A 115343-nucleotide genomic window follows, 5' to 3' on the forward strand; every position below is an offset into this window, starting at 1 on the left:
CGTAAGCAAAACATGTTGTTTTCGGCCACGCTAGAAGGTAATGGCGTAAACCGTTTTGCCAGAGAGCTGCTAAACGATCCTGTGATGATTGATGTTGAATCCCCAAGAAGCGAAAAAGCCAAAGTGCATCAATGGATCCACCTTGCTGATGACAGTGCACACAAATTTGCTTTGCTTTGCCACATTCTGCGTCAAGAAAACGTTAAGCGTGCCATCGTGTTTGTTAAAACCCGTGAAATCGTGGCCAGCTTAGAAGGGCAATTACTTAAAGCCAATATTCCATGTGCTTTTATGCGTGGTGATATGGAACAGAAAAAACGCTTTCAAGCCTTAGGTCGTTTTTCAAAAGGCGAAGTCAACGTATTGTTAGCAACAGACGTAGCGGCTCGCGGTATTGATATCGATGATATTACTCATGTAATTAACTTTGACATGCCCCGCTCAGCCGATGCGTACGTTCACCGCATTGGTCGTACCGCACGAGCTGGCGCAAAAGGGACAGCAATATCTTTAGTTGAAGCTCACGACATGCGTATAGTGTCTAAAATTGAACGTTACATCGAACTGCCACTTAAGCGTCGTGTGATTGAAGAACTTCGTCCAAAGCACAAAGAAGCAAAAGTGCCGGGCAAGAAAAAGGCAAATGCCAAAGACGCAAAAGTAAAGTCAAAGAAATTTAAGAAAAAGTAATTTTAAAATTTATCCATAAAAAGCGAATTATTGATTAATTCGCTTTTTTTATCGCTAAAGCAATATAAATCACAATTAACTAGATGTCATACGGCTAAAAACGTCAAGAAATGTAAAGATCTGCGCAAAAAACACCCAGTAAAATCACCTGCATAACCACATGATAAATAGAACTAAATCTACAAAAGGCAAACTTGCCCTCGACAACAAACATGCACAAAAGCAGCATTAAATAATTTCAGCATTAAAAATGCCAAGTTGAAACATTTTATTTACATCAATCTATTTAGATCAACCCCAGAGTCTGTTAATTTAGAGGCAATGAGTAATAAAAATAATCTGAATTAACAAGTTAGCCAACGTAGTTAACTGTCTTTAGCATTAAAAAAGCATGGATACGCAATAAAAATGATGAAAAAAATAAAAATCATACTAAGAAGATTGTCACCCCTCCTAATTGTTATTGTATTTGCCGGTTTAGCCAAAGTGCTAATAAACAGCCAAGAAGCACCTGAGCAAAAAGATGAGCCAATCAGCGTGCCCATTATTGATGTTCAAACTGTCGTGCCACAAACCTTATCACTAAATTTGCCATCTTATGGTGTAGTTAATCCAAAATATAAAACGCAATTAGTGACCGAAGTGCAAGGCCGCATGATTAACATATCGCCACAGTTTGTTGCTGGGGGAGTCGTTAAACAAGGCGAACAATTGGCCATTATCGAACCCTCAGATTATGAAGCCGATCTTATCCAAGCAGAAGCGACATTGGCACAAGCAACTGCTGCATTAAATGAAGAAAAAGCCCGTGGCGAAGTCGCCAAGATTGAATTTAAAGGGTTCACTAACGGTGTTCCTCCAGAGCTTGGATTACGTATTCCGCAGCTCAAGAAAGAGCAAGCCAATGTGAAATATGCCCAAGCCGCATTAGCGCGAGCCAAACGAAACTTAGAACGTACCGTTATTCGAGCACCGTTTGATGGCATCATCAAAGCGCGCAATGTCGACTTAGGTCAATACGTTACCTTAGGTACCAATCTTGGGGAGCTTTACGACACCAGTATTGCCGAAATAAGACTACCATTGGCAAATGAAGACCTCGCCTATTTAGAATCGGTCGATAATCCAGACACCAATGTAACACTCACCGCTCAACTTGCAGGTAAACAAGTCACCTGGCAGGGTAATATTGTTCGCAGCGAAAATGTCATCGATGAACAAACCCGCATGGTTTACCTGGTGGCTGAAATTCGCGACCCTTATCTTCGTAACACCAAAACCTCTGGTCAATTACCCTTAAAATACGGCAGCTTTGTTAATGCGGTTATTACCGGTAAAACAGTTGATGAGGTTGTTAAACTCCCTCGTCACGTAGTACGTAATGGTCAAGTCGCTGTCGTCAGTGACGACAATATAATTGAAATGCGCACAGTCAATGTGATCCGTTCAGACGTGAGTTCTATCTATATTCAAGGCAGCTTTAAAGCAAATGAGCGCGTATCGATCACCAGCGTCAACAGCTTAAACTCTGGTCAAGCTATTAAAGTGTTGGGTGAAAAGGCTAAAAAGCCAAACGAGCCAGTTGATACCGACGCCCAAGCAGCGACAAAAGCAGGTGAATAACATGACCACAAATAAAGGAGTTATCGCCTGGTTTGCCAGCAATAGCGTTGCCGCTAACCTACTTATGATCATTTTAATCATTGGCGGCCTGTTTAGTGCTGTCATGATTAATAAAGAAATATTTCCAAGCTTCGAATTAAACCTAATCAATGTCAATGTGGCCTATCCAGGGGCTGCGCCACAAGAAATTGAAGAAGGGATAAATATTAAAATTGAAGAAGCCATTCAAGACATCAGTGGCATTGACAAAGTCACCTCGGTTGCCAGTGACAGCGTGGGCTCGGTGACCATTGAAGTTGAAGACGGCTATGACGTCCAGCAGGTGCTCGATGAAGCCAAACTGCGCATTGACGCTATTGCCACTTTCCCTGACAACATTGAAAAACCCAATATTTACCAAGTAAAACCTGAAAACAGCGTTATTTGGGTGTCTGTCTATGGTGACATGAACCTTCATAACATGAAGGAAATGGCCAAGACAATTCGCGATGAGATCACAGATTTACCCGCGGTCACACGAGCCAAAGTCAATGGCGTGCGTGACTATGAAATCGGTATCGAACTGTCTGAAGATAAATTACGCGAGTATGGTATTACCTTTACCCAGGTGGCTCTGGCGGTACAAAACTCATCCATCGATTTACCCGGTGGAGCCATTAGAGCACAAGACGGTGATATTTTATTACGCACTAAAGGCCAAGCCTATACCGCTGACGATTTTGCGCAAATTGTGGTCGACACTCGCCCTGATGGTAGCCGTATCATGCTGCCTCAAGTGGCAACCATAAATGATGATTTTGAAGAGCGCTTAGAGTACACCCGCTTTAACGGCAAACCCGCAGCAGTGATTGAGATCGCCAGTATTGATGATCAAAATGCCTTAGATATCGCCTCGCAAGTGAAAGACTATGTGGCCAAACGTAAACTCACCCTACCGAGTAATATTCAACTCGATACCTGGGGTGACTTAACTCACTACCTGCAAGGTCGATTAAACATGATGCTGTCAAACATGTTTTATGGTGCGCTGCTGGTATTTATTATTTTGGCCTTATTTTTAGACCTTAAGCTCGCATTTTGGGTCATGATGGGGTTACCAGTGTGCTTTTTAGGCACCATGCTGTTAATGCCACTTGAACCGTTTAATATGTCAATCAACATGCTGACCCTGTTTGCCTTTATTTTGGTACTGGGGATAGTGGTCGACGATGCCATTGTCATAGGCGAAAGCGCATATACCGAGCTTGAAGAAAATGGCCACTCGTTAAACAATGTCATTAAAGGCGTGCACAGAGTAGCCATGCCAGCCACATTTGGCGTGCTTACAACCATTGCCGCATTTATTCCAATGATCATGGTTTCTGGTCCCATGGGGATCATTTGGAAATCCATCGGTATGGTGGTCATTTTGTGTCTTGCATTTTCGTTAGTAGAATCAAAACTGATTTTACCCGCGCATTTGGCCAAGATGAAAATCACCAAACGCAGCCAGCCTACTAACATATTTTCACGGATAAAATTGGCCATCAATGAATGGTTACAGCACTTTATTCACCACACTTATCGCCACTTTTTAGAGCGTTGTATAAAACAACGCTACAGCGTGGTCGCTTTGTTTATTGGGGTGCTCATATTATCGGTCGCCCTTGTACTAAGCGGAAAAGTCCGTTGGATTTTTTTCCCCGATATTCCATCAGACTTTATTCAAGTACAAATAGAAATGGATGAAGGCAGCTCCGAACAAAATACCTTACATGTGCTCCAGCAAGTTGAAGATGCGTTATATCAAATGAACGAAAAACTTGAAGAGCAATATGGTTACCCAATGGTAAAACACAGCTACATTGAACTTAGCTCCCGTAGTAGTGCATTTGTGTTTACAGAATTGATCAAAGGCGAAGATCGGGACCTAGACGGTGTTGAAATTGCCGAGCAATGGCGAGCACAAATACCAGAATTATTGTCAGTCAAAAAACTAAACATCAATGCCAGTACCAACGATGCCGGCGGGGATTTGTCGTTTAGACTAACCGCTACCGACCTAGATCAATTATCAGAAGCATCGAAAGCACTTAAAACAAAACTTGCCACCTACGAAGGTGTGTACGACATTACTGACAACTTCTCATCAGGCTCAAACGAGATACGTTTAAAGATACGCCCAGAAGCACAAGCTCAGGGCCTCAGCTTGTCTGATTTAGCCCGCCAAGTGCGTTATGGTTTCTATGGCTATGAGGCTCAGCGTATTTTGCGCAACAAAGAAGAAGTGAAAGTCATGGTTCGTTATCCACTTGAGCAACGTCGGACGGTGGGCGATCTTGAAAATATGCTTATCCGAACACCATCAGGCGCTGCGGTACCATTCTCAACCGTTGCAGATATCGAGTTAGGTGAATCTTATGCATCTATTACCCGGGTAGATGGCCGCAGAGCCATTACCATTTCAGCCAATGTGAATAAAAACAATGTGGAACCCTCAAAGATTGTTGCCGAAATTCAGGACGAGTTTTTACCTGAATTAACAGCAAGGTTTCCTAAAGTGGCTTCAGCTTTAGATGGCGGCAGCTTAGACGAGCAAAATGCAATGATAGGCTTGGCCCAAGGCTTTTTCTTTGCCATGTTTACTATTTATGCCTTGATGGCGATCCCATTAAAATCTTACACACAACCCCTGATCATTATGTCAGTCATTCCATTTGGCATGATTGGCGCCTTATTTGGCCACTACATTCTTGGTTTATCTATGAGTGTATTGAGCTTGTGCGGCATCGTGGCGTTGGCGGGGGTAGTGGTAAACGACTCGTTGATTTTAGTCGACTTTGTTAACCGCGCACGTGAAGAAGGTAAGTCTCTTTTGCAATCGGCAATTGACTCTGGTTGTTATCGCTTTAGAGCCATTATTTTAACGTCACTCACCACTTTTGTCGGCTTAGTCCCTATTATTATGGAAAAAAGCTTACAAGCTAAAATTGTCATCCCTATGGCAACCTCATTGGCTTTTGGTATCTTGTTCTCAACCTTAGTGACATTAATTTTAGTGCCGATTTTGTATATCATTCTCGATGATATCAAACGCACACTAAAGCGCTTGTTTATATGGTGGTGGCAGCCAAAAACAGTTGAAAACACATTGAGTACTGACAAACAGAGCTAGTTAACTAGGGCATGTTTACCACCGACAAACAGAGCTGAATAAGCTCTGTTTTTTTATGCTGTTCTGCGAGCGGCGCAACATCCTTAGTTAGCCCATTGGACTAAAATAGCCTTTATTCATCCAACAACACCACTTTACCGATGACAGAAATAAGTTCTACGTCGCCAACATTAGTTTATGATATCGGCAAACATCGTTATCTTAATATCACTGCAAGATGCACCTTGAGGTGCCAGTTTTGCCCTAAACATAATGGCTCGAAACAAGTGCACGACTACGATTTGTCACTCAATAAATCCATTACGGCGATGGATATCATTCCGTTACTTGGTGATGTAAAAGAGGTAGAAGAATATGTATTTTGTGGCTTTGGCGAGCCAACTCTTAATTTAGACTGTCTCTTACAAGTTGCTCATGCTATCAAAGCACAAGGAGGACGAGTTCGCTTAAACACTGATGGGTTAGGTAATCTGTTTCATCGGCGTAATATTTTGCCACAACTTAGCCAATGTATAGACAGCTTATCGATTTCGCTCAATGCCGACACGCCAGAGGGCTACCAGCGCCATTGCCGCCCAAAGCTTGCACACTCTTATGAAGCACTGCTTGAATTTATCCACCAAGCACCGCAATTTATCAAAGAGGTACAAGTGAGTGCAATTAACGGTTTAGCCGATGTCGACATCGCACGCTGCATGGTCATTGCCGAAAAAAATGGTTGTCAATTTAAGCAACGTGAATTAGATAAAATTGGCTAAACAATTATCCCCTCTAGACGTTTTGCCAATGTGTGCTTCATGCTAGTATTGCCATTAAGTGAATGCTAAAAAAGTGGCACAATGTCTAAACGTAAAGCAGTGAGTTCTCCCAACTCGTTATTAATCTCATCGCAAGCAGCACGTTGGTCTCAACAACATATTTTATCGCTGTTAAGCCAAGTGCTTATATTATTAATTACCATTTTTATCGCCACTCATATGGTGATTTACTTAGGTGAGCGTCGCTTGCAAGAAGACTGGGCAGATCAGCGCTACAGCGAATTACAAACCGTGGCGTCACTGGCATCAGACAAAGCCGCTTTTTTGCAGTTTAGAACTCAAACATTCGCTAAAGCAGAATTATTACGCCAATACTTGCAACACCCCTCAAAACCTCAACAACAAAAAGTGGCCGAAAGCTGGGATTCTTTAACTCAAAACATTCCTGAACTGCTTGGATTATCTTTATTTGATCCGCAAGGAAAACTGCGCTTTTCAACTACCAACAGTTTCGATAATATGCAAATACCCGCAACATTAATGGGCTCAGCTCGCAACATGGGAGGAAACGATATCTATACATCGCCAATGTCTTTCACCCCAATTGACGGCATACTTGAACCTTATTTTTATCAACTCTCATGGATAGAAAACCCTGATCAGAGTATTAAAGGCTACTTAGTCACTTACAATTCAATCACCAAATTACTTGAATCCATTAAACCCGCTTTCTTTAACCAAAACTCACCATTGCTTCTACTCGACACTCAAGGCTTTTTGTACGCAGGCGCCAACCAACCTGAGCCATTGACCAATATGCCAGACAATTTAGGCTCAAGTTTAAAGCAAACCTATCCTGAACTTTGGAAAGACATGGCCATGAATAACTATGGTCAGTTTTATAGTACCGATGCGACTTTTGTTTATTTAAAAGTGGAATTAACCAACCAATACGAAACCAAAAGAGAGTACTTTTTACTGTCTTATATTCGCCATAATGATATTGCTGAGCGTTATCTTGAATGGCGAATGGTCATTCTCATTGCCGGCGTGCTCTTAGCCTTGTTAGCTACCGCGTTAATTGTATTACGCCATTTATTTGTGCTTGAACGCCGAGCAAAACATAACAGTTTACAGCTCAGTCATGGGCTATTTAACAGTGAAATGAGCTGCCTAATTGTTAATGACAAAGGGCGGATTAACAGTGCCAATCTCAATGCGTCAAAAGCACTTGCATTACCAATAGATAACCTGATTGATCGTAGCGTTCAGCGAGTATTGCAACTCGATAACGAGCGCTTTAAGCAAATCGAAGAAGCATTAACTCACCATCAACAATGGCGTGGTGAAATCAACATTGAAAATGATCACAACATTACATTACAGACTCATATTCGCAGTGAAGTGTGCCCTTACAGCAAAGAACATTATTGGCTAGTCACATTAGAAGACATCACCATACTCTATGACAGCCAGCGTCAGGCTTATTTGTATCAATTACTCAGCGACAGCGCGGTCGCCACAGCACTAACAGATGCCAGTGGCAAATTAATCAAGTGCAACAGTAAATTTGATCATTTAATGTCGTTAAATGGTGAAACTGACATTGCTATCACTGAATTATTAGGTGATGAACTTAAAAACCAATGGCAAAACATATGTGCTCAAATAAGTTTGCAAGGAGAATGGACAGCGCAAATCATGCCATTTACCCAGAGCCGATACAGCCATTGCCTAAAAACCACGTTAGCAGGTCAGCTCGCTTACGACGGGGAGATTGAATTTCTCATTTGCACTTTTGAAGAAACCCTCCCAACCATTGCACTCAACAATCACAGCAATGTGTTTGGTCATCGAAGTGCAATTGTGCTGCGCATTAATGAGCTAGAAAACCACTTTAACCAATTAAGTGAACAAACTAAAATGCAGTCCAGTTTAATGGTTATGGACATTAATCCTAATGCGATTTTTAGCCATATGGGCAACATGAGCCAATTAGAAAAACGTCAAAAAGACATAGAATTACAATTGTTAATCGAACTACCACTAAACTATCAAATATCCCAATGGCAAGTTGGTAAGTTAGTTATATTATTGCCGGAGACCGACGCAAATAGCGCACATCAATATGCGATGAAAATTATCCACTGTTTAGAGGTTAATGATTTATCAGAAGGGATTAATATTGGTATTGCCGGTTATGTTTCACCACAAACGCTTGAGCAATATTTGGCAAATGCCGAAATAGCCCTCAAGCGAGCTAAACAGTCAGTTGACCAAAATATTTGCCAAGCGTTTACACGAATAAACCACACGGACCATTTAAACTAACAACCGGTTAATGTTAATAGGTGGGTGTAATCAAATCGGCGCAATCAAGGCTCTACTTGATGATGGTCAACAACTTGAGTCTCTTCAGTTAAGTTGCTCTCTGATTCTAATGTAAATGGTTGAATATTATCGGGCAGTTTACTCTCAATAATTTCAACAATGTTAGAACGATTCATAGTCACTTTAAAACGTGCATATTCAGGTTGCTGCTTGCCATCTCGTAATACTGCGACAAGGTTAACCTGATAGCGACGCTCAACCGACTCATTACTAATATTACCGTCTGACTCTTTATAAATTTTGGCTTTACCGCGCTCCAAATGACGAGCAAAAGGCACTAGGCTAAAGTTAACTTGCTCTTGTATTTGTGAATACCCCGCTTCAAATGGCTTGTTTGCAACCTTAGTCGCGATACGATAATGCAGTACAGTTGAGTCAACTTTATTTTGGCTATGACGCTGCTTCATGATCTCAGCAACTGTCTTAGGAATGTCTTGTGTACGCATAAACTCTAGCCAGACTAACTGTTTAGCCACGATTGCCTGAGTGGTCGTGTCGCGTAAAATACGACTCCAACGCGGACGACCTCTTTGAATAAAACGCCACATGGCATTACGAAAGTCTTCTTTAAAGATTTCCCTAAACCCGTAAATCACCGCAAGTGTTAATAATAACGTTAACGTAAGCCCATTAAAAAAGCCTTGAGCCTTAATAATTAATGCCGACACAACTAGCATCACCAAACCCGTTGCAAGGCCAGTGACAAACTTCTTTAAGCCTACGCCAAGCGGCTTTAACTCTTCTTTTAGCACAACGCCTTGTTGAATTAAGCGCCGTAACAGCAACATTTTATTGGATATCCGATTCGCATCCTGTTGAGTTTGCAACGAATTGTACTTACATACCTGTTCGCGGTAATGGTTTTCACTACGACATAAACTCAACACCTTGTCTCTCACCTCACTAAAATCAGCGCTACGAGGTGAATAGGCGAGCGTTTTAAGTAATTGTTGCTCGCAAAACCAAGACAGGTAGTTATCTGCATGCTCAAAATAAGACTTCCACTTGGGATCGCTAGGCTCATTACGACGAAACTTTTTGAGCAATTGAATCACCAAATCGGACAGTTCGTCTAAAGCAGGATAAAACTCGTTTGCATCACTTTTTTGGCGCAGTTCTTTACCGTCGGTTTCAATCGCAACAGCAAATTGATAGGCAAATAAATTAAGGTATAAGCGAAACTCTTCAAGGGTGCGTTTATTTAAACTGATAAAGCGAGATTGCACTAACGGCAGATGTAAACCTTTAGAATAATAAGACCGACGCCCAAGAATGCCACTATGATAATACTCTTCTTCATCGAGCGTGTGAGAACCTATTCCCATCTCTGTCGGTAAATAGAAATACAAATCAAAGGTACGCTGATCCCCTGGAGCCATTTGGTGACTAAATTTAATTGATAATGCTTCTTCTTGTTTTACTTTAACTTTTGCCACAGTTTTTTGTTTACTACCGTTTGAAATGTTCACTATGTTATGGATAGTAACCTAAAAGGCAATTAATTCAATATTACAGATGTCATGTCAGCTCAATTGACCTGACATGACCAAAGGCTGTTGCTGGACATAAAAGTCAACAACACACGAGAATGAGGCGAATCAACATGGCGGATTTGCACGTCAAGCAAAACAGGAGCATTAAGCTTAATACTCTGTTCGACATACGATAATTCATTAAGTAAATAAGGATGCAATCGACTATCATCTTGCCATTGCACTGAGTTAGCCTTAAGTGCTAATTGGTAACTTAATGCCCTTAAATCTCGCCTAGTCACCTTGCCTTGCATCACAATAAACTCTGTTACACCTGTGCCAGACTCAAGCTGATAATGCAAAGCGGCCTGTTGATGTTCAATATTAACGAGTAAGGTTAACTTATCAGGTATTGGGTGTTCACTATTGAATTGAGGAGCAGAAAAATAGCCATCTGCACTGCAACTTAACAGCCATACATCACTAGGTATAGCTAATTGCTCAATTGTTATTGCACCAGTGAACAGCAGCAACATCACCCCAATAACACTCGCTAACTTACCGCGCCTGGATTGTAAAAATCGACGTAGTCTTCTTCGCCATCGCCTTACGCGTAAAGGTAACTTAACCACAAATATTCACCTTATGCAGCCATGCCTGGGTAATAAAAGGCGAATGCATATCACTGACGCTAATTTTTACGTTTTTATAATGCCAATTGGTTTCAGTAAACTCAGTCAACAATAGGCTCACATAATGACGATCAGCAGAAATGGCAGCATCAATAGAATCCCAACGCACGTGATGACATAAACGCAGTTGGGTAGATAAGCATTCAGCATGCAACATCGCATCTTGAGGGGATTTACCATCATAAATCGATAGCTGAATGACTTTACCGCTGGCTGCAATAATTTGGCGCAAAACATCAGCTTTTGTAAACATTGGAGGGATGATATGCGACCATAAGAACAACAACAACGCGAGCAATGCGCCAATAATGATTCCGTATTGCCCCCATGATAATAATCGATTGGGTAACGCGAGGATATTAGGATGTTTGGTCTGATTGATAGGGTATAAAATAACACCCTGATCCGGAATATATTCAATTAAATTAAGGTGGCTGACACATAAATAATCGATGATATGATGAATAATGCTGGTTAATTCACCTTGAGTCAGTTGATGCGCCACTTGGCCTGATACAATGACGGTTTCTAACATAGTCAATGGCACAACCTGTCCACGATGCAGAACTAACTGAGTGAGCACCCAATATTCATTATCGTTTAAATGCCACTGAGTCGATCTCGTCTGATCCACCAACAAGCGTCGCTCATTATCAAACCAACAACATCCTATTTGCATGTCCTTTCTCAGCGTTGCTACTGATAAAAAAAGTATACTCCTAAAGCAATAGGCTTTTAGATAAATAACCTTAAAGAACCCAATAAAATAACAGTTCCGTGAACTTTGGCTCGAATAGCGCTTTTTTTTGAACCAGATATCAATGCACAAATGCAAATATAGCGAGCGCTAATACACTTATACTAGTCAAGAAAATAAGTGTTCAGAGATTGCGAAGGAACAATCGCTTAGATTAAGGCAGAAATTGCAGTAAGTTAGTTGTTCTACCCTCAACATTTCTAACGACGTTATTATTACAGGCATAAAAAAAGCTGGCTAAGCCAGCTTTCTACGCACATTCGCATCAACTAAAATGAGTAAAGCAGTGTCATGTTAGTTTCTGTGTCGGTGCTTTCTTTTGCGTCTAACGGATCGCTGTTGTAACGCACAATCACAGCAAACTTCATCGCCAGTGCACCAATAATATTTGCGGTTAATGATGTTTCAGAACGAGCATCTAATTTTTCACCCCAGTCAGCAACAAACTTTTGTTGAAACTTTGATGATTCGCCGACCTTAGTTTGAAAATCAACCACAGCATGCACTACCACGCTGCTGTCGCTGTCGTAACCTTCAGACACAGATAATTCATCGTCAAGTTGTTGATAAATATAACCAGGACCGGCCTCTGCTTTTAACGACATTCTGTCAGTATCAATAAAGCGATGACCATAACCGGCGGAGGTTGTAGAGGTAAAATCGTAACCGGTAAAAGGATCGACTTCGTAGTTAGTGTTAGCAAACAAATAGCTAATATCATCAATTTGATAATCACCTTGCACGCCTAAAAAATAGCGCTTTGCGGTGACTTCATCTGTGTCTTCTTTGTATAGCCCTTCAGCGACATATTGGTTTTCCCAATCACCTAGCTCTTGTTTTAAGGCTAAACGCGCTTTAAATGATGAGGTGTCAGTATTACCCGTTGTTAACGTTGCACCTAATTCAGCTTCACCAGCAAATGTGGCATCGCCTTCTACAAACTCACTTCCAGCATGTGCTGCAAATGGCATGGCCAGAGTAATAGCTGCAGTCAATAGCAGTTTCTTCATGTCATTTTGTCCTTTAATTACGATTTACAAAAACGTTAAGATGGCTACCTTATTAAAACTGCCTGCATTCTAACACTTAAGCAACTGTATTGAAAAAATTGTGACCAAAATCAACATTAAACAAAATACATTAACCCTGAACGTGTGATTAAATGCTCACTATGTTGGTCAATGAGTTAGCCCATTACAAACCAGTCTAGGCGATTAAGCTTTTGGTTTGCCAACGTCCACTACGCCAGCGCCATAGCATTGCCAAGCCTCTCACCCACTCGTCTAATGCTAAGGCAGCCCAAACACCTAATAAGCCAAACTCGAAATGAATACCCAGTAAATACGCACCCGGAACCGCAATACACCACATTGAGAACAAACCCATAAAAAACGGAAATTTAGCATCGCCACTGGCTCTTAAAGCATTTATCACAACAAGATTAAATGTCCGCCCAGGCTCCATCACTAAGGTCAAAATAAATAACTGGCCAACCAGCAAAGCAATGTCTTTTTCATCCGTAAATAAGCCCACAAGATTTGGGCCCCATATCGCCACGAATAACGCGACGACAGTGGTTACAATTAAGCCCAATTTTAATGCGCGATACATTTGATGCTCAGCAGCTTTTAGCTTTTTAGCGCCCACCATATGGCCAATAATAATTTCGTTGCCAATACCAATAGACAAACCAAACAATAAAATGAACATACAGATTTGAAAATACAATGACTGTGCAGCCAGTGCTTTGTCGCCCATTAGGCCAACAAAAGACGTCACCACCATAAATTGCAGCATCCAAGACACGTTTTCGCCTGCTGCGGGTAAACCAATATGGAACACTTTTTTTAGCATCTTAAGTTCTGGGCGTACAATACTCGGAATGTGTATCTTTATCCCAGTGTAACGCACAAACAAAATCGCCATAATCGTCATGCCAACCAGGCGCCCTGCAACGGTACTAATGGCAATACCGGCAACCCCCATTTGAGGAATGCCAAACCAGCCGTAAAGCAATAACAAATTACCCACAAAAGTAATCACGTTCATCGACAACGTGACCCACATGGCTTGCTGAGTAAAACCATGCGCTCGCATGCCTGCGGCTAAACACATTGCCATCGCTTCAGGAATAAGGCACAAACCAACAATTTGCAGATAAAGTTTACCATCAGCCATTAATTCTGCTGGTAAGTTCATCAAGTTAAGTATTAAGGTTGACCCGGTTAAAATACCTGTGGCGGCCACTAATCCCACCAAAAAGTTAAACCCAATTGAAGAATACACCACCGAACTTGCAGCAGATTTATTTTGCGAGCCTAAATATTGAGTAATCACCACACTTGCGCCGATACTGACGAAACTAAATAACGTAATAGCCAGTTCAAACACCATATTCCCAACCGATAAGGCGGCAACCCCTTGGTATGACACATGGCTGATCATAAAGGTGTTAATGGCTGCGGTTAAAAAATGCAGGGCAAAATCAACGAATAACGGCCAAGTCAATGAAAATAGAGATAAAGGCTTGTCTGAATTGGAATGCATTACGTGTTCTACTGTGAAATTAAAATTGCGATTAAAATAGGGTTATATCAATAAAACATGACATTTTAAGGGCGCAGATCATGCGTGATGACGTTTAAAAAAACAACATTTTTCGTAATTTATTTACAAAAAAAATGGCCTGCTAAAATCAGCAGGCCATTTGATAATAAAATGCGTTAGCTTGGTTTACATGATTTTTGGATCAAGCTCACCCGATTGATACGCTTTATACATTGCTTGCAAAGACTTAGGCTTAATTTTTGATGCCATACCCGCACAGCCAAAGGCTTCATAACGAGTAGTACAAATATCAGCCATCGCTTCCATTGATGCTTTTAAGAATTTACGTGGATCAAATTCAGCTGGGTTTTCCGCTAAAAATTTACGAATGGCACCCGTTGAGGCTAAACGTAAATCAGTGTCGATATTCACTTTGCGAACGCCGTGTTTAATGCCTTCAACGATTTCTTCTAATGGAACACCGTAAGTTTCAGGAATTGCACCACCATATTGGTTAATGATTTGTAGCCATTCTTGCGGAACTGATGATGAGCCGTGCATAACCAAATGCGTATTAGGGATACGAGCATGGATCTCTTTAATACGATCGATACGTAATACATCACCAGTCGGTTTACGGCTAAACTTGTACGCACCATGGCTAGTACCAATGGCAATAGCTAATGCATCAACATGGGTATCTGCAACAAAACGAGCAGCTTCTTCTGGCGTAGTGAGCAATTGATCATGGCTTAGCACACCTTCTGCGCCCACACCGTCTTCTTCACCTGCCATACCCGTTTCTAAACTGCCTAAACAACCAATTTCACCTTCAACAGACACACCACAAGCGTGTGCGAATGCAACAGTGCGACGTGTCACATCGACGTTATATTCATAAGATGCAGGTGTTTTACCATCAGACATTAATGAGCCATCCATCATAACTGATGACATGCCTAACTGAATTGAACGCTGACAAATATCAGGATCGGTGCCGTGGTCTTGGTGAATACACACAGGAATATCTGGATACTGCTCAAGTGCAGCAGCCATCAAATATTTTAAAAACTGTGGGCGAGCATATTTACGTGCACCAGCAGATGCTTGCACAATAACAGGGCTGTCTGTTGCTTCAGCCGCTTGCATAATTGCGCGCATTTGTTCAAGGTTATTCACGTTAAATGCAGGGACGCCATAACCATGCTCAGCAGCATGATCAAGCAATTGTCGTAGAGAGATAAGAGCCATTTTGTTCTCCATTAATAGGGTGATTACTCACCTAGGTCGCTATCGTTTGGACGGATTTTTAACGCTGATATAAGTTTATTCCATTAGCTTATAACAGCGTATTTTTATAATTATCTTATTTATAATATAAGTTATTCGTAGTCTAAGCGCCACGTTTTTCAAGCATTGCTACTGCCGGTAATTCTTTACCTTCTAAAAACTCAAGGAAAGCACCACCACCAGTAGAGATGTAAGACACTTTGTCAGCAATATTATATTTATCTACCGCAGCTAGCGTGTCGCCGCCACCAGCAATAGAAAATGCTTTAGACTCTGCAATTGCTTGCGCAATGCGTTTAGTGCCTTCACCAAATTGATCAAACTCGAATACGCCCACTGGGCCATTCCAGACTATCGTACCGGCTTGCTCAATTATTTTTGCCAGTGCTTCTGCGCTATCTGGGCCAATATCAAAAATCATATCGCCGTCAGTCACATCCGCTACTGATTTAAGCGTTGCCGCAGCGGTTGGACTAAACTCACTTGCCACAACCACATCTGTGGGTACCGGAATATCACCACCACGGCTTTTAGCATTTGCCACAAGACGCTTTGCTTCTTCAACTAAGTCGGCTTCATATAATGACTTACCCACTTTAAAACCTGCTGCTGCGATAAAAGTATTGGCAATACCACCACCCACAACAAGCTGATCTACCTTAGTTGATAGACTTTCAAGTACAGTTAACTTAGTTGATACTTTTGAACCACCCACAATCGCCACCATTGGGCGAGCTGGGTTATCAAGCGCCTTACCTAATGCATCAAGCTCTTGCGCCAACAACGGACCTGCACAGGCAACAGGTGCATACACACCCACGCCGTGAGTAGAGGCTTGAGCACGATGTGCCGTACCAAATGCGTCCATTACATAAACGTCACACAACGCAGCCATCTTTTTAGACAGCGCTTCATCGTTTTTACCTTCGCCTACATTAAAACGAACGTTTTCAAATACGACAACTTCACCAACCTTAACATCAACACCATCAAGGTAATCGCTGACTAAACGCACTGAACAATCTAGCGCATTAGCCAAATAATCGACAACAGGTTGCATTGAATACTCAGCATTAAACTCGCCTTCAGTTGGGCGACCTAAATGCGACATTACCATCACGGCAGCGCCTTTTTTCAATGCAAGTTGGATCGTTGGAAGGGAGGCGCGTAAACGTGCATCACTGGTGACAACGCCGTCGCTGACAGGCACGTTTAAATCTTCACGAATAAGCACACGCTTATTTTGTAGATCTAAATCTGTCATGTTAATAATTGCCATAATTAGCATTTCCTTTTTAAGTTAAAAACAAATCTTTTTATCGAGCTAGATGCCTGTAATAAGCAAAATGCCTAACACTCACCAACTCATGTAACCGGCATATTGCCCATTACGAAAATCATTTGACCTTATTGGTCGGCTTGCTTGGCCTGGATCATGGCCAAACTGGTATCTAACATGCGGTTAGCAAAACCCCATTCGTTGTCGCACCATAATAATAATTTGACCAAATGGCCGGCGCTAACTCGAGTTTGGGTACCATCAACAATACTTGAGCGTGGATCGTGGTTAAAGTCACACGACACCAACGGCTCGTCAGTATAACCTAAAATACCATTAAAACTGCCGTTTGACGCACGTTGTAATACATTGTTGATTTGTTCAATATCGACTTTTTTATTAAGGGTGACAGATAAGTCTATCGCGGTCACATTGATAGTCGGTACGCGCACAGAAATTGCTTCAAATTTATCTTTCATGTGCGGCAAAATGCGCTCAATTCCTCGGGCCAATTTAGTATCAACAGGAATAATAGACTGCCCAGCAGCACGAGTTCGGCGCAAGTCATCATGGTAAGCATCAATTACCTGTTGATCGTTCATCGCAGAGTGGATAGTGGTAATTGCACCACTTTTAACCTCAAAATGCCTGTCGAGCACATCAATAACAGGCACAATACAGTTAGTTGTGCATGACGCATTTGAAACGATTGTGTGATCAGGGCGCAATAAATCATGATTAACGCCATACACTATGGTGCCATCAACATCGGCAGATGAAGGGTGACTAATCAAGACTTGCTTAGCACCAGCGAAAATATGCGCCTCACATGCTTGTCGCTCAATTAAACTGCCCGTAGCCTCATACACAATATCAATATCAAGATCGCTCCAGGGTAATAAACTGGCATCGGCTTGATTAAGTAATTGGATACTGTCGTCGCCAATCAGTAACTTATCACCATTAAGTTTAACGGTATGATTAAAACGACCATGGGTGGTGTCATATTGCGTAAGGTGACAAATGGCTTCAGGCTTTGCCAACTCATTAATGGCCACAATCTGAATTTGCTGACGTTTTCCTGACTCGTACAATGCACGAAGAATTGAGCGGCCAATCCGGCCATAACCATTAATTGCAACTCGAATCATTTAGGGTCCAGAGTAATTAATCTAAGCACGTGTGTAGCTACTGCAAAAATAGCAATAAGCACTTGATTTACTATATAAAATTACGTGAAATTACAGGCATAAAAAAACGACCTACAATTGCATTGCAGGTCGTCATTATACAGATTAAACACCTAATAGATAAGTGTTTATCGCCAAGCTATTATCCTAAAGACTGGACAGTTTTTACTACATTATCAACAGTGAAGCCGAAATGTTTAAGCAAATCACCACCAGGGGCTGACTCACCAAAAGTAGTCATACCCACTACGCCGCCTTCAAATCCAACATACTTGTACCAAAAATCGGTATGAGCTGCTTCGATTGCAACGCGTTTAGTCACAGCTTTTGGTAATACAGACTCTTTATAAGCTGCATCTTGCTTGTCAAATTCAGTGGTCGATGGCATTGAAACCACACGCACTTTTTGACCAAGTTTAGTAAGTTCTGCAGCAGAGTCCATTGCTAATTGCACTTCGCTACCGGTAGCAATCAAAATCACTTCAGCGGTGCCTTCACAATCAGATAAAACATAACCACCTTTGGCAACGTTAGCTAATTGCTCAGCAGTACGCGCTTGTGCTTTAAGGCCCTGACGGCTAAAAATTAACGATGTTGGAGCATCACGGCGCTCAATTGCCGCTTTCCAAGATACCGCGGTTTCAGCCGCATCACATGGACGCCATACAGCCATTTTTGGCGTTAAGCGTAAGTTAGCAAGTTGCTCAACAGGTTGGTGTGTTGGGCCGTCTTCGCCTTGACCGATTGAGTCATGGGTGTAAACGAAAATGTTTTGAATACCCATTAATGCAGACATACGTACCGCATTACGAGCGTATTCCATAAACATCATGAACGTCGCGCCATAGTTAATAAAGCCACCATGCAAAGACGCACCGTTCATGATCCCGCTCATGCCAAACTCACGTACACCGTAATAGATGTAGTTACCAGCAGGATCGTCTTGAATACCTTTTGAACCAGACCAAAGCGTTAAGTTTGAACCCGCTAAGTCGGCGCTACCACCAAGTAACTCTGGCAACATAGCACCAAAGAAACCAATGGCGTTTTGTGATGCTTTACGGCTGGCAATACCTTCCGCTTTGTCTTGACACTCTTGGATATACGCTTGCGCTTTTGCTTCAAAGTCAGCAGGTAAATCACCTTTTAATACACGACGTTCGTATTCTGCGGCAAGCTCAGGAAATGCTGCTTGGTACGCCGCAAACTTGTCATTCCATGATGACTCGTTAGCAGCACCTTTTTGCTTAGCATCCCAACCTGCATAAACGTCAGACGGAATATCAAACGGCGCATGCGGCCAGTTTAAAAACTCGCGAGCGGCTGCAATTTCAGCATCACCTAATGGCGCACCGTGACAGTCATGACTACCAGACTTATTTGGTGAACCAAAACCAATAATGGTTTTGCAGCAAATCATTGATGGCTTGTCAGTCACTGACTTAGCTTCTTCAATGGCGGCACGGATTGCATCTGGGTTATGACCATCAACACCGGCAATCACATGCCAGCCGTATGATTCAAAACGCTTAGGCGTATCGTCGGTAAACCAACCTTCAACATGGCCATCGATAGAAATACCGTTGTCATCCCAAAATGCCACTAACTTACCTAGGCCTAAAGTGCCAGCTAATGAACAGGCTTCGTGAGAAATACCTTCCATTAAACAGCCATCGCCTAAGAAGCAATAAGTGTAGTGATCAACAATATCAAAACCTGGGCGGTTAAATTGTGCTGCTAAGGTTTTTTCAGCAATCGCCATACCTACAGCGTTACTGATCCCAGCACCTAATGGACCAGTGGTGGTTTCAACACCTGGTGTATAACCATACTCTGGGTGACCTGGCGTTTTTGAATGTAATTGACGGAATTGCTTTAGCTCTTCAATAGGTAATTCATAACCCGATAAATGCAGTAAAGAGTAGATAAGCATTGAACCGTGACCGTTTGATAAAATGAAACGATCGCGATCAGCCCACTTTGGGTTATTCGGGTTATGCTTTAGAAAATCATTCCATAGCACTTCAGCGATATCAGCCATACCCATTGGGGCACCTGGATGACCAGAATTAGCTTTTTGAACGGCATCCATACTAAGGGCGCGAATGGCATTAGCGAGTACTTTACGAGAAGACATGCTCTCTCCTGCTTGTTTGTGAGATCTAACGGCAATTGTGGATAGGCATTTTCCCCTACTAGGCGATAGGACGCAAATTAAAATTTTTCCGATTACTTTATAAAGCGTCATTTTTGCTAACAAGATCCATTAGCGCGCACATTTACCATAAATAGTTTGGCTTTATTTGTTGAATAACCACTTTTTCTATCTTCTTACTTGCAGTAATGATTTATTGACACTCAATAAAAAATCACCACAAACGCATTAAAGTGTGTGCTTTTATCTCAATAAAAAATGAACAAAACAAACAAAAATATTGTTCAAATTTGGCCAACACGCCCAGTGATAAATTAGATAAAAAATACAATAACTACTTAATAGTCATGATATTAACTGGTCATACAGCTAAACAAGGCTCGACACTGACAAAAATATTTCTGAACTAATGCACAATTATTAACTTAAATTCGTATTGGGGGGTGTTATCGAATTCGATTTCGACTAAAATAGACGTCTAGACGTATATTCAAATGCAACCAACGAGATTTTCCAATTATGGCAAAGCACTTGTTTACCTCTGAGTCGGTCTCAGAAGGTCATCCAGATAAAATCGCCGATCAGATTTCTGATGCGGTATTAGACGCAATCCTTGAGCAAGATCCAAAAGCTCGTGTTGCGTGCGAAACATATGTCAAAACAGGCATGGTATTAGTTGGCGGTGAAGTCACCACTTCTGCTTGGGTCGATATTGAAGAAATTACCCGTAAAACCGTACGTGAGATTGGCTATACCCATTCAGATATGGGATTTGATGCTGATTCATGCGCTGTATTAAACGCAATTGGTAAGCAATCTCCAGACATTAACCAAGGTGTTGACCGCGCAGATCCAGCAGAGCAAGGCGCAGGCGATCAGGGTTTAATGTTTGGTTATGCCAGCAATGAAACCGACGTATTAATGCCAGCACCTATTACTTATGCTCACAAATTAGTGAAACGTCAGTCAGAAGTGCGCAAAGACGGCACATTACCTTGGTTACGCCCAGATGCAAAAAGCCAAGTTACCTTTGCATACGATGAAGGCAAAATTATCGGTATTGATGCCATTGTGTTATCAACTCAACACCGTGAAGACGTCACTCAATCTGATTTGATTGAAGCCGTAATGGAAACCATCATTAAGCCAGTGCTACCTGCACAGTGGTTAAATAAAGACACAAAATACTTTATTAACCCTACCGGCCGCTTTGTGATTGGCGGCCCTGTTGGTGATTGCGGTCTAACGGGTCGTAAAATCATTGTAGACACCTACGGCGGTATGGCGCGTCACGGCGGCGGTGCCTTCTCTGGTAAAGACCCATCAAAAGTTGACCGCAGCGCAGCATATGCAGCCCGCTATGTAGCTAAAAACATTGTTGCCGCAGGTCTTGCTGATCGCTGTGAGCTTCAAGTGTCTTACGCTATTGGCGTAGCAGAGCCAACCTCTATCAGTATTGAAACCTTTGGTACTGGTAAAGTGTCTGAAGAAGTATTAATTAAATTAGTACGTCAACACTTCGAACTTCGCCCATACGGGTTAACAGCAATGCTAGATTTGGCCCGTCCAATCTACCAGCAAACAGCCGCATATGGTCACTTTGGTCGCGATGCGTTCCCATGGGAAGCAACAGACAAAGCTGAAGCATTACGTGCAGACGCAGGTTTATAATAAACCTTCCGTCTTTTACCAAAAAACCGCCTTATGGCGGTTTTTTGTTAGCATTAGAACACTCAATATTATGATATACATACGCTGGGTAGACACTAACTTACCCACTCAATATGAACAACATGCTACTTCACTGCAGCAAAAAAAGCAGTGGTCGGCAGTTAAGTTGTTTTACCGCCAACACATGGCTTATGCCAGAGTCTCACTCAAAGAGTCTGTTGCCGTTATTTATCAGCATAAAGCCACAACATTCAACACTCAAAGTCAGCTGGCAGACCAGCACAATATGGCAGATTCAACTGTAATATCAGACACTGAAGTTACAAAAACTGGTAACATCATTGCCGCAGTTAGAATAAAACATCTGGGTCAATATCAATTGATTAGTGGCTTACTTGTCGCACCAGAACAACGCAGAAAAGCCCTTGCAACAAAACTACTTAACTTTATAGCTCCTGCATTGACACCACAAAAATGCTTTTTATTTACCAATATCAGCCTGCAGCGACTGTATCAGCAACAGCAATTTCAATTAGTGAGCCAGCAAAATATGGCAAATCTACCCGCTGAGATTGCTCAACTTCACCAGCGCTACCACAACGATGATCGCCCACTGATTGTGATGCAATTACAATGTCCAAGCGATATCGCTTAACAGTGATCAAAATGCGCGCTTTCTACGCACATAAATCCAACTTGTTGCATCGTCATCACAGGAATAGAAACAGGTATTATCGATGCCATGTCGATTTGTTCTACATCTGTAAATAAACTAATCGATGCAGAATAGGCGCGCGTTAATCCACAAAATATCCATTGATTATTCCAGCAGACAAAATAACTACTGGCCATAACATTACAAGATCCTGGCGGCTGCACCTTTGCCTCGACACATTGGTAAGTTTCATTGGCATCAGACAACACAGCAACAACAAGTTTAATGTTATCAAATGCCGACAAAGTCAGTGTTAAGTAAGGCCTAAAAAGCGCATCAAAACCAGTTACCATCAAACACTCCTTACCACAATTATCCAGAACAATATCCTATAACACCCAAAGCTGGCTATGTTTGAGACACCAGTAACTTATAGTCGCGTTGCTCGAAACAAAAATGCTCAATAAGGTACATACCTGCTTTGTTTTTATGTGCAGCCAATGAACGCAGGTTATCGGCCGCAATGTAGGTCACTATAAATGGATAACGCTCTTTTAAAACCAATTTAAGCTCGTTAACCAAGGCTTCAAAAATACCTTTACCGCGATATGATTGACTAATCCACACAGGCCCATACTGGCAAGTATTGGTTGTTGATAACGATTGGCCATCAAAATCAGCAAATTTAATGCGCTGAATAATATAACGATACAAAGGTTGCGAGGCAAAAAAGGCCCATTTGGCAGCAATAACGTAACCGACAATCTCACCTTGATGTTCGGCAACGATTATCCAGTGCTGATTAATGAGTTGCTTAACTTCACCAACCGTCATTGGGTGAGCATGCAAATCACTGTGTCGGCCGCTGAGTTCGTCTGTAACATGAACACGTTCTAAAAAAGCAATGTCACTACTATCAGATAATACGGCTTTACGAATAATAAAAGACAATGATTATTCCTTTGAATTGTCTGAAGATGTTTGCTTTTGAGCCCACTCAATAACAAGTGCAACAGGTAATGGCGACATAATTAACGTACCAATACCAATGAGTAATGCAATCACCAACATACCACTGACCTGCTGTCCAAACGTGGTATTAAGGTATAAATACACGCCCACCAATAACATGATGATGCCAATTAGGTGTAACATTTTAAGTATTTTTAACATTGCAGTACTCATCAAGGGGTTAGATATTGTCGTTAAACAAACAAATAATCCATTATCCATCTTATTGTAAAAAACAAATAGTATAACGCTTTTAATTATGCACGCGTTAAGCGCTGTGCGCACAAGGCTAACTCATTTGCTTAACGCTATCGTTACTAATGGGCATAACACGCCAAAGTGTCAGTATAACATTCCACTTTTGAATTGAATTTTTATTCATAAAATCTGATTCTTTCTTGACTTAACAAGGAGATCTATTCAAAATGTGCAAGTTTTTTGAATAACAACTATAAGATGAAATATCATTATGCCAGCGACAAAAAATCAGGATGAGCTCGTCAAAACTTTTAAAGCGATTCTAAAAGAAGAGCGTTTTGGAAGCCAAAGCGAGATTGTTAATGCGCTACAAGCCGAAGGATTCGGTAATATCAATCAATCAAAAGTGTCTCGTATGCTTAGCAAATTTGGCGCGGTACGTACACGCAACGCTAAACAAGAGATGGTTTACTGTCTTCCCGCTGAGCTCGGTGTGCCAACTGCCGGTAGCCCATTAAAGAACTTAGTGCTCGACGTTGACCATAACCAGGCAATGATAGTGGTAAGAACCAGCCCAGGAGCTGCACAACTTATCGCCCGCTTGCTCGATTCTATAGGTAAACCTGAAGGCATTTTAGGCACGATTGCAGGTGATGACACGATTTTCATCTGCCCTGCCAGTATCAAAACCATTGATGATACATTAGAAACAGTTAAATCATTATTCAATTATAGCGAATAAAAATTCAAAACATTGAGCAACTCTCTCAATGTTGCAACATGAATTATCAAAAAAGCAATGCAATGGCATTGCTTTTTTGATCTCTTACTCTATCTACGCATCGTCAAATTGAGTTAAAAAATCAAGAGACGGCACAAAGAAAGACGAACCGGTTAATGCTTTAGTAAATAGCATCAAATGATCATGATTACCGTGTGCATCACCGTGCACCATACTACGCAACATTTTTTCAAAATGCTCTGGTGTACGACATACCGAAATAAACACCAACCCCTGCTCTTTTACCGACCCGTAAGGCATACTTTGGCGCAATATCTCTAACGATTTGCCTTGCTCATCTTTCAAGTTTACCCGTTTAGTGTGGCTTGTTAGCGGTTTATCTTCCGAGTTATATTCAATATCGTCAACCTTGGTTCGGCCGTAAATATCTTCTTGCTTTTTAAGAGGTAATCTATGCCACTTGCTCAGATTATGCTTATACTTTTGCACATGCACATAACTGCCAGAGGTAAACTCGGGGTCTTCATTACCCACTAATGCCACTTCTTGACGATGACGCCCTTTTGGGTTTTCAGTACCATCAACAAAACCGGTTAAGTCCCGACTGTCCATAAAACGGAAACCTCGTTCTTCATCAACCAATTCAACCAAGTCTTCAAACATCTGGTTAATTTCATTGGCCACTAAATGCAAAATATCGTAACGGTCACAACGGATATGAACAAAAATATCATATTCCATTGCGGGTGCATCTCTATTTCCCTCATTCATAGCAGGAAAAGGCTTTAACAGTGCTGGACGAGCTTCAGGGTAAAATGTATCCCAAAAGTTAGCACCAATTCCAACAAAACCATTAAAAGCACTGTCAGCATACTGATCGGTGAGTTCGTAAATATACTGCGCAACATTAGCAATCGATGGGCGTAGCTGCTCTTCAACGCCATCGATGGCATTAAACATCAAGTACACACTGTGTAAATTCCCTTCTGCGCAAATTCCTAACTGTTCACGAGGCATAACTTGGTTACCCATATATACTCACCTACCTTAATACTGTTTGTCGGCCTAAATGCTTATAACTTAACAAATTGATGATATTAGATTTGGTATTAATAAGCCAAATCACTTTAGCTTAAATGACGGCAAATTACTTGAAGAGTACTCACATTTATATTGATTAGCTAAATCCCCTATAAGTTCAGCATAAATTAATCACTAAAAACCACCAATGGATGTTCAACCACAGTCAGCGAGACTCGTTGCCCAGGAGTAAAGTTCATAACAGGGCTACTTACTTCTAAATTAACCCCGTTTTGATTGACTTTATAATGACATACCGTACCTAAAAATCGCCTATCGATAATCTTGGCCTCACCTTGATCATCGGCTTGCAACACCATTTGTTGCGGCCTTAATAGTAATTGTCCTGTTGCCCCCACAGCTTGATCTAATTCACAGCTACTCGTTAACGTCCCGAGCGGGCTTTCTAGCTGCAAGTGACTTTTAATGGTCACAGCAATATAGTTTGTGGTCCCAAGAAAGTCAGCAACATAACGACTACTAGGCTTGGCATATAAAGTCTCAGCATTACCATGCTGAACAATTTTGCCTTGTTCGAATAACGCCAGTTTATCGGCAAACACAAACGCTTCATCTTTGCTGTGAGTCACAAAAACAGCGCTGACATTACGTTGTTTTAAGATACTGCGGATCTCTAGCATCATCTCATGCCTCACTTGGGCATCGATATTTGAAAACGGCTCATCAAGCAGCATCAACTCAGGTTTATATGCCAGTGCTCTGGCAATGGATACGCGTTGCTGTTGGCCACCAGAAAGTTCATGGGGATAACGCTCAGACAAACCAACGAGTTTTACCAATTCAAGCATTTCATTAAGCCGAGTTTGACGCGCTGAGCGATCGAGCCCTTTAACACCAAATAAAATATTTTCGCCAACGGTTAGATGAGGAAATAATGCGTAGTCTTGAAAAATCATGCCTACACCACGCTGTTCACTGGCGACAAAAATACTGTCACCACTTAGCGCCTGGCCATTAATGCTGATACAGCCCTGGCTAATACCTTGCAAACCAGCAATGGCTTTTAACAATGTCGTTTTACCACAACCGCTTGGACCTAATAAGGCAACAATTTCACCTTGCTGCAGCGTTAAACTTAACTGATTAAGTATCACATGGCCTTGATAATCGCTGCTGACATTACTAATGGTTAACGTAGACATCTTAGTGTGACTGCTCCAAAGAACGATTCAAATAAATCAAAGGAATTAGCCCAACGATCACAATTACAATTGCAGCTAATGCACCATGCTCTAGCTTTTCATCAGACACAAATTGGAAAACATATGTTGCCAGGTTTTCAAAACCAATAGGGCGCAATAAGAGCGCTGCGGGTAACTCTTTCATACTTTCAATAAACACAAGTAATGCCCCAGCAAACATGCCTTTTTGCAATAATGGTAAATGCACTCGCCTTAATAATTGCCTTGGCGAATGCCCAAGTGTGATGCTTGCCATATCAAGTGACGGCGAAATTTGTTTATAACTGCTTTCTAAACTCCCTATTGCAATAGCAACAAAGCGCACACAAAAAGCAAATATCAGAGCAACAACACTGCCGGTAAATAATAAACCAGGGCCTTGTGAACCAAGCCATTGCATCACATCATTAATGGCAAAATCGATATAGGTCAACGGCACCAATACTCCGATGGCTAATACGGTTCCGGGCAGAGCATAACCTGTGCAACTGAGTCTCGATGCGAGGTGATCACTAGGGAGGGGGCTAACTCGCCTTAAAAACATTAATACAACCGCCAATAGCACGCAAATTACGCTGACAATTGCAGCAATATACAAGCTATTTAGGCTGTATTGCCAAAAGCGAATGTCCCAACTTTCATTGAAATAATCAACAGCATAGCGGCATAACACAATAAAAGGTAACAAAAAGGAAACAGTTAACAAGCTAAAACAATACGCCCAAGCTGCCCAAGCTTTAGTTGAGGTTAAACGATACCTGTCAGATTCATTTAGCCTAGCTTGTTTTTGAAAAAGCTGTTGTTTGCGTCTCGCAAAACGCTCGACACCGACCATGGCGAATACCACTAATAACATAATGGCAGACAACTTGGCCGCTGCGGTTAAACTGCCATACCCAAGCCAGGTATCGTAAACAGCGGTGGTTAATGTTGGGACAGCAAAGTAACTGACCGTTGCAAAATCAGCCGCAGTTTCCATGGCAACTAACGCGACACCCACAGCAAGCGCAGGCCGCGCCATTGGCAAAGCCAAATGCCAAAAACTCCGCCAAGGCCCGCAGCCCATGACTTTAGATGCATGTAACAAATTTGATGATTGCTCCATAAATGCTGTGCGGGCTAGTAAATAAATATATGGGAACAATACTAACGATAACACTATGGTTGCACCGCCTAGGCTACGAATGGCAGGAAAGTAATAATCGTGAGGCGATTGCCATTCAAACCAAGATCTAAAGGCACGCTGTACTGGACCTGCGTAATCGAGCATATCGGTGTAAACGTAAGCCACAATGTATGCTGGCATCGCTAAAGGCAATAGCAATAACCATTGAAAATAACGCCTTGCAGGGAACTCACAACGAGCTATCAGCCAAGCTGCTGGCACAGCGATGATCAGTGCACCAATGCCAACCAATAACATTAGCAATAGGCTATTGAAAATATAAGTGGGTAATACCGTGTTAAAAAGATGGGAGAATACCGCTTCGTCTGGCAATGTTGCCTGTACAATTAATGCCAACAGCGGTAGTAACAATAGTGCTGTAATCACATAACCAGTAAGCGACCAGCCTCTGGTTAACCCTAAAATCATAAAGTCTACCGAATTAATAACGGCACATTATTCCAATTAATAATGTGCCGACCACAAGATTACCTGTAAAAATTACAGATCAAATTTAACTTCATCAAGTAACTTCACAGCCGCTTGATGATGCTCTGCTAGTTTATAAATAGGTAAAGAGTCTGCTTTAAATTCACCCCAAGAAGCAACCAATTTAGAAGGCGCAACATCCGCTTTAACGGGATACTCCATATTAACCTCAGCATACATACCTTGGGCAACATTTGAAGTTAAAAACTCCATTAACTTAATGGCATTGTCTTTTTGAGGAGCATATTTTGCTAGAGCCATACCAGATACGTTAATGTGCGCGCCACGGTTTTGTTGGTTAGGGAAATTTATGTGTACCGCTTCAGCCCAACTCTTTTGGTTTTTATCCATCATCATGTTACCAAAGTAATAACTATTACCGATGGCGACATCACACAACCCTTCTTTAACTGCTAATACTTGGTCGCGGTCATTGCCTTGCGGCTTACGAGCTAAATTAGCTTTTACCCCTTCAAGCCATGTTTTAGTTTTAGCCTCGCCATCATGGGCAATCATTGAGGCAACTAGGGCAACGTTATAAGGATGTTTACCACTGCGCGTACAGATTTTACCTTTAAACTTATCAGAGGCTAAGTCTTGATAATCGATATCAATTTTACCGGTACGCTCTTTTGAAGAGTAAACGTTACGCACGCGCATCGTTAAGGCAAACCAGTCATTGTTTGGTGAACGATACTGGGCAGGAAGGTTTTCATCAATAATAGGGCTGCTGACTGAGCTAACAAGATCTTTTTCCACTAATTCCATTAGGCGTGAAAAATCAGAGGTTAACACCACATCAGCAGGAGATAAACGACCTTCTCGCGCAATACGCTCAGCAAGGCCATCTTTAGCAAATACCACGTTAACTTCAACACCGGTTTGCTCGGTAAACTTTTCTAAAATTGGCTCAACTAAAAATGCTTGGCGGTAAGAATAAACGGTTAAAGGATCTGCTGCGCTGGCCGAAAACGCCATGCTAGCTAACCCGAACAATACAACGTTATTGAGCAATCTCATTGTGACTCTCTCCTGTGACAAAGACTCATTAAGCCCTTTAAAATGTAAGTGATAATAATTATCAATTACATACATGATAAATAAACGTCACATTATGAGCAAGCGCTGTTTTATTTTTTTATCATTCAAGTTAACAAGGTGTACACGGGCAGCTATTGATACAGTGATAAAATGTGCATTTACCAATATTTTTCAACCGTAATTTGCCCTGGTGCTCGGCGTAAATTTTTTGATAAACCTTTTTCAATTAACACCGCTTGAGCATCACTAATCATACCCGGATTGCCACAAATCATTACTTGTGAGTGATCTACGCTAATCTCCAAGCCTGCTTTTTGTTCAATCAGGCCGTGGCTTAATCCGTCTGGGATCCGACAAGATAAGGCGTCAGGAAATGCTTCGCGAGTGACAATAGGAACAAAGACAAACTGCTGAGGATAGGATGTTTGCAAGTGTTTTATGGTATCAAGATACGCTAAATCCTCTGCCAAGCGGACCCCATAAACAAGCACCACTTTCTCAAAACGCTCCCAAGGTTCACTTGTAGCTAACATTGAAATAAATGGTCCAACAGCCGTTCCTGTCGACAAAAACCACAAATGTTTACCTTGCAATGCGCCATGAGGAATTTCATCTAAGGTCATAAACCCAGAAGCTTTTGGGGTTATTTCGATAGTATCACCTGGAATAAGGCTCTGTAGATCAGGCGATAGCTGGCCATCTTCAACTGCAACCGCGAGCACTTCAACATAATCACTACCGGGTGGATTAACTAACGAATAAGCACGAGCAACTCGCTTACCATCACGCATCTGGCTTAACTTAATAAATTGTCCTGCGGTAAATGGCTCGATATCGGCTTTAATACGCAAAGAAAACAATTTGTTGTTCCAGTCAATTCGTTTTAATACAGTACCGTTAATCCACATGGCGAGTATCCTTCTAGATTTGGCGATAAATAACAATACCAATCTATACAGATATTTGCTTAATTAACAGTCTAAGTTTATTTATGATATTTATCGCAACTTCTCAATGAAGGCGTAATACCACAGCGTAAAATTAAGCCTCTTGGGTTTCTGTATTAGCATCTAGTCTGTCTTGCGCAAACTGAGCTAGTTTTTGCTGAATTAATTCATAGGTTTGGTCAACACCAGCGGCAATATCACCTTCTAAAACCTTTAAACCTGACAAAATATCACTGGCTTCTTTAAAGCCTTGATCAATAGCATCGCCAATTTTCACCATAAAGGAGTTCACCTGCTCATCAAACCCCATTGATTGGTTTTGTTGCTGATGAGTCGAAAAAAACTGTGTCGCAAAACTCACGATACGATCAGCAGTAGCTTCTGGTGAGTAATCAATGCCTTCCTCTGCATTTTTTTGTACTGCATTTTCACCCATAGTAGGCGCAAGCTCTTCATTTATCGCTTCAATAGCAGCACGATAAAGCAGTGCCATCGATTTATCTCCTGCGGCAATGCTCACTTCTTCTTGTGCAGCTAAAATGCTGTTATTCATCATTTGGCGGCTAATCTGGCTGTTAGTCAATTTGGGCTCAACTGAAGTGTTTTTTACCGCTTGTTGATTACTGATGTTTTGAGTACTACTTGATGTATTCATACTCGTGTTATTCGTAGTCTTAATGTCCATAGCCTTAGCTCATTTAAAATAACCGGTAGCTTAATTATCGACCAAAAGAGCAATTTCTAAAGTGCTTCGGCCAGTTTTCCTAAGATAAATTTAGTCTACTGATTAATATCATCAATTTAACTTGCCCAAATTTATCTCTGCTAATATGTTAATCAGCATACCTTAATTAAAGGACTACAGCATGGCGCAACAACATTGGTTTATGTGGGGAATAGACATTTTTTCAGCACTGTTTTTAGTGTTGTTTTGGGTGTTACTTATTGCCGTGGTTTACATGTATATCGCCGATAAAATACAAACAAAGCAGGCAATCAGGCATAACTACCCCGTTGTTGGTCGCTTTCGTTATTTGTTCGAAAAACAAGGTGAGTTTTTTAGGCAATACTTTTTCTCACATGACCGTGAAGAGCTGCCATTTAATCGTGCTGAACGCAGCTGGGTTTATCGTGCCGCCAAAAATGTTGATCGTACCATCGCTTTTGGCTCAACTCAGGCCTTAGATAAACCTGGCACGGTTATGTTTATGAACTCCGCCTTCCCCATTAGTGATCATGACAAACATAAAACCGTGGCCGTTACCATTGGACCTGATTGCAAACACCCCTACATCACAGACAAAATTTGCCATATTTCAGCCATGAGCTTTGGGGCATTATCACGCCCGGCGGTGACAGCCCTCTCTCATGGCGCGGCTCAAGCCGGTTGTTGGCTAAACACAGGAGAAGGTGGATTAAGCCCTTACCACTTAAAAGGTCACTGTGATTTAGTTTTTCAAATCGGTACCGCAAAATATGGCGTACGCGATGATCAAGGCCATTTAGACCCACAAAAATTAGCTGACATCGCAGCTCATCCTGAAGTCAAAATGTTTGAAATCAAATTAAGCCAGGGTGCAAAACCGGGTAAAGGAGGCATTTTGCCCTCTGTAAAAGTCACCGAAGAAATTGCCGCCATCAGGGGGATCCCTGTCGGACAAGATTCGATTAGCCCAAATGGTCATCTGGAGTTGAATTGCGTAGCCGATATTATCGACATGATAAATCAAGTCCGTGACACCACAGGTAAACCGACAGGCATCAAAGCAGTATTGGGGGATATAGCTTGGGTAAATGAATTGTGTGATGAAATTGAACGTCGTGGTGTTGAGTCTGCCCCCGACTTTTTTACGCTGGACAGTTCAGATGGTGGTACAGGCGCGGCGCCACAAGCCTTGATGGATAATGTTGGGCTACCGTTAAAACAAAGCTTGCCATTGTTGGTTGATTTATTAAATGAACGCGGTTTAAAACAGCGGATCAAAATAATCGCAACGGGTAAATTAGTCATGCCCTCTTACGTTGCATGGGCGTTGGCAACGGGAGCTGATTTTATTGCATCAGCTAGGGGCAATATGTTTGCGTTAGGCTGTATTCAATCATTGCAGTGCAATAAAGACACCTGCCCAACAGGGATCACAACCCATAATACCCGTTTACAACAAGGATTAGATCCTAAAGATAAATCAACACGCGTTGCTAACTACAATCATTTTCTTCATTATGATTTAACCATGATAGCCCACTCTTGTGGGGTGACAGATCCCAGACACTTAACCCGGCATCATGCACGAATAGTTCAAACCACGGGGGTGGCCGTCACACTTGATAAACACTATCGCCATATGCAATAAATTAACAAGGAGTTATACTAATTAGGTAGTGCTAATCTAATGTTTTGCTGCAGGTTCACTTTGCCGAAAATAACAATAAGGTGTAGAATGATTGTTGATGTTGATCACATTAATTCTAACCAATGTGATTTAGGGACATTTGCAAGCCAAGGATCATATGTTAAAAGTTACATCAGAAAATATACCTGTGAATGAAAAAAGTCTCAGCGTGAGTTGTAAAAATTGCGATCGCATGATTGAGATCGAAGGCGAGTTAGTGTGTTTTGAACACGGTAAAATTAAACGCTTAATCCCTGATAACTCACCAAGATCTTTGATTAAAATGGTGTGTATTGGTTGGCGAAAAAAATAATTTTCTCGTTATCAACGCCAACCGTTTTTGCGTGTTTTTGCGTATTGTTCCCTCGTAATTAACTTTGAACCTATTTCATCGATTTATTTCATTGCACCATGATAACCCTACAGCCTAATACACCAAAATAGGTAGTGGTGATATTGCTATTAATACCGAAAAACAAGGCTCATCAGAGCGATAGCTGTCTCAAAAAATCAAATGCTTTGCTTGAATTACAAAGGACGAGTCTCGATTGAGACGCGTAAAACAAAAAACACCACTTAACATCTGCGTTGTTACTTAACAACACTTTCATTTTGCTGCTTATCAATAGCCTTCGCTAAAGTCAAACCACGAGTCGTTACTCTAACTCCAGCACACAAATCATTGTAAACAAGCTCAATCGCATCGTCTGACATATTTCGCGTTTTTAGCATTGCCATAATCGCAAACCAATCAGTTGTTACCTGATGCCGGGTGCCTTCAAGCGCCGCAATCAACGCAATATTATGCACAAGTCACCTCCATACATCGTTTTGTACCTTAAATTAATCACTGCAGCGACGAGTAATACCAATCAGGATAAATAAGTGATCATAGCTTACGTAAAAAATCGCTTAAAATAAGCCAGAAATCGCAGCGAGCGAGTGTTCTACCTTCAACATTTCTAACGAAGTAATAAGCGATGTTAACCAGTAAGAATGAACACATTCTTGTGCTGATTGGTATAAATTAGCTAAACATATACCAGTATAGCAAGTATGTTACCTTACTCATATTGCTGATAATAAGAATTTAAATCTTAGCGTCTTTCAAAAATGGGGGTTATTCGGCCTAGGCTCTCAATAACAAACGCCTTGCAATCAGTAAGGTTGCCTTAAATAAACTTGCAATAGGCTAACTATTGATGCCCCTGTATTGTGAGTCAAACACATGGCAAGCTTGAAAGCAGATCATGGTTAAGAGATTGATTTTTATGGCTAACAAAACATTTTCCCAAAGTTCAGCTAAACACTTAAAATAGCTCATAAAAAGCAAAGAGATAATTGCAATTAAGCCGAAAGTGGCCAGCAATTATCTCTCCCTCAAAAACCATGTTAAGCAAACTAATCAATATTGGCTTTAGCCGAATCACTTTGCTCATGCTGAATATGCCACAAGCGAGCATACAGACCTTGTTGAGCCAGTAAACTAGCATGAGTTCCATGCTCAACAATACTTCCTCGACTAAGGACCACTATTTCATCGGCATCGATAATAGTCGACAATCGATGTGCAACGACTAAACTCGTGTGCCCTTTGGCTGCATCACGCAGTGCACTTAAAATAGCCTGCTCTGAGTGAGAATCTAATGATGAAGTCGCCTCATCAAACACCAAAATAGGGGCACCTTTTAAAACTGCTCGAGCAATGGCAACCCGCTGTTTTTCTCCCCCAGACAATTTTAATCCCCTCTCACCAACTTTGGTGTCACCTTTATCGGGTAAAGAGTCGATAAAATCACTTAAATGGGCTAATTGAGTGGCTTGTTTAATTTCATCTTCTGTTGCATCAGGTCGACCGTAACGAATGTTCTCATAGATAGAGTCATTAAAAAGAACCGTGTCTTGAGGCACTACTGCAATCGCTTTGCGTAACGCCAATTGAGTCAGTTGCCTTACATCAATACCGTCAATGGTTATGGCACCACTATTGACGTCATAAAAACGAAATAACAGTTTAATAATCGTCGACTTGCCAGCTCCACTGTCACCGACCACTGCAATTTTTTTACCTGCGGGAACCTCAAAGCTCACCTTATTTAAAATAGGTCGTTTATCATATTGAAAGCTTACATCATCAAATTTTATGACTCCCACTGTTGGGCTTAATGATGAGGCGTCATCTCGATCCTCGACTTGCGGGACATTTGCCATAATGTCAAACATACGCTCAATATTAGCCAGCGCGCCACGTATTTCTCGGTAAACAAATCCTAAAAAATTGAGTGGAATAAATAACTGCATCATAAACGCATTAATCAAAACAAAATCACCAATGGTCATCATATCTAGACTCACCTGATGTGCAGCTAACGCCATCATTGCCGTCATCGCAATGGCAATAATCAGCGCCTGGCCACCATTTAGAGCAAGTAAAGACAAACGGTTTTTACGCTTAGCAACTTCCCACTGGGCTAAAGCATCATCGTAACGTGTTGATTCATATTCTTCGTTATTAAAATACTTAACGGTTTCATAATTTAATAAGCTGTCTATTGCACGAGTATTCGCTAACGAGTCAGCCTTAGCGGCATCGCGCACATAACCCGTTCGCCACTCAGTCGCCCTAATTGAGTAACCAATGTAAGCCATCACAGACACTAGCGTAATAAGCGCAAAATAGATGCCGTAGTTGAAAAAGAAAATCCCCACAACCAGGGTAATTTCAAGCAACGTAGGTACAATATTAAACACCATAAAGCGCATTAAAAAGCTCACACCGCTCGTTCCTCGCTCAATATCACGAGACAAACCACCAGTGCGGCGATCGAGATGAAAATCGAGATCTAATCTGTGTAAATGATCAAAGACTGCAAGACCAAGACGCCGAATCGCCCGTTCTGTAACACGGCCAAATAAGGTGTCACGAACCTCACCAATAATGACATTCAAAAAGCGCACTGCACCATAGGCAATAACCAGACCAAATGGCACAACTAAAATGGGTTCTACGGTTGATTTATCTAAGGTGTCAACCAAGTCTTTAAGGATAAATGGCAGGCTTACACTGGCTATTTTAGCAATAATCAAACACAACATTGCCAACAACACTCGGCCTTTAAACTCGATCAAATATGGCCACAACAATCGCAAAACATGCCAGTTTAATTTACCTACTGGGCCTTCGAAATATGCAGAAGGTCTCATCGTTACTCCAAGGCTCACTGCATCTTAGCAGTTATGGTTATCAGATTAATTACATTGTCTTATGAGAAGTCATTCTCTTATTAGACATTGGTCACATTCTACTTTATTAAAGCAAAAGACTCAGTATGCAATGTAATGTCACATACACAGCAGTACAACTTTAGACTTACTTTTTATGGATATGTATAATACATAACAACTACTTTTTAGTTTTTTTTCATCATTTGATGCTTTTAAACTCTAATTAGAGTTATTTCTGGAGATTTTATTTGATACTCTTCGGGTATAAAAAAGCGACTGTTTGCTTATTAGCAAACAACGATTTACAGTTTAAAGGATGCTTTATGTTGGATAGCACAAAAGGTCGTCAGTACCCACCATTACAACTAATACAAACTTGGGTATGGATGATGATCGAATCAGGGAATCCTGAATTACAAGATAAAGGCCGCAATAATCTTATTTCAGCCTTTGGAACCTTGGCAAAGGCTAATGAATATTTGGCCGAGCAGCTAAAAAAATAAGGCGCATTTGCGCCTTATTTTTTACCTAAATATCAGGCGTTTCTTCGCTGGATAACACTTTGATTTAATGTCGCCAGTAAGGTTTCAGTATCTTGCCAACCAATACATGCGTCGGTAATACTTTGCCCATAACATAACTCAACACCTTCAACTAAATCCTGGCGACCCTCAACTAAATGGCTTTCTACCATCACACCAAAAATTGAACGATTACCTGCAGATATTTGCCCAGCAACATCATCGGCGACTAACATCTGTTTCTTAAAGTCTTTACTGCTATTTGCATGACTAAAATCAATCATAATATTGTCTGCAAGACCAGACTTAACCAGCTGTGCAGAAATATCTTTCACATGTTCAGAGCTGTAATTTGGCTCTCTGCCTCCACGCAAAATAATATGGCAGTCTGGATTGCCTTTAGTTGATACAATTGCAGAGTGACCAAACTTAGTCACAGATAAAAAATGATGCGGCGCATTGGCAGCTCCAATCGCATCGATAGCGACTTTGATTGTGCCATCAGTGCCGTTTTTAAACCCCACAGGGCAAGACAAACCAGAAGAAAGCTCACGATGAACCTGAGACTCAGTAGTTCGTGCACCAATGGCGCCCCAACACATCATGTCTGCAACATATTGCGGGGTAATCATGTCTAAAAACTCGCCAGCTGTTGGCATACCATGTTCATTTAAATCTACAAGCAATTTACGGGCAGTTCTTAGACCGTCGTTTAACTGAAAGCTATTATCCATGTACGGATCATTGATTAAACCTTTCCAACCAACGGTAGTGCGAGGTTTTTCAAAATAGACTCGCATTACAATTTCTAATTGCCCTTTATATTGTTCACGCAATGCGACTAAACGCTGTCCGTATTCGAGAGCCGCAACAGGATCGTGAATAGAACAAGGACCAATAATGACCAACAACCTATCATCTTTACGAGTTAAAATTTGGTGGATATTGTTGCGAGCATTAAACACGGTTGCAGATGCATTTTCAGTTGCCGGAAATCGTTCTAAAATCGCAATAGGAGGCAGCAATTCTTTTATTTCGTCGATACGAATATCGTCATTTTGATAATACATAGTGGTTACAACTCCGGCAAACTACAATAACTCTGAATCCAATAGTTTGAAAACAGAAGATTTAATTCATAAATTGATATAAAAATGATTTGGCTACATCAGGAAAATGAACATGAATCTTCAATTTAACCAGTATCCATCGACAAATCAATCAAGTATTATTCATCACTGCCGATAACATGTAAGTGTGACTTAAATCGAGTATCCTTGATTTAAGAGTTCAATTTAACAGTCTTAGTGGGCCGCTCGATTTAGTGTCGACGGTAAATTCTTCGACACATGGCATATGTCATTTTTATCAACCCAATTTGCGTGCAACAAGGAAGTGAGCTACTCAATATACAAATAGCATCAGAAGGAAGTTAACGTTTGAAGTTTTGCCTTATTTTGTTACTCATTACACTTAGCTCGCCATTTGTTCAAGCCAAGACAAAGGTAAAAAATGAGGTCCTGTTATCAGAAAATACGCATCCATTAGTTGAACAGCATGCAGCACATTTTCAGCCGTTGCCATTTCCAGAACACATACAAATCAGTTTTTCTACAAGCAACAGTATTGCCCCCTATTTTTTTGAAGACAAACCACAGGGTGTGCAATATGAGTTATTAGTTGCAGCACTCAATCTCAGCGGGATCGCAATCCAAGAACTAGTACATGCGCCCAATTTACGAGCACAGCGCCTATTAAATACCAAAAAGGTCGATTGCATGATCAACACGCCCGACAACGTTGAAGGGATGTTTTATACACAAAGTTTAATTGAATACCAAAATAGCGTGTTTTCGCTGACAAAAAACCATTTAAAGATTAACGAAATCCAAGATCTCAAGACAATTTCTATCCTAGGGTTTCAAAACGCTAGACAATATTTAGGAGACGAATTTAAAGCCATTGCAACTGAGAATGCCAATTACAGCGAAATTTCAAACCAAAAAAGCCAAGTCGTTATGCTATTTAATGGCTATGTAGAATCGATTGTGCTCGAGCGACGCATTTTTGAATATTATCGCTATCAACTTAGACACAAACTCAACACCGCATTAGCTGTGACAGAAGTGGCACTGTTTGCCCCCGCTGAACGAAAAATTGCATGTCATAACCAGCAAACAGCAGCAATTGTCGACCAGGCAATAACAGTCTTAAAGCAATCCTATCAATATCAAGAGATCCTCAGTTTGGCTGAGCAACATAATTACCAACCCAATCAGCAATTCAACCAATTAACTCGATAATGGCTGTTAGCGCCGCATTGCCTGAAGTTTGCTCTGGTAGCGCTGCTTATTACTGACATCGCTTAATGCCAAGGCTCGTTTCAGATTTTTCTCTGCAAGGCGTTGCTCACCTGTAGCCCAATAAGCCCTCGATAATCCAAAATAAAACTCATGACGATAATCGGCTTTTTCAACAGCACGTTTATACCACACTAATGCATCCTGATACTGCTTATCAAAATAGGCTTGTTGAGCCATATCAAAATAATAAAAAGGATTATTTATTCGCGCCAGTTCAAGCACTCTATGCACTTGAGCCCATTCTTCTAAACGATCTTGCTCACCTAAAATGAGCGCCAAATTATACAAAGTAGATAAATCATTAGGGTCAACTTGTAACGCCGCACGATAAGCCTGCTCAGCTTCTTTACTGTAACCATTATGACGATAAATCACTGCAAGAGTATTAATCGCAGCTACATATTGAGGATCTAACTTAATGGCTTTTTTGACCAACGCATATGCACTGTCATAATCATTTTGAACCAATGCTTCGGCTGCAACATTGTTATAATACATTGCACTGAGTTGACGCTTGTTCACCTGTTTTTTCTTATACGCTCTTACCGATCGCTCTGGTAAAAAATCAACCAATAACTCTGAACCTCTCAAGAGTACAGTATGGGTATTTTCTGGCGGCATTAAACTTAAATTAACATGGCCATTCACCAAGAAAAATCCACCTCTGCGGTCCCAAACCGGCTCAACATCAATGTCATAAAATTCTACCGGCACATTAAGTACATCAGCCAAAGCAGCAGATAACACGACCAATGACATACAATTACCTTGTCGATTTAACGCGGTTTCACTGGCTGGACGAGTATAGTGATCACGGTACTCAAATCCACCAGTCTGGGCACCGATATACTGAGCTAGCCATTCATTAGCCAGCATATTTTGGCTTCTCAGAGTATTATCAGCCAAATATTGACGCCTAAACTTTGATACGAATGTTTCAGGTAATTGATATATATCATCGGTATCGATAGTCGATACCGGAGTAAAGTAATTATCGTAAAACAAGGTATTCACATCTATGCGCTGCACTTGAGATTGCGTGGATTGACAACCAGTCATGCAGATTAAAGCCGCAATGAAAAATATGGCAATTCTAAGTCCGTTTGGGAGTAGGCATAACGCCGTATTTGCAGTCCTGCTTGGGTGATTAAGCAACATAATTCAACCCTCAGTTAGAAACAAGCTATCTTAAAGCATAGTCAATAGACTGGTATTCAGCCACAAATGCACTGTTTTGGGGAGTATTAAGCAGGAGTAAAGAGGCCAACATAGCTAATGTTCTTGAGTCGGGTCTATCTCAATAAATAACTGCTGGTCTTGATATTGATAAGGGCGATATTGATGCTGACCGCAATTGAAGTACAAAAAAGCCCCTTTAACAGCAATACAGCTTAGGGGTAAAGATTGCAAAATGGATAACTGTTGTTGCTGACGCACAAGCTCTTGCCACTCATGTTGTTGCTGCAATTCGTCGCGAACTGCAAACGCATCAAACGGTTGCGATGATTTACGCACAACAACGCTGCCAGCTTCAGCTTGAGAGCTCATAAATAGCCCTATAATCAAAATAATCAATCCCAAACGATGTGACATCCCCCCCCTCCTAACATAGAATAAACACTTATGACATTATACCATCTGCACAGTAATGCGCGTGTTGCCACAAATACTCTTTAGTTTAGATAGGTATCAATTGAGATAACAACGGCGAATCGATACCCATTAGCACAAACGATGAGAGTTGACTTGAACAGAGCAGAGTTTCAAAACAGCAAAAAAAACAGAACCCAAAGGTTCTGTTTTTTTAGATTATCGCAAAGATGAGATTATCCAGCAGATTTAACACTCACAAATTCAGGGTAAGCATCAACACCGCAATCTGACACATCCATACCATTGTATTCTTCTTCCTCTGAAACTCGAATACCCATGGTCATTTTTAATACAAACCAAACAAGTAATGATGCTGCAAATACCCAGATAAAGATAACTGCTGCGCCATAAAGCTGACTGCCAAAGCTTGCATCTGCGTTAGATAGCGGAACTAACATTAGGCCTAAGAAACCTGCAACACCGTGTACAGAAATCGCACCCACTGGGTCATCAATTTTAATGCGGTCAAATGCAATGATAGAGAATATAACCACCGCACCGGCAACCAATCCAATCACGGCAGCCATTAAGAATGAAGGCGATAATGGATCAGCGGTAATGGCAACTAAACCAGCTAACGCGCCGTTTAAAATCATGGTTAAGTCGGCTTTACCCCAAACAACCTTACACACAATCAGCGCAGAGATCGCACCAAAAGCCGCTGCAGAGTTAGTGTTTACAAAGATTTTAGCCACTGCAGTTGCGTTTTCGGCATCAGAGACCAATAACTGAGAACCACCGTTAAACCCAAACCAACCCATCCATAAAATAAACATACCTAGCGTTGCCATTGGTAGGTTTGAACCAGGAATAGGGTTTACTTGGCCGTTAGCACCGTATTTTCCCTTACGAGCACCCAGTAACAACACACCTGAAATTGCAGCAGCTGCACCAGCCATGTGCACAATACCACTACCAGCAAAGTCAAAGAAACCGGCTTCTGATAAAAACCCGCCACCCCATGTCCAATAACCTTCAACAGGATAAATAACCGCAGTCATAACCACTGAGAATGCTAAGAAAGACCAAAGCTTCATACGCTCTGCAACTGCTCCAGAGACAATTGACATTGCAGTAGCAACAAACACAACCTGGAAGAAGAAGTCTGACTCTAGCGCATGGTCTGCGTCACTGGCTTGTGAGCCAATTAAAGAACCAAACGAGGGTAAAATACCGCCTTCAGTATTGTCCACATACATAATGTTGTAACCGACAAGCAAAAACATGGCGCAAGCGATCGAATATAAACATACGTTTTTAGTTAAAATTTCAGTGGTATTTTTTGAACGAACAAGACCTGCTTCTAACATCGCAAAGCCCGCTGCCATCCACATGACCAACGCGCCTGAAATCAAGAAATAAAACGTATCAAGTGCGAAACGTAATTCAGTGACTGTGAGTCCTAATTTTGTTAACTCTTCCATAATCGCCCCCTATAACGCTTCGTTATCAAGTTCACCCGTGCGAATACGGATGGCTTGTTCTAATTCAGTCACAAAAATCTTACCATCACCAATTTTGCCGGTATGGGCAGCGGTTGTGATAGCTTCAATTAACATTTCTAAGTTTTCAGCTTTGGTGGCAATTTCCAATTTTACTTTTGGTAAAAAATCCACTTGATACTCTGCACCACGATAAAGCTCTGTGTGCCCCTTTTGACGTCCAAAGCCTTTAACTTCAGTAACAGTCATACCCTCAATGCCCATGCCTGCTATGGCTTCACGGACATCATCCAATTTAAATGGCTTGATGATAGCGCTGACGAGTTTCATCTCGACCTCCAAAAGTGTGAAAAAATGTAGTTGTTATTGATTTGTGTATTAGCTAATTCAATCATCAGGCCACTTTTATTAATATATTGTTTTTAAATAAAAAACTATAAAACAGCTCTTTGAGTGTGTGCATAAAAGCACCAATACCGTGCATTTAAAAAACAACTACGCCTTATTTTGGTGCGATATAAAAATGGTTAAATGCCGCGTCAGCAATAAGGTTGGTAAAGCAGGATTAATTGAGTAAAGACGAGAAAACAAAAAAACCGCCCTATAAAGAGCGGTTTTGATTGGGGATAATTTATGAAATAAACAATCTAACTTTTATTTCGTAAACCTTATTACTTGTAGGTAGCTTCGCGTTTTTTGGCTTCTTCTTTCCACTTAGGTACAAGTGTCTTTTTGAATTCAGCTTTTTCAGCATTCATGGTTTTCATATCCATGCCAAGTGCTGCTTGCGCTTTAGCTTTAGTTGATGTGTCTGGGTAAGCGATTGGTTGCTTAACACCTTTGACTGCTAATAGCTGAGCTAACTTAACACGTGCATCTGCAGCTTTATCAACCGAAGTACCTAGAATACGAAGTGCTTCATCTGGAGCATGAGCGGTTACACCGTGTGATGCAGTCGCATAATCCCAACGCCATTGTGAATGACGAATATCCATAAGGATTGGCTTCATTTCAGCTTCAGTAGCACCGGCATCCCAAGCAGCTTTCGCTTCAAAGTGAGCTTTCACTAATTGTGCTTCAGCACGTGCTTTTAGCTCTTGAACCTTAGCTTTACGTTTATGAGTAATGTCTACTAAGAATTCTTTACTTTGTGTATGGCACGTTGCACAGGTTTCTTCGAAGCGATCAAATGGGTTACCCACTTTATGGTCAGTATATTTACGGCCTTTGTCGTTAGTCACTTTAGGCATATGGCAATCAACACAACTTACATTGTTTTGACCGTGAACACCTAACTGCCAAGTTTCATAACCAGGGTGCTGCGCTTTTAGCATTGGCGTTTTAGAAACCGCGTGAACCCAATCAGAGAACTCCATGCTGTCGTAGTACACTTCCATTTGTTCAACGGTAGTGCCCATATCCCAAGGGAATTTAACAAAGCCAGGACGCTCTGCTGTTTTTTCAAAATAGTACTCTACGTGGCACTGAGCACACACCATTGATTGCTTATCTTTACGAGAAGCTTTATCAAATGGGGTATTTAGTGTTGTCATTGCACGCTCTGCAAATGGACGAGACATGCGTAATTTTGGAGAGCCTTTTTCATGGCAATCTGCACAACCGAGTGCGTTAACAATTTCAGGGCCGCCTTTAGCCCATTTACCACTAAAGTAACCGTCTTCGCCTTGCTCTTCAATTACGCGAGGTACGTCAGGGCTTTTACAGCTCCAACAAGCCATTGGCATTGGGCCATCTTCCGCGTTTTTAGGTGCGCCAGTACGTAATGTGTTGGTCACATCCGTTACCGCGTACATATGGCCGCGAGGTGCGTTATAGTCTTTTGCGAAACCGTAACCAGCCCACAACACAACTAGGCTAGGTACTTGCTCCAACATATCAACAACTTCTTCGCTTTCTGCAGTTGCATGCCAGCTGTTATATTGATTTGAAAATTTATCTTTATAAACCTCACTACGAGGCTCAGTTTTATCACTCGCCATTGCGCCAGCAGCCATAAAGCTTGCTGCGATAACGGCACTGAGTGCAATTGATTTTGCGTTCATCTTCATCACCCTTTATCTCCGTGTTACATTATATTTAGTTTAATAACCACGACATCTCCAAGGTCAAAAGTAGCTATTAACCCCAAATTTATACATACCTCCAATGGGGTATAGAGAAGAAAGTTTGCGCCAGATCAACATGTAAACAGGATGTATCTCACAGTTCTGTAAACTTGCTAATGTAAAGCAGGCAAACCTAATGTAGAACACACTATTAGACAGGGGGCAGAAACCCTACTTTAGTCTGATGCTGATACTATTATTTACCAAGCAAAGTAGGATTTTATGTTTACTCGAGGCAGTCTCACCTCAACAATTTTAGGCTTAATGCTGTTGTTAATTTTATTATCGTCAAGCTTAGCGGTTTTTTCGATCGTGAATTTAACCTTCAGTCTTGGTGATGCTAAGGGGATAAATGCCTCTGGCTCTATGCGTATGCAAAGTTACCGCTTATTGCTATTTACCAATGCAGGCAGCATTAATACCCATGAAAAAATCGTCGAATTTGAAAACACCCTTAATTCAGATGCACTAAAAAGAACACTCGATTGGTATAGCCCTAAAGAGTTAAGCGACCAATACCTGCTAGTGATCGACAAATGGCAAGTTATGAAAAGCTATATAGAGGCTGGTGACGCCCGCCTTTATTCTGCTGCATTAAAAGACTTTGTCGATACCATAGATACACTAGTATTGAAAATGGAACTGTTTGCTGCATTTAAGCTAAAATTGCTAGTAATCGGCCAAATAATTGGGTTAATTATTTTATTAGCGATTGCTTTTGTTGCCGTGGTGTTTACCCGTAAACGAGTCGTTAAACCGCTGCAATTATTAATGGACAGCGCCGCGACTATCTCTAAAGGTAACTTTAAAGTTAAGATGCCTAAAACAGATTATATTGAACTCACAGCACTAGGTAACGCGTTACAGAAAACAGCATCAGAATTAGCCGATCTTTATGATGACCTAGAAGGGCAGGTTAACGAAAAAACCACTGCACTCACCCGAGCCAATAACGAATTGAGTTTTCTTTATGACAACCTCGTGATGCTTCATGCCGACAAACTTGACTACAGAGCATTGCAATCTGCTATCAATCAGCTCAAATACTATGAGGATTTAGATTATCTCAGATTAGTCATTAACCATGAAGACGGTTCAAATGATGTAATTAACGCTGAAGGTGGCTGGCCAACAAACAAAAATGAAATTAATTCGGTACACTTTCCACTGACGATAGAAGCCACACAACTAGGTTATTTGGACGTAATATCAAGCCAGACACTTAACCGGCAACTGTTTGAAAACTTTGCCATGATGCTAACCCGATCTATCACCATTCATAATGCCACTGAGCAACGTCAGCAATTAGCATTAATGGAAGAACGTGCGGTTATCGCCAGAGAACTACATGACTCGATTGGTCAGGTATTATCATTTTTAAAAATTCAGGTCAGCTTGCTGAAAAAAAGCCTAGTGTTAAGTTGTCGCAGCCCTGAAGTAGAAGCACAATTGGTGGAGATCAACGAAGGTGTCAGCACGGCTTATGTACAATTACGTGAGTTACTGTCTACATTTAGATTAACCATTAAAGAGCCAAATTTAAGCCAGGCTATTGAGGTAATGCTTGATCAATTACGGCAACAAACCGATGTTGACATCAAGCTAAATTACAAATTATCGGCGCATTTACTTGAAGCTAAACAGCATATTCACATTTTACAATTAATTCGCGAAGCGACACTCAATGCAATAAAACACGCCAACCCTAGTCAAATAGTGATAGATTGTCAGTTAACAGCCAATGGCATGATAACCATCGCAATATGTGATGACGGTATTGGTGTTTCGCATTTACAAGAACGCGACCAACATTTTGGTATTGGCATTATGCATGAACGAGCCAATAAATTAGATGGCGTAGTGTCATTTAACAGTAACAAGCATGGCGGTACCACCGTTACGCTCAGTTTTCCACCTCAACAGGAGCCTTTAAATGGGTAAGCCGTATTCCGTACTTGTTGTCGATGATCACCCTTTGCTAAGACGTGGTATTTGCCAACTGATCACATCAGACAGTGACTTTTTACTTTTTGGCGAAACCGGCACAGGTTTAGATGCACTCACAGCCGTAGCCGAGAATGAACCCGATATTATTTTGCTAGACCTAAATATGAAAGGCATGTCGGGCTTAGATACACTTAACGCAATGCGCCAGGAAGGCGTTACCGCAAGGATTGTCATTTTAACCGTCTCAGACGCAAAACAAGACGTTATACGCCTATTACGTGCCGGCGCAGATGGTTACTTACTCAAAGACACTGAACCAGACTTACTGCTTGAACAACTCAAAAAAGCCATGCTTGGTCATCGCGTTATAAGCGATGAGGTAGAGGCTTATTTGTACGAATTAAAAAATGCAGCAGATGATAACACCTGGATCGACAACCTCACTCCACGTGAATTGCAGATATTGCAAGAACTTGCAGAGGGTAAGAGTAATCGAATGATTTCAGAAGACTTGCACATCAGTGAAGGCACGGTGAAAGTCCACGTGAAAAACTTACTGCGTAAAGCTAACGCAAAATCGCGCACAGAAATGGCGGTCCGTTATTTAAACCAATAACACTTGCAGCCTACATTTTGTATAAAGTGATCCCCACTCAATTAAGTGTGGGGTAAGCTTTATTTCTGATTGATAAATGCTAACCAACTTTGTAATACAGACTCAAAATCTTCTAACCCGCAATAGGATTCAGATTCAGCATCATATAAATTCATTGCCTCATCTAAATCATAGTCTTCTTCAAAATCAATGACATTAGCAAATACCCTAACTTGTTCTGAATCGATATCAATCGTTAAATCTGCGCCAATATCACGCCAGTGATTTTGACTGCCTGCTTTAATCATAATAATTTGAGTGAGTATATGATTCGCCCGGCTGTTATCATCGCCAAGCTCTTCAGCAAACCATCTCCCCAGCACTTCATGATCCATACTAAACTCAGCAAAAACCGTTCCTTCTAGGCGGTTACGACGAAATTGGTATTCCATTATTATTGCTCTGTAATTTGCGTTCCCTCTATTTTAACCGAAGAAAAGCAAACCTGCTGCCAGTAATCTATTGCGATGAACTAAATGATAGATAACTATCCAGTTTTACCTGCCATGCTCGTTATACTTGGGCCAAGCTCAAAAATAGCGTAAATTGCTTCGATAGGCGAAAACGAGAGATCAAAAATAATGAACAAAGGTTTTATTTACAGCTTACTGTTAACTGGCCCCAATGCCGGCCAGTCACTTACCGAACAGCAAGTGGCTCAATGGCAGCCACAAGACGGGCTATTATGGTTACACCTTCGCTATCGTGAGCCCAAAGCGCGTAAATGGATCTTAAACTCAGGGCTAGAACGTGTTGAAACTGATACGTTATTGGCAACAGATACACGCCCTCGAGTTGTCAATTCAAACAAAGGTGTCTTGCTCGCACTACGCGGGGTTAATTTAAACCCCAACTCAGATCCTGAAGACATGGTTGCTGTGCGCATTTATGCTGAAGAAAACAGAATAATTTCAACCTGCGAACGTCAATTACAATCTGTCATCGATATTGCAGATGCCATCACCCAAGGCAAGGGGCCTATAGATACCGCAGCGTTCATCATGGCCATTTGTGAGCGCTTAACCCAGCGTAAAGTAGAGTTTATCGGCAAACTTGAAGAACAACTCGACGAGCTAGAAGAGCGCGTTGTCACTCAAGTGAACAAAACCTTGCGTACTGAAATTGCAGAACTGCGCAGGCAAACTGTAGTACTGCGTCGCTACCTTGCACCACAACGAGAAGCGTTTTCTCGAATGCTTCACGAGACCAGTGAGTTATTTGACGACAACGACAAAGTGCGTTTACGTGAAATCCATGAAACCTTAATTCGCGTTATTGAAGATCTCGACGCCATTCGCGACAGAGCCAGTGTGACTCAAGAAGAGCTGCAATCGCAGCAATCTGAACAAGTAAACCAGCGATTGTATTTTTTATCTTTAATCTCAGCAGTGTTTTTACCGCTCGGTTTTTTAACAGGCCTACTCGGTGTCAATATTGGCGGTATCCCCGGCGCAGAGACAAATTGGGCATTTGCAGCTTTCTGTGGTGGGTTATTTGCCCTTATCGCGTTACAAATGTATTTGTTTTATCGCCTAAAGTGGCTTTAATTACATAGCCAACAAAAGACTTTATGGATTGCAGACAACAAAAAAGGACGCTGGGCGTCCTTTTTCATTATCGCGTGTTGCAACTGGGCGCTAACCCAAAATACAAGCTGCACACACTATACAATCAATTATTTAGTTGCCGCTGCAGCTGCTGCAGCCGCTTTTTCAACTGATACAAGTTCAACTTCAAAAATCAAAGTTGAATTAGCTGGAATAGTCCCAGTGTCTCGCTCACCATAAGCTAGATCTGCAGGGATAACAAACTTGTACTTAGCACCAACAGGCATTAACTGTACGCCTTCAGTCCAACCAGGAATAACGCGATTAAGTGGGAACTTAGCGGTTTCACCACGCGCATATGAACTGTCAAACTCAGTACCATCAATTAATGTACCACGGTAATGTACTTCAACAGTGTCTTCTGCAGCAGGTTTGTCACCTTTACCGGCTTCTAACACTTCGTATTGAAGACCAGATTCGGTGGTGGTTACGCCTTCTTTGGCTTTGTTCTCTTCTAAGAATTTTTTGCCTTCAGCAATTGATTTAGCCGCTAATGCTTCAGCTTGCTCTAAACGCTTGTCGTTTAACTTTTTGTCTAGATTTTGCAATACCGTTTGCATTTCTTCTTCGGTTAATTGCATTTCTTCGCCTAAGCCATCGCTAAAGCCTTTGATAACCATGGTGCGGTCAACAGCAAAACCTAACTCTTCTTGCTCTTTAATATGACCAGACATGTACTTACCAATTGAACCACCCACACTGTATGCTTCTTTTTGAGCGTCAGTTGTTAGCTCTACTTTCTTTTGTGCAACGTCTTGTTCTTGGTTACATGCAGTCAATCCAACAACAGCTAATGCAACTAACGATAATTTGTAAATAGATTTCATTAAAGCTTCCTCAGCATCCTTTAGTGGTTACAATAACCTAATACATTCAACTACGAGATGTTTTAGTGGTCATGTTCGTTTGCCACTTTATACTAGTTAATGGGGTTATACCATTGGGTCGACCTTATATCACAGGGTTTACGACAATAATTCAAGGGGCAAGTTCATGACAAGAGGTTTAATGCTGTTATTTTGCTCAACTTGGCTCTGTGTATGGTGTTTATCCGCTTGCCAACCTGTACCGAGTCAGTCAATCGAAATCACCACAGACGCCAGTTATAGTGCCAGCCTATCAGACAACGCAGAGCTAGCATTAATTAGCACGGCTAATAATGGCGTCCAAGTGTGGGACCTAAGCGGCCCGAGCATGACTTACCAATGGCTTCAAGGCAAAAAAGATAACACCAGCAATGTCATTGACACCGCCATCTCAGCCAATAACACCTTTGCCGCCACTATAAGCAGTGACTCCTTAGCTATTTGGCGCTTAGATGATGGAAGCTCTGTTGGATGGTGGTCACTGCCCTCTTATGCTCAAAGTGTCGCTATCGCTGATAATGGTCAAACCTTAGTAGGACTGGTTGATGGTTCGGTAATGTCATTATCACCACAGCAAAATCGTTTGATTCAATTTTTAGGTCACCAAGAAAAAGTGAACAGTGTCTCAATAAGTGCTGACGGTCAAAAGGCTCTGACAGGGGGAAATGATGGTAAAGTTATGCTTTGGTATAGCCAAAGTGGTCAGCCTATTCAGCAATGGCAATTGAGCTCACGCATCACCAAGGTACTCATTAGTGATAGCGGTAACTTAAGCTTTGCAGGTGACATAACCGGTAATGCCGCGATATGGCAATCAACAAGTGGAACCCAAATCAGCCAGTTAAATATCATCCGCAGGCAAATGAACTTCTCCTCAGCGCGCTTTGTCAAAAATGATCAGCAACTACTGACTGGCACGCCATCTAAAGAAATCTTTTTATGGCTCGTTGGGTCTGGTACACAAGTGGGTCATTGGCAAGTTCAGCTGAGTAAAAACACCCAAAACAGAGGCGCTGTAGTATACTCTGCCGCAATGACCCCAAATGGCGCTATTGTCAGTATAAGTAGCCAAGGGTTAATTGAATATTGGCAGCAGTAACAACAATAATTAGAGGTTTACGTGGAGCACATTTTACACAAGATTGACGATCTTGAAATGAAACTGTCTTTTCAAGAGGTCATGCTTGAAGATCTTAACCAAGAAGTGATAAAACTCAATGCGTTAGTTGCCAGACAGCAACAGCAAATGATATTAATGGTCAATAAATTACAGGCCATGGAGCCAAGCAACATGGCTTCGCAAGCAGAAGAAACGCCACCACCACACTATTAATATTGTTATGCTATCCACCCAATCTAGCGTACGGTTTACTCGCTGGTGAATAGCTTTACGAAGTAAAATAACGATTAGCAGGCAAATATGCATTCAAGTCAACATCTCACAATAGCAACGACAGGCGATAACATTCTGACGTTAAAAGCCGCTCCTGTGACAGTATTTGATGACGAACTAGCCGTACTTGCCAGCAATATGTTATTAACCATGCAAAAAGCTAACGGTGTCGGCATTGCTGCAACACAGGTATTTAGCAACACGGCAATGTTTATAATGGCATCCAATCCAAACGAGCGTTACCCTGATGCGCCTATCATGGAACCCACCGTGGTCATTAACCCCAAAATCTTATCGGTATCCACTGAAACAGAAAACGGTATTGAGGGGTGTTTGTCTGTCCCTGGGAAACGGCTCAACATTGTGCGTCACCGCCAAATCGAGGTGCAATACCAATCACTCAATGGTCAAATACACCACCAGGTTTTACAAGGGTTTGTCGCTCGAATTTTTCAACATGAATATGATCACTTGCAAGGTATCACTTTGCTTGAGCGTATTAATCTGATGACACCTCCAATAGAGGTCTTACCATGTTAAAAACAGTTTCATTATTATTAATATTATCCTGCTTAACGGGTTGTGCTTATAACAGTGTATTCATTAATTACCCATCGCAAATTGCCCCTTACAAGCAGCAATTAAACAGCGAATTACCCGTCGCAAATATAGATGAGTTAGCCAATAATATTGATGGAAATGATGGGCTATTATATGCACAAGAAACCGGACGAATTATGCAAGTTGCTGGCGATTTTGAGCGCAGCAAAACCTTCTATCAACAAGCTATTACGGCCTACCAAGCCTTTGACGATAAAGCCATCATTAGCGCCAGTAAACTCGGATCTGGTGCAACCAGCCTACTCTTAAACGATAATGCAATACCTTATCGCGGTCCTGGTTATGAGCGAATTATGCTGCATCAATACCAAGCCCTAAATTATTTGTTTAGCGGTGACGCTCAAGGTGCATTAGTTGAGGTGCGCCGCAGTAACGAGCTGCAAAGCATGGAGCAAGCACGTTACCAACAATCGCAAAAGTCAGTGCAAAACATGGCTAATGGCACTGTTGATGCGCAAATGGCACAATTAAGCCGATCTGCAGGTAGTGTCACCAGTTCATTTTTAAATGCCTATAGCTATTACATAACAGGTTTATTGCACGAACTGGCTAACGAACCCAATGACGCCTTTATCGATTACCGCAAAGCTGCGCAAATCACACCAGATAACCGCTATTTACAACAAGATTTAGTGCGACTTGCAAAACAATTAGCGATGCCACAATACGACGAATTTAAACAACGTTGGGGCGATGCAATTACCCCTACACCAGAGCAAGGCCAAGTGGTATTTATAGTTGAACGTGGTTTTGTTCCAGAAAAACAAAGCATAACGGTTCCATTCCCAATCAATGACAACTTACAAAGTGCCTCGCTTGCCACTTATCAACCCCAAAGCCCGCTGCCGTTTGCAAGCAAAATACAGGGGTTAGATACCCCCTTAGAAGCACAAAACATCGCCAATATAGACGCGCTTGCGATAAATGCATTAAAAGAAGATTTGCCCGCTGCGTTATTTCGCCAAGCAGCTAGAATTTATGCAAAATACGAATTAAACCAAAGCGTGCAAAGCAGCAGCCGTCGAGCGAATAACCAGGTTGATGCTGGCGCACTGGTGATGCAAATTTTTAACGTAATCAGTGAGCAGGCAGATCGTCGTAGTTGGTTAACCTTGCCGCGCCAGGCGCAAATCGCAAAGCAATTTGTTGATGCGGGCCATTATGATATTCGTGTAAATAACAGCCAAAACACTAAAATTGAAGTAAAACCAAACCAGACAACATTAATTTGGGCAATAGAGACTGGAAATCGTACCCGTTTTTATTCGATAATCATCTAATAGATAATAACCTTATCAACTGTCACTCATCACCATTGGAATTTATTATGAAAAACTTGAAACTGATATTTGTGTTAGCCGCAGTGATAGGGCTAAGCGCCTGTCAATCTAAAGTAGAATATGGCAACGCCACCGAAGTCGAAACCGTCAACGAAAACTTTGGCTCTACCGATCTACAAGATATTGCAGCTAAAATGGTCGACTCCATGATGACATTCCCACCAGTGGTTGTGATCACCCAAAATAATCGTCCAATTATATTTGTAGATAAAATTAAAAATAAAACTTCTGAGCATATTGATACTGAGTCTGTAACTGACACTATCAGTAACAAGTTACTGCGTTCTGGTAAGTTCCGTTTTATCGACATGACCAAAGTAGACACGGTACGTAAACAATTAGACTATCAAAATAATGCTGGCATGGTAGACCCAACCACAGCGATAAAATTTGGCCGTCAAATTGGTGCGCAATACATGCTCTACGGCAACCTATCGAGCATCGTTAAGCAAGATGGCAGCACTAAAGACGTTTACTACAAGATGACCATGCGTTTAATGGATCTTGAAACAGGCTTAATTGAATGGTCAGACGAAAAAGAAATTCGTAAGGTTAAATCGAAGTCATTTTTGGGCTTGTAATACACAAGCACATAGCAATAAAGCCGACATTGATGTCGGCTTTTTCATACACCCAATAATAAGTTAGGAACACTAACGTGAAATTGTTATCCACTGAATTGTTTAGTCCACGGGTTATAAAGACCAGTTTCGTTGCCCTATGCTGCGCGAGCATAATGAGCTGCAGTAGCTCATTATCAACCTCATTGTTACAACGTGATGGCTCAGCTTATATTAGCCAAGCACAAGCTCAAGCACGCTCAAATGTCATCACTAATGTACAATATGATCTCACCTTCTTTTTAAGCGAACATAGCCAATTCAGTGCAAAATCAATCGTCCATTTTGACCTAAGCAGCGTCCCTAAATCATTAACACTGGACCTCAACAAAGCTAACATTAAACAATTCACCATTAATGGCACCAAGGTTTATCCTAACTACAACGGCGCTTATATTGTGATTAATCAAAGCCTACTGGTGAGCGGCAATAACACTGTAGAAGTTGAGTTTACCCGTGAGCACAGCACTAACGGCGAAGGCTTGCATCGTTTTGTCGATCCCGTCGACAACAAGGTGTATTTATACTCACACTTTGAGCCAGCTGCCGCACAACAAATGTTTGCCGTATTTGACCAGCCAGACTTAAAAGCCACTTACCAAATTAATGTCCATGCCCCAAAAGATTGGCATGTGATCAGCGCCATGCGAGAAACCAATGTAGTCGATCAGGGTGATACTAATCTATGGAGCTTTCCTGCCACACCCAAATTAAGTCCATACAATTTTTCAATGCATGCTGGGCCATATAAAGTTTGGGAAGATAACTCAGGCCGCTACCCTATGCGTTTATTCTCGCGTCAATCAGTTGCAGAGCAAGTCACACCACAAGATTGGTTTACTTACACAAAACAAGGGTTAGCATTTTTTGATCGTTATTTTGGAATTGATTATCCATTTAAAAAATACGACCAACTCCTAGTGCCTGATTTTTTATATGGCGCGATGGAAAACGCAGGAGCCATTACCTTCTCTGAAGATCGCTTCTTATTTAATGGCCAAATGACAGCTGAGCAAAAAGAGCGATTAGCCGGCGTCATCATGCACGAAATGGCCCACCAATGGTTTGGTGATCTCGTCACTATGAAATGGTGGAATGGCTTATGGTTAAACGAAAGTTTTGCCTCATTTATGGGGACATTGGCCACTAGCGAAGCCACAGAATTTAGCCATGCTTGGCGTACTTTTTATGCTTCAGGCAAGCAAGCTGCTTACCACCAAGACAGTTTAGTCACCACGCACCCCATTGAAGTACCTGTGGCTACCAGCCAAAATGCCTTTGATAATATTGACGCCATTACCTATCAAAAAGGCGCATCGACCATCAAACAGCTTAGGCACTTACTAGGCGAAGAAACCTTTCGCCGTGGTGTTAGCCAATACTTACAACAATACAGCTACAAAAATGCTGAACTTAATGATTTTATTAATAGTTTAGCCAAAGCCAGTGGCCGTGATTTATCGCAATGGACAAAAGAGTGGTTATACGCTGCGGGGGTCAACACCATCAAAGCACAATACACTTGCCAAGGTAATCAAATAGACTCATTTGCAGTTGTCCAAACAGCAGAAGACAGCCAACATCCAACACTGCGCGAGCAACGAGTACAAATTGGTTTATTTACCAAGCATCGCTACGGTTTAGAAATGCAACAATCCGTTGCCGTAACCTATAAGGGAGCTTACACCGAGGTTAACGAACTCATTGGTGAAATCTGTCCAGATTTAGTGTATCCAAACTATGATGACTGGGGGTTTGTGAAAGTTGAACTAGACCAGAAGTCATTCACCACAGCTAAGCAACAACTCGGCCAAGTAAGCGATCCACTTCTGCGTTCTATGTTATGGCAAAGCATGTGGGACAGTGTCGTTGATGGTAAAGCATCAATGGAGCAATTCATCAATATTGCGCTCATCAATGCACCACTGGAAAAAGACTACACCATATTAGGTCAGGTGCTTGATAACCTGCAACGAGCCAAAAACTATCTCGACTTAATGGCTCCTATGCATGCCAGTTATAACAGCAAAATCTCAAAAGCACTCAGCCAAATGAGCCTTAGAATGAGCATGGAGCATTACCGCAACCGTGATTTTCAGCGGCGCTGGTTCGATGCCTACATCAGTTTATCGAGTCATGGAGATGCACTAGAACATATCCAGTCTTTGTTGAAAAACAAAAGCCATATTAAAGGGCTTAACTTAGATCAGGATTTACGCTGGGCAATGATCCGCCAACTTAACCGTTATGATTACGACGATGCTCATGCATTATTAGCAAGAGAGAAAAGCCTTGATCAATCAGACTCTGGAGAAAAAGCCGCAATTGCTGCTGAAGTTATACGTCCAGAGTCGGCCCTTAAACGTCAATGGCTAAATTGGATTGAGCATAACAACAGTATGGCATTCTCAAAAATCAGGGTTGCTATGTATAACCTCTACCCTGCCGAGCAAAAGCTATTAAGCGCTGCAACAGCAGATCAACGCTTTGCTAACTTGCAGCTAATGGATGATAAAGGCCCAGTGTTTATGCGCAGTTTCGCATCACAACTTATCCCTATGGATTGTAGTTCAGCCAATATTGACAGCATTAACAGTGTATTAAATCGCGAAACAGGGCTATCTACATTGGCCAGACGCGCGCTGCTTGAAACTCGTCAACAAGAACAGCGCTGTGTGAGCATTAAGCAAAAACTCTAATATCCATTCTGTAAAAACAAAAGCCGGAGCAATCCGGCTTTTTTATGTTTATACCTTGATGTTTGTAACGGTATGACTCAACGGCTTAGGATAGCAACTTATACCAATTCCACTAATTATCTGGTCATTCAGCGGGAATTCTGTACCTTCTAGGCAAGTAATAGGATTGTAGGCATAGTTGCTCTCGGCAACTGCTCCTGCGTTGCTCTACCTCCTGCATCCATGCAGTCGTACGTCAAAATACTATTAAGCAGCATAGAAGGCACAGAAACCCGCCTTGCAGGAGACGCTCAGACAGTCCATTTCTTTGTTGCATTGCCTTAGAAGGGAATAACCATTATTTCAACAATGCGCCTCAAACTGAACAGTCTGAGCGACTCTGATTGGTCACATAATTAATGGAAATGGTATTAAACCAAATTAGCCTGCACGTAATGATAATATTTTGCTGATATCCAATGGTGGTTGATATTGACTCAATGCTTGGTTTGTTTGATCAACAGCGTAAATCGACATACGGTCAGCCAACTCATTACCTTCAATGCCACTGTGTGCTGCCACATGCTTTAATGCGAATTTATCTTTCATCTCGTCATATAACTCATGCGCTTGTTTGATGATATCTAAATTGGCAATCTCACCGCCTTTGCGAGTCCAACCTTTTGCCTTCCAACCATAAGCCCAGTTGCTAATGCAGTTAATTGAATATTGTGAGTCACTCATAATGCACACAGTTTGACTGTTTTCGATGGCGTTTTTTGCCATCAGCAATGCTTGATACAACGCATTTAATTCAGCAGTATTGTTGGTACCGTTTGGGTTAAATAAACCATACCATAGCTGGGCAAGTTGGCCTTTGTGGTATACCGCAATTCCCGACCCCGCTTTACCCGGATTAGGCTCACAACCACCGTCGGTGTATATCACCACATCAAACTGGCTTAACACAGCCTCATTATCGCTAATGGATTTTGTTGTGTTAACAGATTGGGGGCTTACAGGCTTTGCCGATGTGCGGCCAATACTGCTAGTTGGTGACTTAGCAAAAGCCGCTTTTGCCTCTGCCTCAGTGGCAAATGATTTGTATTTAGCTTGAGGAAACTTATCAACTGAGCGTTTAGTCACATCCCAACTCGTAAAAATTCCGGTTTCACGCCCAGCCCAAACTACATAATACTTCTTCGCCATTGTGTATACCCATGCAAAATCAATGCTGTATGATGCCACGATTAAGCAAGCCTTTAAAACAAAACCTGCAACTTTGGCAGGTTTTGTATTGGCTAAAAACAGTTCACTTTACTTCACGACAATGGGGCCATCAATATCCTGGTAATTAACACTCCCCGAGCCAGCATTAACGACCTCAAGCCCTTTGCTATTATTAACATTAATGCTGCCAGAACCATCACTAATGGTGACTTGGCCTTGCACCTGACTAATATGAATTGAGCCAGAACCATCAACAAGATTAACCCAGCCATTAACGTGATCGATAGTTATCGAACCTGAACCATCTTTTAAGACTAAATTACCCTTAGCATGGTTAATCACCACAGAGCCAGAGCCATCATCTAGGGTAAGTTCGCCAATGTTATTCATCACTATGCTACCACTGCCGTCATCAAGATTGATGGCAGCTGAAACATCATCGATACGAATAGATCCTGAACCGTCGGTTAGATCTAATGCTAAAGTGCTCGGTACTTGAACACGTAAATCAATATAGGGCGACTCTTGCATAAACCCATCAGACTCAATGCTAGCAACCAAAAAGCCCTTGTCGCCTTTTTGAGTCAGGGATAAATCCATGTCAACATCGTCAGCATCTTTGTCAGTGTAAATATCAGCGCTGACCTTAATTTGCGTTAAGCCGTCGACACCTTCAATAACTAATTTACCCGCACCAGTATTCGCCACTAATTGAGTAATCTCGCTAGCATCTAAGCTTAATTGTTGTTGTGTCAGGGTTAAATCGGTATCAGTTAACATCGAATCAGCCACACCAAACACTGACTCTGCTTCACTTTGAGAAGCGCCAAATAGCGTTGCGCCTAAAATTAACCCCACAGTCACACTCACAGTTGCAATACGAACAGACATAGTATTAATTCCTTTTATAAACACATAAAAATAGATTAGGCTTTATCGTATTCGTCTGCGACCGCCGTTATATAGAATCTATAGCAGGTTTCATGCCAAACACTAACATGCTGTTTTATAATAAATAAAAAGTATAAGCTAATTTTAAATTAGCATATTTAACCAACTAATTATCGAGTTACACAAAAATTAGCCAATATAACAACGGTAAAAACGCCTTATTCTTTTTGACATTAAGAAGCACTTTTTATGACCACATCTTCAACACCACAATTTATTGATGTTATTGTCGGCTCTACCAATCCGGTAAAAATTAATGCCGCCAAAAATGCCATTGCCCAATATTTTCCAAGCAGCACCATACGCTGTCAGGGTATGCATGCGCCCTCGTTAGTGGCAGAACAACCTATGACCGAAGCAGAAACAAAATTAGGTGCAATAAACCGCGCGCGATATTGCCAGCAACAGGCTCAAACTGCCGACTTTTATGTTGCAATGGAGGGCGGTGTAGATCAATTTGATCATGGTCCAGCCACATTTGCTTATATGGCCATTATCAGTAATAACACCTTATCTGTCGGTCGCAGTGCCAACTTACCTTTACCACAGATTATTTTTGATGCACTGGAAAATGGTGAAGAGCTCGGCCATGTAATGGATCGACTATTCAATACTGAAAACATTAAACAAAAAGGCGGCGCAATTGGTTTACTGACACAAGGTTTAGCCACAAGAGAAAGTATTTACACTCAAGCACTAGTGCTAGCAATGACCCCTTTTGTTAATGCGGAATTATTCAATGACTCAAACCACTAAACAAATCACCCATGCACATTTGCACATTCGCCAACTCACACCAGCAGACAACGCAGCGCTAGCACAGGTTATTCGAGATGTGTCGGCAGAATACGGATTAACGCCTGATAAAGGTTTTAGTGTGGCAGATAAAACCCTCGACTGTTTAAGTGAGGTCTATCAACCTGAGGGATCACAATACTGGGTGATTGAATACCAAGGCAATGTAGTTGGCGGCGCAGGCGTTGCTCCACTCGCCGGCAATGATGGCGTATGCGAATTGCAGAAAATGTATTTTAGTCACGTTATTCGCGGTCAGGGCATGGCAAAAACATTATCACGTCAATGTATTGAGTATGCAAAGCAGCAAGGCTACCAATCCATGTATTTAGAAACAACCGCCGTGTTAGGTGAAGCCCTAGCACTCTATAAAAAATTGGGGTTTCGCCACTGTCAGCACTTAGGGCAAACCGGCCACGATGCCTGCGAAATCGCAATGATCTTAGATTTATAGCTTAACACGTTGCATTAATCTCCCGAATGCGTTGCTTTAGATTGTTTTTTAAGCGGTCCTCACCTAGCAGCCTGATAGCGCTTTGCAAGTAGATAAAAGCTTGGTAGCCTCAGATTAAGCACATTCCATAGGAGGAAGATAATGGAATATCAACGTATCGGACACTCAACCCTTGAGGTCAGTAAAATTTGCCTCGGGACAATGACTTGGGGCGAACAAAATACCCAAGCACAAGCTTTCGCGCAACTCGATTACGCCATTGGGCAAGGTATTAACTTTATTGATACCGCCGAAATGTACCCAGTACCTCCCAAAGCCGATACTCAAGGCGAAACTGAACGCATTTTAGGGCGCTATTTAAAAGCCCAAGGCAATCGTGACGAGCTCGTTATTGCCAGTAAAATTGCCGCGCCTGGTGGTAAAGGCGACTATATTCGTGACAACATGGCCCTCGACTGGCGCAACGTTCATCAAGCAGTCAATGACTCTCTTACCCGTTTACAAATCGACACCATCGACTTATACCAGGTGCACTGGCCAGACCGAAATACCAATTTTTTTGGCGAGATGATGTATGAGCACGATGAAGATGAGCATTACACCCCAATTTTAGACACCCTTGAAGCCCTCGCAGAAGTCATCAAACAAGGTAAAGTTCGCTATATCGGTATTTCAAACGAAACCCCGTGGGGCTTTATGAAATACCTAAAACTGGCTGAAAAACATGACTTGCCACGCATCGTGAGTGTGCAAAACCCCTATAACTTGCTTAACCGCAGCTACGAAATTGCCATGTCTGAAATTAGCCACCGTGAAAATGTGCCGTTACTGGCCTATTCGCCATTGGCATTTGGCACATTAACGGGTAAATACGAGAACGATCAATGGCCAGAAGGCGCACGTCTTACGGTATACAAACGATTTGCTCGCTACAACAGCACGCCCGTTGCATTGCAAGCCACTCAGGCTTATATCGACCTTGCACGTGAGTTTGACTTAACCCCAACAGAAATGGCCTTAGCGTTTGTAAATAGTCGCAAATTTGTGGCGGCTAACATTATTGGTGCAACAGACTTGCATCAGCTCAAACAAAATATCGACAGCCATAAAGTGACATTGTCGGCTGAGTTAATGGCCAGGATCAACGAACTGTCGGCGCTGTATCGCTTTCCTTGTCCGTAAATTCACTCGTAACGTAGCGCAAAGGCCACAAAACCTTGCAATAGGCATCAAGATCACTGAAGATCTTGATGCCTTTTATTTTAAAAAGAACCCAATACTGATGAAATCGACATCACCAATTCCGTCTCAAGCGCCATTTGATCACCAAGCCATTCGCGATCAATTTCCGGCATTAAAACAGACCATAGGCGATCATCACTTGTGTTATTTAGACACCGCAGCCACCAGCCAAAAACCACAAGCCGTGATTGATGCGATGAACGAGTATTATCAACTCAACAATGCCAATGTGCACCGCGCAGCACATCAATTATCAACCCGAGCAACTCAGCAATATGAAGCCGTTCGCCAGCAAGTGGCTCACTTTATTAATGCCTCAAAATCCCAAGAAATTATTTTTACTCACGGCACTACCGAATCAATCAATATGGTGGCCTACGGTTTAACGCCACAATTCACCCCAAACGATATCATTTTAATCGACACAGCAGCGCATCATGCCAACATAGTCCCCTGGCAAGAGCTCGCTAAGCGTTCGGGGGCGACAATCAAGCCAATACCGCTAACCGCAGATGCACAGCTTGATATCAAGGCCTATGAACAGCTACTGCAAGCCAAACCAAAGCTAGTTGCCTTATGCCACGTATCAAATGCACTGGGCACAGTTAACCCCATTAACGACTTAATCGCCATGGCAAAAAACGCAGGGGCATTAACCTTAGTCGATGGCGCCCAAGCAGTCGCCCACCTTGATGTCGATGTACAAAACACTGATTGCGATTTTTATGTGTTTTCAGGCCATAAAATGTACGGCCCAACAGGAGTGGGGATTTTATATGGCCGCTTTGAACAATTAAATACATTAACGCCAATGCTTACCGGCGGCGAAATGATCAAAACCGTTAGCTTTGATCGTACTGAATACGGTGAGCTGCCAAACAGGCTTGAGGCAGGTACGCCAGCAATTGCTGAAGTCATAGGGTTAGGCGCTGCAATCAGCTTTTTGCATGGTTTGCCACGAGAACACATTCATGCACACGAGCAAAAATTAATGCAGTACTTACAAGCACAATTGCTTAACCTCGGTGATGTCAGCTTGTATGGTATTGCAAACGATAAGCGCCAAATCAATGTGGGATCTGTTGCCTTTAACTTGGCAGGTGAGCACCATCAAGACGTAGGGATTTTATTAGATCAACAGGCCATAGCAGTGCGATGCGGTCATCATTGTGCCATGCCTTTAATGAATGAGCTTAACTTGGCAGGTTGTTGCCGTGCGTCCATCGGCATCTATACTAATAAGCACGATATTGATCAATTTATCCAAGCGTTAAATACGGTAAAAGAGTTACTGTTATAACTTGGCAATTAAAACGTTTTATGAGACAACACAGTTAATGACACTAATAAGTCCAAAAAATATACCCGACAGTCAGCTATTTACCGACTTACCAGCCGACGTAATTGCCGCGGTAAACCACATAGAACAAGCTAAAAACTGGCAAGATAAGTATCGTCACATCATGCTACTGGGTAAACAATTACCGACATTAGCAGATAATTTCAAGCAAGCTGACGCTCAAGTTAAAGGCTGTGAAAGCCAAGCCTGGTTATACCATCATCAGCTAAACGGCCAACACTATTACCTCGCAGACAGTGATGCGAGGATTGTAAAAGGGTTAATTGCAATTTTACTGGTAGCAAACCAAGGTAAAACCACCGAACAAATTAACCAGTTTGACGTATCGCACTACTTCGACACATTAGGATTAAGCGGTCAATTAAGCCCATCACGTACGAATGGACTCGCCGCATTAGCAAACGCAATTAAGCTCTACGCAAACGGTGTTATCACCTAATTTCTGGCAAAACTAAGGAATAATAATGACTCATAAAGTCTGCAACCCAACACGCCGCAACATCATCAAAGGCCTTGGAGCAGCCACATTATTAAGCCCACTTTGCACGCTTTCAGCCTGGGCCGCTAAGCCTCGACGAATATATATAGATGGACTGTCCTTTTTACCTAGCAATATTGCTGACGTAAAAGCGTCAAAACTTGATGGGTTTATTGCTGATATCTCGGCAATCGAGACCATAGAACAAAGCGATGGCACCCAAAATTATAAGCGCACCTACCAGGCTTGCATTAACAGCATAAAACAAGCTGCCAATACAGTTAGCGCCAATCCAGATACTTATTTACAAGGGTTAACGGGTGCAGACATAGACAAAGCAAGAGCTCAACAACGCACCGCTGTATACTTTCAAATCCAAGGTGCTGATTGTGTTGAATCCGATGGCATATCAACCAATGGCGACCTTCCGCTTTGGCCACAACTAGACTCACTGCATCAACACGGGCTGAGAGTTCTACAACTGACCCATCATTACGGTAATCGCTTCGCTGGTGGTGCCTTAGACAACGATGGACATCAAGGCCTTAATAATCCGCTAACGCCTGCAGGACGTGCACTAGTAGCAGAACTCAATCGCAAAAACATACTAATTGATGTCAGTCACGCAAGTGAACAAACAGCGTTAGACACCATAAAAGTAAGCCAATCACCCATAGTACTTAGCCATGGCGCAGCAAGACATTTTGTTAATCATGCGCGCTGCTCATCAGATGAAGTCATTCGTGCAATTGGTGACAATGGTGGCGTATTTGGGGTCTTTATGATGAGCTTTTGGCTTACAAACAAGCCCGTACCAACCATAGAGGATTATATCAATCAACTTGAATATATCGCTAAAATTGGTGGAGTAGATTGCGTGGCGATTGCCAATGATTTTCCACTGCGCGGCCAAGAAAATCTTTTAGCATTAGAGAACAACAATAACGAAGGCGTAAAAGAGTACCTTGACTGGTGGCACAGCCTACAAAGTAAAAACGTACTCGGTTTTGACGTAGAGCCTAAACACGTAGTGATCCCAGAGTTTAATCATATCGACCGCATGAGCCGCATCGACGACGCCCTCAAAAAAGCCCGCTTTAAATCATCAGATCGCGATCGTTTTATGGGCGGAAACTGGCAAAGAGTGATGAAAAAGGTGCTGATTTAACCTCTGGTAAAAGTAAAAAGGCTGAATAGTAATATTCAGCCTTTTTTTAATTATTTGTTAAATGAGGTTAACATTCGCCGTTTAAATTCCCGCGCCAGCAATTTGCCTCGGTGGGTTTAACACCTCAATGGCTTTTAAATAAGCTAATAAACCATTCACTTGAGTTTCAAGATCGCCTTTGCTGGTATCAATGGTTAACTCAGCAGATTCAGGCACTTCGTAAGGAGATGAAATACCGGTAAAGTTAGCGATTTCACCTTTACGAGCTTTGGCATATAAACCTTTAGGATCTCGCGACTCACACACGCTCAATGGCGTTGATACGTGCACTTCAATAAACTGACCTTGAGGAAACAATGCCCGCACGCGATCACGTTCTTGACGTGTCGGAGAAATAAATGCCGACAACACCACCAAGCCAGAATCCACCATTAATTTAGATACTTCCCCTACACGGCGTAAGTTTTCATCACGATCTTCGAGGCTAAAACCTAAATCTTTACATAAACCGTGGCGAACGTTGTCACCGTCTAATAAATAGGTATGAAATCCGTGTTCAAATAACGCTCTCTCTAATGCCCCCGCAAGCGTAGACTTGCCAGAACCAGACAAACCAGTGAACCATAACAACACTGGGTTTTGGCCTTTTTGCGCGCCACGGGCAGCTTGGTCTATCGAATGTTGATGCCAAACAATATTGCTCATAATAGCTCCTGATCTACGGCAATATATACCGCATTAAAACTCATACTAAAACGGGAAAAAATACGGTACAGACAACAGTACAATCACAGAATAAAGAATCGATAAGGGTAATCCTAAACGAACAAAATCACTTAACTTATAATTACCTGCGTTGTATACCATCAGGTTAGTTTGATAACCGTAAGGAGAAATAAAACTCGCACTGGCGCCAAACACCACAGCCATAATAAACGGGCGAGGATCAACGCCAAAACTCATTGCTATTGCATAAGCCACAGGGAATGCTAACGCAGCTGCAGCATTGTTGGTTATCAGCTCTGTGACAACTAGCGTGATAAAATACACACCCACAAATGCAGCAAACACACCATAGCCGTTAAACACACTCAATAATCCCTGGGCCATTTGGTCAGCCAAACCAGTAGTCACCATTAGGTTTGCTAACCCTAACGCACTGCCAACAATAACCACCAATTCAATTGGGAACCGGCGCTTAAGTTCTGTTAAGGTCACAGCCCCAATAGCCACGTAACTGAGTAGTAATAGCACCAACCCTTTTGCTAATGGCAATAACTCAAAAACACTTGCCAGAATAGTTAACGCGAATCCCGCTAATACCCAATTGCCACGCTTTTCATCTAAACGAACACTCAAATCTAAACCGCTAATGGCGGCAAAGTCTGTGGTCAAATTAGGGCATTTTGAAAAACGATCGCCTGGCGTTAAGAGCAGTACGTCACCAGGTTGTAATACGATGTCACCTAGCCCACCTTTTAGCGGTAGATGACCACGACGAATCGCCATAACCGCTGCGTCAAACACTTCACGAAATCGAGAATCCTTTAAAGTCGTCCCAACCAAGCTCGATGATGGTGCTAATACGGCTTCGACTAAGTTTTGTCCTTTAGCGTGCTGCTTGCCAAACCACTCTAAGCCATCAAATTGATGCAATAATTCAACCGACTCAACTGCACCGCTAAATCGCAATACATCATCAGCTTGCAAAACCAGCTGTGGTGGCACAGGGCAAATACGAATACCGCTACGCTCTAACTCAACTAAATAAAGTTTTTTTAGTGCCCGCAAGCGGTTATCAATTACGCTTTTACCGACTAAACTTGATGTTTTAGCCACATGCGCTTCTAGTAAATAAGGCAGTGATTCATCTTCCGATTCTTCACGTCTATCCGGCACAAAATTAGCTAAAATGGTTAATAAAACCAATCCACCCACAACCACCAACGCACCGACTTGCGAAAACTCGAAAAAACCCAATGGTTCTAAACCTGCGTTTTCAACAAATGAGTTAACAATTAAGTTAGTTGAAGTACCAATTAAGGTTAATGTGCCCCCGAGAATAGCAGCGTAATTGAGCGGTAATAATAACTTAGCAGGGGCATGAGCCTGATTACGGCGCACAACACCAATTAACGAGGCCACTACAGCGGTATTGTTAGTAAAAGAGGACAATAATGCTGTCGACACCCCCAGTTTAGCTAAGGTTGAAAATAGCGAACCTTTACCAATCACTTGACTTAATTTGCCCAATAAAGAGGTTTTTTCCAGTGCTGTGGCCGCTAGCACCAACAGTACTAAGACAATTAAACCATTATTGGTAAAACTGCCCAGAGTGGTACTTAAATCGACCAATCCGAGCATGTAACATAACAATGAAGCGAAAAAAAACATGGCGGCCGGTGTAGCAAGCCCCGCAAGGAGTCCACCGACCAATGCTAACAAGATAATCGCTAACAACCATATTTCGCTCATTGATTATTTTCCAAGCAGACTAATATCACGAGCATTCCAGTGTGGAAAATGCTTACGCACTAGGGCATTAAATTCAATTTCAAATGCACTAAATTCAGTGTTGGTTTGCTTTTCACCTTGATGACCACTGACCACCATAACAGCGGCCACTGTCGCATTCGATAAACGATCGATTAGGATCATTCCACCGGTGTCACGCACCAGGCTATAGGCATCTAAAACGACAGATTCAGTTAAATCTAACTTAACCCGTGCAATGGTATTTAAGCTCAACGTCGTCGCAGCGCTGCGCTCAAGTGTATTAACGTCGGTAACGTATTCGATTTCACTCACAACGGCCTGGGTCTTCTTACCCGCGACTTTTACATCGTATAACTGACCAATTTGTAATGGCTTTTCATCCATCCACACTAAGTCTGCCACGATATGATTAGCTATTTCTGGCGCGCTGTCAGGTTTCGCCAATAAATCACCACGAGAAATATCAATTTCATCTTCAAGTGTGATAGTCACAGCTTGACCAGCTACAGCCTCTTGTAGATCACCATCAAATGTCACAATGCGTTCAATTTTACTGCGCTTACCTGAAGGTAGTGCAACAACCTCATCTCCAACCTTAAGCACACCCGACGCTAACGTACCTGCAAAGCCACGAAAATCCAAATTAGGACGAGACACATATTGCACAGGGAAACGAGCGGGTAACTCACTGAGTTCACGTTGAGTATCAATGGTTTCAAGCAGTTCGAGTAAGGTACCACCTTGATACCATTCACACTGAGTACTGCGGTTAACCACGTTGTCGCCATTTAATGCCGATAACGGCACATAATGAATGTCTAAATCACCAAAGTCTTTTACAAAATGAGCGAAGTCAGCTTGAATTTTATCAAACACTGTTTGATCAAAACCGACTAAATCCATCTTGTTAACTGCGACTACAAAGTGGCGTAAACCAAGAAGAGAAGCAATAAATGCATGACGCTTAGTTTGCGTTTGAACGCCGTAACGTGCATCAACCAAAATCACGGCCAAATCACAAGTCGACGCCCCAGTAGCCATGTTACGGGTATATTGCTCATGGCCCGGCGTATCTGAAATGATAAACTTACGTTTTTCACTAGAAAAGTAACGATAAGCCACATCAATGGTAATGCCTTGCTCACGTTCAGCTTGCAAGCCATCAACTAATAACGCTAGGTCAATCGCTTCACCTGTTGTGCCCATTTTTGCGCTGTCGTTTTTTAAGTTTGCTAATTGGTCTTCATAAATCTGAGCGCTATCGTGCAATAAACGACCAATCAAGGTACTCTTGCCGTCATCAACACTGCCACACGTTAAAAAGCGTAATAAACCTTTATTTTGCTGTAACGCTAGGTATTCTTTTACACCGTGCAGCTGTATCTCTGCTGCCATACGGTCTGTATTTGCTGTTGCTTTATCCATCATCTCTCTCACTCAAATTGTGTCTAGTGGCGTTGTCCGCAGGGGCTATTAGAAATAACCTTGACGTTTCTTGTGCTCCATAGATGCACTCTGGTCTGAATCAATTAATCGACCTTGGCGTTCACTTGAGCGAGTCAGTAACATCTCTTCAATAATTTTTTCTAACGTATCGGCTTCAGATGGCATTGCCGCCGTTAACGGATAACAGCCTAATGTTCTAAAACGCACGCGCTCAACAGATTCAAGATCACCTTCTTCAATAGGCATGCGGTCATCATCTTTGAGAATAAGTTGGCCGCCTTTATTAACTACAGGGCGAGGTGCAGCAAAATATAACGGTACAATTTCAATATTTTCTTGATAGATATATTGCCAAATATCAAGCTCAGTCCAGTTAGACAATGGGAACACGCGAATGCTCTCGCCTTTATTTACTGCACCGTTATAGGTACGCCATAATTCTGGACGTTGATTTTTAGGGTCCCAGCGATGGTGTTTATCACGGAACGAATACACCCGCTCTTTTGCACGAGACTTTTCTTCATCACGACGTGCGCCACCAAAAGCAGCATCAAAACCATACTTGTTTAAAGCTTGCTTTAACGACTGGGTTTTCATGATGTCAGTGTGTTTAGCGCTACCATGAGTAAATGGGCCAACACCTTGCTCAACCCCTTCTTGGTTGGTATGAGTTAATAACTCAAATCCAAACGCTTTTGCTTGAGCATCACGAAAAGCGATCATTTCTTTAAATTTCCAACCGGTATCAACATGCAATAGCGGGAATGGAATTTTGCCTGGATAAAAGGCTTTACGCGCAAGATGCAGCATTACCGATGAGTCTTTACCTATCGAATACATCATGACAGGGTTATCAAACTCTGCGGCAACTTCGCGAATGATCTGGATACTTTCAGCTTCCAGTTGTTGTAAATGGCTTAATGAACGGCCTGCCATGATGAGTCTCCATTACCTTATAAGCTGTCTAAACAGCGGGTTAAAATTGTATCGCTACAGCGCTTTAGCTGCAGCCTCTAAATCGGATGTGTGTTTATCTGTATTCGGCTCAAACCAGTGTAAGCTGTCGGCAAGCTCAACCACTTCACCAATAATCATTAATGCTGGCATCTGTAATGCTGGGTCTGCTGCTAGTTGGGCTAACTCACCCAATGTTCCGAAAAAACGTTGCTGCGCTGATGTCGTAGCTTTAGAAACTATTGCCACAGGAGTATCAGCGCTTCTTCCTGCACCGATTAAGCCTTCGCTAATAATGTTGGCATTTAAAATACCCATATAAACCACTAGCGTGTTATTAGGATTGGCATAACCTTGCCAATCCATAGGGCGACTGGCTAACTGGCAATGTCCCGTAATAAAAGTGACACCTTGGGCATAATCGCGATGAGTTAACGGAATGCCAGCATAAGCAGACGTGCCACTTGCTGCAGTAATACCTGGCACTACTTCAAAAGCAATGCCCGAGGCCACTAGTGTTTGTAACTCTTCACCACCACGACCAAAAATAAATGGGTCGCCGCCTTTTAAACGCACCACATTTTTACGGGTATACGCTTTGGTCACTAGCAGTTGATTAATATCATCTTGGGCGGCACTGTGTTTACCGGCACGTTTACCTACGGCAATTTTTTCAGCACTATGGGGAATTAAATCTAAAATATCTTGGCTCACGAGTGCGTCATACAGCACGGCATCTGCACTTTTAAGAATGCGATAGGCTTTTAGGGTTAATAGCTCAACGTCACCTGGACCTGCGCCAACTAACCATACTTTGCCTTTGGCTTTCTGGCCTGGCATCGATACTAATTCCATCACAACGACCTCAAGATAATTTACTAGGCTCAAATATAACGGTTTACATATTCCATATACAATAGTAAAAAGTTAGTTTTTATAACAAAAAAGAATATACAAGTCTTTTGATCTAAACCTGATATTCAGTCGTCATCGTTATACTGTAAACCGACAATATTGAAGTTTGTTCGACAAAAGCAACACAATTGATAACAATGTGTCTTTAAGTATGTGTAACGACAATTTTGCTAATGGATAACGTAATGATAAAAAGCACTCAATACCTTGGAATATCACTGTTGCTTTTAGGCAGTATTACCAGCGCATTTGCTGAAGATTCACTAGTAGAAGAACGTGTAAAAGAAGAACTTGCTACCTCAGAAAAACCCTTTGTGCTCACACCGCACAAAGCCAATTATTTGCTGCCTGTTACCTACCAAACCAGAACAAACCCATCACCATTTGAAGCTAGATACCCAGACGATGATATTGATATCGACAATTTAGAAGCTAAATTCCAAATCAGTTTTAAATTTCCGGTGTGGTACAACGTTTTTGGCGATAATGGCCATTTATATGTTGCTTATACCAACCAATCATACTGGCAAGTGTATAACCAAGACGCGTCATCACCGTTTCGTGAAACCAACCACGAACCTGAAGTGTTTATGCTGTTTAACAACGACTGGAAAATTGGCGGTTTTACTAACTCATTTTTAGGCTTTGGTCTTGTGCATCAATCTAATGGGCAAACCACTGAGTTATCGCGCAGTTGGAATCGCATTTATGGTAGTGCTGTATTTGATAAAGGCCCATTCGCATTAGGATTAAAAGCGTGGTGGCGAATTCCTGAAGATGAAAAAGAAACCCCAACCGCAGCTGATGGCGACGATAACCCTGACATTAACGACTACATGGGCAACTTTGAGTTAACGGGTGTGTATGGCCTAGACGAGCATCGTTTTACGCTATTAGTGCGCAATAACTTCCAATCGCCAAATCGCGGCGCGCTTGAGTTTACCTGGAGTTATCCAGTGATGGGTAACTTGCGGATCTACACCCAATATTTTAATGGTTACGGTGAAAGCCTTATCGACTATAACCACCATAATCAACGTATTGGTATTGGTATTGCGTTAAACGATATTTTGTAATTCGTGTGCGTTAATCCAGGATAAAACAAAAAAGGTGGCCTAATTAGGTCACCTTTTTAATTGCTATTAAGACCAGATGAGTACTACTCAGCGCTGGCTTTGCTGTTCACTTTAGAGCCAATCACAATACCTTTATCGCTAAAGTCGAAAGACATTTTTAACCGCATATTGTAGTCTTTTAGTGCCTCGAGCTCTTCAGGCATAGGCTCGCCGCTCATTTCAATCACATCCACTAATGGCATAAACATTTTTTGATAATCCACTGCAAAATCAAAAAAACCATTGGCTGATAATGTTTGTTTAAATAAGCCATCAGCAAGTTCAGTTCCTTTATCACCAGTATAAACCACTAAATGATTGCCTTTAACGGCCATTTTGGCACTCACGCCAAATTCAGGTGGTAGCATTAGTAAAGGTGTAATATCAACAGGATCACCATTATCTTTTAACTCGATGCTGGCTAAAGGCGGGAAGAATGGCTTCACCATATCAATTAACATGCTTGGGTTTTCAGCCGAAATACTAATTAACGCATCTAGCTTCTCAAAACTTGGCTCACCATTAACCTCGGTTAATTTATAATCTGCCAACGTCACGCTCATGCCTTTGACGCCATTGGCCATGCCAGTCATCATCCCTAACATTGCAGGGTTTAATTCATCAAGTTCGCCTTGCATTTGGGCTAACGCTTCACATTGATAACTTGGGGTTTGCAGATCTTTCCACACTTCGGTTAGCGCTGGAGCAAGTTGGCTTACATCCATTCCAAGAGCCATCGATAAAATATTATCGTGGTCGCTGTTGTCAAACGCAGGAATAAAGCCACGCATTTTAGCCAGTGCAGACAAAATAACCTGGTTATTGCTTTCAACTACGACAACGGCATCGATGTCGCTTTCTTCACGGCTAATTGAATAGCTATTTAAGCCCATCACGGTGCGTGGCCAGTTGGCGGCTATTGCTGCAAACTCGGTTTGGCATGCAGGCACTTTTAATTCAGCAAAGGGATCTTCACCTTGAGTTTCGACCATTTTGCTAATTTGTTTCGCAAGCATATTGCCATCAGCAGTGGTTAAGCCTTTGATCAATTCAACATGGTTAACAAAACTAATGCTGTCTTGCATAAAGCCATGACTTTTAGCAATGTCTTGCAGCATTGTCGTGCCACTTAATGGCTGCTCTACGGTTTTTTCACCAAGGGCCATTTCAAGCAGCTCTATTTGATTAAACGAGGTATTTAACGTTACGGTTAACCAGCCTTGTTTTTCAGCAAACACTAGGTTGATTTGCTCTTGTTCATTGGCATCGGTTAATGCATAAGCACGATACTCTGTGGTGCCAACTTTTCCTGTTGTATGCATTGAGCCACTGTCTTGCTCGGCACGGTCAAGCTCAGCCCAAAATGCACTTGGGTTGCTTAACTGTATTTTCATGACTGGCAGCGCACCTAACGTGTAAAAATAACTCTTAATGGTGTCTGGTAATCCATAGGTGGTTAACAATACATCAGGGGTTGGCAATACGTTCATATATTGCTTGTACAAGCTGACAAAGAATCGCTCTTGCGCCGATGAACTGGCATCAAGCTGAAGCAGTTCATCCATACCATTAACTTGGTAATTACCTGCAATACTGTACAAATAATCTTTTAATGGAAAAGGCGCCAATTGGCCTGAGAATACAACGGTGTCTGCAGGGATAAAATCGAGCATAGGATCATTTTTAACAACCGATGCATCTTGTTGTAACAGGAAATACCCACCTGCACCGACGGCTAATGCCGCTGCCGCTATTGCCATTTTGTTCATCTATAAACTCCAATTTATATTGTTGTTAACTCTTCCATGAGATGAGTTAGCGTTAAAATGATGTTGTACATTCAAAATTTATTATCGATTACACCGATAAACTGCGGATTAATCTAACATTAAATGAAACATTACGCATTAGTAGTGGTGATTCAAAAAAGGCAGTAAATGGGCAATTCATTCAAACAAGAGGATGAGAGGCAGACAAAAAAGATCAGGAAAGGAAAAAATAATACCCGATAACCCATACAAAACAGGGTTACCGGGTTTACAGTGATGATTGCTTATACGCTAACAAGTCAATCAAAGTGCTCGAGGAAGCGAGCGAAGCGTTTGAAGGTACGCGGGTTGCAAAAACAACCTCAAAACGTCAACAAAAACACTCTCTACGGGAACGTCTAAATCTAGACTAGTATCGGCATACTTGCATGAAAATTTAAATAAAAATTAATCGTATAATGCATTATTTGCGTACAACACCATGATTTATCAACATTACAAAATAATGACTTGTTGATAGCATGATATAAATTCAATCTTTTGGGTGATATGTCGTGAGCCAACAGCTGACATCACACTCAATCTTATCGCTAACATTTACTCGTTTTATTGGCTGTAATACCAATTCCACTAATTATCTGGTCATTCAGCGGGAATTCTGTGCCTTCTAGGCAAGTAATAGGATTGTAGGCATAGTTGCTCTACGTCAAAATACTATTAAGCAGCATAGAAGGCACAGAAACCCGCCTTGCAGGAGACGCTCAGACAGTCCATTTCTTTGTTGCATTGCCTTAGAAGGGAATAACCATTATTTCAACAATGCGCCTCAAACTGAACAGTCTGAGCGACTCTGATTGGTCACATAATTAATGGAAATGGTATAAATGCAAGGGCGTGTTTATCTTTATTGATAAACACGCCCCAGTAAGCCTTTACGTCATTGAGAAATAAATTAAAAATTAAATATCAAAGTGCAAACCACACTCACGCTTTAAGCCATTAAAGCGGGTTTCTTCTTCTGTCATACCTAATTCTAACGGCTTGCTAGAATGAGTATCACCCACTGACACATAGCCATGATCCCACAAAGGATGATATGGCAGATTATGCTCAGTTAAATACATGTGTACGTCTTTATTGTTCCATTCAATAATAGGCAGCAACTTAAAGCGTTTGCCGCTGATTGCCAATATGGGCAATGCCTCACGCGTGCTCGACTGACTGCGACGTAACCCCGCAAACCAGGTGCTGACATTCAATTCAGCTAATGCGCGCTGCATAGGCTCCACTTTATTGATGCGGTTATACTTTTCTAGGCCATCAATCCCCTGCTCCCACAGCTTACCAAAACGCGCTTCTTGCCACGCTTGAGTTTGCTCAGCCTGGTACACTTTAAGGTTGAGGTTTAAACGCTCAGTTAACTGATCAATAAACTGATATGTTTCAGGAAATAAATAGCCTGTGTCGGTTAAAATGACCGGAATATCGCTTTGTGCCTGAGTCACCATATGCAACATCACCGCGCCTTGAATACCAAAGCTTGACGACAAAGCATGCTCGCCTGGTAAATAGGCTAATCCCCAGGCTACACGCTCTTGAGCCGTTAAACCCGCTAAAAACTGGTTTATGCTTTCCAGCGCAGCCACTTGCTCATCTTTAGGCGCTGATAACAGCGCCTGCAATTGAGCGGGAGTCACACTATGATCGACGCCTGCACCTGTTGATGCAGTCGTTACCACTTCTTTAGGCATGAAAATCCTTAGCGGCGTCATTAACCGCCTTCACAACGCCAATGCGCACTGTGAAGTTACCAAAGGTTTCGCCAGCATCACGCTCAGTGGCGTAGCGGCCAAACAAGACATCCAACTCAGCTAAAATTTCAGCTTCTTGAATGTTTTCTTTATGCATTTTATTTAAACGCGTGCCTTCAAAGCTGGCGCCTAAATACAAGTTATAACGACCAGGCGCTTTGCCCACTAAGCCAATTTCAGCAGCAAATGGACGAGCACAGCCGTTTGGACAACCTGTCATACGTACAACAATAGATTGCTCACTTATACCGTGTTTTGCCTGTAGCGCATCAACATGATCGATAAACTCTGGGAAATAACGCTCTGCTTCAGCCATGGCTAATGGGCAAGTCGGTAATGCTACGCAGGCAATAGAATGGCCGCGAGTACCACTTAATACTTGACCTAATAAGCCGTGTTTACGGGCTAAGCCTTCAATTTCAGCCTTATCTTCAGCAGCAACGCCGGCAATGATCATGTTTTGGTTAGAAGTCATGCGGAAATCGCCTTTGTGAATTTTGGCAATTTCACGTAAACCCGTTTGCAGGGTTTGACCAGGCATATCTTTAATGCGGCCACTTTCAATAAACAGCGTTAAATGCCACTTATTATCGATACCTTCAACCCAACCATAACGATCGCCGCGATCGCCAATGATCACGTCACGTTTTGGTTCAAATTTAACCCCGGCACGCTTTTCAACTTCGGCTTTAAATGCCTCATAGCCATGGTCAACAATGGTGTACTTTAAACGCGCACGTTTACGCACAACACGGTTACCCCAGTCGCGCTGAACAGTCATAACCGCTTCTGCAAACTTGGTGACATCTTCTGTTTTGATAAAACCAAAGTCATCCGCTAACCGTGGAAAGGTTTCTACTTCGCCGTGGGTAGACCCCATGCCGCCGCCAGCAACGAGGTTAAAGCCAACTAATTCGCCATCTTCTGCAACGGCAATAAAACCAAGATCGTTAGTGTAAACGTCCACGTCATTATCAGGCGGCACAGCAACAGCCATTTTAAACTTACGTGGCAAATAGGTTTGGCCATAAACCGGCTCTACGGTTTCAGTGCCTAATAGCTTTTCTTCATCTAACCAAATTTCAGCATAAGCACGAGTGTGCGGCAGCAAGTGATCAGATAAATGCTTGGCAACCGCGTAAGCCTGTGCATGTAACTTTGACTCAACAGGGTTTGGGTTACACATTACGTTACGGTTTACGTCACCACAGGCGGCAATAGAATCAAGCGCTGCGCGATCTAATCCCTGGATTAGCGTTTTTAAATTACGCTTTGGAATACCATGGTATTGAAACGTTTGACGCGTGGTTAAACGAATGCTGTTTGATGTGGTCAATGTTGATGAAATTTTATCAACTTCTAACCACTGCTGTGGGGTACAAATACCACCAGGCACACGAGCACGTAACATAAAGCTATGCAAAGGCTCTAACTTTTGCTCTTTACGCTCGTTACGCAAATCGCGGTCGTCTTGCTGGTAAAATCCATGGAATTTAATTAACTGCTGATCGCCATCGCTAAACGAGCCGGTCACTTGGGTGTCTAACCCTTCCTGGATGCTACCTCGCAAATAATCACTGTCAATTTTTAAGTATTCGTTTACTGCTAACTTTTGCTCACTCATGGCCTGGGCCTCTCTCAATTCTGTTCTATTCATTAGTGCGGTTGGGTTGCGATACTTGACTCACAACCGGGTCGAATTTAATACACGTCTTTTTGATAGCGTTTTTCGCTACGTAGTGTTTCAAAGTATGCTTCGGCGTCATCAGCGCTTAAGCCACCTTGTTCAACCGCAATATTCACTAATGCTTGGTGTACGTCTTTTGCCATGCGTTCTGCGTCACCACAAATATACACATGAGCGCCATTTTGTAGCCACTGCCATAAGGCTTCAGCCTGTTCTGCAATACGATGCTGGACATACACTTTATGAGCCTGATCGCGTGAGAATGCGACATCTAAACGCGATAAGTCGCCGTTTTTAAGATATTGCTGCCACTCAACCTGATATAAAAAGTCTTGTTCAAAATGCGGGTTTCCAAAGAATAACCAGCTGTTGCCCGATACACCGTCAGCAACACGTTGCTGCATAAAGGCGCGAAATGGCGCAACACCTGTACCAGGACCAACCATAATCACCGGCGTCTCTGGGTTTTCAGGTAAACGGAAGTTGTTATTAGGTTCAACATAAACGTTAACCTGTTGGCCTTCTTCCGCCGAGGCTAAAAAGTGCGATGCACCGCCAAAACGCGCATGGCCTTGACGTTCATCTTCAACTAATGCAACCGTTAAATGTACTTCCGATTCAACTTCGGCCTGACTTGAAGCAATTGAGTACAGGCGAGGTGTTAATGGGCGTAGCATATCAACAAGCTGTGCTGCACTAACTTTCGCTGGGTATGCCGCCACTACATCAGCAAACTGGTGCGTCAAAATAAACTGCCTGATTTGCTCTTTGTCTTCACAAATGGCTGCAAGCTCGGCACTGCCACTCAGCTCGGCCCATGACTTTACAAGTCCTGGGTATAACTGGGTTAATTCTTTCTTGTCGGTTAATGCCGCTTTTAATGAATACGACTCTTTTGATACGGTGACATTTTCATCAGCGTCTAAACCAAGGCCGCTGATCACTTCATCCACTAAGGCTTCGTTGTTACTAAACCACACACCTAACGCATCACCTACTTGATAAGTTAGCCCTGACTCGCCTAAATCAATTTCAACATGGCGTACGTCACGGTCAGAATCACGGCCGGTAATTTTTTGGCTAACTAGCACTTCAGCGCTGTATGGGTTTTGCTTGGTGTATTGGCTTTCACCAACAACAGAAGCTGAACCAATAGCGGTAACGCTAGCACCTGTGGTTTGAATATGAGGCTTAGCCGCTTCTATTACGCTGTCTTGCCATTGTGCAGCTGCGTCTTCGTAATCAACGTCACACTCAACAATAGGCAGTAATGCTTTAGCACCAAGCGCACTTAAACGCGCATCAAAGTCTTTACCAGTTTGGCAGAAAAACTCGTAGCTTGAGTCACCTAAGGCCAAAACTGAGTAATGTAAGTTATCTAATTTAGGCGCACGTTTTGAGGCTAAAAATTTATGCAGCTCAATAGCATCATCGGGCGCTTCACCTTCACCGTGAGTACTCACAACCAGTAGTAACACCGTTTCTTGCTTAAGCTGACGTACATTGTACTCACCCATAGAGGCAAGATTGACGGTATAGCCTTGTGCTTGGGCTTTTGCCGCTAATGCTTGAGCAACACCGCGCCCATTGCCAGTTTGGCTGCCATATAAAATGGTCACTGTTTGTGCTGCAGAAGTCTCTGCTGCCGGCACGCCTGCAGTTTGGCCCTGGCTTGCTGTTGCAGCCAAATAGCCGCTGACCCATGCAAGCTGCACAGACGATAATTCTGATGTGAATTGTTTTAGCTTGTCGACTTGCCCTTGAGACAATGGCGATGCTAGCGCTGAAAGTTCTTTTAACAACATAAGACGGCCTTATAACAGTGTAATGTGAGTTAGCTTACTACTAGCGTTGAAAACCAAAAAAGAATAAAAGATAATTTTTTATTCCATTTAGGAATATGCAAAGGTGCTTTTTTAGGCTACAAAAGTGTGGCGTAGTTAAAAGTTTTTAAATTACCTCAATTTAAAACCAAGGAATTAGCCCAAAGGCACTTGTACCGAACACGCCTCATGTCGCAAGCTAGGAGGCCAAATTAACTCATGAAAAACTATCAGGTTAATTGTTCTCTGAGTAAAACGACATTTGAATATGATATCGCGATGTCATCGCAATACCATTGGCTAAATAGTTTACCCGACTTCAATGGTCATATGCTGCACTTTTTCTATCCTCTAAGTGCCCATGTGGAGCAGTAATACTCAAACACAATGGTCTATTGATGGGGAAAGCAATAGACGGTCTTTCATTAACCACCAGGAAACAGTCATGCAGATTGGAATACCGAGAGAAAGTATCGAAGGTGAAACTCGAGTCGCGGCGACTCCAGCCACTGTGGTACAACTAAAAAAACTCGGCTTTAGTGTGGCAGTCGAAGCACAGGCAGGTGTTAAGTCAAGCTTTGATAATGCTGCATTTGAAGCCGCTGGGGCAGATGTAGTCGACGACGTATATCAAGCAGACTTTATTTTTAAGGTCAATGCACCGTCCGATGAAGAAATTGCAAAAATGAAATCGGGTACCACCTTGGTCAGTTTTATTTGGCCAGCGCAAAACCCAGAGCTTGTTGAAAAACTTTCAAGTAAAAATATTACCGTAATGGCCATGGACATGGTGCCACGTATTTCACGGGCGCAATCTCTAGATGCGTTATCATCAATGGCCAACATTGGCGGTTACCGTGCAGTGGTAGAAGCCGCACACGAGTTTGGCCGTTTCTTTACGGGCCAAATCACCGCAGCAGGTAAAGTCCCTCCAGCTAAAGTCTTAGTCATTGGTGCTGGTGTTGCAGGTCTTGCTGCTATTGGCACGGCAGGCTCTCTTGGCGCTATCGTTCGCGCATTTGACACTCGCCTTGAAGTGGCGGAGCAAATTGAGTCAATGGGCGGCAGCTTTTTAAAGCTTGAGTTTGAAAACAAAGAAGGCGGGTCATCTGACGGCTACGCCAAAGTCATGAGTGATGAGTTTATTGCTGCTGAAATGGCGTTATTTGCCGAGCAAGCAAAAGAAGTCGACATCATTATTACTACCGCGCTTATTCCAGGTCGCCCAGCGCCAAAGCTTATTACCAAAGACATGGTAGACACCATGAAACCGGGATCGGTGATTGTCGATTTAGCGGCGGCAACAGGCGGTAACTGTGAATACACCGTCACTGGTGAGCGCTTTATTACTGACAATGGCGTGAAAGTATTAGGTTATACCGACCTTCCAGGTCGTTTACCTGCACAGTCATCGCAGCTTTATGGCACTAACCTAGTCAACTTGATGAAGTTAATGTGTAAAGCCAAAGACGGCAATGCAATACTGGACTTTGATGATGTAGTAATGCGCAATATGACCGTGACTCGTGGCGGCGAAATTACCTTCCCACCACCCGCCATTTCAGTCTCAGCTGCACCAGCAAAACCTGCTGCGAGCGCTGAACCTAAAGCCGAAAAAGTAGAAAAAGCACCGTCGAAGCTTAAATATATCTTAGGTGCACTCGGCATTGCTGGCTTTGCCGCGGTGGCATCTGTGGCACCAGCTGAGTTTTTATCTCATTTTACCGTGTTTATTTTGTCGTGCGTGGTCGGTTACTACGTGGTGTGGAACGTGTCTCATGCGTTACATACACCATTAATGTCGGTCACTAATGCGATTTCAGGCATTATTGTGGTAGGTGCGCTATTGCAGATTGGTCAAGGCTCAGCCCTTGTCACTGCACTTGCGTTTGTTGCGGTGCTTATCGCCAGTATTAACATCTTTGGCGGCTTTACCGTCACTCAGCGTATGCTGAAGATGTTCCGTAAAGATTAAGGGGGAATATCGTGTCTCAAGGACTGGTTACAGCATCTTATATCATTGCCGCGGTATTTTTTATTCTCAGCTTAGCTGGGTTATCAAAACAAGAAACGGCTAAAAATGGTAATTTATTTGGCATAATTGGTATGGCGATTGCGCTGGCAGCCACCATACTCAACCCTGCTACAAGTGGCGTAGAATGGATCATTCTGGCCATGGTGATTGGTGGTGCAATCGGTATCCGCTTAGCATTAAAAGTTGAAATGACTGAAATGCCAGAGCTGGTTGCCATTTTGCACAGTTTTGTGGGTTTAGCAGCCGTATTAGTGGGCTTTAATAGCTTTATTGATATTCAGCCTCACGAAGTCTCTGAAGTTGTTGTGGTTTTAGGTCAAGACTTACATACAACTCTAGAGTCTGCCAAGGCCGCTTTTGTTGAAGCAAGCCAAGTACAGCAAGCTGAACACTTAACTGGCGCCATGCTAAACATTCACTTAGTTGAAGTATTCTTAGGGGTATTTATTGGTGCAGTGACCTTTACAGGCTCAATTGTTGCCTTTGCTAAGTTACGCGGACTTATTTCATCAAAAGCGTTAATGTTACCGCACCGCCATAAGTTTAACTTGCTAGCGGTAGTAGTATCATTCATTTTGATGGTGATGTTTGTACAAGCAGGCGGCGCTGTCACTCCACTAATTTTAATGACCTTAATTGCCTTTGCATTTGGCTGGCATTTAGTGGCATCTATTGGCGGCGCAGACATGCCAGTTGTTGTTTCAATGCTGAACTCATATTCAGGTTGGGCAGCGGCAGCAGCAGGCTTTATGTTGTCAAATGACTTACTGATTGTTGTGGGCGCGCTAGTGGGCTCATCGGGTGCAATTCTGTCTTACATTATGTGTAAAGCCATGAACCGCTCGTTTATTTCAGTAATTGCCGGTGGTTTTGGTAACGACAGCGCTGCCGCATCTGGCGATGAAACCGTTGGCGAATACCGCGAAACCAGTGCTGAAGATGTCGCAGAAATGCTTAAAGCATCAGACTCAGTCATCATCACACCGGGCTATGGTATGGCTGTTGCTCAGGCGCAATATCCTGTAGCAGAAATCACTAAAAAGCTGCGGGCATTAGGTATTAAGGTTCGCTTTGGTATTCACCCTGTTGCAGGGCGCTTACCTGGCCACATGAACGTACTGCTAGCAGAAGCCAAAGTACCTTACGATATCGTGCTCGAAATGGACGAAATCAACGAAGACTTTAGCGACACTGACACAGTATTAGTAATTGGCGCTAACGATACGGTTAACCCTGCTGCGATGGAAGATCCAAATAGTCCCATCGCCGGTATGCCAGTACTCGAAGTGTGGAAAGCGCAAAATGTGATTGGCTTTAAACGTTCAATGAACACAGGTTATGCCGGTGTACAAAATCCATTGTTTTTTAAAGATAATACCCAAATGCTGTTTGGCGATGCCAAAGACAGTGTAGAAGCGATTTTAAAAGCACTCTAGTATTGTAAGTCACCATAAAAATACCAGCTCATTTGCTGGTATTTTTTTACATCAAAGTTAGCTAAACTGGACCGCTGTGACGTTAAAGGATTATCAGTTATCAATGGCATTGCAAGACAACATCGCACAATTGCAGCTTGAACTTGAGCAGTGTAGGCTCAAAATAAAGCAACTAGAACGCGAGAACAGCCATCTCACACTAGTGAACAAACGGGTTAACGAGCAACTCAATGCCGCTCTTGATGGCACAGGCCTATGTTTATGGGAACAACATATTCCCACGGGCAATCTCACCATTTTTAACCAACAATGGGGCCATCTTCTCGGCTTCACTCGCCAAGAACTCCCGGCTCATATCGACAGTTGGAAAAACAATTTACACCCAGAAGATAAGGCTTGGGTTATCGAAGCATTCGAGGATCACGTTGCGGGTAAAGCGGAAACCTACCAAGCTGTACACCGCATGACTCACAAAGATGGAAGCATTACATGGGTATCCGATCGTGGCCGTGTTATTGAGTACGACATTAATGGTAAACCATTACGTATTATGGGCACCCATATTGATGTCACAAAAGAAAAACGCTACGAAGAAGAACTGTCCAAATTGGCTCATCGCGATCCACTAACTCAACTACTTAATCGCACGGCACTTATCGCAGCTTTTGAACATAGCAAAAAAACACTAAATAAAAAGCACCATGGCGCATTATGCTTTATCGATCTCGATGGTTTTAAAGTCATTAATGATCATTTAGGCCATCGTTATGGCGACAGTGTACTGATCCATATCGCCACAAATCTCAGCCACACATGCCAACAATATTTAACCCCTTTAAAAGCCAATCAAAAACATTACCCTTTTCATGTGGCGCGTTTTGGCGGAGATGAGTTTGTCATTTTAACTCAATGCAATAACGTTGAGTTACTCACAAAAATGGCCAACACCTTGTTAGATTTATACCGCCCGTCACTGGAACTCGATGGTGAAACCATCAACATCGGCTTAAGTATTGGCATTAGTTTATTCGACGAATTAGATGAGTTTGCCAACGTATGTGAGCAAGCAGATAAAGCCATGTATAGCGTCAAAAAACACGGCAAGCACAATGTCTTGTTTTGGTAACGATCCAAGGCGCAAAATATCAGCTAACTCATGCCTATGACCAACAAATCAGGACAAGATTAGCCTTAACAACACTCGCAACCCATAGTCATCGGGTGAGTTTATTTGACGTTTTAAAGTAAACTCTCGTGCAATTAAACATTTTATTAATATATTGCTGCCCAAAAGCGTGTTTATTACTGCATAATCAGTAACAAACCGCTGTAGTGTTACAGCAAACAACTGACCAATAAGAATAATTCTTTATGTTTTTATCACCTTATTTTACTAAGCAAGATCAAAGTGTTTTTATCTCTGCCCAGCAGGCAAGTGACTTTGCCAAAAAAGTGGCTGAAGACTTCAACCCGATACATGACGTAGGCGCCAAACGCTTTTGTGTTCCAGGCGACTTACTGTTTGCATTAGTATTAACCGAATATGGGTTAAGCCAAAATATGCAATTTAAATTTGCTGGTATGGTCGGTGATAATGTCGAACTTCATTTAGATAAAAGCGTCACCAGCAAATTCAGCATTTGCGATACCAAAGGTAAAGAATATCTGCATATTGAGCGTCAGGGTGAGGTGTGTAAATGCGATGTGCAAACCGCCGCATTTATCAAAAGTTATGTGGCTTTTTCAGGCCTAAACTTCATCCATGTGTTAATGCCAATGATGAAGCAACATCAAGTGATGATTAATCCAGATCGACCATTGGTTATTTACGAAAGTATGTCGTTTCACCTTGATCATTTTGACTTTACCACCATGAGCCTTCACCTTGCTGACCAAAACCTCGTCATTAATGGTAAACGTGGTGATGTCACCCTCACCTTTGAACTGCAAAGCGAAGGTAAAGTAATAGGCAGTGGGGTAAAAACATTGGTATTGAGCGGTCTTCGTGAGTATGACGATGAAAAAGCACAATTATTGTGCGACGCTTATGAAAGTAGAAAACAAGCGTAATGTTTGCTCGTACCGCAAGGTAAAACGCGAGTGCACATTATTGCGCAACTCGCGTTAATATCATTAATCAGTAATGTTTAGCATTCAATTTTACCAGTAAAACTGTACGCTTACGGTATAGATAATGATAGCCCGTTGTTTTATTGATCATATCGCCAATTTAAACACCGAGTGTTACTTACAAGGTAAAATGACTACATAGTCAAATTTTATACTCTACGATTGCTTACTTATGACGCAGCATGTTCATCTTGTAACAATGCTAGCGCACTGTGTCCAATTAATTGCTCAACGCACTGGCTCCCCGCCAGAGCAAAATGACGATTAGCCGTCTCTCTTGCCAGGTTAAGCGATGTCAGCGTTTTTACACTGTCATCGGCACTGCCACACAAACTAAAAAACAGTTTTAATACGGCTTTACGCTCTGGGTTCTGCATTAATGCCCCCCAAGATTGCTGCAAAGACTCTATTGAAGAAAAATCTAAACCTTCAATGAAAAACTGTCCAATTCGTTCATCTAATCGCACTAAAAATTCCGTTTTACGTGGAAAGTGATGGCTAATACCCGTTCGGCTGACCCCAGTGGCAGCTGACAAGGTAGTGTATGACATGGCCTCAAAACCAATCGTGAGGATTTGTTTAAAGGCTTGGTCTAAGATTTGGTTAACGGTTAACTCAGTTTCAACGCGTGAACGCTTGGCCATAAACTCGGTCTCTCTAATTATTTTTGGAGCAAGAGCTTAACAGACCAAACTAGAAAATTCTGCTAAGAATCAGCAAATTTACAACATTTTTAACCGTACAACATCCAGAAACACAAGATAAAACAGAACATTATCGCGATAACTAACAATTTCCCCCTTTAAAATCAAAGGTTATAGAAATTGTATGATAATTAACGACCGTACGGTAAAAAGAAGGCGTGATTTAATTGAGTTACAAAGCGTTACAAATTACTCAAGTGTGCTGAATTGATTTCGTAGCCAACGCTGCGCAGAGTCTTTACCCATCAGCTGTTCGAGTGTAGGGGATAATACTTCAATCAGCTTAGGTTGCCGCCAAAACATGTATCCCGGTAAAGGTTGTACAACCCCTGCGCCAAACGTCCGTTGCACTAAACTTGAAAATTCGGCCATATCCCGTGATGACCATAAAGGCATTAAAGGATATACAGCAGCAATAAAATCATCGTACAGAATAAAACTCTGCAATTTCTCAATGTTATAGTGAGTTAATGCAATTTGTAGCTGAGGAGAACTCCAATGTGTCAAATTGCCACTGTCATTAATTAATGCAAGGTTACGTCGATGAAGTTGTTGCCAAGCAAGATCAAGTTCATGATGGTGCTGAGCTATGCGCCATAGTAAATACAAATCGGCCAACCACTCATGCTGATACTCCGTTAATGAGGCCGGTAGCAGCGAGTTTTGTAGCCTAATGTTATGCAAATGCCCAATTTCATGCCAAAGCGTTAGTTGTGCTTGTTGTTGCAACGATAACTGATAAGTTGTTAAGCCTATAGAGCCACTTTGCACCGTCATTTCTTTAGAGGGGTTAAGCACAATAACACCGGCAATAACCTCATCATTAGCCGATAACACCATGGCACTTTTAAAACCAATAGCACGACGGATAGAAGGTTCCGAAAATACGCTTTGTTGACTAAGTGATTGAGGTAATCGCTGCAAGCATGGCTGTAAATACGCTAACTGGCAAATGAGTGCGCGCTTGTCTCCTATGTCGGTAAATTCACCATGCGTTTTTGCAGACGGGATGACACGTTCAGGTGACGCGGTAGCCGTTGTAACAACAGTGGCCGCAAAAGAGGTGGGAAACGGCTCACTGGCAACAGCAACACTGAAACCGATAAGGCTAACGAATAACCATTGCCAGTGAAAAGTCATCACTACTTTTTAGACATGATGTTTTGAATAATCGCCGTGGTCGATACACCCTCTTCAAAACCAAGCACTTCCACTTTACCGCCAGCAGCAATGACCTCTGCACCACCAGCAATATCTTCCACTTTATAATCGCCACCTTTGACTAAAGCATCCGGTAATAAACGGGCAATCACGCGTTGTGGGGTATCTTCAGCAAAAGGCACAACCCAATCAACAGATGCCAAGCCAGCTAACACGGCCATACGGCGATCAACTGGGTTAACCGGGCGACCAGGCCCTTTTAAGCGCGTGACTGAATCATCGCTATTTACCGCCACAATTAAGCGATCGCCTAACGCTTTAGCTTGTTGTAAATAACTCACATGGCCTGCATGTAAAATATCAAAACACCCGTTAGTCATCACAATCCGTTCGCCACGCAAACGCGCTTGTTCCATTGCATACGCGAGCTGATCTTCAGTCATCACGCCAAATCCAGACTCGCCATGGTTTAGCGCCAACGCCTGAATAAGCTCAATACGGCTAACGGTCGACGTACCGAGTTTACCCACAACCACACCGGCAGCAGTATTGGCTATCGCACATGCCTGGGCTAAGGTAGCTCCTGCGGCAATCGATGTGGCTAAAGCAGAAATCACCGTATCACCTGCGCCGGTTACGTCATACACCTCACGGGCAACGGTAGGAATATGCAACTCAGGCTGGTCTTTAGACACTAACGTCATGCCCTTTTCTGAACGAGTGACTAAAATGGCCTTAAAGTCGTGTTGTTTAATTAATGCTTGCGCCTTTTCAATCAGATCGCTTTCACTTGTCACACTGCCGACTACAGCTTCAAACTCGCTCATATTTGGAGTAATTAATGATGCACCATGGTAGCGGGTAAAATCATGGCCTTTAGGGTCGACCAATACCGTTACGCCTTTTGCACGGGCTTTAGCGATAAAATCTTTGGGTTCGTTAATCGCGCCTTTGGCGTAATCAGATAGCACTAATACATCAACGTTATCTAAAATCGCTTCACTTTGGTCAAACAATGCCTGACTGCTGGCTTTATCAAACGGCTCTTCAAAATCTAACCGAATTAATTGCTGGTTACGCGACAACACACGCAATTTTGTAATCGTTGGCTTATCGGCAACACTTAACCATTGCGGCTCAACACCAAACACTTTAACCCCTTGGGTCAGTGCGTCTGCGGTTTCGTCTTGGCCCACAAGGCCAGCTAAATGAACATGCCCGCCCAATGCTGCAATATTTAACGCCACGTTCGCAGCGCCACCGGGTCTATCTTCAATTTGGTTAATTTTAACAACAGGCACAGGCGCCTCAGGTGAAATGCGCCCAGTTGGGCCAACCCAATAGCGATCCAGCATGACGTCGCCAATCACTAAAATACGCGCGTTTTCAAACGCTGGCAGAGAAACCTTCATTATGTATTCACTGTGTTGCAAAAATTTAACCGCAATTGTACCTAATTTTCATCAGAATAATGAGTTAGAATAACAAATAATTTTTGAGAACAAGACGAGTGACCCGTGGTAGAAAAAGCCGAATTTTCTTCTGATTTATATCATCCTAAACATTGGCCGATGTGGTTTGGCGTATTACTAATGCGCTCTACTTTGTTACTGCCGTTGCGTTGGCAAATGAAAATGGGCACAGGCATTGGCCGTTTAGTTAAAAAATTCGCAAAAGGTCGTGTACACACAGCTCGTCGTAATATTGATTTATGCTTTCCGGACATGAGCGAAACAGACAAACAGCAGCTTCTTAATAACACCTTTGAAGAAACCGGCAAGGCACTTTTTGACACCATTAATGCCTGGTGGTGGTCAAACGAGCGTATTCAGCAGCACATGACCATTAAAGGCACAGAGCATGTCAGCAATAGTTTAGACAACGGCAAAGGGGTGATTTTATTTGCCGTGCATTGCTTACCACTTGAAATGGGCGCGCGTATCTTTGGCCAATTTGCTCCCGGGATTGGCGTTTATCGCCCCCATAACAACCCAGTGATGGAATATTTACAGGTTAAAGGCCGTTTGCGTTCTAATAAAGGCTTAGTGCCTAAGCGTGATGTACGCCAAATGATCCGCAGCTTACGCGCACCTGATGTTATTTGGTATACCGCCGATCAAGACTTTGGCCGCTCAAGCGCGGTATTTATCCCGTTTTTTGCTGTACCAGATGCGGCAACCATTACCGGTGCTACCTCACTAGCAAGACTAGGTAAAGCCAATGTGTTACCTTTCTTTGTTGAACGAAACGCCGATGACACAGGTTATAATCTCGAAATTATGCCCGCACTGGACAACTTTCCCGGCGACAACGAAACCGATGATGCCATTCGCGGCAATCAAATTGTTGAGCAATTAATTAACCGCAACAGAAACCAATATATGTGGCTGCATCGTCGCTTTAAAACCAGGCCAATTAAAGGTTCACCGTCGTTATACAAATAATAAAAAAGCGCCATAACGGCGCTTTTTTATTCAGCCTTCAACAATGTTTTAGGTTTTTTTAGGTATAAACTCAAACTCTTGAGAAATATGCGCCGCCTTAAAACTGGTCGGGTTTTGCATCAAATTAGTGGCAATAAAGTCGGCTGCCATGCCAAAAGGTTTTTCATTCACTTGACGTTGAAACGCCATACCTTCAGCTGATTTTTCCAATAGGTATTCATAGGCTAATCGATTACATTCAACCACCCAATCAGCATTGATACTGGCCGCTTGGGTTTTAGGTAAGCAACTTAAGCCAATAGAATGGTCATTAAGTGTTATCGACAACTCGACTAGATCGCCCTGAGTAGATTGAGCCTGTTGATTGTCCGCTTCAGCGAGCATTGACACCATGCCACCTAATGCAACTATCAACAGCGAGCTTGTTACATTCATATTAACTCCATTTAATACGCTTATTTATACACGAAAAAAGTCTAGAACTAATGCTTATACCATTTCCATTAATTATGTGACCAATCAGATAATTAGTGGAATTGGCATTATAGATAATATCTTACTTTAGCAAACCCCAATACGCTTTAACAAGATTAAAAAAAGTACAGCCAAATATCATGATTAAACTTAGATAAAGTCGCAAATCTCAGCGAGGGATTTTTTATCCACGGCATGCTGCGGGATGGTTGCGTCCTCAGCAGGATAACCCGCAATAATTAACATATAAGGTCGCTCATTATCGTTGTCGCGGCCACACACTTTACTCAAAAAGCTCATGGGTTTGGGGGTGTGAGTTAACGTACCTAACCCTGCATGATGCAAGGCCTGAATTAAAAAACCGGTCGCAATGCCGACAGACTCATGCACATAGTAATTGGTTTTTTGTTCACCCTCTTCCTCGCTACGTTTTTTGCTAAACACCGCAATTAGCCAAGGCGCATGCTCTAAATATGGCTTATTAGCGTCTGTACCCAATGGTTTTAACGCATCGAGCCATTCTTCACCAGCCCGACCTGCATAAAAAGCCTGCTCTAACGCCTCTGCTTGCTGACGAATTTGCGCTTTTATCTCAGGGCTATTAATAGCCACAAAATGCCAGGGTTGATGATTTGCGCCATTAGGTGCGGTGCCCGCGGCCAAAATGCATTGCTCAATAATGGCCTGGGGTACGGCGCGATCAGAAAATGATCTTATCGAATGGCGTCGTTTGACTTGCAAGTAATTATCTTGCGCGCGTTTAAGCATTTCATCTTGAGGATATTCTATAAAATCGGTTAGCGGCAAATGTGCAGTCATAACAAGTCCTTAAAAATGAGCCGATTGAAATCATTGCCATAAGCTAACAAACACTCCCAAAAATGCTATAAAAATATTCTTATTGAAACCCTATCACCGACAGATTAGAGTCTTTGTATAGATTCATTTTTTGTTCAACAGTAATAAAGGACTATATGATTGCAGCAATAATGGGAGCAACGGGCTTAGTAGGTAACGCATTACTGAGCCAATTAATAGAAAGTGAGCATTACAGCAAAGTCATCGTGTTGGGGCGGTCAACGCCTGCGCTAGTTGATCATCAATTTGGCGCTGAAAAAGTCCAATTTATTGCCTGCCAAATCGACGAAATACATGAGCTAACCCTTACAGATACTGTTGATCACGCTTTTTGTTGTTTAGGCACAACCATAAAACAAGCGGGTAGCGAAGAAGCATTCATTCAAGTTGATAAATTGGCCGTGATTGCTTTTGCAAAATTGTGCCAACAACAGGCTAACCCCAAGCTTAAGTTTTTAGTGGTGACGGCACAGGGCGCGAATGCTAAATCAAGCGTGTTTTATAATAGAGTCAAAGGTGAAGTAGAACACGCGCTCATCGGCTTAAACATACCTGTATTAACTATATTTCAGCCAAGTTTATTACTCGGTGAACGCCATCACAATCGCTTACTTGAAGGCATAGGCCAAACTTTATTTAGCGCTTTATCATGGATGTTTGTTGGGCCATTACAACAATATAAACCAATTAACGCACAAACCGTTGCACAGTCAATGTATCAGGCTGCGCTCAGCCCTCAAGTTGCGCCTAAGACACAAACTGTCACGAATTTAATGATGCACAACCAGCGTTTTTAACAATCTGTTCTATACTGTTAACCATTAAGTTTACAATAAATCAAACGCTATGAAACCAACCAAAACAGTTGTTTAGATGGAGAAAAGCATGAGTGACAATGATTATTTAACATTAGATGAAGTGTGTAAAATACTCGATAAAAGTCCTACAACCATTAAACGCTATGCCCGCGAAAATCTGTTGTCGAGCGAGCAAAATGGCCAGGAGCTAAGCTTCAATAAAGATGAAGTAATGCGCTATTTAGCTTTTTCAGAACGCCTGGGCTAACCCAGCCATTGAATGGCAGCGCCATAAAAATCCCCAACGCTTATCACGTTGGGGATTGTTATTTGTGGCGTAGGTTAATCACCAAAGTCATCGAGTAAAATGTTTTCAGACTCAACACCTAGGCTTTCCAGCATGGCGATAACAGAGGCGTTCATGATTGGCGGGCCGCACATATAAAACTCGCAATCCTCTGGCGCTTTATGCTGTTTTAAGTAGTTCTCATACAACACATTATGAATAAAACCAGTATAACCCGTCCAGTTATCTTCAGGCAGCGGATCAGACAGTGCGACATGCCATACAAAGTTATCGTTTTCAGCAGCCAGCTGATCAAAATCTTGTTGATAAAACACTTCACGAGTTGAGCGAGCGCCATACCAAAAGCTCATTTTACGCTTAGTTTTAACACTTTTTAATTGGTTAAAAATGTGCGAGCGCATTGGCGCCATACCCGCACCACCGCCAACAAACACCATTTCTGCGTCGGTCTCTTTAACAAAGAACTCACCAAATGGCCCTGAAATAGTCACCTTATCACCTGCTTTTAAATTAAAAATGTACGACGACATTTTACCTGGTGGCAAGCCCTCTTTTGGCGGAGTAGCAATCCGCACGTTAAGCATAATGCGGCCCTTTTCATCTGGGTAGTTTGCCATTGAGTAAGCACGTAATACGTCTTCATCAACCTTAGACACTAAGTCGAACAAACCGTATTTAACCCAGTCTCCACGATATTCCTCTGGAATATCAAAATCGGCATAACGCACTTCATGGGCAGGTGCTTCGATTTGAATATACCCACCGGCTTTAAATAGCACTTCTTCGCCATCTGGGATTTTTAATAGCAATTCTTTAATAAAGGTTGCCTGGTTATCATTTGAAATAACCTCACATTGCCATTTTTTAACCCCAAAGATTTCTTCGTCAACTTCAAGCTCCATGTCAGTACGCACGGCAACCTGACACGCTAAACGACAGCCCTCTTTGGCTTCTTTCTTGGTAATGTGGTCAAGTTCGGTGGCCAAAATATCACCGCCGCCCGATTTAACTTTAACGCGACATTGGCCACACGTGCCGCCACCACCACAAGCCGAAGGAATAAAGATTTGTTGCCCAGCTAACGCGCCAAGTAACTTGTCGCCCGCTGGCGTTCTAACTGTTTTTTCAGCATCACCGTTAATACTAATAGTGACATCTTCAGTACTGACTAACTTACGCTTGGCGAGTAAAATCACCATTACTAGGATGCATACCACAATGGTAAACATGCCTATACCTATTGCCATTTCCATTACATAGCCCTTCTTATCAATGCGTTATAACGTGATGCCAGCAAAAGACATAAACCCAAGTGCCATTAATCCGGTGGTGATAAAGGTAATACCAATACCTTGTAACCCATCAGGAATGGCATGAAACTTCATCCGCTCACGTAAACCAGCAAGTAATACAATCGCCATCGCCCAACCCACAGCCGAACCTGAAGCAAATACCACAGATTCCGTTAAGTTGTAGTCGCGGTTAGCCATAAAAATGACTCCGGCAAAAATGGCGCAGTTAACGGTTAATAGTGGTAAAAATATCCCCAATGACTGATACAAAGTCGGAATGTAACGGTCTAAAAACATTTCTAAAATTTGCACTAATGCGGCAATAACCCCAATAAAGGTAATCAGCTGCAAGTAGCTTAAATTCAGTTCAGCAAAGCCTGCCCAAGCTAAAGCGCCTGGCGCAAGAATATTGACGTAAATGATTTGATTTAATGGCACAGCCAACATCATCACCACAATCACGGCAATACCTAAACCAAAGGCGGTAGACACCTTTTTCGATACCGCAAGAAACGTACACATACCCAAGAAAAATGACAGGGCCATGTTGTCGATAAATGCAGCCTGGATAAATAAATTAATATAGTGTTCCATGATGCCTCCTTAACTGCGCTTACGCTGAACGACTTTAATGGCCCAAATCATCACGCCAATTAAAAAGAATGCGCTAGGCGGTAACGTGAACATTTCATTTGCAAGGTACCAACCACCGTTTTCGATGGTGGTTAATATCTCATGACCAAACAAACTGCCACGGCCAAATAACTCACGCACAAATGCAACACCTAACAAAATTAAGCCGTATCCCATTGCATTACCTAATGCATCCACCAAGGCTAAATGCGGTGGATATTTCATGGCAAAAGCTTCAGCTCGTCCCATGATGATGCAGTTGGTAATAATTAAACTCACAAACACCGACAGCTGTTTTGATAGTTCATATGCGACATCTTGCAGCACCATATCAACGATAATCACCAATGAAGCAATCACGGTCATTTGCGCAATAATACGCACACTGTTAGGAATAAAGTGGCGAATACTGGAAATAATTAAGTTTGAAAATACCAGTACAAAAGTCACGGCTAGGGTCATTACCAACGCGGTTTGCATTGAGTTACTTACCGCTAACGCAGAACACACCCCAAGCACCTGCATGGCTACTGGGTTATGCTCAAATATCGGCGATGTTAAGATCTCGCGAGTTGAAGTGTTATTACTCATTTACTTACCCTCCGCGGCAATTGCATGTAGATAGGTTTGATAACCTTCAACGCCAAACCAAAACTCAACTAAACGTTGAATCCCAACACCTGTTCGGGTTGCACCACTGACACCATCGATGCCATGAACATCACCTTCTTTAGCGCCGCCCTTAATCACTTTAATGGCCATTTTGCCTTTTGCATCAAACAGCTTTTTCCCCTGCCATAACGCCAACCATTGTGGATCGGTAACAAAATCTGCAATGCCAGGGGTTTCCCCATGCTCATAAAACACGATGTTTTCAATGGTGTTAAGATCAGGTTTTATCGCCATATAACCATAAATAATCGACCATAAACCTTTACCGTAAATCGGCATTACTATGCTAGATAACTGGCCATTGGTGTCGTAAACCTCAAAAATACGGATATCAGTTGCCATGGTTTTAATTTTGGCAATGTCCTTTTTAGGTTTGGTTGACGTTTCAGGGTTAATGGCCGCCATGCGCTCATCATAGTCGAGCAAGTTGGTTTTTTCGGTCACTTGACCACTGGCTAAATTGACCATTTTAGGCTGAACACGCTGCTCAAACAGATCGCTAAAATCACCTTGGCTAATATCAATACCCGCGGCTTTTAATACAAACTGCTTCACTTCATCACGTTTTTTAGCCAACTTGCGTTCTTTTAATATCTCAGCCGTACCTGTGATCATAAACGAGCAAATTAAGCTTAAAACGATGATAAAAATCATTGTTCCGGTAACGGTATCTTTTTTAATTGCCATGACGTTTTAGTCTCCGTTTGATATTGGCTTGAGCAACTAAATAGTCGAACAATGGCGCCCATAAATTGGTAAACAAAATGGCTAACATGATGCCTTCTGGCATTTTTGCATTGAGCAAACGGATCACTATGGTCATTAAACCAATCATAAAACCATAAGCAAACTTGGCCGTGCGGGTATAAGATGCAGTAACCGGATCGGTCGCCATAAACATCATCCCCAAGGCGAAACCACCTGTCACTAGGTGCCAAGTCCAAGGCATTGCTGACATTGGGTTTCTGCTTGAACCAAAGTAGTTAAACAACACCACGGTTAAGATCATCCCAATCATCACGCCAGCCACAACACGCCAATCAGCCACACGAGTCAGCAATAAAATACCGCCACCAATTAAAATGGCTAACGTGCTGGTTTCGCCAACTGCGCCTGGGGTAAAACCTAAAAATGCATCCCACCAAGTGCTGTCGCTAAATACACTAAACCAGCTTGCATCGACAAAACTGAGCTTTTTAGCCACCGTAAGAGTTAAAGTGGTTGCGCCAGAATAACCATCAACTGCCACAAATTGACTTAACGCCACGACCTCTGTTGGGTAAGCGAAATAAATAAATGCATAACCGGCAAGCGCAGGGTTTAAAAAGTTATACCCCATGCCACCAAACATCTCTTTAGCAACTACCACACCAAAACTCAGGCCCAGTGCCACAATCCATAACGGAGTTGAAATCGGTAAAATGAGCGAGAACAATAATGCGGTAACAAAGAAGCCCTCATGCAGCTCTTGACGACGAACCCTGGCAAATACCACCTCCCACACTAAACTCACCACCAATGCGGTAAGGTAAAAAGGCACATAAAAACTGGCGCCATAGGCAAATAAACTGATTAAGCCTGAGCTCTCAGTTAATGGGCCAAACAGTAAGTTATAAATAGCCAGTTGCCATGCATCAGGTTGCGTAGCACCAGCCATAATGGCCACCTGAGCCTGCAAGCCCAAGTTGTACATTCCAAATAACATGGCAGGGAATAAGCACATACCCACAATATGCATAGTGCGCTTAACATCAATTGCATCACGAATATGCACACGACCTTTAGTGCTGCGGCCATTAGCTATCCATAATGAACGTAAGTAGTTACGCATCGAGTCGCCATGAGCATAATAGCTATCTTGACTGGGCTTTTTTTGTTGCTGACTCATTAACCTTCCCTCTCGATAATATCTAGGCAAGCACGAAGTTCTTTACCAAAGTCATACTTTCCTGGGCAAACAAACGTACATAAGGCTAAATCTTCTTCATCTAGCTCTAATGCACCGAGTAGTTGCGCTTCGTCGGTATCACGTACCACTAAATCACGTACAAGTAAGATGGGTAAAATATCCAAAGGCATCACATGGTCTAGCTGGCCAAACGCCATCATGGCGCGAGGTGAGCCACCAGCATGAGTGGTAAAATCAAAGAGTTTTTTAGTGCGACTAAAGCCAGACATCATGATGCCAGTGAGCGAAAATTTATTACTGTCATGGCGCACCCAAGGCAACACCTCTTGACGATCATTTTCAGTTAACACACTCACCTGGTTGTGAAATCGACCAAGGTAATCATAAACGCCAGTAGCCGTGTGGCCAGACAGTAATGATCCAGACACAATTCGTGAGTGCCTTTGATCAATTTCGTCGCTTACCCACTCACTTAACTTAGCACCCAGCTGAGTGCGCACTAACCGAGGCTTTAATACATTGGGGCCGCCAAGTGCAACAATGCGGTCGGTGTACAGCTCACCAGTTAAAAACAGTTTGCCAACGGCTATCACGTCTTGATAACCCAAGTGCCATACCTGACGCTCAATACTTGCGGGTAATAAATGGTGGATATGAGTACCCACTAAGCCTGCTGGGTGAACACCGTTAAAGCGATGAATGCTAACAGAAGTTAAATCGTAATCTTCGCTCTGCTCAACGAGTGACTCACCGTCATCCTGGCACAAATACACTTTACCGGGAGTTAATAGGCTTAACACATATAACCCGGCATGAAATGCTTGCGGTTGCGTGGCAATAACAACTCTTGGATCAGCGGCTAATGGATTGGTATCCACGGCAGTCACAAATAGACCGGCTGGAGTTGCATCAAGCTGAGGTACTCGAGAAAACGGACGGGTTCTAAACGCTGTCCATAAACCACTTTCAACTAACCCTTGCTTAACGCTTTCAAGGCTCAAGCTTACTAGTGCCTGTGGCTGTATGATGCTTGCACAAGCTTGCTCAGCATCACAGTCAATCACGACCGACTGCAACACACGGCGCTCACCACGATTAATGGCAGAAACTACGCCACTTGCAGGCGCGGTAAATCGCACTCCGGGTGTTTTTTTATCTTCAAATAAGGTTTGTCCCTTACTGACTCGATCACCAACCTCAACCATCATGGTTGGTTTTAAGCCAACATATTCTTCGCCAATTAATGCCACCTGAGAGGTCTTTATTGACGCGCCATCTATTTGCTGTAGTGGTTCACCAGCAACCGGGACATCAAGCCCCCGCTTAATGGTTATCACTGGGTTTGCAGCACCAGCCATGTCATTCACCATTTAAAAAATTTCGATAGCTTATGGTATATGTTTGTAACTGCTAATATATGAACAAAGATCACAGTCCCAGCGCAGACTGTAATTTTGAAACACAACCTAATGGCAAATTTGTGAAGCTGATCAATCAATCGCCAAAAGCAGAATCGCTTGATGTAATTTTTGTATCAAAAAGGTTGTTACATTTCTGAGTATTTATGCTTACCTACTAATACAGCAAGTAAGCATAAACCTATGTTTAGACGGGTTTTAGGAGGGATTAACAATCAACACAAAAGCGCTGTAACGCGCCTTGTTCTAACCGATAAACAGCATCCATTTTATCTAATGCCGTTGTGCGGTGACTAATCATCAATAAGGTTTTATTTTCAGCAAAACTCAAAAGCAGCGAAAGTATCTCGCGTTCGGTGCGCTTATCGAGCCCTTCGGTAGGCTCGTCAAGTAGCAATAAAGGCGCATCACGCAGTAACGCTCTAGCCACGCCAATACGGCGCTGCTCACCACCCGATAACTGTCGGCCGCCTTCACCAATCCACATATCCAGCGGTTTGTCGCCTTGCAACAATGCCTCAAGTCCCACTTGCTGCAAAACTGAAATTAAACGCTCATCATGGGCTTTTTTCGGTTCACCTTGTTGATAAGGTAAAGCCAGTGCTAAGTTTTCCCGCAGGGTGCCAGCAAACAGATAAATACGCTGGCTGACTACTGTCATCGACGCTCTAAGTTCGGCTTCATTGTACTGGGCTAGCGGTTGGCCATCGAGAGTAATCTCACCTTGCTGTGCTACCCATTCACGCGTAATAAGCCCAAACAAGCTCGACTTACCACAACCAGTTGAGCCCAATATTGCTACCTTGTCACCAGCCTCTAAAGTCAAGTTCACGCCTTGTAAAATCGGCGCAGTGGGCTGATAAGCAAAATGCACATCTTGTAGCGTCAACGCGCCTGATTTGGCTTTAAGCTGGCTGTGCGAATTAAAGCTGACTGCGGGCGTTTGCTCAACAATATGAGTTACACGCTGTGCGGCTAACAAGGTACTGGATAAATGTTGAAACGCGCCCGCTATTGGCATCATCATCTCGAGACTTGCCATCGTTGCAAATACCATTAATGCCATTAACGGCCCAGGTGGTGTTGCATCACCTACACTTTGACTGGCTAAATACAACATCAACACAACCGCAGTACCATTAACTAAAATTAGCATAGCTTGGCTTAAACCAGTAATATTGGCCATGGCCGTTTGCTGGCTAAATAACCGAGCTTGCGCCTGTTCAAGTTTGGTCAAATAACGCGTGTTTGCCGCAAACAAACTTAACTCGGCTTGCCCCTGAATAACATCCAGCAGCATTACTCTATATTGTTGTTTCGCATCAACTAATGCCCGGCCGGGTGCTTTACCTAGTACATAAAACACCACTGGCAATACGCACCAGGCCAGCAGTAAAACACTGCATAACATCATGGCGAGGCTAAGGTCAAACCAGGCTAAAAAAACAAACAACCCAGCAATCATCAATAATGACGCCACCAAAGGTGTCAGCAAGCGTAAATACAAATGATCTAGGGTGTCGATGTCAGCAATTAATCTATTAAGCAGGTCGCCTCTTCGTAAGCCTTGAAGATTAGCAGCACTAAGCGGCAACAGCTTTTGCCACGCCCAAATACGTAACTGAGTTAGCAATTTAAATGTGGCTTCGTGGGTGGCTAAACGCTCCCCATAGCGACTTGCTGTGCGCGCTATAGAAAAAAATCGTACTCCGCCGGCAGGAGTAAAAAAGTTAAAGACTTGCGCGGTTGCAACCGTTAAGCCCGCCACAGCCGTTGCCGATAAAAACCAGCCCGATAATGACAACAATCCAATACCGGTTAACAAGGTGGTAAAGGTTAAGATTAAGCCAACCAACATCATTAACCATTGGCGACGAAACAGCGCAAAAAAGGGGGCTAATACCCGCAATGAGGTGTTTGGTGACGATGTCGATTCAGTAACTTGAGTCATGATTACACCTCCTGCTGCTGATTAATCATTTGCGCTAACAAGCCATCTTGATGTTGTAACTCACTCAGATGACCTTGCTGAACAATAAGGCCTTTATCCATCACCAACACCTTGTCCATTGTATTTAAATCATCTAACCGATGGGTCACGGTTAATCCACTTGCTCCTTGCATGGCAGCTTGAAGAGACGCCAACACACTCTGCTCACTTTGAGCATCTAAACTGGCAGTCGGTTCATCTAACAAAAATAACTTTGCCGGTTGGGCTAAAGCACGAGCTAAGGCAAAACGCTGCGCCTGGCCAACAGATACCCCCGCACTTTGATCGCTTATCATCAGGTCGAGGCCTTGAGCGTGTTGAGTGACAAAGTCGCTAATATTAGCCTTCTCAAGTAGCGTCATAATTTGCGAATCGGTTAAGAGTGGGTTTGCCAGTGCAACATTGTCGCGCACCGTGCCATAAAACAACTGCGGGTCCTGGCCAAGCCAAGCTAAATGGCGTCGCCAATCAGCCAATTGAAGATTCGAGAGGGGTTGTTGATTCACCATTAATTGGCCTTTGTAGGGTAAAAAACCTAACAAAGCATTGAGTAAACTGGTTTTACCTGCGCCACTTGGGCCAACAATCGCCCAATGTTGACCGGCAGGCAGTGTAAATGAAATCGGCCCAATTAAACGCTGTCCGTCAACACTAAATACCTCAAGATCAATCGCGTCAATGCTAATAGAGTCTGCCGAAAACAAGGTTTTAGCTTGGCAACTATCTGCGGTGTCATGACGTTCAACATGAAAATTGAGAAGCTCTACTAAGGTTTCTGCAGCACCAACAGCCTGGGCTTTAGCATGATAATGGGTGCCTAAATCGCGCAGCGGCTGAAAAAACTCTGGCGCTAAAATAAGTACAAACATGCCGGTAAATAAACTAATGCCGACGCCGTAATGGCCAAAATCTAAATGATCTAAATAACTAAAGCCAAAATACACCGCAAGCACAGCAATAGACACAGCGGCAAAAAACTCTAATACCGCAGAACTTAAAAACGCTAAGCGCAGCACCGACATAGTACGGCTACGAAAATCTTCAGATGCGGTTTCAATATTGCTAAGCTCAGCGGCACCACGATGAAATAGTTTAACGGTTTGTAGGCCTTTTAAGCGGTCCATAAAATGGCCACTTAATCGCGCTAATGCGGTCACGTTTTTACGGCTCGCATCTGCTGCCCCCATACCGACCAAAATCATAAACATTGGAATTAACGGCGCTGTGGCTAATAAAATAATCCCAGCAGCCCAATTGAGCGGAAATACACACACTAAAATCAGCAAGGGGATAAAACCGGCTAGCATCATTTGCGGCACATATTTGGCGTAATAATCGTGTAAGTCTTCAACCTGCTCAAACACCAAACTCGCCCAGGCGCCTGACGGCTTACCTTTAATGAACACAGGCCCTAACTCAACCAATTTATTCAGCACAGCTTGACGAATATCACTGCGTAAACGCTTACCCGCCTCAAAACTGACTCGCTCACGCACTTGCGCCAATGCTGCACGCACAAGCAATAATAAAACGAGACCAACAAACTCGCTGCTCGATGCTTGCAATGGCATATTTTGCATAATCACCTGTTGCAAAATGCGCGCAATACAATAAGCCTGGCCAACAATAGCAATGCCATTAAGAAAACCACATAAAATCGATAATTTAAGGAAGATACCACAAGAAAACTGTTGGCTTTTTAGCCACTGAGTTAATGATTTTTCTAACGACTTATCCATAATGCTCCGCAGTGATAGTCAACACCCTAAATTGGCAGTGCAGTATCGCAGCACAGAGGGTGAGATAACACCTTAAACAATGTAAATGTTAACTGTTTCACATTTTGCTAATAAACTATCAGTAATGGATATCAGTTATAGGTAATCGTGCTTAAATCAAGCTGAAACTACAACAAATATGGCTCATTGGAGGGAGTGTGACCATACTTAACCAACACATGCCATAGCAGTTTTAAATCTTGCAGCTTTTTGGTGTGGGCGCCGCGCTCGCTCCAAGATGTGGGTTGTTTTTGCAATTGATATGCCGCCCGACCAATAATATCGGCATTAATGATGTCATCTTCTGCAATGCTTTTTGCCAAGGTCGGCATAATTGCACCTCTAAAATCATCTGGCACCTTATTAATGTGCATTTGTCTGCCATTGTGCCAGTGCAACTCAATGTCATACTCGTCGCACAATGCCACCAATGATGCACCAATTTTGCTGCCATTAAACGACGGGTCAGCCACCAACACGGCAATATCTTTATCTAATGACACATCACCGTGGATCTGGGCTTCAATATAATGGTCTAAATTGCCACTAGGCGGATAATTAAAACGGCTTGCCGTTGCATCAACCAAATGCTGACTAAAATGAGCAATTAATTTACTCGGTTTAAGGCCTGCACAACCTAATGCATATTGGCGCTCAAAACTTTCACTGAGCAAGGCGGCTAAAATGGCATCAAAACATTTTATGGTGCCCTTTTCTTTTGGCAGTCGATAAGAGTCCATGTAACTAAATGTACAACGCGATAGAATTTGCGGGTGAGTAATGAAATAACAACTACCAAAACGGGGCGCTGGGCCTAACGGACACAACCCAAAATCAAGCGCGCCGTATTTAGGTCGATGCTTAATGCCAGAATAACTATGACCAAATAATTGATTTTCCCAATGGTCGCGTGAGCCACCTAGCTCCGGTGATAAATGCCCATTAGACACATGGGTTTCAAATTGGCTTTTATACACACCGTCACGTAAAAGACCATCAATGACACACAAACCACGATTATCAATACGGTCAGGATGAAAATGCAGTGCCACCCGACTATGGCTAGACAGCTGACGCATGGCCATTTGCAACTCTAAGGTTGAAATATTCGACATTAGCAACACATTTTTGATCACGGCATGAGCATGATCTCGCTGCTCATAGGCCGATTTCTCAATATGTGATAGCGCCGTTAATTTCATCAGTTGGTCATACCTTAACGTTTGATAACATCAGCTAAGCCGCTGAATAGAGCTTGCCATTTTATTGTATGTAATAAGTTGAGCTTTAGCACGGTTCAACGCGTCAAGATTAACACTATTTCATTATAATTCACTATATTGTGAGCACCGCAGCACAATATCTCAACACACAGATAAGCCAAACACTCGCAGTAAATATAATAGTTTAATAGCACTTACAGCCGTTTTCAGGTAAGCTTCACGGCCGCCGTTTCTGGCTACCTTTTATTCAAAGCAACAATGTGTTGCCCAAAGAGATTTTTCTATGAGTTTTGCCTCACTTGGTCTGAATGCTGCTATTTTAAAAGCAGTTGAAAAACAAGGTTATGACACCCCCTCTGCAATCCAAGCACAAGCCATTCCAGCCGTATTAGCAGGCCAAGATGTGATGGCTGCAGCACAAACCGGTACGGGAAAAACCGCAGGCTTTACTCTGCCAATTCTAGAATTATTGTCCAAAGGCAGCCGTGCTCAACGCGGCCAAGTGCGTGCATTAGTATTGACCCCAACGCGTGAGTTAGCCGCACAAGTACAAGAAAGCGTTGCCACCTATGGTGTTAACTTGCCGCTAAAATCAGCAGTGGTGTTTGGTGGCGTGTCGATTATCCCGCAACTTGCCGCACTGCGTAATGGCGTAGATATTTTAGTGGCAACCCCTGGTCGACTGCTCGATCTTTGCCAACAAAAAGCAATTAGCTTCAATAAATTAGAGATTTTAGTGTTAGACGAAGCAGACCGCATGCTAGACATGGGCTTTATTCGCGACATTAAAAAAGTATTAGCCTTATTACCTGCGCAGCGCCAAAACTTAATGTTTTCGGCAACGTTTTCTGATGAAATCCGCGAACTCGCCAAAGGCTTAGTAAACAACCCTGTCGAAATTTCAGTGACACCTCGTAACGCGACAGCGAATACCGTTACTCAGTGTGTATACCCATTAGACAAAACTCGTAAATCAATGGCACTAATCGAGTTGATTAACACCAATGATTGGAAGCAAGTGTTGGTGTTTTCACGCACTAAACATGGCGCCAACCGCTTAGCCAAGAGTTTAGATGCAGCCAATATTAAAGCTGCTGCAATTCATGGTAATAAAAGCCAAACAGCGCGAACAAAAGCTTTAGCAGACTTTAAAGCTGGCACTGTGCAAGTTATGGTGGCAACAGACATCGCCGCGCGCGGTATCGACATTGACCAACTGCCTTTTGTGGTTAACTTTGACCTGCCAAACGTACCAGAAGATTATGTGCACCGTATTGGCCGTACAGGTCGTGCTGGTGCAACAGGTCAAGCGGTGTCGTTAGTCGGTCTTGAAGAAGTTAAGTTATTGCATGATATCGAGCGGTTAATTAAACGGACCATTGAGCGTAAACAACTGCCAGGATTTGAAGCACCGTTCACTATCCCTGAAGCTGGCAGTCGCTCAGGTGGTCATAAAGCCAACAGCGTGAAAAAGCCAAACCCAAATCGCAGCAAGCATGCTCAACAAGCCAATACTGCACAAGGTGATAAGCCAGCACGCCAATATGACTCGCGCCAACAAGCACGAAGCAAAGATGGCCAGCCGCAAGGCGCTAATAAGCCAAAAGCTGCCGGTAACAGAGCTGAAGCAATTGCTAATGGTAATAAACCACCACAGCGTAACCGTCCACCGCGTCGCAGCGGCACAGGCGGTTCAGCAAATAGTGGCACACCTGCATCAAAAGGTGGCGTTAACCCTTACGCTAATGCCAAAGTAAAAAGCTAAGCTTTAAGTTAAGCGATACCATTCAATTTGCTCAAATAGCAAACAGTTGCTTAACCAATAAAAAACCGCTGAATATTCAGCGGTTTTTTATGTAAATATCACTTACCGTTACATAAACCAAGCTCGGTAATTACGCCCCTTCAACTTACCTTTATTGAGCTTATTTAGCGCTTGCTTTGACACCTTGCTGCTTACGGCAACATAAGCACGAAACTCGGTGACTTTGATTTTACCGATATCATTAAAGTCTAGGCCGTTATCGCCCGTTAATGCACCTACAATATCGCCAGGACGGATCTTTTGCTTTTTACCGGCATCGATTTGAATGGTGATCATCTCAGCCGCTTGCGGCTGTTTATTTAACACACTCATTGGTGGCAAGGTTTCGCTAACAACATCTTTACCCATGGCTTCTTCAATCATTGCCATTTTGTAACCGTCTTCTTCAGCAAAAAAGGTATAAGCGGCACCAGAGCTACCCGCACGGCCAGTACGACCAATACGATGAATGTGTACTTCGGTATCGTAAGCAATGTGGTAGTTAAATACCGCATCAAGCTCATCAATGTCTAGGCCACGGGCCGCCACATCGGTTGCAACCAAAATACGCGCGCTGCGGTTAGCAAACTGTAATAGCATTTGATCGCGATCGCGCTGCTCTAAATCACCGTGCAGAGCGAGTACGCTAAAGCCAAACTCGGCGAGTGAATCTGCCACTTGCTGGGTTTCGCGCTTAGTATTGCAAAACACCACTGAGCTACGCGGTTGCTTATCAAGTAACAGTAAACGCAACGCCTCAAGGCGACTTTTGTTGTCATCAACTCGGTAAAAGTGCTGCTCAATAGTTAAGTTGTCATGCTTTTGCTCAACTTTTACCATCACAGGCTTATACATAATTTGATCGGCAATCGATTTGATTTGCTCAGGGAAGGTCGCGCTAAATAATAAGGTTTGGCGTTCACGCGGTGCGGCGGCAATAATTTGATCAATATGCTGCTGAAAGCCCATCTCTAACATGCGATCGGCTTCATCTAAAATCAGCATGTTCATATTACTTAAATCTAAACGGTTGCGATCTAAATGATCAACAATACGCCCAGGAGTGCCGACAATAATATGCGCGCCGTGCTCAAGCGAGCCAACCTGCGGCCCCATTGGCACACCACCACACAAAGTTAATACCTTAATGTTATGAATACCACGAGCAAGTGTGCGGATTTCTTCAGCAACCTGGTCGGCAAGCTCACGGGTTGGGCACAACACCATGGTTTGAATACGAAAACGTTTAACATCGAGTTTATTGAGTAAGCCTAAACCAAACGCAGCCGTTTTACCTGAACCTGTTTTTGCTTGGCCTATGACATCTTCACCAGCCAATATGGGCGGTAAACTTTCGGCCTGGATTTGAGTCATTGATTCAAAACCCATAGTTTGTAGGTTTTCAAGCAATTCAGTTTTTAAATTAAGTGATGCGAAAGCCATGTTAACGGCCGGTTCAGTAGACTGACTCAAGGCGAATATCCTCTGATATCGAAAGCAAAAAAGCGCACAAGTGCTGCACAAACAAATTAGCCAAGGTGATTATTGTCAGTATAGTGAATGCTACACATCAAATTGTCCTTGGCCATATACGCGCTATTGTAGCAATGATCTTCAGCTTTCGCTGACAAATCTTTATCTTATACAGACCCTAAACAATCTGACCAAACAGCCCTTGTTGATAATCTCGCACGGCTTGATCAATTTCTGCCTGCGTATTCATCACAAACGGCCCCATTTGTACGATTGACTCATTAATAGGGTTTCCCGCTAATATCAATAACCCAGCCCCATTTACTTCAGCTTGAAAATGGCAAATTTCATGTGTATCTAATAGCAACAACTGCCCTACTCCTGCGGTTTCGCGCAGACCTTGAGCATCAAGATAATGCAGTTCACCCTGGTAAATATACACACAAAGAGTGTTAAATCGTTTTACATCCAAAGTGCCATGAGCGTGGTGAGTAAGGATTAAATCAGCAATAGAGCCTTGCCCAGCTAGCCCTTCAATCGCCGCGGTGATACTTAACGGATTATGATTAAATCCCCAGGAGCCTGCCAAAGCGATAAGCGTGGCGCCATGATCGTTATTCAACTGAGGTTTATCTTGATTGCAACTGTCTTGGTATATTGGCGCACGCATTTTGTCTTTAGCTGGCATATTGAGCCAAATTTGAAACCCATGAAGCCCTTCTGTTGCATCGGCTAATGGCATTTCAGAATGCACAACACCACGGCCAGTACTCATCCATTGCACATCACCAGCACGTATCGGCTTCACATTGCCGAGTTGATCTCGATGTTCAAATCCGCCTTTACGAATATAAGTAAAGGTTTCGACACCACGGTGTGGATGTGGCGGAAAGCCACCGATAAAATCTTGGGTATTGTCAGACTTAATCTCATCAATCATTAAATACGGGTCAAAACGAAGCAGCTCAAAGTCACTGATGCGATTAATATTGACCCCATCACCATCCATTGCAGGTAACGCACTAAAGCGTTGTAACACTTTCATTATAGATCCCAATGAACCGTCCAATCATCCGTCAAGCATAGCAGCCAACTAACCGAATAAATATTGCATAATAGTGCGATTTTTATTCGATAAAATCGATGACAGGCCAAGGGGCTTTTATGCTTCTTACTCTTGCACATCAAAACACGGCCAAATTATACCCAAGCAATAAATAGGCCCCGCATCAAAATCGGCTAATAAACTAATGATTGTGTACTAGATAACGGTAAAGCATACCAAACACCGTATAATCTAGGTTAATTTACGATTTAAGGAAAATGGCGTGCTAACAAAAATCCTCATTACAATTTTAGTGATTCTGGGTGCCCTAATGTATTTGCGCCGAGGCAGAAGCCCTAAAACCAGTTACAACACTAAAACAATTGAAATTGAAAAACCGCCCTTGCTCAGCAAAATGGCTATCTATGCCATGATCGCATTATCAATGCTGGCTACTGCAGGTTATTGGGGGTGGGGCTGGTATGATGACAATACGATTGTAGAAGTCACTATCTCATCACCTATTGAAGCAATGACAGCCAGTTACAAAGTACGTAAAAAAGATATACACGAACAGCGAATTACAACCGTAGATGGTGTACATATTAGGCTATCTAATCAAGAGCGATTAACCGTGGAGCCTCTGGTAAAACAATAGCAATTTAGGAGGCAACCAGTACAAAAACGTAAACTTTACCTCAACAAATCAAGAATCGATAAGAGTTTAGCTAAATCACTTGAACTTTACTTTCTATTAACAATCAAAAGTTGCAAGGATTAATTAACACAACACTGACGACGCGAAATGACTTGCTTTGAAACCAGTCAAGAAGGTACTAACAGACACCTTAATACACTTGATCAACAGCACTTATCTAAACCATTGATCTACGCGTTAGTCATGCATGGCATACTCATTGTTTTAATTGGCTGGTTTTGGCAAAAAGACGCTAAACAAAAAATGGCGGAGCTCACTCCGCCACTTAAACACACCACAATAAAAAGCTACCTGATAACCTCGAAACAATACCAATTACAACTAAACAAAAATGAGTCGCTATTACCTGCAAAACCCATCCAAGCTGTACCCGAACAAACTCAAGCACCAACCGCCAAAAAACCAGATTTAAAAGCCCCAATACTAGCAACCACAACCCCAATTTCTCCCCAGAGCAAGCCACAACAGACTCAAGCTAGCAATCAGGTTAACCAAACTGTATCTACCCATACTGTACAAAGTGCCAAAACACTGAAACAAGCAGCGAGCAAGTACATTCAACAGCAAAATAATCAACAATTTGAGCAGCTAATTGGTTCGCAAAATGCACTACAAAATAACCCCATTGGCACAATGAGCGAGATGGATGCTGAATTAGACTTTATTGAGTTAATACCCAAAGTAGATACAAGCCAACCCCATACCTTGGATCATAAATTAGACCCAAACCGCATCGTTAAACAAGGCGATTATTGTTACAGAGTCGTCGACCTTGCAACCCAAGTTAACCCCCATGGTTGGGGATTAGGGTTTGCAGAGTTTTGTGGTGAAGATAAGCAAAAACAACAGCTCACTGAAGCCATTAATAATAGAGTAAGCAAGGTGAAATAGTCAGACACCTACCACCGATACATCATCATGGCTGTTTGCGGAACACTCATCTGAGTTCATCACGACTTTATTTCGTCCGGTCATTTTAGCTTGATACAAACGTTCGTCAGCGGTTTTATATATTTGTGAAAACGGGCTGCCATCTTCAGGCCAGCGAGACACACCAATGCTAATGCTCAAATTAATATAGTGACCATTAATAACGCTAATTTGGTCAATCGTTTCGCGCAAACGTTCTGCTATGTGGCCTGCCTGTTGCAAGCTCGTATCAGACACCAACATACAAAACTCCTCACCGCCCAACCGAAAAGCCCAGTCATTTTGGCGGCGAGCCTGGTTGAGTATTCGCGACACCTCAACAAGCACTTTATCCCCAACATCATGACCATACTGATCATTGACTCGTTTAAAATGGTCAAGATCAAGCAATAACAAAGCCACTGACTTTTGCTGCTCAGGTAAACTGTCACACAGTCTTTCAAAAATAGAATCTAACAATAAACGATTATTTAGCCCGGTTAATGGGTCAAGCGAAGCCATTTTTTGTAGTCTTGCGACAGCCTCGGCTCGCTTATATTCATAACTAAAAGATAGCGCCCAAATAGCGGACAAGCACAGTACAATATTAGCAATGGTAATAGGGTAAATCTCTGCTATATCAAATATTAATGCATAAACCAAAATGCCAATACCGCCCGTCACATATACACAGGTATATAAAGTACCAAACTTTATCCCCAACAAAAGATAAGACAATACCGGGACAATAAACAACCAGGTGAACAATGCAGAATTAAAAGAAGCGCTATATATGCCAATCAAAATCACGCTATACAGGGCAAATAAAAACACCAAACACCACAAAGTAAGGTTTGGTGTTGTTTTATGAATAATAAGAATACCGATGCATAAACAGACTACCGCTAATTCAACCATAGCGTACACTTTAAAACCGCTAAACCAGTTATTAACTACAAAAATAGCGCCCGCTACAATGATAACGATTAACACGGCTTTTAATACTGTGCGTCGATACTCGAGTTCGCTAGCCCATAAATTAGAAATGGCCATTTATGATGTGTTCCTGTAATACAATAACAGTGACCGACATGCTCAGTGGCCAAATAATTGAGAAAGAGTAATATTGTGATTTACAGAGTAGACCAATCAATAACAATTTGCTTAATATTAAAAGGTTACGCCTAAAAAATAAGATTCAACTGGCAACATGTCATTTCAAATAGTCGGTTAAACCTTAGTCATTTCGTCGTATCTGCATTCTCATAATCTTATGAATATTAACCTAAATCCATGTCAAGAACATGGTGCTATCTATTGTAAAATCATTGCAAAAACATTGTATTAACTTGTGGGTAAAGGCTTAAAATGGCAAAACCAAACAAAAAAGGTCCAACTCGAACAGTCGATATTTTCTGCTCTAAATGCAAAACATGCCTGTTTAAGTATCGAAAAGGAGGCAAAGGAGCCTTAATCAAATGCTTCAAAGAACGCATAGCTGAAGATTACACACAACTAAGCTGCACTTGCCCTCAATGCTACCAAGTCTTTGCCCGAGAAACATTGATTCGAGGAACCCCAGCACTAAAAATAGTGGGCGGTAAAGTTACTTTTCACTAGGGCTTATCTTTGTTTATTTTCATCAACATAGCTAAACACGCTCTGGTATGGAAACATTAGCAGTATCTTGAGTATTTAAAAACACACACTCTAACCACAGAAAATCAACGTACTGAGTATAAACAACAAGCATCGCATTGAAATTATTATAAATATCTTCTTCACAGTTCATTAGCTATTACGATTATTTGCGAACTGGATCCCTTTTTATAAAACTAAGCTGCATAAATTGCGCTTATTGTGCTAAATTTAGAACTCAGAGTTTTAAATATTTATATCGAGAGACACCATGGCACATCGTTGGCAAATTGCAATTTCTGCGGGATTATTGGCATCTGTTTGGGCAGGTATTGCCGATGTACTTCATCTTGTTACTTGGGTCGGCTTTTTAGGCTGTAGCACCTTTTTTGCTCAAACTGAAACGGGCGTTAAAGGGATGCTCATGGCAATGACCACTAACCTTTCAGGCGTTTTTTGGGGATGGTTAATTATTGCAGGCAGCAGTGCACTGGGGTCACCAATCATTAGTTATGCATTAACCGGCATTGTTACCGCTTTTATGTGCTTACAAGCTAGTAACAAAAACTTTGCGTTTATTCCTGGAACATTTATTGGTTGCTGTATCACCTTTGCACTTAATGCTGATCTCGCCGCTATTATTCCGCCGTTGATGATTGGTGCCATATTAGGCTACAGCATGAGCTTACTAACCAGTCTGCTCATAAACTTCACAGGCAAAACAGCTGCATCGATAAAAGATGATGCCGTGAAAGAAATGTAACCACTGCTTTAGGGCACAAATAACCTCATATTACCTAAGCCGATGAACATATCGGCTTTTTCTTTATACGGCTAAAACCTTTCCACCCATTTTTTAATTAAAGGCTAGTTGAGTGTTTACTATTAAACCGGCAGGTTGGGTGGCCATGTTATATTGTCAATGGTGCGCATGCCAGTGCGAATTTATACAGTTTAGTGATGACCTGTCACGCCAACGATATAAGTCCATATTACTACTTCAGACACTTGTTTACCGAGTTACCCAAGCGCCTTCCTACCGATGATTTGACCGATTTAATACCGTGGAATGTTGATCTGAGCAATTTGGATTAACGGTTCACTGCTTCATTTACCGTTTACTATTTAACTCTGTATTAGAAACCTACGAAGGTCTCGCTCTTGCCGCATGACATGTAATATATAAACCTTATCACTATCCACTTTATAGAAAATACGACAAGGATTTACGTTAATCTCACGATAATTTAAGTTAATTAACTCTGGTGATCTTTTACCCGATTCGGGGTGGCTTTCTAACCTGGATATTTTATCAAATACTTTTTGAGTCAATTTTTTAGCTGCTTGAATATTACTTAAAGCGATGTATTCCGCTATATCATTTAAATCATCGAGAGCTGGCGACGTCCATACTACTTCAGCCATTTGCTCAATTTCGCTTTTGCTTCTTGATTTGAGAATGTATTACCATTTTTTATTGCTTGCTCACCCCGTGCTACACCTTCAAGAATAGCCATTCTCTGTTGCATGAACTCATAATCTTCCACATCAACTAAATAAGCAGATGGTTGACCATGTTCAGTAATTAATACGGGTTCTTTGGAAGTGTGGAGATCCGCTAAAATTTTAGTAGCTTGACGTTTAAGCGTCGTAACAAGTTCAACTCTCATGATAACTCCAATATATGTAATTAAATAATGTATCACAATAGTATCACATAAACTCGAGGTTACAACTATACGGCTAACGAGCCTGTAGAATTACTCGTTTTTAAACTCATTTTGATTAATGAATAAACAATATCTGAGTTTATATTTTGATTCAATTATTTAGTGGTGTTTAGATTATTATTTAGCATGCAGTTTTGTTGGTTTTTTAGTGCGCTTTAGGGGGTGTTGAGGCGGGTTTGTAGCGTTTTTTGAGGTAAAAAGGGCTTACCCCTTCTTAGTGCATCGCTTGTTGCAGCTTTTCTAAACGAGAAAAACGAAGCCACCCATTTCTTGTAAGCGAAAAACTAAGCCACCCATTTCTTGAACAAAAAGCGAAAAACTAAGCCACCCATTTCTTGAACAAAAACGAGAAAAACGAAGCCACCCATTTCTTGAACGAAAAACAAAGCCACCCATTTCTTGAAACGAGCGAAGCCGAGAAAAACGAAGCCACCCATTTCTTGAACAAATAACATAACTCGTTTTCATGGCTTTGGCGAGGGTTACGAACGATGTGATCAACTCATCAATTTTTATCGATATGGCTAAAACATTATCGTTAAATGAGTGATTTATTCATCATTTGCAGAATTCAACACAGCAGAGGACCTTGATATCAATCAAGCATAAGAATTGTAATTTGATTGGGGATGATGACTTAAGCGCACAACCAGCGCTGACAATTTGCAGCGCCTTGTCGTCGTTTTCGCTCTAAATGCTCACAGTATTCAGTTAAGGCAGGTAGTGCACCTACAGCACCTTTAAATAATGCACCAAATTCAGTGGTGATTTTAAGCCAATTTTCCGCGGGGATGTTGAGTCTATTCAGTATGTCCTGGCTACTTGAGCTAATGGCGCCACGCTTATCATCTCGAATGATACGACCGGTATCTTCAACTAAGACGATGTAGTCTTTCACGCTGAACATAAGCCCATTAGGCATGTTTAAGCGCTCATTACCCACAAACGGTAATAACTCAGGTGGTTGCTCACCTTTCATTGCTGAATTGATACGTCTTTGAATACTGGTGTAATCTGAGGTTTCAGGGGTTGCAGCCATTTTGGCTCTGACTGGGTTTAAATCCACATAAGCCATACAGGCTAATACCGCGGCTTCATCAAGCAGTGCTTGAGACTTAAAGCGACCTTCCCAGAAGCGACCTGTACATTTATCTTCTTTGTTGGCCATTCTGGCGATGGGCTCACTGAGTGAGCGCATAAACCAACTGATATCAATTAAGCGCTTACGGTATTCGGTAATGCATTCATTAACCGTTTGAAGTTCAAACTGGTTAAGGTCTTCCTCTTTTAGGAACTTGTGCGTGAGTAACGTACCTTTAAAGCCCTTGTGCCATTGAATTAGCACTTCTTTATCTGACCACTTTTTTGCTTTGTCAGCATCAACTTTTATAACCACATGTAAGTGATTGCTCATCACGGCATAAGCACAGATATCAATAGCAAAAATGGTCGCTAATTCAAGAATGCGGGAATCGACCCACTCGCGCCGATGCTCAAAGTTCTCACCTGTTGAATTATCAATTCCACAAAGAAATGCCTTACGCACCACACGCGAACAACAGTGGTAGTAAGGCGTATCTTCCAGGCTCACGATTGTCTGTCTTGGTCTGGCCATCTTTAATTACCGTTTGGAAAGGGTAAGTTAAGCCTAGTTCACCGTTCATTATTTCGCAAACTATTGTGGGTGGCCATGTCTATTATTCGTGTAAGTGATTGCTCATCACGGCATAAGCACAGATATCAATAGCAAAAATGGTCGCTAATTCAAGAATGCGGGAATCGACCCACTCGCGCCGATGCTCAAAGTTCTCACCTGTTGAATTATCAATTCCACAAAGAAATGCCTTACGCACCACACGCGAACAACAGTGGTAGTAAGGCGTATCTTCCAGGCTCACGATTGTCTGTCTTGGTCTGGCCATCTTTAATTACCGTTTGGAAAGGGTAAGTTAAGCCTAGTTCACCGTTCATTGTTTCGCCAATTATTGTGGGTGGCCATGTTTACTCTTTCGCCAATTATTGATCGCCGTAAAGCCCTAACTTAATTGAGTTTTAATACATTTAAGTCAGGCCTCCGGCACAGATCCGTACGTGCGCTACTAACGCATACGGCTCCTACATCGAGTCAAAGATGAAAGCGTTGATTCGGATACGGGTGTCTTACTCTGGTGTGTGGGCTGAACTGGTTTATCCATCTCTGCATCTTGTACCAGTTGAAATTTCTTCCTTTCTGGCTTCGACGTCTCAAGGCTTTTAACCAAGCTCGACCTACGCAAGTTCGCAATAATTGAATACTCGTTTGATTGCCTGGAATTGCAAAATAGTTGTAGTAGCCCGTTAATACTTTTCTGACCCAAGACCCCATTTCATACAAAGGCTTGTGTCTGTGCTGCATTAACGCCTCACTGATCTGCTTAATTTTACTCTTTAGCTTCTTCTTTATCGATTCTCGCATCAACTTGAAATTACCGTTGTCCCTGCGGATCGCACAAATATGAGTAAAGCCCAGAAAATTAAACGTCTCTGGTTTCTTTTCCCCTCTTTGCTGACGATTCGAAATCGCAAAACGGCCAAATTCTATCAGCTGCGTTTTGTCGATATTGAGGCTAAGTTTGAATTTCCCAAGGCGCATATCTAATGCTCGTCTTAGCCTTCTTCCATCGTCTTGATATTGAAAGCCAACGACGAAATCATCTGCGTATCGTATAATGTAAACCTCACCGCGTGCATGTCGCTGGCGCCATTGGTGGACCCATAAATCCAACGCATAGTGCAGGTAGATATTGGCCAGTAGCGGCGAAATAACAGCCCCTTGTGGCATACCTACTCGACTTTTATGTTGGGTGTGACCATCCATTACGCCCGCTTTCAGCCAACTTTTTATCAGTTGAAGTACCCGCTTATCTGCCACTCTATGAGCAACGAAACGCAGCAGCCATTCATGATCAATTGCATCGAAGAACCCTTTCAAATCAGCATCTAGCACCCAACTAACCTTCTTATGTGAAATCGCCATATAAACGGCATCCAATGCCTGATGCTGATTTCTATTCGGTCTAAAACCGTAGCTAAAACCCACAAAATCAGTTTCATATATCGGTGTTAACACCAGCACTACTGCCTGTTGGACTATCTTGTCCTCCAGAGCAGTTATGCCTATTGGTCGTTGTTCGCCATTGCCTTTAGGGAGCCATAGCCGTTTCACTGGCTGCGGCTTATATTTTCCCGTATGAAGGCGTTCATGCAGTGCCATTAATTTCGGCTTAAGCTGCGTTGCATACTCGTACCAACCCACATTATCGACCCCTTTGGCCGCTTGTCTATTAAGCTTAGTAAATGCCTCATACAGCAGTGCGGGGGTGATGTGATGTAGTAGGTTATTGAATTGCAGATGTTTATCTTGTTTCGCTACCTTCCCTAATCTCTCCAAACGAGAGGGTACAGTTTCCATGCTCTGTGTCATGGCATACTCCTGTTGAAGTGATTTCCTCTCTGTCCGTCCCCTTCGCTCCACCTGCTCCGCCAAGGGCGCTAACCCCTATTGTTCGCTGGCTTCTTCACTACTATGAGACGGTCTGACTTCCACATCATTATCATCATCGGCTTCGTCATTTGACTTCCCGATAACTTGTCTACCCAGTTATCCTGTAGACAATAATGTGGATCTCCCGAGTTCCGCATAAAAGACATCACCACATGCACAAGGTCTATGACTGCGAAGAGTCAAGCCGTGACTTGCATAGCGTCTACGGCTTATTTTGCCTTCCCCTTCACCCAACAAGGTCAGCACTCTTAAGTTTTGATTTCGCAGCTCAATACTCGGCCTATGGGTTCCCCTGTCAACGCTTAACTCAACACCTTACGATGCAAAGCCCATGACTCGGGGTCTTGGCTGCCTGCTAGGCACTACCAAGCAGAGGACTTTCACCTCCAATCTTCTACCGATTTATCTCGGCGCACTGGGTGGCCATGTTTACTTTTTACTTTTATAACCACATGTAAGTGATTGCTCATCACGGCATAAGCACAGATATCAATGGCAAAGATGGTCGCTAACTCAAGAATGCGGGAATCGACCCACTCGCGCCGATGCTCAAAGTTCTCACCTGTTGAATTATCAATTCCACAAAGAAATGCCTTACGCACCACACGAGAACAGCAGTGGTAGTAAGGTGTATCTTCCAGGCTAACGATAGTTTGTCTTGGTCTGGCCATCTTTAATTACCGTTTGGAAAGGGTAAGTTAAGCCTAGTTCACCGTTCATTGTTTCGCCAATTATTGTGGGTGGCCATGTTTACTTTTTTCTTGTTATACGGTATTTTGCAAATACACCAATGAGCAAAGCCAAGCCGCCGACAACTGAAATGACCCCAAATTGAATGATTGCCACTGCCTCGCCGACTACTAATTTAGGGTCTTTGTGCCCGTAATTGTAATAATAGTGTGCGAAAAAAATAACCTGACTAATCAATGCGCCAGCAACAAAAGATAGAAGTAATGAAAGTGTTTTTGGTCTATTGGCTTGCGTTGCTGCTAGAACTCCGCTGATACAGCCAAAAAGACCAACGATCACCAGCGACATAACTATGTTGCCTTCTTTGGTGAAGTTGTAAGTTGCTGGCAAGCATACAAGCCCAGCGATTGATGTAATAGCGTATGGTTTCATGCCGTATAACGCTTTAATGAGGGGCGGCGAAAGCGCAGCTTTTGACGTCCTGGGTGACCGAAGGGAACCCCTTGCTCGATTAACTTGTTAGCCTTATTTGGCACGGTGAAAAACAGCCCCGTTAATACCTGCTCTTTGGCCACAATTTATTGCCTTACAGTGATTGCCTTCGTCAATAAGAACAACTGAGTTATCAAGAACAATCACAGAAAGAGAACAGAATACGTTCTTTTCATTTATCTGTTCAACGCGACTATATATATAAGTTTCATTATTTCTCGATGTAGCGATACCCGTCATGTGACATTGGTGATAATTTCCTCCAATAGTTCTAAACCAAAACTTTAATTGCTCAGGCGTTCTTTCTCCGAGAATCAACTCGCCACCATATGGGTCTGTGTACTTGGTGGATTCTCCCGAAAAAATAGGTATTGAGATTACATCTGCATTGGCAGCGTTTAGTAAAATTGCTAAGAAAATAAGATAAAAGACCTTTGATATCACGATACTTCCCTATGAGGCTAACGTTTGGTTAAGGGGCGGGCTTTAGCCCGTCCCAGTGAGCGGAGCGAACGATTTGAACCAGTTGTTATGAGGTTTTTATTATGTCGCCGAACCAAACCCAGCAAAGTACCCAGCCGAGGATGCCAATTACAAAGAAATACGACATGAAATCTAAGGCGTAAGCCCAGTAAACATGAAGTTTTGCAATGCACCAGTCCATTCCTTTAATAGTGTAGTTTTCAGGCATTTCTA

104 protein-coding genes and 3 pseudogenes (2 of these 107 running past the window's edge) are annotated in these 115343 nt (G+C 42.4%); 41 read left to right on the forward strand and 66 right to left on the reverse strand.

Annotated features, from left to right (window positions below; all coding sequences use genetic code 11):
• The 5 genes from srmB to K8B83_RS19705 form a co-directional block, all read left to right on the forward strand.
• On the forward strand, window positions 1-690 hold the 3' portion of the coding sequence (srmB, locus tag K8B83_RS19685) for an ATP-dependent RNA helicase SrmB (RefSeq protein WP_188738824.1). 531 nt of this gene lie to the left of the window's left edge; the window shows 690 of its 1221 coding nt (coding positions 532-1221); the start codon falls outside the window, past its left edge; it ends in the stop codon at window positions 688-690.
• Window positions 691-1098: 408 nt separating this feature from the next.
• Window positions 1099-2313, forward strand: coding sequence for an efflux RND transporter periplasmic adaptor subunit (locus tag K8B83_RS19690; RefSeq protein WP_188738827.1), 1215 nt, complete (start codon window positions 1099-1101; stop codon window positions 2311-2313).
• Window position 2314: 1 nt separating this feature from the next.
• On the forward strand, window positions 2315-5467 hold the full coding sequence (locus K8B83_RS19695; RefSeq protein WP_188738828.1) for an efflux RND transporter permease subunit: 3153 nt from the start codon (window positions 2315-2317) through the stop codon (window positions 5465-5467).
• A gap of 140 nt (window positions 5468-5607) precedes the next feature.
• Window positions 5608-6225 (forward strand): TatD family nuclease-associated radical SAM protein, encoded by a 618-nt coding sequence (locus K8B83_RS19700; RefSeq protein ID WP_188738831.1) that lies wholly within the window; start codon window positions 5608-5610, stop codon window positions 6223-6225.
• 81 nt (window positions 6226-6306) lie between these two features.
• Window positions 6307-8556 (forward strand): PAS domain-containing protein, encoded by a 2250-nt coding sequence (locus K8B83_RS19705; protein WP_188738834.1) that lies wholly within the window; start codon window positions 6307-6309, stop codon window positions 8554-8556.
• Window positions 8557-8600: 44 nt separating this feature from the next.
• Here K8B83_RS19705 and K8B83_RS19710 read toward each other — a convergent pair whose 3' ends face one another.
• The 9 genes from K8B83_RS19710 to tkt all read right to left on the reverse strand — a co-directional run bounded on the left by K8B83_RS19710 (window position 8601) and on the right by tkt (window position 19980).
• On the reverse strand, window positions 8601-10052 hold the full coding sequence (locus K8B83_RS19710; protein ID WP_188738836.1) for a hypothetical protein: 1452 nt from the start codon (window positions 10050-10052) through the stop codon (window positions 8601-8603).
• Between the two features lie 92 nt (window positions 10053-10144).
• On the reverse strand, window positions 10145-10720 hold the full coding sequence (locus K8B83_RS19715; RefSeq protein ID WP_223418756.1) for a hypothetical protein: 576 nt from the start codon (window positions 10718-10720) through the stop codon (window positions 10145-10147).
• A complete protein-coding gene (locus K8B83_RS19720; RefSeq protein ID WP_188738840.1) occupies window positions 10713-11414 on the reverse strand; it encodes a hypothetical protein in 702 nt (233 codons plus the stop codon). The genes K8B83_RS19715 and K8B83_RS19720 overlap by 8 nt, the downstream gene beginning before the upstream one ends.
• A gap of 392 nt (window positions 11415-11806) precedes the next feature.
• Window positions 11807-12547 carry a DUF481 domain-containing protein gene (locus K8B83_RS19725; protein WP_188738842.1) on the reverse strand — a complete coding sequence of 247 codons (741 nt, stop codon included), beginning with the start codon at window positions 12545-12547 and terminating at the stop codon, window positions 11807-11809.
• 196 nt (window positions 12548-12743) lie between these two features.
• The gene (locus tag K8B83_RS19730; protein WP_188738844.1) at window positions 12744-14084 is read right to left on the reverse strand and encodes an MATE family efflux transporter; all 1341 of its coding nucleotides are present in this window, start codon (window positions 14082-14084) and stop codon (window positions 12744-12746) included.
• A gap of 186 nt (window positions 14085-14270) precedes the next feature.
• Window positions 14271-15335 (reverse strand): class II fructose-bisphosphate aldolase, encoded by a 1065-nt coding sequence (gene fba, locus K8B83_RS19735; RefSeq protein ID WP_188738846.1) that lies wholly within the window; start codon window positions 15333-15335, stop codon window positions 14271-14273.
• A 142-nt stretch (window positions 15336-15477) separates the two neighbouring features.
• A complete protein-coding gene (locus K8B83_RS19740) occupies window positions 15478-16653 on the reverse strand; it encodes a phosphoglycerate kinase (RefSeq protein WP_188738848.1) in 1176 nt (391 codons plus the stop codon).
• Window positions 16654-16781: 128 nt separating this feature from the next.
• The gene (gene epd / locus K8B83_RS19745; RefSeq protein WP_188738850.1) at window positions 16782-17804 is read right to left on the reverse strand and encodes an erythrose-4-phosphate dehydrogenase; all 1023 of its coding nucleotides are present in this window, start codon (window positions 17802-17804) and stop codon (window positions 16782-16784) included.
• A gap of 181 nt (window positions 17805-17985) precedes the next feature.
• A complete protein-coding gene (tkt, locus tag K8B83_RS19750) occupies window positions 17986-19980 on the reverse strand; it encodes a transketolase (protein ID WP_188738852.1) in 1995 nt (664 codons plus the stop codon).
• A 537-nt stretch (window positions 19981-20517) separates the two neighbouring features.
• On the opposite strand from tkt, the gene metK reads away from it, so the two are divergent.
• On the forward strand, window positions 20518-21669 hold the full coding sequence (gene metK / locus K8B83_RS19755) for a methionine adenosyltransferase (RefSeq protein ID WP_188738854.1): 1152 nt from the start codon (window positions 20518-20520) through the stop codon (window positions 21667-21669).
• 70 nt (window positions 21670-21739) lie between these two features.
• A complete protein-coding gene (locus tag K8B83_RS19760) occupies window positions 21740-22324 on the forward strand; it encodes a GNAT family N-acetyltransferase (RefSeq protein ID WP_188738856.1) in 585 nt (194 codons plus the stop codon).
• On the opposite strand, the gene K8B83_RS19765 is transcribed toward K8B83_RS19760, so the two are convergent.
• From K8B83_RS19765 to K8B83_RS19775, 3 genes are read right to left on the reverse strand one after another with little or no spacing between them, the layout of a single operon-like run.
• Complete coding sequence (locus K8B83_RS19765; RefSeq protein ID WP_188738859.1) at window positions 22321-22677, reverse strand: hypothetical protein; 357 nt, start codon at window positions 22675-22677, stop codon at window positions 22321-22323. The two genes, K8B83_RS19760 and K8B83_RS19765, sit on opposite strands and share 4 nt — an antisense overlap.
• Before the next feature lie 55 nt (window positions 22678-22732).
• Window positions 22733-23275 carry a GNAT family N-acetyltransferase gene (locus K8B83_RS19770; RefSeq protein WP_188738861.1) on the reverse strand — a complete coding sequence of 181 codons (543 nt, stop codon included), beginning with the start codon at window positions 23273-23275 and terminating at the stop codon, window positions 22733-22735.
• Window positions 23276-23278: 3 nt separating this feature from the next.
• Entirely contained in the window at window positions 23279-23497 is a 219-nt protein-coding gene (locus tag K8B83_RS19775) for a hypothetical protein (RefSeq protein WP_188738863.1), read from the reverse strand.
• A gap of 307 nt (window positions 23498-23804) precedes the next feature.
• Between K8B83_RS19775 and argR the strand changes: the two genes are divergently transcribed.
• Window positions 23805-24275, forward strand: coding sequence for a transcriptional regulator ArgR (gene argR / locus K8B83_RS19780; RefSeq protein WP_188738865.1), 471 nt, complete (start codon window positions 23805-23807; stop codon window positions 24273-24275).
• 93 nt (window positions 24276-24368) lie between these two features.
• Here argR and K8B83_RS19785 read toward each other — a convergent pair whose 3' ends face one another.
• The 6 genes from K8B83_RS19785 to K8B83_RS19810 form a co-directional block, all read right to left on the reverse strand.
• Window positions 24369-25307 carry a Dyp-type peroxidase gene (locus K8B83_RS19785; RefSeq protein ID WP_188738867.1) on the reverse strand — a complete coding sequence of 313 codons (939 nt, stop codon included), beginning with the start codon at window positions 25305-25307 and terminating at the stop codon, window positions 24369-24371.
• Between the two features lie 176 nt (window positions 25308-25483).
• Window positions 25484-26518 carry an ABC transporter ATP-binding protein gene (locus K8B83_RS19790; protein ID WP_188738869.1) on the reverse strand — a complete coding sequence of 345 codons (1035 nt, stop codon included), beginning with the start codon at window positions 26516-26518 and terminating at the stop codon, window positions 25484-25486.
• Window position 26519: 1 nt separating this feature from the next.
• A complete protein-coding gene (locus K8B83_RS19795; RefSeq protein ID WP_188738871.1) occupies window positions 26520-28151 on the reverse strand; it encodes an ABC transporter permease in 1632 nt (543 codons plus the stop codon).
• Between the two features lie 72 nt (window positions 28152-28223).
• A complete protein-coding gene (locus K8B83_RS19800; protein WP_188738873.1) occupies window positions 28224-29231 on the reverse strand; it encodes an extracellular solute-binding protein in 1008 nt (335 codons plus the stop codon).
• 179 nt (window positions 29232-29410) lie between these two features.
• Window positions 29411-30160: a ferredoxin--NADP reductase gene (locus tag K8B83_RS19805; RefSeq protein ID WP_188738875.1), complete on the reverse strand. Its 750-nt coding sequence runs from the start codon at window positions 30158-30160 to the stop codon at window positions 29411-29413.
• 133 nt (window positions 30161-30293) lie between these two features.
• On the reverse strand, window positions 30294-30884 hold the full coding sequence (locus K8B83_RS19810; protein ID WP_188738877.1) for a DUF5610 domain-containing protein: 591 nt from the start codon (window positions 30882-30884) through the stop codon (window positions 30294-30296).
• 181 nt (window positions 30885-31065) lie between these two features.
• Between K8B83_RS19810 and K8B83_RS19815 the strand changes: the two genes are divergently transcribed.
• Window positions 31066-32553: an FMN-binding glutamate synthase family protein gene (locus tag K8B83_RS19815; RefSeq protein ID WP_188738878.1), complete on the forward strand. Its 1488-nt coding sequence runs from the start codon at window positions 31066-31068 to the stop codon at window positions 32551-32553.
• A 630-nt stretch (window positions 32554-33183) separates the two neighbouring features.
• Here K8B83_RS19815 and K8B83_RS19820 read toward each other — a convergent pair.
• Both K8B83_RS19820 and K8B83_RS19825 read right to left on the reverse strand, forming a co-directional pair.
• Entirely contained in the window at window positions 33184-33402 is a 219-nt protein-coding gene (locus K8B83_RS19820) for a hypothetical protein (RefSeq protein WP_188738882.1), read from the reverse strand.
• Window positions 33403-33993: 591 nt separating this feature from the next.
• Window positions 33994-35796 carry an ABCB family ABC transporter ATP-binding protein/permease gene (locus K8B83_RS19825; protein ID WP_188738884.1) on the reverse strand — a complete coding sequence of 601 codons (1803 nt, stop codon included), beginning with the start codon at window positions 35794-35796 and terminating at the stop codon, window positions 33994-33996.
• A 344-nt stretch (window positions 35797-36140) separates the two neighbouring features.
• Between K8B83_RS19825 and K8B83_RS19830 the strand changes: the two genes are divergently transcribed.
• Window positions 36141-36320 (forward strand): hypothetical protein, encoded by a 180-nt coding sequence (locus tag K8B83_RS19830; RefSeq protein ID WP_188738886.1) that lies wholly within the window; start codon window positions 36141-36143, stop codon window positions 36318-36320.
• Between the two features lie 32 nt (window positions 36321-36352).
• Here the strand turns inward: K8B83_RS19830 and aroG are convergent, their stop codons facing one another.
• On the reverse strand, window positions 36353-37408 hold the full coding sequence (gene aroG / locus K8B83_RS19835) for a 3-deoxy-7-phosphoheptulonate synthase AroG (protein WP_188738888.1): 1056 nt from the start codon (window positions 37406-37408) through the stop codon (window positions 36353-36355).
• Window positions 37409-37777: 369 nt separating this feature from the next.
• On the opposite strand from aroG, the gene K8B83_RS19840 reads away from it, so the two are divergent.
• Window positions 37778-38641 (forward strand): substrate-binding periplasmic protein, encoded by an 864-nt coding sequence (locus K8B83_RS19840; protein ID WP_223418760.1) that lies wholly within the window; start codon window positions 37778-37780, stop codon window positions 38639-38641.
• A 6-nt stretch (window positions 38642-38647) separates the two neighbouring features.
• On the opposite strand, the gene K8B83_RS19845 is transcribed toward K8B83_RS19840, so the two are convergent.
• The 5 genes from K8B83_RS19845 to nrfA form a co-directional block, all read right to left on the reverse strand.
• Window positions 38648-39760 carry a tetratricopeptide repeat protein gene (locus K8B83_RS19845; RefSeq protein WP_223418762.1) on the reverse strand — a complete coding sequence of 371 codons (1113 nt, stop codon included), beginning with the start codon at window positions 39758-39760 and terminating at the stop codon, window positions 38648-38650.
• 213 nt (window positions 39761-39973) lie between these two features.
• Complete coding sequence (locus tag K8B83_RS19850) at window positions 39974-40294, reverse strand: hypothetical protein (RefSeq protein ID WP_188738890.1); 321 nt, start codon at window positions 40292-40294, stop codon at window positions 39974-39976.
• A gap of 233 nt (window positions 40295-40527) precedes the next feature.
• Entirely contained in the window at window positions 40528-41778 is a 1251-nt protein-coding gene (locus K8B83_RS19855; protein ID WP_188738891.1) for an ammonium transporter, read from the reverse strand.
• Between the two features lie 9 nt (window positions 41779-41787).
• Window positions 41788-42126, reverse strand: coding sequence for a P-II family nitrogen regulator (locus K8B83_RS19860; RefSeq protein WP_160053502.1), 339 nt, complete (start codon window positions 42124-42126; stop codon window positions 41788-41790).
• 341 nt (window positions 42127-42467) lie between these two features.
• Complete coding sequence (gene nrfA / locus K8B83_RS19865) at window positions 42468-43865, reverse strand: ammonia-forming nitrite reductase cytochrome c552 subunit (protein ID WP_373284895.1); 1398 nt, start codon at window positions 43863-43865, stop codon at window positions 42468-42470.
• A 279-nt stretch (window positions 43866-44144) separates the two neighbouring features.
• Here nrfA and narQ point away from each other — a divergent pair, with 279 nt between their 5' ends.
• Complete coding sequence (gene narQ / locus K8B83_RS19870; RefSeq protein WP_188738893.1) at window positions 44145-45863, forward strand: nitrate/nitrite two-component system sensor histidine kinase NarQ; 1719 nt, start codon at window positions 44145-44147, stop codon at window positions 45861-45863.
• On the forward strand, window positions 45856-46485 hold the full coding sequence (locus K8B83_RS19875) for a response regulator (RefSeq protein ID WP_188738894.1): 630 nt from the start codon (window positions 45856-45858) through the stop codon (window positions 46483-46485). The genes narQ and K8B83_RS19875 overlap by 8 nt, the downstream gene beginning before the upstream one ends.
• Before the next feature lie 59 nt (window positions 46486-46544).
• Here K8B83_RS19875 and K8B83_RS19880 read toward each other — a convergent pair whose 3' ends face one another.
• Window positions 46545-46916, reverse strand: a complete 372-nt coding sequence (locus K8B83_RS19880) for a YacL family protein (protein WP_188738895.1) — start codon at window positions 46914-46916, stop codon at window positions 46545-46547.
• Between the two features lie 189 nt (window positions 46917-47105).
• Here K8B83_RS19880 and K8B83_RS19885 point away from each other — a divergent pair, with 189 nt between their 5' ends.
• Complete coding sequence (locus K8B83_RS19885; protein ID WP_188738896.1) at window positions 47106-48071, forward strand: zinc transporter ZntB; 966 nt, start codon at window positions 47106-47108, stop codon at window positions 48069-48071.
• 128 nt (window positions 48072-48199) lie between these two features.
• Here the strand turns inward: K8B83_RS19885 and fkpA are convergent, their stop codons facing one another.
• Window positions 48200-48958, reverse strand: a complete 759-nt coding sequence (gene fkpA, locus K8B83_RS19890) for an FKBP-type peptidyl-prolyl cis-trans isomerase (protein ID WP_188738897.1) — start codon at window positions 48956-48958, stop codon at window positions 48200-48202.
• A 166-nt stretch (window positions 48959-49124) separates the two neighbouring features.
• Between fkpA and K8B83_RS19895 the strand changes: the two genes are divergently transcribed.
• From K8B83_RS19895 to pepN, 6 genes are all read left to right on the forward strand, one after another.
• Entirely contained in the window at window positions 49125-50096 is a 972-nt protein-coding gene (locus K8B83_RS19895) for a WD40 repeat domain-containing protein (protein ID WP_188738898.1), read from the forward strand.
• Window positions 50097-50117: 21 nt separating this feature from the next.
• The gene (locus K8B83_RS19900) at window positions 50118-50330 is read left to right on the forward strand and encodes a SlyX family protein (RefSeq protein WP_188738899.1); all 213 of its coding nucleotides are present in this window, start codon (window positions 50118-50120) and stop codon (window positions 50328-50330) included.
• An 87-nt stretch (window positions 50331-50417) separates the two neighbouring features.
• Entirely contained in the window at window positions 50418-50930 is a 513-nt protein-coding gene (def, locus tag K8B83_RS19905; protein ID WP_188738900.1) for a peptide deformylase, read from the forward strand.
• Window positions 50924-52291, forward strand: coding sequence for a COG3014 family protein (locus tag K8B83_RS19910; protein ID WP_188738901.1), 1368 nt, complete (start codon window positions 50924-50926; stop codon window positions 52289-52291). Before def ends, K8B83_RS19910 begins: the two co-directional genes overlap by 7 nt.
• A gap of 47 nt (window positions 52292-52338) precedes the next feature.
• Window positions 52339-52932 carry a penicillin-binding protein activator LpoB gene (gene lpoB, locus K8B83_RS19915; RefSeq protein ID WP_188738902.1) on the forward strand — a complete coding sequence of 198 codons (594 nt, stop codon included), beginning with the start codon at window positions 52339-52341 and terminating at the stop codon, window positions 52930-52932.
• A gap of 155 nt (window positions 52933-53087) precedes the next feature.
• Window positions 53088-55670 (forward strand): aminopeptidase N, encoded by a 2583-nt coding sequence (gene pepN / locus K8B83_RS19920; protein ID WP_188738903.1) that lies wholly within the window; start codon window positions 53088-53090, stop codon window positions 55668-55670.
• Between the two features lie 420 nt (window positions 55671-56090).
• On the opposite strand, the gene K8B83_RS19925 is transcribed toward pepN, so the two are convergent.
• Window positions 56091-56858, reverse strand: coding sequence for a ribonuclease H family protein (locus K8B83_RS19925; protein WP_188738955.1), 768 nt, complete (start codon window positions 56856-56858; stop codon window positions 56091-56093).
• A 108-nt stretch (window positions 56859-56966) separates the two neighbouring features.
• Window positions 56967-57770, reverse strand: coding sequence for a DUF4097 family beta strand repeat-containing protein (locus tag K8B83_RS19930; protein ID WP_188738904.1), 804 nt, complete (start codon window positions 57768-57770; stop codon window positions 56967-56969).
• 249 nt (window positions 57771-58019) lie between these two features.
• On the opposite strand from K8B83_RS19930, the gene yjjX reads away from it, so the two are divergent.
• The 6 genes from yjjX (at window position 58020) to K8B83_RS19960 (ending at window position 63327) form a co-directional block, all read left to right on the forward strand.
• Complete coding sequence (yjjX, locus tag K8B83_RS19935) at window positions 58020-58586, forward strand: inosine/xanthosine triphosphatase (RefSeq protein WP_223418764.1); 567 nt, start codon at window positions 58020-58022, stop codon at window positions 58584-58586.
• Window positions 58570-59079 carry a GNAT family N-acetyltransferase gene (locus K8B83_RS19940; RefSeq protein ID WP_188738906.1) on the forward strand — a complete coding sequence of 170 codons (510 nt, stop codon included), beginning with the start codon at window positions 58570-58572 and terminating at the stop codon, window positions 59077-59079. The genes yjjX and K8B83_RS19940 overlap by 17 nt, the downstream gene beginning before the upstream one ends.
• 141 nt (window positions 59080-59220) lie before the next feature.
• A complete protein-coding gene (locus K8B83_RS19945; protein WP_188738907.1) occupies window positions 59221-60261 on the forward strand; it encodes an NADP(H)-dependent aldo-keto reductase in 1041 nt (346 codons plus the stop codon).
• 100 nt (window positions 60262-60361) lie between these two features.
• A complete protein-coding gene (locus K8B83_RS19950; RefSeq protein ID WP_188738908.1) occupies window positions 60362-61621 on the forward strand; it encodes an aminotransferase class V-fold PLP-dependent enzyme in 1260 nt (419 codons plus the stop codon).
• A gap of 37 nt (window positions 61622-61658) precedes the next feature.
• Window positions 61659-62120: a SufE family protein gene (locus tag K8B83_RS19955; protein WP_188738909.1), complete on the forward strand. Its 462-nt coding sequence runs from the start codon at window positions 61659-61661 to the stop codon at window positions 62118-62120.
• A 25-nt stretch (window positions 62121-62145) separates the two neighbouring features.
• Entirely contained in the window at window positions 62146-63327 is a 1182-nt protein-coding gene (locus K8B83_RS19960; protein ID WP_188738910.1) for a membrane dipeptidase, read from the forward strand.
• A gap of 81 nt (window positions 63328-63408) precedes the next feature.
• Here K8B83_RS19960 and cysC read toward each other — a convergent pair whose 3' ends face one another.
• The 5 genes from cysC to cobA are packed head-to-tail and all read right to left on the reverse strand — an operon-like array spanning window position 63409 to window position 69078.
• Window positions 63409-64032: an adenylyl-sulfate kinase gene (gene cysC / locus K8B83_RS19965; protein ID WP_188738911.1), complete on the reverse strand. Its 624-nt coding sequence runs from the start codon at window positions 64030-64032 to the stop codon at window positions 63409-63411.
• Window positions 64033-64077: 45 nt separating this feature from the next.
• Window positions 64078-65802: an SLC13 family permease gene (locus K8B83_RS19970; RefSeq protein ID WP_188738912.1), complete on the reverse strand. Its 1725-nt coding sequence runs from the start codon at window positions 65800-65802 to the stop codon at window positions 64078-64080.
• Between the two features lie 3 nt (window positions 65803-65805).
• Window positions 65806-67248: a sulfate adenylyltransferase subunit CysN gene (gene cysN, locus K8B83_RS19975; protein WP_188738956.1), complete on the reverse strand. Its 1443-nt coding sequence runs from the start codon at window positions 67246-67248 to the stop codon at window positions 65806-65808.
• Between the two features lie 48 nt (window positions 67249-67296).
• Window positions 67297-68205 carry a sulfate adenylyltransferase subunit CysD gene (cysD, locus tag K8B83_RS19980; protein ID WP_188738913.1) on the reverse strand — a complete coding sequence of 303 codons (909 nt, stop codon included), beginning with the start codon at window positions 68203-68205 and terminating at the stop codon, window positions 67297-67299.
• Between the two features lie 54 nt (window positions 68206-68259).
• On the reverse strand, window positions 68260-69078 hold the full coding sequence (cobA, locus tag K8B83_RS19985; protein WP_188738914.1) for a uroporphyrinogen-III C-methyltransferase: 819 nt from the start codon (window positions 69076-69078) through the stop codon (window positions 68260-68262).
• Window positions 69079-69323: 245 nt separating this feature from the next.
• On the opposite strand from cobA, the gene K8B83_RS19990 reads away from it, so the two are divergent.
• Complete coding sequence (locus K8B83_RS19990; protein WP_223418765.1) at window positions 69324-70214, forward strand: phospholipase A; 891 nt, start codon at window positions 69324-69326, stop codon at window positions 70212-70214.
• An 83-nt stretch (window positions 70215-70297) separates the two neighbouring features.
• Here K8B83_RS19990 and K8B83_RS19995 read toward each other — a convergent pair whose 3' ends face one another.
• From K8B83_RS19995 to K8B83_RS20010, 4 genes are all read right to left on the reverse strand, one after another.
• Complete coding sequence (locus tag K8B83_RS19995) at window positions 70298-72022, reverse strand: hypothetical protein (RefSeq protein WP_188738916.1); 1725 nt, start codon at window positions 72020-72022, stop codon at window positions 70298-70300.
• A 959-nt stretch (window positions 72023-72981) separates the two neighbouring features.
• Entirely contained in the window at window positions 72982-73773 is a 792-nt protein-coding gene (locus K8B83_RS20000; protein WP_188738917.1) for a phosphoadenylyl-sulfate reductase, read from the reverse strand.
• A complete protein-coding gene (gene cysI, locus K8B83_RS20005; protein ID WP_188738918.1) occupies window positions 73766-75457 on the reverse strand; it encodes an assimilatory sulfite reductase (NADPH) hemoprotein subunit in 1692 nt (563 codons plus the stop codon). Before cysI ends, K8B83_RS20000 begins: the two co-directional genes overlap by 8 nt.
• A gap of 77 nt (window positions 75458-75534) precedes the next feature.
• Complete coding sequence (locus tag K8B83_RS20010) at window positions 75535-77325, reverse strand: assimilatory sulfite reductase (NADPH) flavoprotein subunit (RefSeq protein ID WP_188738919.1); 1791 nt, start codon at window positions 77323-77325, stop codon at window positions 75535-75537.
• Between the two features lie 237 nt (window positions 77326-77562).
• Between K8B83_RS20010 and K8B83_RS20015 the strand changes: the two genes are divergently transcribed.
• The 5 genes from K8B83_RS20015 to K8B83_RS20035 all read left to right on the forward strand — a co-directional run bounded on the left by K8B83_RS20015 (window position 77563) and on the right by K8B83_RS20035 (window position 82884).
• The gene (locus K8B83_RS20015; RefSeq protein WP_188738920.1) at window positions 77563-77718 is read left to right on the forward strand and encodes a hypothetical protein; all 156 of its coding nucleotides are present in this window, start codon (window positions 77563-77565) and stop codon (window positions 77716-77718) included.
• A gap of 70 nt (window positions 77719-77788) precedes the next feature.
• Entirely contained in the window at window positions 77789-79318 is a 1530-nt protein-coding gene (locus tag K8B83_RS20020) for a Re/Si-specific NAD(P)(+) transhydrogenase subunit alpha (protein ID WP_188738921.1), read from the forward strand.
• An 11-nt stretch (window positions 79319-79329) separates the two neighbouring features.
• Window positions 79330-80814 (forward strand): Re/Si-specific NAD(P)(+) transhydrogenase subunit beta, encoded by a 1485-nt coding sequence (gene pntB / locus K8B83_RS20025; RefSeq protein ID WP_188738922.1) that lies wholly within the window; start codon window positions 79330-79332, stop codon window positions 80812-80814.
• A gap of 103 nt (window positions 80815-80917) precedes the next feature.
• A complete protein-coding gene (locus tag K8B83_RS20030) occupies window positions 80918-81940 on the forward strand; it encodes a sensor domain-containing diguanylate cyclase (RefSeq protein ID WP_188738957.1) in 1023 nt (340 codons plus the stop codon).
• Between the two features lie 245 nt (window positions 81941-82185).
• Complete coding sequence (locus tag K8B83_RS20035) at window positions 82186-82884, forward strand: DUF3581 domain-containing protein (RefSeq protein ID WP_188738923.1); 699 nt, start codon at window positions 82186-82188, stop codon at window positions 82882-82884.
• A gap of 230 nt (window positions 82885-83114) precedes the next feature.
• On the opposite strand, the gene K8B83_RS20040 is transcribed toward K8B83_RS20035, so the two are convergent.
• The 3 genes from K8B83_RS20040 to hldE all read right to left on the reverse strand — a co-directional run bounded on the left by K8B83_RS20040 (window position 83115) and on the right by hldE (window position 86221).
• Entirely contained in the window at window positions 83115-83588 is a 474-nt protein-coding gene (locus K8B83_RS20040) for a TetR family transcriptional regulator (RefSeq protein WP_188738924.1), read from the reverse strand.
• Between the two features lie 249 nt (window positions 83589-83837).
• Complete coding sequence (locus tag K8B83_RS20045; RefSeq protein WP_223418766.1) at window positions 83838-84788, reverse strand: hypothetical protein; 951 nt, start codon at window positions 84786-84788, stop codon at window positions 83838-83840.
• A gap of 2 nt (window positions 84789-84790) precedes the next feature.
• A complete protein-coding gene (gene hldE, locus K8B83_RS20050; RefSeq protein WP_188738925.1) occupies window positions 84791-86221 on the reverse strand; it encodes a bifunctional D-glycero-beta-D-manno-heptose-7-phosphate kinase/D-glycero-beta-D-manno-heptose 1-phosphate adenylyltransferase HldE in 1431 nt (476 codons plus the stop codon).
• A gap of 105 nt (window positions 86222-86326) precedes the next feature.
• Between hldE and K8B83_RS20055 the strand changes: the two genes are divergently transcribed.
• The gene (locus K8B83_RS20055) at window positions 86327-87253 is read left to right on the forward strand and encodes an LpxL/LpxP family Kdo(2)-lipid IV(A) lauroyl/palmitoleoyl acyltransferase (RefSeq protein WP_188738926.1); all 927 of its coding nucleotides are present in this window, start codon (window positions 86327-86329) and stop codon (window positions 87251-87253) included.
• A 48-nt stretch (window positions 87254-87301) separates the two neighbouring features.
• Here K8B83_RS20055 and K8B83_RS20060 read toward each other — a convergent pair whose 3' ends face one another.
• Both K8B83_RS20060 and K8B83_RS20065 read right to left on the reverse strand, forming a co-directional pair.
• Entirely contained in the window at window positions 87302-87688 is a 387-nt protein-coding gene (locus K8B83_RS20060) for a hypothetical protein (protein WP_188738927.1), read from the reverse strand.
• A gap of 189 nt (window positions 87689-87877) precedes the next feature.
• The gene (locus K8B83_RS20065; protein WP_188738928.1) at window positions 87878-88546 is read right to left on the reverse strand and encodes a nitroreductase family protein; all 669 of its coding nucleotides are present in this window, start codon (window positions 88544-88546) and stop codon (window positions 87878-87880) included.
• 155 nt (window positions 88547-88701) lie between these two features.
• Between K8B83_RS20065 and K8B83_RS20070 the strand changes: the two genes are divergently transcribed.
• Both K8B83_RS20070 and K8B83_RS20075 read left to right on the forward strand, forming a co-directional pair.
• Window positions 88702-89382, forward strand: coding sequence for a Rossmann-fold NAD(P)-binding domain-containing protein (locus K8B83_RS20070; RefSeq protein ID WP_188738929.1), 681 nt, complete (start codon window positions 88702-88704; stop codon window positions 89380-89382).
• A gap of 88 nt (window positions 89383-89470) precedes the next feature.
• The gene (locus K8B83_RS20075; RefSeq protein ID WP_188738930.1) at window positions 89471-89650 is read left to right on the forward strand and encodes a helix-turn-helix domain-containing protein; all 180 of its coding nucleotides are present in this window, start codon (window positions 89471-89473) and stop codon (window positions 89648-89650) included.
• Between the two features lie 74 nt (window positions 89651-89724).
• Here K8B83_RS20075 and nqrF read toward each other — a convergent pair whose 3' ends face one another.
• The 9 genes from nqrF to K8B83_RS20120 form a co-directional block, all read right to left on the reverse strand.
• Window positions 89725-90942 (reverse strand): NADH:ubiquinone reductase (Na(+)-transporting) subunit F, encoded by a 1218-nt coding sequence (nqrF, locus tag K8B83_RS20080; RefSeq protein ID WP_188738931.1) that lies wholly within the window; start codon window positions 90940-90942, stop codon window positions 89725-89727.
• A 24-nt stretch (window positions 90943-90966) separates the two neighbouring features.
• On the reverse strand, window positions 90967-91575 hold the full coding sequence (gene nqrE, locus K8B83_RS20085; RefSeq protein WP_188738932.1) for an NADH:ubiquinone reductase (Na(+)-transporting) subunit E: 609 nt from the start codon (window positions 91573-91575) through the stop codon (window positions 90967-90969).
• 9 nt (window positions 91576-91584) lie between these two features.
• Window positions 91585-92205, reverse strand: coding sequence for an NADH:ubiquinone reductase (Na(+)-transporting) subunit D (locus K8B83_RS20090; protein ID WP_188738933.1), 621 nt, complete (start codon window positions 92203-92205; stop codon window positions 91585-91587).
• A complete protein-coding gene (locus tag K8B83_RS20095) occupies window positions 92206-92973 on the reverse strand; it encodes a Na(+)-translocating NADH-quinone reductase subunit C (protein ID WP_188738934.1) in 768 nt (255 codons plus the stop codon). It lies immediately after the preceding gene.
• A complete protein-coding gene (locus K8B83_RS20100) occupies window positions 92963-94174 on the reverse strand; it encodes an NADH:ubiquinone reductase (Na(+)-transporting) subunit B (protein ID WP_188738935.1) in 1212 nt (403 codons plus the stop codon). Before K8B83_RS20100 ends, K8B83_RS20095 begins: the two co-directional genes overlap by 11 nt.
• Window positions 94174-95553, reverse strand: a complete 1380-nt coding sequence (locus K8B83_RS20105; RefSeq protein ID WP_188738936.1) for a Na(+)-translocating NADH-quinone reductase subunit A — start codon at window positions 95551-95553, stop codon at window positions 94174-94176. The genes K8B83_RS20100 and K8B83_RS20105 overlap by 1 nt, the downstream gene beginning before the upstream one ends.
• Window positions 95554-95821: 268 nt before the next feature.
• Window positions 95822-97522: a heme ABC transporter ATP-binding protein/permease CydC gene (gene cydC / locus K8B83_RS20110; protein ID WP_188738959.1), complete on the reverse strand. Its 1701-nt coding sequence runs from the start codon at window positions 97520-97522 to the stop codon at window positions 95822-95824.
• A gap of 44 nt (window positions 97523-97566) precedes the next feature.
• On the reverse strand, window positions 97567-99342 hold the full coding sequence (gene cydD, locus K8B83_RS20115) for a heme ABC transporter permease/ATP-binding protein CydD (RefSeq protein ID WP_188738937.1): 1776 nt from the start codon (window positions 99340-99342) through the stop codon (window positions 97567-97569).
• 167 nt (window positions 99343-99509) lie between these two features.
• Complete coding sequence (locus tag K8B83_RS20120) at window positions 99510-100583, reverse strand: DUF3626 domain-containing protein (protein WP_188738938.1); 1074 nt, start codon at window positions 100581-100583, stop codon at window positions 99510-99512.
• A gap of 304 nt (window positions 100584-100887) precedes the next feature.
• Between K8B83_RS20120 and K8B83_RS20125 the strand changes: the two genes are divergently transcribed.
• On the forward strand, window positions 100888-102369 hold the full coding sequence (locus K8B83_RS20125) for a DEAD/DEAH box helicase (protein ID WP_188738939.1): 1482 nt from the start codon (window positions 100888-100890) through the stop codon (window positions 102367-102369).
• A gap of 108 nt (window positions 102370-102477) precedes the next feature.
• Here the strand turns inward: K8B83_RS20125 and dbpA are convergent, their stop codons facing one another.
• Window positions 102478-103851 (reverse strand): ATP-dependent RNA helicase DbpA, encoded by a 1374-nt coding sequence (gene dbpA / locus K8B83_RS20130; protein WP_188738960.1) that lies wholly within the window; start codon window positions 103849-103851, stop codon window positions 102478-102480.
• Window positions 103852-104059: 208 nt separating this feature from the next.
• Window positions 104060-104926, reverse strand: coding sequence for a pirin family protein (locus K8B83_RS20135; RefSeq protein WP_188738940.1), 867 nt, complete (start codon window positions 104924-104926; stop codon window positions 104060-104062).
• A gap of 283 nt (window positions 104927-105209) precedes the next feature.
• Here K8B83_RS20135 and K8B83_RS20140 point away from each other — a divergent pair, with 283 nt between their 5' ends.
• Both K8B83_RS20140 and K8B83_RS20145 read left to right on the forward strand, forming a co-directional pair.
• Window positions 105210-105584, forward strand: coding sequence for a hypothetical protein (locus K8B83_RS20140; protein ID WP_188738941.1), 375 nt, complete (start codon window positions 105210-105212; stop codon window positions 105582-105584).
• Window positions 105585-105731: 147 nt separating this feature from the next.
• Entirely contained in the window at window positions 105732-106535 is an 804-nt protein-coding gene (locus tag K8B83_RS20145; RefSeq protein ID WP_188738942.1) for a hypothetical protein, read from the forward strand.
• Here the strand turns inward: K8B83_RS20145 and K8B83_RS20150 are convergent, their stop codons facing one another.
• Window positions 106536-107606: a GGDEF domain-containing protein gene (locus tag K8B83_RS20150; protein ID WP_188738943.1), complete on the reverse strand. Its 1071-nt coding sequence runs from the start codon at window positions 107604-107606 to the stop codon at window positions 106536-106538.
• Window positions 107607-107921: 315 nt separating this feature from the next.
• On the opposite strand from K8B83_RS20150, the gene K8B83_RS20155 reads away from it, so the two are divergent.
• From K8B83_RS20155 to K8B83_RS20165, 3 genes and pseudogenes are all read left to right on the forward strand, one after another.
• The gene (locus K8B83_RS20155) at window positions 107922-108173 is read left to right on the forward strand and encodes a hypothetical protein (RefSeq protein WP_188738944.1); all 252 of its coding nucleotides are present in this window, start codon (window positions 107922-107924) and stop codon (window positions 108171-108173) included.
• A 289-nt stretch (window positions 108174-108462) separates the two neighbouring features.
• Entirely contained in the window at window positions 108463-108954 is a 492-nt protein-coding gene (locus tag K8B83_RS20160) for a DUF1097 domain-containing protein (protein ID WP_188738945.1), read from the forward strand.
• 155 nt (window positions 108955-109109) lie between these two features.
• Window positions 109110-109286, forward strand: a pseudogene (locus K8B83_RS20165) (transposase domain-containing protein); the annotation flags it as partial.
• A 30-nt stretch (window positions 109287-109316) separates the two neighbouring features.
• On the opposite strand, the gene K8B83_RS20170 reads toward K8B83_RS20165, so the two are convergent.
• From K8B83_RS20170 to K8B83_RS20215, 10 genes and pseudogenes are all read right to left on the reverse strand, one after another.
• Window positions 109317-109616: a type II toxin-antitoxin system RelE/ParE family toxin gene (locus K8B83_RS20170; protein WP_188738946.1), complete on the reverse strand. Its 300-nt coding sequence runs from the start codon at window positions 109614-109616 to the stop codon at window positions 109317-109319.
• Window positions 109604-109861, reverse strand: coding sequence for a type II toxin-antitoxin system Phd/YefM family antitoxin (locus K8B83_RS20175; RefSeq protein ID WP_188738947.1), 258 nt, complete (start codon window positions 109859-109861; stop codon window positions 109604-109606). Before K8B83_RS20175 ends, K8B83_RS20170 begins: the two co-directional genes overlap by 13 nt.
• Window positions 109862-110205: 344 nt before the next feature.
• A complete protein-coding gene (locus tag K8B83_RS20180; RefSeq protein WP_188738948.1) occupies window positions 110206-110376 on the reverse strand; it encodes a hypothetical protein in 171 nt (56 codons plus the stop codon).
• Window positions 110377-110558: 182 nt separating this feature from the next.
• Window positions 110559-111536, reverse strand: a complete 978-nt coding sequence (locus K8B83_RS20185) for a transposase (protein WP_188738949.1) — start codon at window positions 111534-111536, stop codon at window positions 110559-110561.
• An 88-nt stretch (window positions 111537-111624) separates the two neighbouring features.
• Window positions 111625-111843, reverse strand: a pseudogene (locus K8B83_RS20190) (transposase); the annotation flags it as partial.
• A 203-nt stretch (window positions 111844-112046) separates the two neighbouring features.
• Complete coding sequence (gene ltrA / locus K8B83_RS20195; protein ID WP_223418768.1) at window positions 112047-113384, reverse strand: group II intron reverse transcriptase/maturase; 1338 nt, start codon at window positions 113382-113384, stop codon at window positions 112047-112049.
• A gap of 512 nt (window positions 113385-113896) precedes the next feature.
• A pseudogene (locus tag K8B83_RS20200) lies at window positions 113897-114136 on the reverse strand (transposase); the annotation flags it as partial.
• Window positions 114137-114215: 79 nt separating this feature from the next.
• Window positions 114216-114587 carry a hypothetical protein gene (locus K8B83_RS20205; protein WP_188738950.1) on the reverse strand — a complete coding sequence of 124 codons (372 nt, stop codon included), beginning with the start codon at window positions 114585-114587 and terminating at the stop codon, window positions 114216-114218.
• A gap of 93 nt (window positions 114588-114680) precedes the next feature.
• Window positions 114681-115091, reverse strand: coding sequence for a hypothetical protein (locus K8B83_RS20210; RefSeq protein ID WP_188738951.1), 411 nt, complete (start codon window positions 115089-115091; stop codon window positions 114681-114683).
• A gap of 85 nt (window positions 115092-115176) precedes the next feature.
• Window positions 115177-115343, reverse strand: the end of a protein-coding gene (locus K8B83_RS20215) for an SLATT domain-containing protein (protein ID WP_188738952.1). It continues 460 nt past the right edge of the window; only the last 167 of its 627 coding nucleotides appear in the window; its start codon lies off the right edge, out of view; its stop codon occupies window positions 115177-115179.

The sequence above is a fragment of the Shewanella inventionis genome (assembly GCF_019931735.1).
GTDB lineage: Bacteria > Pseudomonadota > Gammaproteobacteria > Enterobacterales > Shewanellaceae > Shewanella > Shewanella inventionis.

Coding starts and splice junctions, on each gene's coding strand:
- K8B83_RS19725 (WP_188738842.1), bottom strand. CDS start 12,547: ATGAAGAAACTGCTATTGACTGCAGCTATTACTCTGGCCATGCCATTT.
- K8B83_RS19765 (WP_188738859.1), bottom strand. CDS start 22,677: ATGGTAACTGGTTTTGATGCGCTTTTTAGGCCTTACTTAACACTGACT.
- K8B83_RS20175 (WP_188738947.1), bottom strand. CDS start 109,861: ATGAGAGTTGAACTTGTTACGACGCTTAAACGTCAAGCTACTAAAATT.
- metK (WP_188738854.1), top strand. CDS start 20,518: ATGGCAAAGCACTTGTTTACCTCTGAGTCGGTCTCAGAAGGTCATCCA.
- lpoB (WP_188738902.1), top strand. CDS start 52,339: ATGAAAAACTTGAAACTGATATTTGTGTTAGCCGCAGTGATAGGGCTA.
- K8B83_RS20090 (WP_188738933.1), bottom strand. CDS start 92,205: ATGAGTAATAACACTTCAACTCGCGAGATCTTAACATCGCCGATATTT.
- K8B83_RS19825 (WP_188738884.1), bottom strand. CDS start 35,796: ATGAGACCTTCTGCATATTTCGAAGGCCCAGTAGGTAAATTAAACTGG.
- cydD (WP_188738937.1), bottom strand. CDS start 99,342: ATGGATAAGTCGTTAGAAAAATCATTAACTCAGTGGCTAAAAAGCCAA.
- K8B83_RS19785 (WP_188738867.1), bottom strand. CDS start 25,307: ATGGGTAACCAAGTTATGCCTCGTGAACAGTTAGGAATTTGCGCAGAA.
- K8B83_RS19815 (WP_188738878.1), top strand. CDS start 31,066: ATGGCGCAACAACATTGGTTTATGTGGGGAATAGACATTTTTTCAGCA.
- tkt (WP_188738852.1), bottom strand. CDS start 19,980: ATGTCTTCTCGTAAAGTACTCGCTAATGCCATTCGCGCCCTTAGTATG.
- dbpA (WP_188738960.1), bottom strand. CDS start 103,851: ATGGCTTTCGCATCACTTAATTTAAAAACTGAATTGCTTGAAAACCTA.
- pepN (WP_188738903.1), top strand. CDS start 53,088: ATGAGCTGCAGTAGCTCATTATCAACCTCATTGTTACAACGTGATGGC.
- nqrF (WP_188738931.1), bottom strand. CDS start 90,942: ATGGAAATGGCAATAGGTATAGGCATGTTTACCATTGTGGTATGCATC.
- K8B83_RS19930 (WP_188738904.1), bottom strand. CDS start 57,770: ATGTCTGTTCGTATTGCAACTGTGAGTGTGACTGTGGGGTTAATTTTA.
- K8B83_RS20105 (WP_188738936.1), bottom strand. CDS start 95,553: ATGGCTGGTGCTGCAAACCCAGTGATAACCATTAAGCGGGGGCTTGAT.
- K8B83_RS19885 (WP_188738896.1), top strand. CDS start 47,106: ATGAACAAAGGTTTTATTTACAGCTTACTGTTAACTGGCCCCAATGCC.
- K8B83_RS20150 (WP_188738943.1), bottom strand. CDS start 107,606: ATGGCCATTTCTAATTTATGGGCTAGCGAACTCGAGTATCGACGCACA.
- K8B83_RS20070 (WP_188738929.1), top strand. CDS start 88,702: ATGATTGCAGCAATAATGGGAGCAACGGGCTTAGTAGGTAACGCATTA.
- hldE (WP_188738925.1), bottom strand. CDS start 86,221: ATGAAGGTTTCTCTGCCAGCGTTTGAAAACGCGCGTATTTTAGTGATT.
- K8B83_RS19875 (WP_188738894.1), top strand. CDS start 45,856: ATGGGTAAGCCGTATTCCGTACTTGTTGTCGATGATCACCCTTTGCTA.
- epd (WP_188738850.1), bottom strand. CDS start 17,804: ATGATTCGAGTTGCAATTAATGGTTATGGCCGGATTGGCCGCTCAATT.
- narQ (WP_188738893.1), top strand. CDS start 44,145: ATGTTTACTCGAGGCAGTCTCACCTCAACAATTTTAGGCTTAATGCTG.
- K8B83_RS20120 (WP_188738938.1), bottom strand. CDS start 100,583: ATGAAATTAACGGCGCTATCACATATTGAGAAATCGGCCTATGAGCAG.
- cysC (WP_188738911.1), bottom strand. CDS start 64,032: ATGAGCAATATTGTTTGGCATCAACATTCGATAGACCAAGCTGCCCGT.
- K8B83_RS19690 (WP_188738827.1), top strand. CDS start 1,099: ATGATGAAAAAAATAAAAATCATACTAAGAAGATTGTCACCCCTCCTA.
- K8B83_RS19790 (WP_188738869.1), bottom strand. CDS start 26,518: ATGTCTACGTTAACCATTAGTAATGTCAGCAGCGATTATCAAGGCCAT.
- K8B83_RS19960 (WP_188738910.1), top strand. CDS start 62,146: ATGACTCATAAAGTCTGCAACCCAACACGCCGCAACATCATCAAAGGC.
- K8B83_RS20100 (WP_188738935.1), bottom strand. CDS start 94,174: ATGAGTCAGCAACAAAAAAAGCCCAGTCAAGATAGCTATTATGCTCAT.
- K8B83_RS19740 (WP_188738848.1), bottom strand. CDS start 16,653: ATGGCAATTATTAACATGACAGATTTAGATCTACAAAATAAGCGTGTG.
- K8B83_RS20205 (WP_188738950.1), bottom strand. CDS start 114,587: ATGAAACCATACGCTATTACATCAATCGCTGGGCTTGTATGCTTGCCA.
- cysD (WP_188738913.1), bottom strand. CDS start 68,205: ATGGCAGGCCGTTCATTAAGCCATTTACAACAACTGGAAGCTGAAAGT.
- K8B83_RS19995 (WP_188738916.1), bottom strand. CDS start 72,022: ATGAACAAAATGGCAATAGCGGCAGCGGCATTAGCCGTCGGTGCAGGT.
- K8B83_RS20155 (WP_188738944.1), top strand. CDS start 107,922: ATGGCAAAACCAAACAAAAAAGGTCCAACTCGAACAGTCGATATTTTC.
- K8B83_RS20185 (WP_188738949.1), bottom strand. CDS start 111,536: ATGGCCAGACCAAGACAGACAATCGTGAGCCTGGAAGATACGCCTTAC.
- K8B83_RS20170 (WP_188738946.1), bottom strand. CDS start 109,616: ATGGCTGAAGTAGTATGGACGTCGCCAGCTCTCGATGATTTAAATGAT.
- K8B83_RS19950 (WP_188738908.1), top strand. CDS start 60,362: ATGAAATCGACATCACCAATTCCGTCTCAAGCGCCATTTGATCACCAA.
- K8B83_RS19830 (WP_188738886.1), top strand. CDS start 36,141: ATGTTGGATAGCACAAAAGGTCGTCAGTACCCACCATTACAACTAATA.
- K8B83_RS19700 (WP_188738831.1), top strand. CDS start 5,608: ATGACAGAAATAAGTTCTACGTCGCCAACATTAGTTTATGATATCGGC.
- ltrA (WP_223418768.1), bottom strand. CDS start 113,384: ATGACACAGAGCATGGAAACTGTACCCTCTCGTTTGGAGAGATTAGGG.
- K8B83_RS19945 (WP_188738907.1), top strand. CDS start 59,221: ATGGAATATCAACGTATCGGACACTCAACCCTTGAGGTCAGTAAAATT.
- aroG (WP_188738888.1), bottom strand. CDS start 37,408: ATGTATTATCAAAATGACGATATTCGTATCGACGAAATAAAAGAATTG.
- K8B83_RS20180 (WP_188738948.1), bottom strand. CDS start 110,376: ATGTTATTTGTTCAAGAAATGGGTGGCTTCGTTTTTCTCGGCTTCGCT.
- K8B83_RS19730 (WP_188738844.1), bottom strand. CDS start 14,084: ATGCATTCCAATTCAGACAAGCCTTTATCTCTATTTTCATTGACTTGG.
- K8B83_RS20075 (WP_188738930.1), top strand. CDS start 89,471: ATGAGTGACAATGATTATTTAACATTAGATGAAGTGTGTAAAATACTC.
- nqrE (WP_188738932.1), bottom strand. CDS start 91,575: ATGGAACACTATATTAATTTATTTATCCAGGCTGCATTTATCGACAAC.
- K8B83_RS19955 (WP_188738909.1), top strand. CDS start 61,659: ATGACACTAATAAGTCCAAAAAATATACCCGACAGTCAGCTATTTACC.
- K8B83_RS19895 (WP_188738898.1), top strand. CDS start 49,125: ATGACAAGAGGTTTAATGCTGTTATTTTGCTCAACTTGGCTCTGTGTA.
- cysI (WP_188738918.1), bottom strand. CDS start 75,457: ATGAGTGAGCAAAAGTTAGCAGTAAACGAATACTTAAAAATTGACAGT.
- K8B83_RS19805 (WP_188738875.1), bottom strand. CDS start 30,160: ATGTGGATTAACGGTACTGTATTAAAACGAATTGACTGGAACAACAAA.
- K8B83_RS19810 (WP_188738877.1), bottom strand. CDS start 30,884: ATGGACATTAAGACTACGAATAACACGAGTATGAATACATCAAGTAGT.
- yjjX (WP_223418764.1), top strand. CDS start 58,020: ATGACCACATCTTCAACACCACAATTTATTGATGTTATTGTCGGCTCT.
- K8B83_RS20040 (WP_188738924.1), bottom strand. CDS start 83,588: ATGGCCAAGCGTTCACGCGTTGAAACTGAGTTAACCGTTAACCAAATC.
- argR (WP_188738865.1), top strand. CDS start 23,805: ATGCCAGCGACAAAAAATCAGGATGAGCTCGTCAAAACTTTTAAAGCG.
- K8B83_RS19970 (WP_188738912.1), bottom strand. CDS start 65,802: ATGAGCGAAATATGGTTGTTAGCGATTATCTTGTTAGCATTGGTCGGT.
- K8B83_RS20020 (WP_188738921.1), top strand. CDS start 77,789: ATGCAGATTGGAATACCGAGAGAAAGTATCGAAGGTGAAACTCGAGTC.
- K8B83_RS20095 (WP_188738934.1), bottom strand. CDS start 92,973: ATGGCAATTAAAAAAGATACCGTTACCGGAACAATGATTTTTATCATC.
- K8B83_RS19940 (WP_188738906.1), top strand. CDS start 58,570: ATGACTCAAACCACTAAACAAATCACCCATGCACATTTGCACATTCGC.
- K8B83_RS20045 (WP_223418766.1), bottom strand. CDS start 84,788: ATGACTTTTCACTGGCAATGGTTATTCGTTAGCCTTATCGGTTTCAGT.
- K8B83_RS20030 (WP_188738957.1), top strand. CDS start 80,918: ATGGCATTGCAAGACAACATCGCACAATTGCAGCTTGAACTTGAGCAG.
- K8B83_RS19795 (WP_188738871.1), bottom strand. CDS start 28,151: ATGATTTTAGGGTTAACCAGAGGCTGGTCGCTTACTGGTTATGTGATT.
- K8B83_RS19800 (WP_188738873.1), bottom strand. CDS start 29,231: ATGAGATTGCTCAATAACGTTGTATTGTTCGGGTTAGCTAGCATGGCG.
- K8B83_RS19695 (WP_188738828.1), top strand. CDS start 2,315: ATGACCACAAATAAAGGAGTTATCGCCTGGTTTGCCAGCAATAGCGTT.
- def (WP_188738900.1), top strand. CDS start 50,418: ATGCATTCAAGTCAACATCTCACAATAGCAACGACAGGCGATAACATT.
- K8B83_RS19860 (WP_160053502.1), bottom strand. CDS start 42,126: ATGAAACTCGTCAGCGCTATCATCAAGCCATTTAAATTGGATGATGTC.
- K8B83_RS20160 (WP_188738945.1), top strand. CDS start 108,463: ATGGCACATCGTTGGCAAATTGCAATTTCTGCGGGATTATTGGCATCT.
- K8B83_RS19705 (WP_188738834.1), top strand. CDS start 6,307: ATGTCTAAACGTAAAGCAGTGAGTTCTCCCAACTCGTTATTAATCTCA.
- K8B83_RS20000 (WP_188738917.1), bottom strand. CDS start 73,773: ATGCCTAAAGAAGTGGTAACGACTGCATCAACAGGTGCAGGCGTCGAT.
- K8B83_RS19990 (WP_223418765.1), top strand. CDS start 69,324: ATGATAAAAAGCACTCAATACCTTGGAATATCACTGTTGCTTTTAGGC.
- cobA (WP_188738914.1), bottom strand. CDS start 69,078: ATGGAATTAGTATCGATGCCAGGCCAGAAAGCCAAAGGCAAAGTATGG.
- K8B83_RS19850 (WP_188738890.1), bottom strand. CDS start 40,294: ATGTCACATCGTTTGGGATTGATTATTTTGATTATAGGGCTATTTATG.
- K8B83_RS19775 (WP_188738863.1), bottom strand. CDS start 23,497: ATGTTAAAAATACTTAAAATGTTACACCTAATTGGCATCATCATGTTA.
- fkpA (WP_188738897.1), bottom strand. CDS start 48,958: ATGAAATCTATTTACAAATTATCGTTAGTTGCATTAGCTGTTGTTGGA.
- K8B83_RS19845 (WP_223418762.1), bottom strand. CDS start 39,760: ATGACTGGTTGTCAATCCACGCAATCTCAAGTGCAGCGCATAGATGTG.
- K8B83_RS19760 (WP_188738856.1), top strand. CDS start 21,740: ATGATATACATACGCTGGGTAGACACTAACTTACCCACTCAATATGAA.
- K8B83_RS20135 (WP_188738940.1), bottom strand. CDS start 104,926: ATGAAAGTGTTACAACGCTTTAGTGCGTTACCTGCAATGGATGGTGAT.
- K8B83_RS19910 (WP_188738901.1), top strand. CDS start 50,924: ATGTTAAAAACAGTTTCATTATTATTAATATTATCCTGCTTAACGGGT.
- K8B83_RS20060 (WP_188738927.1), bottom strand. CDS start 87,688: ATGAATGTAACAAGCTCGCTGTTGATAGTTGCATTAGGTGGCATGGTG.
- K8B83_RS19925 (WP_188738955.1), bottom strand. CDS start 56,858: ATGGCGAAGAAGTATTATGTAGTTTGGGCTGGGCGTGAAACCGGAATT.
- K8B83_RS19855 (WP_188738891.1), bottom strand. CDS start 41,778: ATGGAAGAGTTAACAAAATTAGGACTCACAGTCACTGAATTACGTTTC.
- K8B83_RS20125 (WP_188738939.1), top strand. CDS start 100,888: ATGAGTTTTGCCTCACTTGGTCTGAATGCTGCTATTTTAAAAGCAGTT.
- K8B83_RS19880 (WP_188738895.1), bottom strand. CDS start 46,916: ATGGAATACCAATTTCGTCGTAACCGCCTAGAAGGAACGGTTTTTGCT.
- K8B83_RS20035 (WP_188738923.1), top strand. CDS start 82,186: ATGTTTTTATCACCTTATTTTACTAAGCAAGATCAAAGTGTTTTTATC.
- K8B83_RS20145 (WP_188738942.1), top strand. CDS start 105,732: ATGACTTGCTTTGAAACCAGTCAAGAAGGTACTAACAGACACCTTAAT.
- fba (WP_188738846.1), bottom strand. CDS start 15,335: ATGGCTCTTATCTCTCTACGACAATTGCTTGATCATGCTGCTGAGCAT.
- K8B83_RS20015 (WP_188738920.1), top strand. CDS start 77,563: ATGAAAAACTATCAGGTTAATTGTTCTCTGAGTAAAACGACATTTGAA.
- nrfA (WP_373284895.1), bottom strand. CDS start 43,865: ATGAAGATGAACGCAAAATCAATTGCACTCAGTGCCGTTATCGCAGCA.
- cysN (WP_188738956.1), bottom strand. CDS start 67,248: ATGGATAAAGCAACAGCAAATACAGACCGTATGGCAGCAGAGATACAG.
- K8B83_RS20010 (WP_188738919.1), bottom strand. CDS start 77,325: ATGTTGTTAAAAGAACTTTCAGCGCTAGCATCGCCATTGTCTCAAGGG.
- K8B83_RS20065 (WP_188738928.1), bottom strand. CDS start 88,546: ATGACTGCACATTTGCCGCTAACCGATTTTATAGAATATCCTCAAGAT.